The organism is Campylobacter sp. BCW_6460 (genome assembly GCF_001762705.1).
GTDB classification, from domain to species: domain Bacteria; phylum Campylobacterota; class Campylobacteria; order Campylobacterales; family Campylobacteraceae; genus Campylobacter_D; species Campylobacter_D jejuni.
Genome location: NZ_MJXI01000004.1, coordinates 1 through 114,722 on the forward strand (window position 1 = coordinate 1; position 114,722 = coordinate 114,722).

Annotated in this window: 121 protein-coding genes and 4 pseudogenes (1 of these 125 running past the window's edge); 45 read left to right on the plus strand and 80 right to left on the minus strand. The window is 30.2% G+C overall.

Annotated features, from left to right (window positions below; translation table 11 throughout):
- Positions 1-63 precede the first annotated feature (63 nt).
- The 6 genes and pseudogenes from AJ881_RS02880 to AJ881_RS02905 form a co-directional block, all read right to left on the minus strand.
- Positions 64-802, minus strand: a pseudogene (locus AJ881_RS02880) (ATP-binding protein).
- Positions 795-2,021 carry a hypothetical protein gene (locus tag AJ881_RS02885; protein WP_070283037.1) on the minus strand — a complete coding sequence of 409 codons (1,227 nt, stop codon included), beginning with the start codon at positions 2,019-2,021 and terminating at the stop codon, positions 795-797. The pseudogene AJ881_RS02880 and the gene AJ881_RS02885 overlap by 8 nt, the downstream one beginning before the upstream one ends.
- A 450-nt stretch (positions 2,022-2,471) precedes the next feature.
- Positions 2,472-3,539, minus strand: coding sequence for a tricarballylate utilization 4Fe-4S protein TcuB (gene tcuB / locus AJ881_RS02890; RefSeq protein WP_002870430.1), 1,068 nt, complete (start codon positions 3,537-3,539; stop codon positions 2,472-2,474).
- Positions 3,536-4,963 (minus strand): FAD-dependent tricarballylate dehydrogenase TcuA, encoded by a 1,428-nt coding sequence (gene tcuA / locus AJ881_RS02895; protein ID WP_284675445.1) that lies wholly within the window; start codon positions 4,961-4,963, stop codon positions 3,536-3,538. Before tcuA ends, tcuB begins: the two co-directional genes overlap by 4 nt.
- The gene (locus tag AJ881_RS02900; protein ID WP_070283033.1) at positions 4,938-6,230 is read right to left on the minus strand and encodes an MFS transporter; all 1,293 of its coding nucleotides are present in this window, start codon (positions 6,228-6,230) and stop codon (positions 4,938-4,940) included. The genes tcuA and AJ881_RS02900 overlap by 26 nt, the downstream gene beginning before the upstream one ends.
- A 243-nt stretch (positions 6,231-6,473) precedes the next feature.
- Positions 6,474-7,055, minus strand: a complete 582-nt coding sequence (locus AJ881_RS02905; protein WP_070243257.1) for a GntR family transcriptional regulator — start codon at positions 7,053-7,055, stop codon at positions 6,474-6,476.
- Between the two features lie 88 nt (positions 7,056-7,143).
- On the opposite strand from AJ881_RS02905, the gene AJ881_RS02910 reads away from it, so the two are divergent.
- On the plus strand, positions 7,144-7,728 hold the full coding sequence (locus AJ881_RS02910) for an IMPACT family protein (RefSeq protein ID WP_070240066.1): 585 nt from the start codon (positions 7,144-7,146) through the stop codon (positions 7,726-7,728).
- Positions 7,729-7,771: 43 nt separating this feature from the next.
- Here AJ881_RS02910 and AJ881_RS02915 read toward each other — a convergent pair whose 3' ends face one another.
- The 6 genes from AJ881_RS02915 to AJ881_RS02940 all read right to left on the minus strand — a co-directional run bounded on the left by AJ881_RS02915 (position 7,772) and on the right by AJ881_RS02940 (position 11,521).
- Positions 7,772-8,155, minus strand: coding sequence for a hypothetical protein (locus AJ881_RS02915; protein WP_070240064.1), 384 nt, complete (start codon positions 8,153-8,155; stop codon positions 7,772-7,774).
- Positions 8,156-8,228: 73 nt separating this feature from the next.
- A complete protein-coding gene (locus tag AJ881_RS02920) occupies positions 8,229-8,564 on the minus strand; it encodes a hypothetical protein (RefSeq protein ID WP_002859498.1) in 336 nt (111 codons plus the stop codon).
- Positions 8,554-10,131, minus strand: coding sequence for an ABC-F family ATP-binding cassette domain-containing protein (locus tag AJ881_RS02925; protein WP_070240062.1), 1,578 nt, complete (start codon positions 10,129-10,131; stop codon positions 8,554-8,556). Before AJ881_RS02925 ends, AJ881_RS02920 begins: the two co-directional genes overlap by 11 nt.
- 122 nt (positions 10,132-10,253) lie before the next feature.
- Complete coding sequence (locus AJ881_RS02930; RefSeq protein ID WP_002861172.1) at positions 10,254-10,787, minus strand: hypothetical protein; 534 nt, start codon at positions 10,785-10,787, stop codon at positions 10,254-10,256.
- Positions 10,787-11,047, minus strand: a complete 261-nt coding sequence (locus AJ881_RS02935) for a hypothetical protein (protein ID WP_052800315.1) — start codon at positions 11,045-11,047, stop codon at positions 10,787-10,789. The genes AJ881_RS02930 and AJ881_RS02935 overlap by 1 nt, the downstream gene beginning before the upstream one ends.
- 42 nt (positions 11,048-11,089) lie before the next feature.
- Positions 11,090-11,521, minus strand: coding sequence for a hypothetical protein (locus tag AJ881_RS02940; RefSeq protein WP_070240059.1), 432 nt, complete (start codon positions 11,519-11,521; stop codon positions 11,090-11,092).
- Positions 11,522-11,688: 167 nt separating this feature from the next.
- Here AJ881_RS02940 and AJ881_RS02945 point away from each other — a divergent pair, with 167 nt between their 5' ends.
- Positions 11,689-11,898, plus strand: coding sequence for a transcriptional regulator (locus tag AJ881_RS02945; protein WP_002778401.1), 210 nt, complete (start codon positions 11,689-11,691; stop codon positions 11,896-11,898).
- A gap of 60 nt (positions 11,899-11,958) precedes the next feature.
- Complete coding sequence (locus tag AJ881_RS02950; RefSeq protein ID WP_070283031.1) at positions 11,959-12,915, plus strand: hypothetical protein; 957 nt, start codon at positions 11,959-11,961, stop codon at positions 12,913-12,915.
- 4 nt (positions 12,916-12,919) lie between these two features.
- Here AJ881_RS02950 and AJ881_RS02955 read toward each other — a convergent pair whose 3' ends face one another.
- Together AJ881_RS02955 and AJ881_RS02960 are read right to left on the minus strand one after the other, a co-directional pair.
- Positions 12,920-13,492 (minus strand): YceI family protein, encoded by a 573-nt coding sequence (locus AJ881_RS02955; protein ID WP_002868710.1) that lies wholly within the window; start codon positions 13,490-13,492, stop codon positions 12,920-12,922.
- Positions 13,493-13,566: 74 nt separating this feature from the next.
- Positions 13,567-13,929 carry an HIT family protein gene (locus tag AJ881_RS02960; RefSeq protein ID WP_002928747.1) on the minus strand — a complete coding sequence of 121 codons (363 nt, stop codon included), beginning with the start codon at positions 13,927-13,929 and terminating at the stop codon, positions 13,567-13,569.
- Positions 13,930-14,035: 106 nt separating this feature from the next.
- Here AJ881_RS02960 and AJ881_RS02965 point away from each other — a divergent pair, with 106 nt between their 5' ends.
- Positions 14,036-14,740 carry a putative metalloprotease CJM1_0395 family protein gene (locus AJ881_RS02965; protein WP_070283029.1) on the plus strand — a complete coding sequence of 235 codons (705 nt, stop codon included), beginning with the start codon at positions 14,036-14,038 and terminating at the stop codon, positions 14,738-14,740.
- Positions 14,741-15,048: 308 nt separating this feature from the next.
- On the opposite strand, the gene AJ881_RS02970 is transcribed toward AJ881_RS02965, so the two are convergent.
- The 14 genes and pseudogenes from AJ881_RS02970 to lgt form a co-directional block, all read right to left on the minus strand.
- Positions 15,049-15,261, minus strand: coding sequence for a hypothetical protein (locus AJ881_RS02970; RefSeq protein ID WP_070283027.1), 213 nt, complete (start codon positions 15,259-15,261; stop codon positions 15,049-15,051).
- Positions 15,262-15,324: 63 nt separating this feature from the next.
- Positions 15,325-15,702, minus strand: coding sequence for a hypothetical protein (locus tag AJ881_RS02975; protein ID WP_070283026.1), 378 nt, complete (start codon positions 15,700-15,702; stop codon positions 15,325-15,327).
- A gap of 27 nt (positions 15,703-15,729) precedes the next feature.
- Entirely contained in the window at positions 15,730-15,930 is a 201-nt protein-coding gene (locus AJ881_RS02980; RefSeq protein ID WP_070283024.1) for a hypothetical protein, read from the minus strand.
- A 27-nt stretch (positions 15,931-15,957) separates the two neighbouring features.
- Complete coding sequence (locus AJ881_RS09540; protein WP_261660188.1) at positions 15,958-16,080, minus strand: hypothetical protein; 123 nt, start codon at positions 16,078-16,080, stop codon at positions 15,958-15,960.
- A 97-nt stretch (positions 16,081-16,177) separates the two neighbouring features.
- Positions 16,178-16,255: pseudogene (locus AJ881_RS09685) on the minus strand (hypothetical protein); the annotation flags it as partial.
- A 167-nt stretch (positions 16,256-16,422) separates the two neighbouring features.
- Positions 16,423-18,144, minus strand: a complete 1,722-nt coding sequence (locus tag AJ881_RS02990) for a GMC family oxidoreductase (RefSeq protein WP_070283022.1) — start codon at positions 18,142-18,144, stop codon at positions 16,423-16,425.
- Between the two features lies 1 nt (position 18,145).
- Positions 18,146-18,874 carry a gluconate 2-dehydrogenase subunit 3 family protein gene (locus AJ881_RS02995; protein ID WP_002857555.1) on the minus strand — a complete coding sequence of 243 codons (729 nt, stop codon included), beginning with the start codon at positions 18,872-18,874 and terminating at the stop codon, positions 18,146-18,148.
- Positions 18,875-19,009: 135 nt separating this feature from the next.
- Positions 19,010-19,714 carry a tetratricopeptide repeat protein gene (locus tag AJ881_RS03000; protein WP_002870809.1) on the minus strand — a complete coding sequence of 235 codons (705 nt, stop codon included), beginning with the start codon at positions 19,712-19,714 and terminating at the stop codon, positions 19,010-19,012.
- The gene (locus AJ881_RS03005; protein WP_070283020.1) at positions 19,714-21,543 is read right to left on the minus strand and encodes a dynamin family protein; all 1,830 of its coding nucleotides are present in this window, start codon (positions 21,541-21,543) and stop codon (positions 19,714-19,716) included. Before AJ881_RS03005 ends, AJ881_RS03000 begins: the two co-directional genes overlap by 1 nt.
- Entirely contained in the window at positions 21,533-23,719 is a 2,187-nt protein-coding gene (locus AJ881_RS03010) for a dynamin family protein (RefSeq protein WP_070283018.1), read from the minus strand. The genes AJ881_RS03005 and AJ881_RS03010 overlap by 11 nt, the downstream gene beginning before the upstream one ends.
- A gap of 27 nt (positions 23,720-23,746) precedes the next feature.
- On the minus strand, positions 23,747-24,472 hold the full coding sequence (locus tag AJ881_RS03015; RefSeq protein WP_002938180.1) for a fumarate reductase iron-sulfur subunit: 726 nt from the start codon (positions 24,470-24,472) through the stop codon (positions 23,747-23,749).
- The gene (locus tag AJ881_RS03020; RefSeq protein WP_002861159.1) at positions 24,465-26,456 is read right to left on the minus strand and encodes a fumarate reductase flavoprotein subunit; all 1,992 of its coding nucleotides are present in this window, start codon (positions 26,454-26,456) and stop codon (positions 24,465-24,467) included. The genes AJ881_RS03015 and AJ881_RS03020 overlap by 8 nt, the downstream gene beginning before the upstream one ends.
- Complete coding sequence (locus AJ881_RS03025) at positions 26,440-27,222, minus strand: fumarate reductase cytochrome b subunit (RefSeq protein WP_070283016.1); 783 nt, start codon at positions 27,220-27,222, stop codon at positions 26,440-26,442. The genes AJ881_RS03020 and AJ881_RS03025 overlap by 17 nt, the downstream gene beginning before the upstream one ends.
- A 68-nt stretch (positions 27,223-27,290) precedes the next feature.
- Positions 27,291-28,106: a prolipoprotein diacylglyceryl transferase gene (gene lgt, locus AJ881_RS03030; protein WP_070283015.1), complete on the minus strand. Its 816-nt coding sequence runs from the start codon at positions 28,104-28,106 to the stop codon at positions 27,291-27,293.
- Between the two features lie 89 nt (positions 28,107-28,195).
- On the opposite strand from lgt, the gene AJ881_RS03035 reads away from it, so the two are divergent.
- Positions 28,196-29,095 (plus strand): membrane lipoprotein lipid attachment site-containing protein, encoded by a 900-nt coding sequence (locus AJ881_RS03035; RefSeq protein WP_044793998.1) that lies wholly within the window; start codon positions 28,196-28,198, stop codon positions 29,093-29,095.
- A 50-nt stretch (positions 29,096-29,145) separates the two neighbouring features.
- On the opposite strand, the gene AJ881_RS03040 is transcribed toward AJ881_RS03035, so the two are convergent.
- The 8 genes from AJ881_RS03040 to gatC all read right to left on the minus strand — a co-directional run bounded on the left by AJ881_RS03040 (position 29,146) and on the right by gatC (position 35,472).
- Positions 29,146-29,946: a shikimate dehydrogenase gene (locus tag AJ881_RS03040; protein WP_070283013.1), complete on the minus strand. Its 801-nt coding sequence runs from the start codon at positions 29,944-29,946 to the stop codon at positions 29,146-29,148.
- A complete protein-coding gene (locus tag AJ881_RS03045; protein ID WP_004313898.1) occupies positions 29,943-30,779 on the minus strand; it encodes an SPOR domain-containing protein in 837 nt (278 codons plus the stop codon). Before AJ881_RS03045 ends, AJ881_RS03040 begins: the two co-directional genes overlap by 4 nt.
- Before the next feature lie 13 nt (positions 30,780-30,792).
- Positions 30,793-31,338, minus strand: coding sequence for a DUF1882 domain-containing protein (locus AJ881_RS03050; protein ID WP_002870803.1), 546 nt, complete (start codon positions 31,336-31,338; stop codon positions 30,793-30,795).
- A complete protein-coding gene (locus AJ881_RS03055; protein ID WP_044778523.1) occupies positions 31,335-32,579 on the minus strand; it encodes a serine hydroxymethyltransferase in 1,245 nt (414 codons plus the stop codon). The genes AJ881_RS03050 and AJ881_RS03055 overlap by 4 nt, the downstream gene beginning before the upstream one ends.
- Positions 32,576-34,081, minus strand: coding sequence for a lysine--tRNA ligase (gene lysS, locus AJ881_RS03060; RefSeq protein ID WP_070283012.1), 1,506 nt, complete (start codon positions 34,079-34,081; stop codon positions 32,576-32,578). The genes AJ881_RS03055 and lysS overlap by 4 nt, the downstream gene beginning before the upstream one ends.
- Positions 34,082-34,555: a Fur family transcriptional regulator gene (locus AJ881_RS03065; RefSeq protein ID WP_002854230.1), complete on the minus strand. Its 474-nt coding sequence runs from the start codon at positions 34,553-34,555 to the stop codon at positions 34,082-34,084.
- Position 34,556: 1 nt separating this feature from the next.
- Complete coding sequence (locus tag AJ881_RS03070; protein WP_070283011.1) at positions 34,557-35,120, minus strand: CvpA family protein; 564 nt, start codon at positions 35,118-35,120, stop codon at positions 34,557-34,559.
- Between the two features lie 67 nt (positions 35,121-35,187).
- Positions 35,188-35,472, minus strand: coding sequence for an Asp-tRNA(Asn)/Glu-tRNA(Gln) amidotransferase subunit GatC (gene gatC / locus AJ881_RS03075; RefSeq protein ID WP_070283010.1), 285 nt, complete (start codon positions 35,470-35,472; stop codon positions 35,188-35,190).
- 144 nt (positions 35,473-35,616) lie between these two features.
- Between gatC and AJ881_RS03080 the strand changes: the two genes are divergently transcribed.
- The 7 genes from AJ881_RS03080 to AJ881_RS03110 all read left to right on the plus strand — a co-directional run bounded on the left by AJ881_RS03080 (position 35,617) and on the right by AJ881_RS03110 (position 41,782).
- Entirely contained in the window at positions 35,617-36,195 is a 579-nt protein-coding gene (locus tag AJ881_RS03080) for a hypothetical protein (protein ID WP_002870798.1), read from the plus strand.
- Positions 36,192-37,190, plus strand: coding sequence for a hypothetical protein (locus tag AJ881_RS03085; protein WP_070283009.1), 999 nt, complete (start codon positions 36,192-36,194; stop codon positions 37,188-37,190). The genes AJ881_RS03080 and AJ881_RS03085 overlap by 4 nt, the downstream gene beginning before the upstream one ends.
- Positions 37,187-37,477 (plus strand): hypothetical protein, encoded by a 291-nt coding sequence (locus AJ881_RS03090; protein ID WP_002854689.1) that lies wholly within the window; start codon positions 37,187-37,189, stop codon positions 37,475-37,477. Before AJ881_RS03085 ends, AJ881_RS03090 begins: the two co-directional genes overlap by 4 nt.
- Positions 37,464-38,093 carry a type III pantothenate kinase gene (locus AJ881_RS03095; RefSeq protein ID WP_002854234.1) on the plus strand — a complete coding sequence of 210 codons (630 nt, stop codon included), beginning with the start codon at positions 37,464-37,466 and terminating at the stop codon, positions 38,091-38,093. The genes AJ881_RS03090 and AJ881_RS03095 overlap by 14 nt, the downstream gene beginning before the upstream one ends.
- A gap of 118 nt (positions 38,094-38,211) precedes the next feature.
- Positions 38,212-39,558 carry an FAD-dependent oxidoreductase gene (locus AJ881_RS03100; RefSeq protein ID WP_070283008.1) on the plus strand — a complete coding sequence of 449 codons (1,347 nt, stop codon included), beginning with the start codon at positions 38,212-38,214 and terminating at the stop codon, positions 39,556-39,558.
- A gap of 48 nt (positions 39,559-39,606) precedes the next feature.
- On the plus strand, positions 39,607-41,049 hold the full coding sequence (gene pyk, locus AJ881_RS03105; protein WP_070283007.1) for a pyruvate kinase: 1,443 nt from the start codon (positions 39,607-39,609) through the stop codon (positions 41,047-41,049).
- A 97-nt stretch (positions 41,050-41,146) separates the two neighbouring features.
- A complete protein-coding gene (locus tag AJ881_RS03110) occupies positions 41,147-41,782 on the plus strand; it encodes a hypothetical protein (protein ID WP_070233639.1) in 636 nt (211 codons plus the stop codon).
- Positions 41,783-41,812: 30 nt separating this feature from the next.
- Here AJ881_RS03110 and pflB read toward each other — a convergent pair whose 3' ends face one another.
- The 5 genes from pflB to der are packed head-to-tail and all read right to left on the minus strand — an operon-like array spanning position 41,813 to position 48,353.
- Entirely contained in the window at positions 41,813-44,275 is a 2,463-nt protein-coding gene (gene pflB / locus AJ881_RS03115; protein ID WP_052858552.1) for a motility protein PflB, read from the minus strand.
- A gap of 9 nt (positions 44,276-44,284) precedes the next feature.
- A complete protein-coding gene (serS, locus tag AJ881_RS03120) occupies positions 44,285-45,520 on the minus strand; it encodes a serine--tRNA ligase (RefSeq protein WP_070283006.1) in 1,236 nt (411 codons plus the stop codon).
- Between the two features lie 10 nt (positions 45,521-45,530).
- Positions 45,531-46,490 (minus strand): tryptophan--tRNA ligase, encoded by a 960-nt coding sequence (gene trpS / locus AJ881_RS03125; protein WP_070283005.1) that lies wholly within the window; start codon positions 46,488-46,490, stop codon positions 45,531-45,533.
- Positions 46,487-46,984 carry a shikimate kinase gene (locus tag AJ881_RS03130; RefSeq protein WP_083259463.1) on the minus strand — a complete coding sequence of 166 codons (498 nt, stop codon included), beginning with the start codon at positions 46,982-46,984 and terminating at the stop codon, positions 46,487-46,489. The genes trpS and AJ881_RS03130 overlap by 4 nt, the downstream gene beginning before the upstream one ends.
- Positions 46,971-48,353: a ribosome biogenesis GTPase Der gene (gene der / locus AJ881_RS03135; protein WP_052858546.1), complete on the minus strand. Its 1,383-nt coding sequence runs from the start codon at positions 48,351-48,353 to the stop codon at positions 46,971-46,973. Before der ends, AJ881_RS03130 begins: the two co-directional genes overlap by 14 nt.
- Before the next feature lie 100 nt (positions 48,354-48,453).
- Here der and AJ881_RS03140 point away from each other — a divergent pair, with 100 nt between their 5' ends.
- From AJ881_RS03140 to AJ881_RS03170, 7 genes and pseudogenes are all read left to right on the plus strand, one after another.
- Positions 48,454-49,386 (plus strand): DMT family transporter, encoded by a 933-nt coding sequence (locus AJ881_RS03140; protein WP_002877515.1) that lies wholly within the window; start codon positions 48,454-48,456, stop codon positions 49,384-49,386.
- Positions 49,383-50,198, plus strand: coding sequence for a 3-deoxy-8-phosphooctulonate synthase (gene kdsA, locus AJ881_RS03145; RefSeq protein ID WP_070283002.1), 816 nt, complete (start codon positions 49,383-49,385; stop codon positions 50,196-50,198). Before AJ881_RS03140 ends, kdsA begins: the two co-directional genes overlap by 4 nt.
- A complete protein-coding gene (gene ribE / locus AJ881_RS03150) occupies positions 50,195-50,659 on the plus strand; it encodes a 6,7-dimethyl-8-ribityllumazine synthase (protein WP_002870785.1) in 465 nt (154 codons plus the stop codon). Before kdsA ends, ribE begins: the two co-directional genes overlap by 4 nt.
- Positions 50,659-51,057, plus strand: a complete 399-nt coding sequence (gene nusB, locus AJ881_RS03155; protein WP_002854405.1) for a transcription antitermination factor NusB — start codon at positions 50,659-50,661, stop codon at positions 51,055-51,057. The genes ribE and nusB overlap by 1 nt, the downstream gene beginning before the upstream one ends.
- Positions 51,054-51,731 (plus strand): annotated as a pseudogene (gene pyrF / locus AJ881_RS03160) (orotidine-5'-phosphate decarboxylase); the annotation flags it as partial. The gene nusB and the pseudogene pyrF, both read left to right, overlap by 4 nt.
- A 57-nt stretch (positions 51,732-51,788) precedes the next feature.
- Positions 51,789-52,682, plus strand: a complete 894-nt coding sequence (gene msrP, locus AJ881_RS03165; protein ID WP_070285338.1) for a protein-methionine-sulfoxide reductase catalytic subunit MsrP — start codon at positions 51,789-51,791, stop codon at positions 52,680-52,682.
- Positions 52,682-53,254, plus strand: coding sequence for a ferric reductase-like transmembrane domain-containing protein (locus AJ881_RS03170; protein WP_070282999.1), 573 nt, complete (start codon positions 52,682-52,684; stop codon positions 53,252-53,254). The genes msrP and AJ881_RS03170 overlap by 1 nt, the downstream gene beginning before the upstream one ends.
- On the opposite strand, the gene AJ881_RS03175 is transcribed toward AJ881_RS03170, so the two are convergent.
- The 8 genes from AJ881_RS03175 to rpsU form a co-directional block, all read right to left on the minus strand.
- Positions 53,219-54,931, minus strand: a complete 1,713-nt coding sequence (locus AJ881_RS03175; protein ID WP_002861139.1) for an AAA family ATPase — start codon at positions 54,929-54,931, stop codon at positions 53,219-53,221. The genes AJ881_RS03170 and AJ881_RS03175 overlap by 36 nt on opposite strands.
- Positions 54,931-55,755: a hypothetical protein gene (locus AJ881_RS03180; protein ID WP_070248568.1), complete on the minus strand. Its 825-nt coding sequence runs from the start codon at positions 55,753-55,755 to the stop codon at positions 54,931-54,933. Before AJ881_RS03180 ends, AJ881_RS03175 begins: the two co-directional genes overlap by 1 nt.
- A 10-nt stretch (positions 55,756-55,765) precedes the next feature.
- Positions 55,766-56,242 (minus strand): hypothetical protein, encoded by a 477-nt coding sequence (locus AJ881_RS03185; protein WP_002861137.1) that lies wholly within the window; start codon positions 56,240-56,242, stop codon positions 55,766-55,768.
- 8 nt (positions 56,243-56,250) lie between these two features.
- Positions 56,251-56,742, minus strand: coding sequence for a YajQ family cyclic di-GMP-binding protein (locus tag AJ881_RS03190; RefSeq protein ID WP_002861136.1), 492 nt, complete (start codon positions 56,740-56,742; stop codon positions 56,251-56,253).
- Complete coding sequence (locus AJ881_RS03195; protein ID WP_070282997.1) at positions 56,732-57,667, minus strand: D-2-hydroxyacid dehydrogenase; 936 nt, start codon at positions 57,665-57,667, stop codon at positions 56,732-56,734. The genes AJ881_RS03190 and AJ881_RS03195 overlap by 11 nt, the downstream gene beginning before the upstream one ends.
- Before the next feature lie 3 nt (positions 57,668-57,670).
- Complete coding sequence (locus AJ881_RS03200) at positions 57,671-58,840, minus strand: glutathionylspermidine synthase family protein (RefSeq protein WP_070240011.1); 1,170 nt, start codon at positions 58,838-58,840, stop codon at positions 57,671-57,673.
- Between the two features lie 9 nt (positions 58,841-58,849).
- Positions 58,850-59,455, minus strand: a complete 606-nt coding sequence (locus AJ881_RS03205) for a UPF0323 family lipoprotein (RefSeq protein ID WP_044778507.1) — start codon at positions 59,453-59,455, stop codon at positions 58,850-58,852.
- A gap of 115 nt (positions 59,456-59,570) precedes the next feature.
- The gene (rpsU, locus tag AJ881_RS03210; RefSeq protein WP_002780697.1) at positions 59,571-59,783 is read right to left on the minus strand and encodes a 30S ribosomal protein S21; all 213 of its coding nucleotides are present in this window, start codon (positions 59,781-59,783) and stop codon (positions 59,571-59,573) included.
- Between the two features lie 158 nt (positions 59,784-59,941).
- Between rpsU and ccoG the strand changes: the two are divergent.
- From ccoG to cmeC, 5 genes and pseudogenes are all read left to right on the plus strand, one after another.
- Positions 59,942-61,319 (plus strand): annotated as a pseudogene (ccoG, locus tag AJ881_RS03215) (cytochrome c oxidase accessory protein CcoG).
- On the plus strand, positions 61,306-61,938 hold the full coding sequence (gene cmeR / locus AJ881_RS03220; RefSeq protein ID WP_002861132.1) for a multidrug efflux system transcriptional regulator CmeR: 633 nt from the start codon (positions 61,306-61,308) through the stop codon (positions 61,936-61,938). Before ccoG ends, cmeR begins: the two are co-directional and overlap by 14 nt.
- 94 nt (positions 61,939-62,032) lie before the next feature.
- Positions 62,033-63,145 (plus strand): multidrug efflux RND transporter periplasmic adaptor subunit CmeA, encoded by a 1,113-nt coding sequence (gene cmeA, locus AJ881_RS03225; protein WP_070233645.1) that lies wholly within the window; start codon positions 62,033-62,035, stop codon positions 63,143-63,145.
- Positions 63,145-66,267: a multidrug efflux RND transporter permease subunit CmeB gene (cmeB, locus tag AJ881_RS03230; protein ID WP_083259462.1), complete on the plus strand. Its 3,123-nt coding sequence runs from the start codon at positions 63,145-63,147 to the stop codon at positions 66,265-66,267. Before cmeA ends, cmeB begins: the two co-directional genes overlap by 1 nt.
- Positions 66,260-67,738: a multidrug efflux transporter outer membrane subunit CmeC gene (gene cmeC / locus AJ881_RS03235; protein WP_070282991.1), complete on the plus strand. Its 1,479-nt coding sequence runs from the start codon at positions 66,260-66,262 to the stop codon at positions 67,736-67,738. Before cmeB ends, cmeC begins: the two co-directional genes overlap by 8 nt.
- Positions 67,739-67,760: 22 nt before the next feature.
- On the opposite strand, the gene cmeU is transcribed toward cmeC, so the two are convergent.
- On the minus strand, positions 67,761-68,012 hold the full coding sequence (cmeU, locus tag AJ881_RS03240; protein WP_070282989.1) for a CmeU family protein: 252 nt from the start codon (positions 68,010-68,012) through the stop codon (positions 67,761-67,763).
- Positions 68,013-68,139: 127 nt separating this feature from the next.
- Here cmeU and AJ881_RS03245 point away from each other — a divergent pair, with 127 nt between their 5' ends.
- The gene (locus AJ881_RS03245) at positions 68,140-69,486 is read left to right on the plus strand and encodes a coproporphyrinogen III oxidase family protein (protein ID WP_070282987.1); all 1,347 of its coding nucleotides are present in this window, start codon (positions 68,140-68,142) and stop codon (positions 69,484-69,486) included.
- On the opposite strand, the gene hemJ is transcribed toward AJ881_RS03245, so the two are convergent.
- The 4 genes from hemJ to AJ881_RS03265 form a co-directional block, all read right to left on the minus strand.
- Entirely contained in the window at positions 69,483-69,935 is a 453-nt protein-coding gene (gene hemJ / locus AJ881_RS03250; RefSeq protein WP_070282985.1) for a protoporphyrinogen oxidase HemJ, read from the minus strand. The two genes, AJ881_RS03245 and hemJ, sit on opposite strands and share 4 nt — an antisense overlap.
- Complete coding sequence (gene lspA, locus AJ881_RS03255; protein WP_052858530.1) at positions 69,919-70,389, minus strand: signal peptidase II; 471 nt, start codon at positions 70,387-70,389, stop codon at positions 69,919-69,921. Before lspA ends, hemJ begins: the two co-directional genes overlap by 17 nt.
- Complete coding sequence (gene glmM / locus AJ881_RS03260) at positions 70,382-71,719, minus strand: phosphoglucosamine mutase (RefSeq protein WP_044793898.1); 1,338 nt, start codon at positions 71,717-71,719, stop codon at positions 70,382-70,384. The genes lspA and glmM overlap by 8 nt, the downstream gene beginning before the upstream one ends.
- Before the next feature lie 93 nt (positions 71,720-71,812).
- Positions 71,813-72,838, minus strand: coding sequence for a cytochrome-c peroxidase (locus AJ881_RS03265; protein WP_002937005.1), 1,026 nt, complete (start codon positions 72,836-72,838; stop codon positions 71,813-71,815).
- Positions 72,839-73,037: 199 nt separating this feature from the next.
- On the opposite strand from AJ881_RS03265, the gene plsY reads away from it, so the two are divergent.
- The 5 genes from plsY to AJ881_RS03290 all read left to right on the plus strand — a co-directional run bounded on the left by plsY (position 73,038) and on the right by AJ881_RS03290 (position 76,516).
- On the plus strand, positions 73,038-73,646 hold the full coding sequence (plsY, locus tag AJ881_RS03270; protein ID WP_002921511.1) for a glycerol-3-phosphate 1-O-acyltransferase PlsY: 609 nt from the start codon (positions 73,038-73,040) through the stop codon (positions 73,644-73,646).
- On the plus strand, positions 73,631-73,948 hold the full coding sequence (locus AJ881_RS03275; protein ID WP_002857609.1) for a dihydroneopterin aldolase: 318 nt from the start codon (positions 73,631-73,633) through the stop codon (positions 73,946-73,948). Before plsY ends, AJ881_RS03275 begins: the two co-directional genes overlap by 16 nt.
- A 78-nt stretch (positions 73,949-74,026) precedes the next feature.
- Positions 74,027-74,698, plus strand: a complete 672-nt coding sequence (hsrA, locus tag AJ881_RS03280) for a homeostatic response regulator transcription factor HsrA (RefSeq protein WP_002857553.1) — start codon at positions 74,027-74,029, stop codon at positions 74,696-74,698.
- Between the two features lie 112 nt (positions 74,699-74,810).
- Entirely contained in the window at positions 74,811-75,056 is a 246-nt protein-coding gene (locus AJ881_RS03285; RefSeq protein ID WP_002854647.1) for a YfhL family 4Fe-4S dicluster ferredoxin, read from the plus strand.
- Positions 75,056-76,516: a Ppx/GppA phosphatase family protein gene (locus AJ881_RS03290; RefSeq protein ID WP_002866641.1), complete on the plus strand. Its 1,461-nt coding sequence runs from the start codon at positions 75,056-75,058 to the stop codon at positions 76,514-76,516. Before AJ881_RS03285 ends, AJ881_RS03290 begins: the two co-directional genes overlap by 1 nt.
- On the opposite strand, the gene AJ881_RS03295 is transcribed toward AJ881_RS03290, so the two are convergent.
- The 9 genes from AJ881_RS03295 to AJ881_RS03335 form a co-directional block, all read right to left on the minus strand.
- Positions 76,513-77,310: a membrane protein gene (locus AJ881_RS03295; RefSeq protein WP_002889661.1), complete on the minus strand. Its 798-nt coding sequence runs from the start codon at positions 77,308-77,310 to the stop codon at positions 76,513-76,515. The two genes, AJ881_RS03290 and AJ881_RS03295, sit on opposite strands and share 4 nt — an antisense overlap.
- On the minus strand, positions 77,311-77,619 hold the full coding sequence (gene fliN / locus AJ881_RS03300) for a flagellar motor switch protein FliN (RefSeq protein WP_002824739.1): 309 nt from the start codon (positions 77,617-77,619) through the stop codon (positions 77,311-77,313).
- On the minus strand, positions 77,619-78,041 hold the full coding sequence (locus AJ881_RS03305; RefSeq protein ID WP_002854524.1) for a chemotaxis protein CheX: 423 nt from the start codon (positions 78,039-78,041) through the stop codon (positions 77,619-77,621). Before AJ881_RS03305 ends, fliN begins: the two co-directional genes overlap by 1 nt.
- A 70-nt stretch (positions 78,042-78,111) precedes the next feature.
- Positions 78,112-78,861: a tryptophan synthase subunit alpha gene (trpA, locus tag AJ881_RS03310; protein ID WP_002854645.1), complete on the minus strand. Its 750-nt coding sequence runs from the start codon at positions 78,859-78,861 to the stop codon at positions 78,112-78,114.
- Positions 78,854-80,032, minus strand: a complete 1,179-nt coding sequence (gene trpB, locus AJ881_RS03315; protein ID WP_002861118.1) for a tryptophan synthase subunit beta — start codon at positions 80,030-80,032, stop codon at positions 78,854-78,856. The genes trpA and trpB overlap by 8 nt, the downstream gene beginning before the upstream one ends.
- On the minus strand, positions 80,029-80,628 hold the full coding sequence (locus tag AJ881_RS03320; protein ID WP_002934007.1) for a phosphoribosylanthranilate isomerase: 600 nt from the start codon (positions 80,626-80,628) through the stop codon (positions 80,029-80,031). The genes trpB and AJ881_RS03320 overlap by 4 nt, the downstream gene beginning before the upstream one ends.
- Positions 80,615-82,216, minus strand: coding sequence for an anthranilate phosphoribosyltransferase (gene trpD / locus AJ881_RS03325; RefSeq protein ID WP_070282983.1), 1,602 nt, complete (start codon positions 82,214-82,216; stop codon positions 80,615-80,617). Before trpD ends, AJ881_RS03320 begins: the two co-directional genes overlap by 14 nt.
- Positions 82,213-83,463, minus strand: a complete 1,251-nt coding sequence (locus AJ881_RS03330; RefSeq protein ID WP_070282981.1) for an anthranilate synthase component I family protein — start codon at positions 83,461-83,463, stop codon at positions 82,213-82,215. The genes trpD and AJ881_RS03330 overlap by 4 nt, the downstream gene beginning before the upstream one ends.
- Positions 83,464-83,630: 167 nt before the next feature.
- Complete coding sequence (locus AJ881_RS03335) at positions 83,631-83,756, minus strand: hypothetical protein (protein WP_044778484.1); 126 nt, start codon at positions 83,754-83,756, stop codon at positions 83,631-83,633.
- Between the two features lie 122 nt (positions 83,757-83,878).
- On the opposite strand from AJ881_RS03335, the gene AJ881_RS03340 reads away from it, so the two are divergent.
- The 6 genes from AJ881_RS03340 (at position 83,879) to AJ881_RS03365 (ending at position 89,863) form a co-directional block, all read left to right on the plus strand.
- On the plus strand, positions 83,879-84,664 hold the full coding sequence (locus AJ881_RS03340) for a sulfite exporter TauE/SafE family protein (RefSeq protein WP_070282979.1): 786 nt from the start codon (positions 83,879-83,881) through the stop codon (positions 84,662-84,664).
- Positions 84,665-84,737: 73 nt separating this feature from the next.
- Positions 84,738-87,560 carry an excinuclease ABC subunit UvrA gene (gene uvrA, locus AJ881_RS03345; RefSeq protein WP_070282977.1) on the plus strand — a complete coding sequence of 941 codons (2,823 nt, stop codon included), beginning with the start codon at positions 84,738-84,740 and terminating at the stop codon, positions 87,558-87,560.
- A 1-nt stretch (position 87,561) separates the two neighbouring features.
- The gene (locus tag AJ881_RS03350) at positions 87,562-88,113 is read left to right on the plus strand and encodes a hypothetical protein (protein WP_044778479.1); all 552 of its coding nucleotides are present in this window, start codon (positions 87,562-87,564) and stop codon (positions 88,111-88,113) included.
- A 19-nt stretch (positions 88,114-88,132) separates the two neighbouring features.
- A complete protein-coding gene (locus AJ881_RS03355) occupies positions 88,133-88,846 on the plus strand; it encodes a hypothetical protein (RefSeq protein WP_044793886.1) in 714 nt (237 codons plus the stop codon).
- The gene (locus AJ881_RS03360) at positions 88,827-89,420 is read left to right on the plus strand and encodes a hypothetical protein (protein WP_002870754.1); all 594 of its coding nucleotides are present in this window, start codon (positions 88,827-88,829) and stop codon (positions 89,418-89,420) included. Before AJ881_RS03355 ends, AJ881_RS03360 begins: the two co-directional genes overlap by 20 nt.
- A complete protein-coding gene (locus AJ881_RS03365; protein WP_044780428.1) occupies positions 89,420-89,863 on the plus strand; it encodes a YqaA family protein in 444 nt (147 codons plus the stop codon). Before AJ881_RS03360 ends, AJ881_RS03365 begins: the two co-directional genes overlap by 1 nt.
- Here the strand turns inward: AJ881_RS03365 and AJ881_RS03370 are convergent.
- Both AJ881_RS03370 and AJ881_RS03375 read right to left on the minus strand, forming a co-directional pair.
- Positions 89,819-90,826 carry a nucleoside hydrolase gene (locus AJ881_RS03370; protein ID WP_002861113.1) on the minus strand — a complete coding sequence of 336 codons (1,008 nt, stop codon included), beginning with the start codon at positions 90,824-90,826 and terminating at the stop codon, positions 89,819-89,821. The genes AJ881_RS03365 and AJ881_RS03370 overlap by 45 nt on opposite strands.
- Positions 90,823-92,184: an MFS transporter gene (locus AJ881_RS03375; protein ID WP_059110892.1), complete on the minus strand. Its 1,362-nt coding sequence runs from the start codon at positions 92,182-92,184 to the stop codon at positions 90,823-90,825. Before AJ881_RS03375 ends, AJ881_RS03370 begins: the two co-directional genes overlap by 4 nt.
- A gap of 160 nt (positions 92,185-92,344) precedes the next feature.
- Between AJ881_RS03375 and polA the strand changes: the two genes are divergently transcribed.
- The 3 genes from polA to motB are packed head-to-tail and all read left to right on the plus strand — an operon-like array spanning position 92,345 to position 96,522.
- A complete protein-coding gene (polA, locus tag AJ881_RS03380; RefSeq protein WP_057035449.1) occupies positions 92,345-94,984 on the plus strand; it encodes a DNA polymerase I in 2,640 nt (879 codons plus the stop codon).
- A gap of 15 nt (positions 94,985-94,999) precedes the next feature.
- Positions 95,000-95,776: a flagellar motor stator protein MotA gene (gene motA, locus AJ881_RS03385; protein WP_002854170.1), complete on the plus strand. Its 777-nt coding sequence runs from the start codon at positions 95,000-95,002 to the stop codon at positions 95,774-95,776.
- Between the two features lie 2 nt (positions 95,777-95,778).
- On the plus strand, positions 95,779-96,522 hold the full coding sequence (gene motB, locus AJ881_RS03390) for a flagellar motor protein MotB (protein ID WP_070243300.1): 744 nt from the start codon (positions 95,779-95,781) through the stop codon (positions 96,520-96,522).
- A 5-nt stretch (positions 96,523-96,527) separates the two neighbouring features.
- Here motB and flhB read toward each other — a convergent pair whose 3' ends face one another.
- Positions 96,528-97,616 (minus strand): flagellar biosynthesis protein FlhB, encoded by a 1,089-nt coding sequence (gene flhB, locus AJ881_RS03395; RefSeq protein WP_002857279.1) that lies wholly within the window; start codon positions 97,614-97,616, stop codon positions 96,528-96,530.
- A 118-nt stretch (positions 97,617-97,734) separates the two neighbouring features.
- On the minus strand, positions 97,735-98,331 hold the full coding sequence (locus AJ881_RS03400; protein WP_002854219.1) for a peroxiredoxin: 597 nt from the start codon (positions 98,329-98,331) through the stop codon (positions 97,735-97,737).
- A gap of 205 nt (positions 98,332-98,536) precedes the next feature.
- Between AJ881_RS03400 and AJ881_RS03405 the strand changes: the two genes are divergently transcribed.
- The 6 genes from AJ881_RS03405 to AJ881_RS03430 all read left to right on the plus strand — a co-directional run bounded on the left by AJ881_RS03405 (position 98,537) and on the right by AJ881_RS03430 (position 101,830).
- The gene (locus AJ881_RS03405) at positions 98,537-98,821 is read left to right on the plus strand and encodes a DUF362 domain-containing protein (protein ID WP_070282975.1); all 285 of its coding nucleotides are present in this window, start codon (positions 98,537-98,539) and stop codon (positions 98,819-98,821) included.
- Positions 98,822-98,933: 112 nt separating this feature from the next.
- Positions 98,934-99,347 (plus strand): nucleoside-diphosphate kinase, encoded by a 414-nt coding sequence (gene ndk, locus AJ881_RS03410; protein ID WP_002859435.1) that lies wholly within the window; start codon positions 98,934-98,936, stop codon positions 99,345-99,347.
- Positions 99,348-99,701, plus strand: coding sequence for a hypothetical protein (locus AJ881_RS03415; RefSeq protein ID WP_070282973.1), 354 nt, complete (start codon positions 99,348-99,350; stop codon positions 99,699-99,701).
- Between the two features lie 23 nt (positions 99,702-99,724).
- Entirely contained in the window at positions 99,725-99,871 is a 147-nt protein-coding gene (gene rpmF / locus AJ881_RS03420; protein ID WP_070282971.1) for a 50S ribosomal protein L32, read from the plus strand.
- 5 nt (positions 99,872-99,876) lie between these two features.
- Complete coding sequence (gene plsX / locus AJ881_RS03425; protein ID WP_002857325.1) at positions 99,877-100,863, plus strand: phosphate acyltransferase PlsX; 987 nt, start codon at positions 99,877-99,879, stop codon at positions 100,861-100,863.
- Complete coding sequence (locus tag AJ881_RS03430; RefSeq protein WP_070282969.1) at positions 100,856-101,830, plus strand: beta-ketoacyl-ACP synthase III; 975 nt, start codon at positions 100,856-100,858, stop codon at positions 101,828-101,830. The genes plsX and AJ881_RS03430 overlap by 8 nt, the downstream gene beginning before the upstream one ends.
- On the opposite strand, the gene AJ881_RS03435 is transcribed toward AJ881_RS03430, so the two are convergent.
- The 13 genes from AJ881_RS03435 to AJ881_RS03495 all read right to left on the minus strand — a co-directional run.
- Positions 101,827-102,177 carry a RidA family protein gene (locus AJ881_RS03435; RefSeq protein ID WP_070282967.1) on the minus strand — a complete coding sequence of 117 codons (351 nt, stop codon included), beginning with the start codon at positions 102,175-102,177 and terminating at the stop codon, positions 101,827-101,829. The genes AJ881_RS03430 and AJ881_RS03435 overlap by 4 nt on opposite strands.
- Positions 102,174-103,250: a phosphoserine transaminase gene (gene serC / locus AJ881_RS03440; protein ID WP_070282966.1), complete on the minus strand. Its 1,077-nt coding sequence runs from the start codon at positions 103,248-103,250 to the stop codon at positions 102,174-102,176. Before serC ends, AJ881_RS03435 begins: the two co-directional genes overlap by 4 nt.
- Positions 103,251-103,259: 9 nt before the next feature.
- Entirely contained in the window at positions 103,260-104,423 is a 1,164-nt protein-coding gene (xseA, locus tag AJ881_RS03445; RefSeq protein ID WP_044793878.1) for an exodeoxyribonuclease VII large subunit, read from the minus strand.
- Positions 104,420-105,127, minus strand: a complete 708-nt coding sequence (gene ubiE, locus AJ881_RS03450; RefSeq protein ID WP_044305778.1) for a bifunctional demethylmenaquinone methyltransferase/2-methoxy-6-polyprenyl-1,4-benzoquinol methylase UbiE — start codon at positions 105,125-105,127, stop codon at positions 104,420-104,422. The genes xseA and ubiE overlap by 4 nt, the downstream gene beginning before the upstream one ends.
- Positions 105,128-105,129: 2 nt before the next feature.
- The gene (locus AJ881_RS03455) at positions 105,130-106,326 is read right to left on the minus strand and encodes a hypothetical protein (RefSeq protein WP_070285339.1); all 1,197 of its coding nucleotides are present in this window, start codon (positions 106,324-106,326) and stop codon (positions 105,130-105,132) included.
- Between the two features lie 45 nt (positions 106,327-106,371).
- A complete protein-coding gene (gene perR / locus AJ881_RS03460; RefSeq protein WP_002870743.1) occupies positions 106,372-106,782 on the minus strand; it encodes a peroxide-responsive transcriptional repressor PerR in 411 nt (136 codons plus the stop codon).
- Between the two features lie 85 nt (positions 106,783-106,867).
- Entirely contained in the window at positions 106,868-108,715 is a 1,848-nt protein-coding gene (gene dxs, locus AJ881_RS03465) for a 1-deoxy-D-xylulose-5-phosphate synthase (protein WP_070282964.1), read from the minus strand.
- Positions 108,708-109,538, minus strand: a complete 831-nt coding sequence (fliH, locus tag AJ881_RS03470) for a flagellar assembly protein FliH (protein WP_070282963.1) — start codon at positions 109,536-109,538, stop codon at positions 108,708-108,710. Before fliH ends, dxs begins: the two co-directional genes overlap by 8 nt.
- 7 nt (positions 109,539-109,545) lie before the next feature.
- Positions 109,546-110,574, minus strand: a complete 1,029-nt coding sequence (gene fliG / locus AJ881_RS03475) for a flagellar motor switch protein FliG (RefSeq protein ID WP_002854670.1) — start codon at positions 110,572-110,574, stop codon at positions 109,546-109,548.
- Positions 110,574-112,256 (minus strand): flagellar basal-body MS-ring/collar protein FliF, encoded by a 1,683-nt coding sequence (fliF, locus tag AJ881_RS03480; RefSeq protein ID WP_002870740.1) that lies wholly within the window; start codon positions 112,254-112,256, stop codon positions 110,574-110,576. The genes fliG and fliF overlap by 1 nt, the downstream gene beginning before the upstream one ends.
- A gap of 53 nt (positions 112,257-112,309) precedes the next feature.
- Positions 112,310-113,404, minus strand: coding sequence for a histidinol-phosphate transaminase (gene hisC, locus AJ881_RS03485; protein WP_070282961.1), 1,095 nt, complete (start codon positions 113,402-113,404; stop codon positions 112,310-112,312).
- The gene (pheA, locus tag AJ881_RS03490; protein ID WP_052858502.1) at positions 113,394-114,467 is read right to left on the minus strand and encodes a prephenate dehydratase; all 1,074 of its coding nucleotides are present in this window, start codon (positions 114,465-114,467) and stop codon (positions 113,394-113,396) included. The genes hisC and pheA overlap by 11 nt, the downstream gene beginning before the upstream one ends.
- Positions 114,455-114,722, minus strand: the 3' end of a protein-coding gene (locus AJ881_RS03495; protein ID WP_070282959.1) for an HAD-IIA family hydrolase. It continues 500 nt past the right edge of the window; the window shows 268 of its 768 coding nt (coding positions 501-768); the start codon falls outside the window, past its right edge; its stop codon occupies positions 114,455-114,457. The genes pheA and AJ881_RS03495 overlap by 13 nt, the downstream gene beginning before the upstream one ends.

A 114,722-nucleotide genomic window follows, 5' to 3' on the forward strand; every position in this document is an offset into this window, starting at 1 on the left:
TTAAATAGTATAAATATTTGTGTAAGTATTTATATAAGTATTTGGTGGGTTGAAAAATGGGGGCTATATTTTAGAGCACTCGTAATTTTTATTTTTTATATTAACAAATTGACTTTTAAGTGTTTTAAAATCTGGAATATAAGCATAACCGCTAAGCGTATCTACAACGATACAAAGAGTATGCTTTTTTGATAACAAACGTATAATGCAATCTGAATTATTCTTTGCTAAAGTTTTTTCATATGCATAATTGGCATTTTTTAACGGAGAATACACTCTGCCCATTTCATCAAATACTAATCTAGTAAATCCTGAACAAGATCCTTTGAATTCAACCTTTTCTATTCCGAATCTTTTTGTAAGATTAAATCTTTGTGTAGTTTTTTCATCATCTTTACTAATAACTCCACTTTGACCTGAATTCATTAATTTGTTATGATTGATTACATCAACAGCAATTTCTCTATCTATATTGATTTCAGTTTTACCTAAATTAGCATTTCCATCGCCATTTTTATCCAAGAAAATAGTATATGTTTGATCATAACCTGTGGCAGCTGATTTTATAAAATAAATCTGCCACTTACTTTTAAACCACTCTTTTTTTGCGATAGTCAACTCATCAACTCTTATACTTTCTTGTATCATGGCTAAACTTTGGGTGTATTGAATATCATTAAGAATTTGTATTGCACCTTCTAGTAGATTGTCTTTTTTTTAAGTAAAGACTGCCTAAATTAAAAACTATACCCAAAATGAGAATTATAAACACAAATTCTAACAAATTAAAAGCTTTAATCATAGTTTAAAATCTGATATACTTTTTCATATTTTCCAAGTTTTACCTTAACAATTTTTTTGTCCATATTATGCTTATCGGCTTGTTTTAAAGCTTTTAAATAAAACTTATTGCTATTTTTTATTCCATAGAATCGCAATCTTTTTTGCAAACTTGGGGCTGTTGCAAGCTCTAAAACATCTTGTTTTTTTAATTCTAGCGCCAATTCTTTAGCAAAATGATAATTATTGGCAAAATGACGATTTGGATTGTTTATAAAATAATACAATAATTGATTAGCGACGATTAAAAAGTAACAAAATATTAAAAAAATTATAGAACATTCTATAAAGATTTTATACCTTAATCGAAAAACTGGCAATCTCACTCTATAACTTTGCATTAAAGTTTTTATAAGCAAAGGAGTACAAATAACACAAAAAGGTAAAAAATCATCTAAAAAAAGTTTTTGTCTTAAAGAAAGCAACAAACAAAATACAAATGTTACGCTCATTAAAAACCATAATAAATTTTTATATTTCTGAAAAGTCAAACGATAAATAGTGTAAAAAAAATACACAAAAACCAAAGGAGAAAAACATGCAGCAAAAATTCCTAAAGTATCTAAAAAATAACCTCTTGGGCGACCACCTGTATCAAAACCATAAAAACTGATACTCGCTCCAAACAAAATAAGAGATAAGGTAAATAAAATAGCGTTTCTTTTATAAATCCCAAAAAAGAAAAAAGTTAAAAATAAAATATTAAAAGATTTATCAACAAATAATACTATAATCAATAATATATAAAAAAGCCATTTTTTTTCATATTCGTAAGCACATAATATAGCAAGGGTTAAAAAAATCACCAAAGATGCGGCATTAACCAGTAAAGCACTTGCAACAGTACCCGGCAATAAAACAAATAACAATAAAGAAAAAAAAGCATCGATTTTAGTTTTAGTATATTTTAAAGCTAGTAAATACAAAAGTAAACAACTTAAAAAATGAAAAAATAAAAAAGGAAGCCTTAAACCAAAATCATTTTGCCCAAAAATAAAAGTTCCAAAATGAGATATATAATAAAGCAAACTATGGGAAAAAATAAGCGATTTACCCTGCTCATCAAAATAAATATCAGCTTCATCAGCACTAATACTCAGTGTTGAAATTCCATAAAGCAAAGCCAACAAATCAAGACTAAGTAAAATGATGATAAGTTTATAATTTTTGATTTTTTCCATAATGAAAATTTTACAAAATTAAACTTAAAATATCAACCAAAATAAATATTAAAAAGCAAATCAAATGATAAAAAATAAATACTAATAAATACTGAAAAAATTTTAAACCAGTCAAGGCAAACAAAAATACAATAGAAAAATAAATACGAGTACTTACTATATCTTAAAATAGGATAAGAAAAATAAAGCAATACTAACTACCAAAAAATACTATTTATCTTGTAAATAAGCAAATCTCCATCTGTTTAACTCATATCTTGAAGTAATTCTCCATATCTTAATCTTGATTCTTTGTGCTAACTTTTTTATATACACGAACACTTTCGCTTAAATTTCTTTATCTTATCAAAGACAATCATAAATTTATCAATAAAAGATTTTGGTTTTATAAAAAAATAATTTTGTTTTTAAAATAATTTAAATAATGCCTTAAACACAGGCATTATTATATCATATTTCTTCCTCGCTATTATATTTTAAAAGTGCGACAAAGCGATAAAACATATGCACAAATTTAGAATAAGGCATCATAATAAAAAAAGCCAAAACACAACTTAAATGAAACCAAAGTATATAAGGCAAAAAAGAACTTTGCTTTAAAAGCATGAGTAAAAGCCCTGTAAAACTTACTAAAAAAAGCATGAAAATAAAAACATAATCCATGTCCATACTTTGACTATCTACTATGTTTTTATCCGCTACGCTTTTTAAAACAAAAAGTCCCAAAGTTCCTATGCAAAGCATAATCCCTCCTAAGCTTCCAAAAATTTTAGGAAGTTGGGTAAAATCATAAGGGGCTACTAAATTTAAAAAATGATGATAAAAAGCCCCTAAAGAAGTCGCTATAAAACAAAATAAAAAACCATAAGCGGTAAAATGATGAAATATTTTTCTTATATTAGAACGCTTTTCATTAGGATAAGTACAACCCTCATTTTTATGTCCGCCTAGATATTTAAGGCTTAAAGCATCTTTTAAACTTTTTATGAAAACAGTAAAATTGAGATTTTTTATTTCTATAGCATGATAGAATTTTGCCACACTGCCCACAAGGGCTAAAAGCACCAAAAGTGAAACCGTAACAAAAATACTCACCATATAATCATAAGAAACAATAGCAAAAAAATTCCCTTTAACATCTTCACCCTCATAAGCACTCGCGCTCCAAAATCCAAAAAATAAACAAAGGATTAAAACTATACTGGTTAAAACCGCATTTTTCCTAAAAGCTAAGCCTAAAAAATTAGGAAAAGCGTATTTTTCATAACTGTATTGCCTAAGAGCTGCAAATTGTTTAGGAATCAAAACATTAAATTCATGTGGCTGGGCGTATTGACAATCATAAAAACATTCAGAACATTGGTGGCATAAATTAGCCAAATAATCCATATCCTTTAAAGAAAATTCACGCTTTTTTTCCATAGCTGGAAACACCGCACAAAGCCCCTCACAATAACGACAAGAATTGCATATAATGCAAGATTTTCGTGCTTCTTCATAAATTTTTGTAATTTTCATTTCATATCCTTTACTAACTCAAGTGCATTTTCTCCAGCCAAACGCCCAAAAACGCTTCCTATACTCATACCAAAACCTGCAACATAGCCTTGGGTTAAAATATTTCCTGCCATGATTTCACCAGCTGCAAATATATTTTTAAAAAGTTCTCCATTTTCTTGATATACCCTTGCATTTTTATCCACCTTCACACCCATGTAGGTAAAAGTCACACCTGGACGCAAAGGATAGCAATAAAAAGGTGGAGTATCTATTTTCAAAGCCCAATGTGTTTTTTCTATCTTTAAACCTTGAGTGTGACAATTATCCTGTATAGTGTGATCAAATTCTCCTTCTACAACACTTTGATTGTATTCATCTAAAGTCATCTTTAAAGCCTTTGGATCTAAGTTCATTTTAGAGGCTAATTCTTCAATAGAATTGGCCACTATGGGTTCAAAAAGTGAAGGCATGTAGCATTTTTGCACCTTAGAATCAGTGATAGAATAAGCGATTTGATCCTCTTCATTTGCCACCAAACGCCCCCAAATTGCATAACGCTTTGGCCAAAAATCCTCACCCTCATCATAAAATCTTTGTGCCTTTTTATTTACCACTATACCCAAAGACACACAATCCACCCTTGAAGCTATGCCTCCATCATATTTTGGAGTCCTTGCATCAATAGCAACCATATGCCCTTGAGTGGGATCGCCTATAATTTGTGCGTGATTTTTCTCTAAAGCCTTTAGCATCTTACCTTGATTAAAACGAGTTCCACGGATGATAAAATTTTTAGCCCTTTGTCCCCAAGCTTCTTCAAGCCATTCCAAATTTGACTCAAATCCCCCGCTTGCAACGATCACAGCCTTGGTTTTAATTTTCACTTCTTGATTTTGTTTTTTATCCAAAACCAAAATTTCCTTACAGCATCCATTTTCTACCATCAAATCCAAAGCTTCAAATTCATAAAAAATTTCAACCTCTAAATTTTTTGCCGCATTAAAATAAGCATTGACTAAAGATTTTCCACCCCCTAAGAAAAAAGCATTTGTGCGTCCTAAGTGCAAAGTTCCTCGCATGGAAGGTTGAAAACGCACTCCATATTTTTTAGCAAACTCTACCGCCTTTGGAGTACGAGAAATGACAAAACGAGCGTATTCTTCATTAGTTTGCCCCTTAGTCACCTTAAAAACATCTTCAAAAAACTCATCCTCGCTATAACTTTGAGTCAAGACATCCGTAGGCTCATCGTGCATAGAACGCAAATTTCTAGTGTGTTGAGAATTTCCTCCTCTCCATTCTTTTGGAGAACTTTCTAAAAGTGCTATTTTTATATTTTCTTTTTTACTAGCTGCTGCTATAGCTGCACAAAGAGCTGCATTGCCCCCGCCTATAACCACTATATCAATTTCCATTTCATTCTCCTTTTTGTTGTCTTTCATAAATTCCACCTTTTTTAAAAATAATCAAAGAAGCCACAAAAGAACAAATGGCTGCAAAGGTAAGCCAAAATGCAGGAGAGGCAGGATTGCTAGTTTTTTCTATCAAATAAGTCGAAACAGCAGGGGTAAATCCTCCAAAAATTGCCACCGCTATAGAATAAGAAAAAGAAAAACCCAAAGCTTTTACATTTTTAGGCATGATTTCTGATAAAGAAACCACCATAGCCCCATTATAAGCACCAAAAATAAAACTAAACCATAATTCCACTAAAACCAAATTGGCAAAAGAAATATTATTTGTTAAAAAATTTAACATAGGATAAGCACTGACAACACCTAAAAAAGTCATGGTTAATAAAATAGGCTTTCTTCCTATTTTATCTCCAAGAAAGCCAGAAAATGGCAACCAAAAAGTATTGCTAAGTCCTATAATAGCAGTAATCATAAAGCTTTCTAATTTACTAAAATGCAAAACTTTATTGGCAAAAGTTGGAGTGTAAGAAGTGATAAAATAAAAAGTTACTGTTGTCATCATTACAAACATGATTCCAAAAATCACTATAGGTATATTTTCTCTAATGCTTTTGAAAATAGCTCCAAAGGTTTTTGGGGCTTGGTGAATTTTAGCCTTAAATTCAGGTGTTTCATCCAAAGTTCTTCTTATGTAAAAAATATAAGGTACAACCAAACATCCAACGATAAAAGGGATTCTCCAGCCCCAAGCTTGCATAATAACATCACCTATAAGATAATGCAAAAGTATACCCAAAGCACCCGCAAATATGGTAGCAATTTGCTGAGATCCACTTTGCCAAGAAACATAAAAACCGCGTAAGTTTTTTGGTGCAATTTCTGCTAAATAAATACTTGCTCCACCTATTTCAGCTCCAGCACTAAAACCTTGCAAAAGCCTTCCAATTACCACAATAATAGGAGCTAAAATGCCTATACTTTCATAGCCAGGACAACAGGCTATGGTTAAACTTCCAAAAGCCATAATGCCTAAAGTTACAACAAGACCTTTCTTTCTACCATGCTTATCCATATAAGATCCAAGAACTATAGCTCCGATAGGACGCATTAAAAAGCCAACTCCAAAGGCCATAAAACTTTGCATCAAAGAAATAAATTCATTTTGAGCAGGAAAAAACACTTTAGCAATAAATCCAGCATAAAAACCATAAACCGCAAAATCATACATTTCTAAAAAATTACCGCTAGCAACGCTAAAAATGGTTTTAGCATCACCCTTACACCTTCTTGCCATATAACCTCCTTTTTTATTTTCATTATAAACTAGTTTTAGGAATTTTTTAGTCCTAAAATATTTTTTGTATTCAAAAGTATTTTTTAAATTACAAAACTACACATAAAGTTGAAATAAAAAATTAATATTTTTTATTTGGATTGCAAGTGTCAATATCTATGTATTTTTAATTAAGTAGATTTAAAAATTAAGAATAGTAAATTATTTTTTAAGTATATTATCTAAACGAATTTTACAAGCTTGTTAAATATGAAATTTTGCTAATCTTTCTGCCTCTAAAGCATTTCTCTCTTTAATAGCATTAACAACAGCTAAATGCTCCTCGTAAGCTTCTTTAGGACGTTTTTCCTTGGCTAAAGTACCATCACCAAGAAGCAATAAAGAACGATCCAAATTTTCCATAATTTTAAAAAGATAATGATTTCCTGAGCAACGATACAAAGTCTGATGAAATAAAATATTACTAGCCCTAAGTTCATTAAGCTCTTTAATATTTTTTTGAACTTTTAAAATATTGACCAAAATTTCAATTTCGGTCATAGAAGCGTGTAATGTCGCAAGTTTAGCAACTTCACCCTCTAATAATTCCCTGATCTCATAAAGCTTCGTAATAGAAATCAAATCAAGTCCTGCAACAATAAGTCCATTTTTACCATCTTGCACCAAAATTCCACCATTTTGCAACAATCCCAAAGCTTCTCTTATAGAAGTTCTGCTAAGTCCTGATTGCTCTACCAAATCTTGTTCTTTAACTCTATCATTAGGTTTTAATTTTCCATCTTTAATAGATTTGAAAATAAAATCATAAATTCTATCACTCGAAATTTTTTGATTTTTTTTAGCATATTATAACCCCTAAGACTCAAATTGATTTTAGTTTTTATAAGTATAATTTTAAACAAAAAAGGCAAAAATGCAAACTATTGATCAAATTTTTCAAACACAAATCGATATTAAAAAATCTACTTTCTTATCTTTTCTTTGCCCTTTTAAAGATTTTAAATTTTTAATAGAAACACTAAAAAAAGAGCATCCAAAAGCTGTTCATTTTGTCTATGCTTATCGTGTTTTAAATGATTTTAATCAAATTGTAGAAGATAAAAGTGATGATGGAGAGCCTAAAGGAACTTCTGGAATGCCAACTTTAAATGTTCTAAGGGGGTATGATCTTATCAATGCGGCTTTAATCACTGTAAGATATTTTGGCGGTATAAAACTTGGTACAGGGGGACTTGTAAGAGCTTATAGCGATGTGGCAAATGCCGTGATCAATAATTCTTCTTTACTTTCATTCGAATTGAAAAAAAATACAACCATTGCTATTGATTTAAAAAATTTAAATCGTTTTGAACATTTTTTAAAAACTTATTCTTTTAATTTCACAAAAGATTTTAAGGATTGCAAAGCTATATTACATATCAAATTAAATGAAAAAGAGGAGCAAGAATTTGAAATTTTTTGTAAAAATTTTGCACCTTTTGAAATAGAGAAATTATAAATTCTTGCAAGTAAATATAAAAGCTCCAAAATGGAGCTTTTGATTAAATTGCGCTCAATAAATCATTTAACAAAGTATTATTCTTACTTTGTTCATTTGCACCTTGTTGTGTAAGATCATTATGAACGCTAGCACTTTGAGCTCTCATAGACAACTCGCCTTCATTTTGTCTAAAACGATAAGCGTAAACATTTGACATTTGAGCATAATTACTTAAATTTGAATTTGAGTTTTGCGCATTGCTTTGAAAACTACTGCTAGAATTTAAAGCATCTCCGCTTGACTTCTCATCCGCCTTATTTAACATATCCATAAAATCAGAATCTCCAGATGAAGAATAATCTTCAATCTGTTTATCCACCTGTTTATACTGACCACTAATAGCATCGTATTCATACGAGCTAATCGTTCTATAATTTACCTGCATAGTTTTCTCCTTTCAAAATATGCAAAAACTATACAAGCAAAAAGCGTTCCTTTTTATGTAAGATCAATGTTTTTTAATCATGATGAGTAGGCAAATGCTCCACATCAAGCTCATTGTTGGCTATAAATTCCTCCTTGGCTTTTTTACAGTTTTCATCACGCATTTTGCGGTATTCATTGCGAATGGTGATTTCTTTATCGCTTAGAGGTCTATCTTCTAAAAAACTGATATGAAAATAAGTATCATCGCTCTTTGAATAAGTTTTATAAAAATCTATATAGTCAAAATAATCCTTGCCATTATCAAACTCTACCACTTCTTCTATATAAATCGTAGGCCCAAAACCCTTGTGATTTTGTGTATAATGCCCAAAACCTGCGCTGTATTGAATTCTAAATTTAGCCATCATTTTCTCCTAAAAATTCTTGATAAGTTCCACGAAAATCTGTAAGCTTACCATTTTCTAAATGCCAAATTCTATTAGCAAAAGCAGAAACTAACTCCCTATCGTGACTGATACAAAGCACTACACCCTTGAAATTATACAAAGCTTCGCCTAATGCAATAATACTTTCAAGATCTAAATGGTTATCAGGTTCGTCTAAAAGCAAGAAATTTGGACGCTCTAGCATCAAACGAGAAAGCATTAAACGATGTTTTTCGCCCCCACTTAAACTTGCTGCCATTTTTTCTTGATCGCTGCCACTAAAAAGCATTCTACCTAAACACTTGCGGATTTCATCTAGATCTTTAAATTTTTCACTCATAAGCCATTCGTAAAGTTTCAAATTTTCACAAATTAAATTACTTGTATCTTGAGGAAAATATCCAAGCTCTATAGTTGCCCCAAGATGTATAGATCCACTATCTGGATTTATAGCATGGGCGATGATTTTTGCCAAAGTACTTTTGCCCACACCATTTGCCCCAATCAAAGCGATTTTATCATTTTTTTCTATTTTTAGCTCCAAATTTGAAAACAATTGTTTATCATAAGCCTTGCCTATACCTTTAAATTCTAAAACTTCATTACCTATTTCACGATTGGTTCTAAAAACTATGCTAGGATCTCTACGGCTTGAAATTTTAATCTCTTCAAGCTCTAGTTTTTCAAGTGCCTTAGCACGGCTTGTGGCTTGTTTTGCCTTAGAAGCATTTGCGCTAAAACGGCGAATGAAATTTTCTAATTCTTCTCTTTCTTTTAAGGTTTTATCACGTTTAAGCTCAGCTTGTTTTGCCAAAAGCGTTGAAGCCATATACCAATCATCATAATTTCCCGCAAAATCACGAATTTGTTTAAAATCCACATCCAAAATTCTTGTGCAAATTTTATTTAAAAAATGCCTATCATGAGAGATGACAACCAAAGTCCCTTCATGTCTTAAAAGTTCATTTTCAAGCCAAGAAATCGCCTCTAAATCAAGGTTATTTGTAGGCTCATCTAAAAAAAGCACATCCGCACCCAAAAATAAAACTTGAGCTAGTAAGACTTTAAATTTATCCGCACTTTGTAAGGTGCTCATTAAAGCATCAAAATCTTTAATCTTTAAAGAACTTAAAATTTTTTCACAACGTGTTTCACAATCATAATTTGGATCTTCTTCGGCCGTTATTATCTCAAGCTCACCTAAGCGTTCATTGATCTCATCGGTAAATTCCTCGCTCATATAAAGCTTTTCTTTTTCTTTTAAGGCCTCATATAAACGCTTATTTGCACACATCACTGCATCTTTGATGGTGTAGTTTTCAAAAGCAAATTGATCCTGTCCTAAAACTGCGATTTTCAAGCCTTCATCAAATACTATTTCACCACTACTTGACTCAATTTCTCCTGAAAGAATTTTTAAAAAAGTCGATTTTCCCGCACCATTAGCACCGATAAGTCCATATCTTTGTCCTCTAACAAGCTTTAAATTCACATTTTCAAATAAAAGCTGATTTGCAAAACGCATAGTAAGATTTTTTACTTCAACCATGATTTTCCTTAAATTTTTTACTTATAAAAATTTTTAAGAAATTGTATCAAAAAAAGACTTGAAATTAATTGAGTACAAATTTTATATAGACAATGAAAATAAAATTTCATTGTCAAAATAAATTAATAATCCAAAAGTTCTACAAAAACTTGCTTTTTATCATCGCTAAATCTAGCACTATAAGAAATTTGAGTTTCATATTCCCCTCCATCAAATAAAATTCCTTTTAAAGCACCTCTTGAATATTTTTCTCGCATTTCATTAGGCATTTGTGGATAAGTAAATTTTAAACTAGCCATACAAAAACTAGTTTTTTTATCCTTGCTATCTTTGGTTATAAAACTTTCAAAAGAAGTATAAACCACTTCATTAGCATAATCTTTCAAATCAAGTAAAGGTTTAAAATGCGCCCTTAAAACTCCAAGCGTATCAGTAGATAATGCAGCCTCTAAATCCCTCATATCCATACCATTGGAATTTATCCTTAACGCCCTTAAGGATTGTTCATTTAAACCATACTCAACATAAACCCATTCATCATCATCTAAAATACTTTTTAGCGTAAGCTTAACATCTTCATCATCGCATTTTGGCTTATTATTAAAACATCCTGCAAATAAAAAGACCAACATCAAGCTTAATAAAATATTTTTCATTATTTCTCCATTATTATTTTAATAAATTCTATGATTTCATCATTTTTAGCACCATCTTCCCCTAAAAGACTTTTTAATAAATCTAAGTTAAGCTGTGGAGGAAATATAAGATAAGAATTTACTGGAAAACCATTTGATTTTAAGCCTATGCAAAATTTTTCATCTTTATTTGTGTATGCTTTTCCTGCAACAATTTTATAAGTATCTTTCTCATAAAGTAAAGTAGGCTCTACTTCAAAAGGTGTATATTTTTCACTCATTTTCATCTCCATTCTTTCATTAGTTTTAAAATAAAATAATCATCACTGTATGATATTTGCAATTTTTTCATAATTTTGTTTGCGAAGTTTTTTACCTACTAAAAACATATCTACAATCCACCAAATAGTCCAATTGACTATCCAATTCATAAGCACTAATATATATGCTATGTTCTGCAAAGATTCACTTGCAACAATATTAAAAATTATTGGAATAATCACAAATGCTAAACGCACAAAACCTAAAACCATATCACCTATCATAAAACGCCCTACTCCAAAAGGGCCAAATAAAAAAGTTCCTACCCAAAACACCAAAGCAGGGCTTTTTAGTTTAAGCATAGGAAGTTGATTTAACACATCTTTTTTTCTTTCTTCGCTTAAGCGTTCAAATTTTTCTTTTAGCGTAATTGCTGCTAAACCATCTCTTGGTAACTTATCACCAATATTAGAAAGAACTGAATTAAAATCCATACATTTCTCCTTGAAAATTAAAAAATATCTCGAATTATTCCACACTATCACTTAATTAATATTGAAATATTAAATATATTTTATATAAAAAATTGAATATTTCAAGTGTTTTTAATAAAGAAATTTTAATGTAAAATCTTTTAAAGGCTAAATTTTTAAGGTAAAAAATGACAAAAAAGAGCAAGCGTGATATGGCATATGAACTAGACATTGATGTTAGCACTTTATATAATTGGAGAAAATATAAACCCAATTTATATCGTATTGTTATGCTTGGCTTTAAATTTGATGAACTTTTAGAAAATAGCAAAAAAACTCATGAAGAATTACTTCATATAGAACAAACCATACAAGATGAAATTGCTAAATTTAAATAAAACCCGCTTTTAAGCTTTTTTCTATACAATTATCACTTTTATTAAAATCAAGGATTTGAAATGTTTTTATTAGATTTTTTAATATCATTGAGCTTTATTTTTGAAATTTCAGCACTTGTGCTATCCTTTTACTTTAAAAATTCAAAAATTTTCTTTTTGACTTTAGTATTATTAGGAGCTAAGTTACCTTATTTTTATACAAGTTTTTTTCAAGCTAATTTATTTGTGGCTTTATTTTTACCTATGATTTTTACTCTATTTTGCCTTGGAAAACATCATGTTTTAATTTTAAATAAAAAAAATATTGCTTCAATTATAACCCTTATTTTTATAGGCGTTTTAAGCATCATTTTACCTAGAAATACTACTTTTAATAGCGCTGGTTTAGAATTTCATTTTATTGCATTAGATTTTTTTAAACCTGTAAGTGAATTAGGGTTTTTATTTTTTTTAGTCGGATTAATGCTTGTTTTTATCAAAACCTTTAAAACTAAAGAATATTATCTTATTATCGCATTTTTTGCTGCATATTTTCAGTTTTTATTTCAAGAAGGAGCAGGAATAAGATATTTTGAATTTGCAAGCTTGGTTTTTTGTTTTTATCTTTTAAATTACGCTTATAGGTTAGCTTTTTTTGAAACCTTAACAAAGCTACCCAATGAAAAAAGCCTTACACGCTTTACAAAAGGAAAAAACAACTATATCATTGCCTTGCTTCATTTTAATGAACTAAAAGATACCAAAGAAAGCTATGCCAAACTCATATTAAAACAAATTGCAAAAATTTTAAAACGCTTTAGAGCAAAAATTTTCATCGTAGACAATGATTTTATTTTAATTTTTAATGATAAAAATCAAGCTTTAAATCATCTTGCTTTTTTAGAATCCACCTTGAAAAACACGGAATTTAATTTAGAAAATGAAAATTTTAAACCAGATTTTAAATTGATTTGGCAAGAAAGTGAAGAAAATTTGGATAAAAATTTACAAAGTCTAAGAGCAAGACTCTTAGACTAAAAAATTATTTTTCGTTTGCTTCAACTTCGATGTTTAAATTAATATCATCACTTAAAGTAATAGTTGAAGTACTTGTTGCAAATTTAAAATCAGAGCGTTTGATTTTTCCATTTAAAGAAAATCCTATTTTTTCTTTTCCATCTTTGCCTTTAGCTACACCACCGATTTCAGCATCTAAAACGATGTCCTTAGAAACTCCAGCTATAGTTAAAGTTCCTGTCATTTTGCCTTTTTCATTATCGATTTTTTCATATTTTTTCATTGTAAAAGTCATATCAGGATATTTTTTTGCTTTGAAAAAATCATCTTGCTGTAAGTGATTATCTCTTGTTTGATTTTCTGTATTTACAGATGCGATTTTTATAGTTGCATCAAGCTTTTTAAACTCAGCACTCGCAGGATCAAAATCAATCACCGCAGAATAATCTTTGAAATTTCCTTTTACATTGCTAATTTGTAAATGTTTGATTTTAAAACCTACATCTGTATGTGCTTTATCTAAAGTATATTCTTTAGCAAACAAACCTGTGCTTAACAAAGACACCGCAACCAATGAACTTAATAAAACTTTTTTCATTTTTTTCCTTTTTTTATAGTAATTTTCAATATAAAAATTTTATTAGATAAAACATAATAAATCATTAATAAAAATTAAAAAATTTTACTATTTAAAAATTTTACAAATTCTTCAAATTTAGGCAAATCAAGCTTTATTACTTCTCTTTGCTGTTTTCCCCACATACACTCTGGAAAAAACGCATCTTCTTTAAATCTTGCCATAACATGAAAATGCACCCTTGGCACATAATTTGCAAAAGAGGCGATATTGATTTTTTCAGGTTTGTAAAATTCTATCATAGCCTTTTCACAAAGTAAAATTTTTTCAAAAAGTTCCTTTTGCAACTCTAAAGGACAATCGCTAAATTCTTTATAAATTTCTTTAGTAAAAATTTTAAGCCAAGGCACTTGAGCCTCCTCTTTCTCTATATAAATCAAATCATTTTCATAAATCATTACATTCCTTTGAAATTGTATTTATGATTATTTTACAAAATTTATCAAATTTTTAAGTCAAAATGCGTTAAAATTCCTAAAATTTAAAAAACAAAAAGGAGGATAAATGCAAATTAGTTCAAGTTATAACTCTTATGATTACTACTCTAGCAAACCTTCTTTTGATAAAACAAATCAATCTGATTCCACTCAAAAAGATGAAAAAAATCTTAGCGAAAATAAAGATGATAAAGAAAAAAATGGTGAACAAACCCAAATGGTTAATGGCGTAGAGCTAAGCCAAAAAGAAGTAGCTCAAGTTCGCGAACTCCAAAGTATCGATAGAAATGTAAAGGCTCATGAAGCTGCACATCAAGCAGCGGGCGGCGGCTTAGCAGGTGCTGCAAGTTTTACTTATACAAGAGGCCCTGATAATCAAATGTATGCTACAGCGGGTGAAGTTCCTATCAGCATGCAAAAAGGAAACACACCAGAAGAAACTATAGCCAATGCAAGACAAATCGTAGCAGCAGCTATGGCTCCTGCTGATCCTAGCCCACAAGACTATAAAGTTGCAGCAAATGCTACAAAAATGGAATTTGAAGCAAGAGCTGAAGCAATGAAGCTTAAAGCCGAAGAAGCCAAAGAAAAAGAAGAAGAAAATAAAGAAAAAGATGACAAAAATTCAGAAAATAGCTTAGAAAAAACAGATAAAGATTCAAAAAACAACGATAAAAATTCAAATTTTGATAAAGACTTTAAAAATTTTGTCGCTAGAACTTATCAACAAAACTCACAAAATAACGACATTAAATTCAATATCGCATCTTAAAATTCTTAATTTAAATAAAAAATTTACTCCAATCTTCCTTATAAATAAAGCTTTGTTTTAAAATTAAACAGATATATCTAAAAAAATTTATCTTTTTTATTATCTGCTTTATCCACATTTGTAGTATTACTTTGTTTCTCTTCTTTTTTGGCTTCTAATTTTTTTGTATATTCTTGCTATTCCATAAGCTTTAAAGTATCATATATTTGATGAACTTCCTTGGGTATACATTTATGGAAAACGATGACTTGAATTCATGTAAAATATTTAACATTTTTTATCCTTTTTATAATTAAATTTTTGCATTTTCAAGCCTTTATATCTATACCTTGCTTATTCAGTATTTCTAAGATTTCTAAAACATCCATTCCATTTTCTTGTTGAACTTTTAAAAATTGTTGCCAAAAATTTGTTTTTACTTCATCTTTGTAAGTTTCGCTTTTACTTTCTGCTTGTATAGGTTTAAAAGTTTTTGTTTCTTGTTCTTTTTGGTTGTTATATTGTTCTTGTGCAGTTTGCATTTCTTGCTCAATATCTTTTCTGCTTTTCTCGGCAATTTCGCCAAATCTAGCTTCGTGTTTGGCTTAAAGATCTAACCATTTTTGTTTAAATTCTTCTACACTCATACTTGTGTGATAAATTTTTACATATTCTTTTTGTAAGTCTTCATCTAACCAATGCACCGAAGCTTTATTTTTTGCTTTAAAATCTTCAATTTCTTTAAAATCTTCTTGGCTTAATTCACCCTTTAAAATCTGATCTTGTATAGAGCCTTTAGCGATAGGAATTTCTTTCGTAAGTTCATCATAATAATCTTTGTAAGATTTTAGAAGTTCATCTAAATTTGCAACATTTGACTTGTTTTTATCATTTGGAATTTGAGCGGTATTTTTATCGCCAAAATTCCAGTTATTTGTTGTACTTATTCCAAAAATGCTTAAACTCGAATTTATAGTATTCATATTTTTTACCTTTTAATGTGATTTAAATTATGATATCAATTTTTGTTTTTTCTGCAAGTATTTTATTAATTCTTTTTGCTCTTTTTGCATTATTTCAATTAAAGGTGTAAATTCTATATTTTCATTATTTGTATCGACAATACCCGCACCTTGAACTATACTATTTTTATCTAGCTTTAAATTATAGTTTCTATCATTCCAAGCTTTTTTGACTTCTTCACCACTCATAGAGTTATCAAAGCCTTCAGTTTTTCCTTAACGCGTAGCTTCTCCTTCTCTAGTATAAATATTCTCATTTATAATAGCTACTAAAAGCCCACCTTTAGTAATAGTGCCATCTTTGTTAGTGTATTTGCCCTGTATTAATATTTTCTTCACCGTCATTATTATTATTAAAAATATCTGTGGCAGAATTTCCTTTCATAAGATTTTCTGTAGTATTAAAAAACAATTTGTTTATTTTTGCATCAGTTGTATTTTCACCTCTAATTTTAGTAAGTGTCTGTAGAGGATTATTTCCAAAATATCTATTAAAAGAACTTAAAGTAATCATCTTGCATACCACCCTCCAAGAGCAGACTCCATTTGCCTTTTTGTATAATTGTAGTTTAAATAAGAATTTATACCATTAATCATTTTTGCCTTCCTTGATATTATACTATATCGGAAAAAATTAAAAATTTATAATCTTGAGAGTTTTTAAAAACTCTCAAGTTATTATCAAGCTAAGCTTTTTCCACTTTTATGATATTTTAAAATACCTTCAGCACAGCGATAAGCCAAAGCTCCCACAGTATCAGTTGGATTATATCCACTATTGTGTTGGAAATTTCCTGCTCCTACAACAAAAAGATTATCCGCATCCCAGTGTTGTAAATAAGTATTAACCACACTAGTTTCTCTATCTACACCCATTGTTGTTCCACCTGTGTTATGAGTAGATTGATAAGGTACAACGCTATAATCCTTAAGATAAGAGCCTTTTTTGATTGATTTTACTCCTTGCATTCTTTTTGCTACCTCAGCTGTTTTATCTGTAATAAATTTATGCAAAGCTCTATCTTGATCGGTGAAATTATAAGTTAAGCGTAAAAGTGGCATACCAAAAGCATCTTTATAAGTTGGATCAAGACTTAAATAATTATTCTTATGAGGCAAAGAAGCACCTTGTCCTGCTACGGTAATAGCTCTTGTGAAATTATAGTTTAATGCTTTTTTAAATTCAGCACCCCAAGTTGGAGCTCCTGCTGGAAGTGGGGCTGATTGTATAGGGCGAGTTCCAAGCTGAACGCTATAAATCATAGCTCCATGAAGGAATTTTTCCTTAGAATGATCAAAATTATCTCCGTTAAAATCATCACTCGTAGTTCCTAAAGCACCTGAACCCATAAAGGTGTTAAATTGCTCATCAAAGAAAGCTGTTGTGCCCATATTCATTTGGTAACAATAATTTCTACCTAAAGTTCCTTTACCTGTTTTTGGATCGTATTGCTCACCTATGTTGCTTACCATTAAAAGCTTAGCATTGTTAAACATATAACTTGTAAGCACAACTATATCAGCAGGCTGGATATACTCTTTCATCGTTCTAGTATCGACAAATTTCACCCCTGTTACTTTTCCGTCTTTTTTAAGAATTTGCGTTACATTGCTATAAGTACGTATGGTGTATTTACCCGTGCTCATAGCCTTTGGAATTACTGTATTTAAAGGACTTGCTTTTGCGCCATACTCACAACCAAAACGCTCACAATACGCACAGTATTGACAAGGAGCTAAATCTTGACCATCAGGGTTTGTATAGCCACCTTTAGAATTTGAAGCTGGCAAACGATAAGTGTGTAAATTTGAACTTTTTGCTGCACTTTCAAATCGTTTAAGCATTTTAGTATTTTCAAGAGGTTCTTGTGGATAAGGACTGGATCTAAAAGCTCCCATTTTTTCCGCTAAAGGATTTGGTTCACCTGATACCCCACAGGTTTTTTCAAATCTATCATAATAAGGCTCCATATCCTTATAAGTCACGCCCCAATCTTGCAAGGTATAATCATTACCTAATTTATTACCATATCTTTGTTTGCTTAGGGTTTGAATTTCAAAGTCATAAGGCATAAACCTAAAAGTCCAACCATTCCAATGCACCCCTGCACCGCCAACATTATTACCCAATAAAAACGAACCCATTTTACGATAAGGCAAGGCTAAACCACTAGGATCATGGCGAAAAGTCACAGTGTCTTTTGAGCAATCTTGCATCAAACCATAATTAATCCCATATCTCCACTCATCATGGATAAAATTAAAATTTTCAGTACTTTGCATATGTCCGCGTTCTAAACTAAGTACATTCAAACCTGCTTTAGTAAGCTCTGCAGCCACTATACCTCCAGTCCATCCTGCTCCAACTGTTACCACATCTACTTTTTTTAATACTTCAGCCATTTTAACTCTCCATATCTGCTAAACCCATAGGTTCAATGTTAAAAAATTCATCACTTGCAATTTTATCCACATAGCTCATTTGTGCGCCTGGATATTGCATCATTCTCCAACCATTTTTATTATCATTTCCGCCATAAATTGGATCAGCTAAAACTCCAGCTACTGTCATATCTCTTAAAAGAGTGAAAAAATAAGAAGATTTAAAACCCGTAGTTTGAATTTTTCCTTTTTCAAAATCGCTTAAAATTTTATCCTGATCTCCACCTTTAAGCAAAGAAAAAGATTTTTTATAACGCTTTTGAGCATTTTCTTCAAGAGCATGCACGCCTTCTAAAAAAATATCTTTGCGTTGCATAGGAGTTTGATAGCCTTGTTCAGCTTTACCCTCCATGAAAGGCCCTTGCATATATTCTCTATCATTATAACCATAAGCACTAGCTAGCTGATTATCGATAAAATAAGGCACGCCTAAACCTATAGCTCCTTCTCCTTGCTCATCTTTAGGATAAATTCTTTCACAGGCTGCACTTAAGGTATCAAATTCAGTTTGAGTTTGAAAAAACATTCTACCTCTAATTTTATTTGATTTTCCTTGTGAAGCTTGATGCGAATGCGTAAGTTCTGCTGCCTTTAAAACAGCACCGCCACCTATAGTGCTAGCTGCTACTACAGAACCACCTAGAAGCCCTAGTTTAAAAAAGCTTCTGCGATCAATAATATTGTCTTGCATTACTTCTCCTTGATAATAATTTAAACAAGACTATATTAGTCCTATTAATATAAATTTAACTTTAAAAAGCGATAAATTTTGTGTTATTCTTAATTTTATTTAAGAATATCTTTGAAAGTAATAAAAATAGAACTTTTAATAAAGCTCTATATCTTTAGAATTAAGTTCTTTATAAGCTGCGCAAGCTTCTTGATGTTTTTGATCACAAGCCATGCCAAAATATCTTTTTGCCTTTGTTAGATCTTGTTTTTCTAGTTGATTATAGCGTCCTAACAAATAACAAGCCTCACCAAAACCTAAAGTGCAAGATTTAGAATAAAAAGCAAGGGCAGATTTTACACTTGCCTTAACAAGTTCTCCTTTATCATATAAAGATCCTAACTGATAACAAGCTCTTGCATTTTTTAAATCACAAGATCTTTTATAAAAACTTGAGGCCATTTGTCCATCTTTTTCTTTTTCATAAAATAAAGCTATATTATTACAACTTAACGATTCTCCTAAAGCACAAGCTTTATTAAAAGCCAAAAGAGCTTCATTTTTATAACCTTGATTTTGCAAAAGCAAAGCCATATTAGAACACGCATTTGCTAAACCTAATTTACAAGCTTTATCATAAAATTTATAAGCTTGATTTAAATCTTTGCTCACACCCTTAGCACTCTCATGCATAAAAGCTAAAGAAAAACAAGCTTTAGAAATATCTTTTTCACAAAGATTCTTAAAAATTTCATAAGCTTTATCAAATTTATTTGCCTCGTAAAGTTTTAAACCCTCTTCTAATTCACTTAATGCAAATAATGAATTAAAAAATAAAAATAAAGCTAAAAATATTCTCATTAATCTTCCTTTATATTTTCTCTAACATTTAAAATCTGTGCTCTTCTTTTTTGAAGTTCTGCTTTTTTAAGATCTAAAAATTTATTTTTTTCTTGGATTAAATTTTGAATTTGTTCTAAAAAATTTTTTGCAATTTTTGTCAAAATAGGCTTATTAATAAGCAAAGCTTCAAACTCATAAACATTTAATTCATTTAAAACTCTTTCATAAATTTCACTTTTTTTGGGATAAAAAAGTACAAATTCAGAACTATCAAGCTCATAAAGAACACGGCTTTCATTGATTTTACGACTAAAAAATGCAAGGCTTAGTTTCGTAGCATTTTCATAATTTGTAAAAGCCTTAAGATTTAATTTTTCAAAAAATAAATCAAGCTCTAAAATACTTCTAAATAAAAGCTCTTTAAAATCTTTCAAAAAGTACTCATCACTTGCATTGCAAAAAGCTCTTAATTCACTAAAATTTTTATCACTTTGGAAAATGTGATCTTTTTGTATGTTTGAAAATTCTGCTTTAAAAAGCAAAATTTCTCTCTCAAGTATGTTTACAAAGTCTTTTAATTTCATCTTGATTTCTTCAAAAGATTTATAAAGTTCATTTTTGATTTTTTTAAACTCTTTACTCATCACATCACAATTATAAAACATTGCCAAAAAAGCATCGTCACTTGAAATATAAGGCGCTTTATAATCATATCTTGTGTATAAATCTTTCTTTAAAAATCCTTTGCTTTCTTTGTAAAAATAAGCATCTTTTTCCTTAACACTTGCAAAAATTTCACTAGAAATTCTTTCGCTAATGCTTTTAAGCTGTTCTAAAATCTGATGGTTTAAAATTTCAATCTCTTTTAAAAAATTTTCATACGCTAAAAGTAAATGCTTTTCATAACTTTGAAATTGATTTAATAAACGATCAAAAATACCTACAAAAAGTTGGTTTTCATCTTCTAAAATTTCGCATAAATTTAAAATTTTTCTTTTAACAAATTTTTCTTTTAAAGCTGTTGTATCTAGCTGAGTTAAAAAATCAAGCAAAGATTGAAAATTAGATTTTTCATAGCTTTGCCCATCTTTAGCTTCTTTACAAGAAATGACAATAAGCTTATCAAAATATTTTAAAAATACACTTTTTGCATAATTTAAAACATTATCTAGCTCTTCTGTATTTAATTTATCTTTTTGATTTAATACACAAATGCTATTTTCCCCTAAAAGTTCTAAATTTGCTTTTATGGCATCTTCTTCACTTTTTTTACCTGCATTATCAATCAAACTTAACCAAATCGCCCCATGAATATTTTTAAGCTCATCAAGAGTTGTTAAAGTATCATTTTCATTTGCATTTAAACCTGGAGTATCTACAAGAGTGATTTTTTCAAGTAAAGGAATGGGTGCAAAAATATGCAAACTTTTTGCTTGTTTTACTTCATTTCTTTGATCCGTATAAAAGGCTAATTTTTCTATATTTGTGATAATATCACTTCCATCTTCAAATTCTACTCTTAAAAAATATTCTTTTGCATAGCGTAAAAAAGTAGGTTTAAAAGTAACAGGAACAACACCCGTAGGCAAACAATCACGCCCTAAAATCAAATTTAGCAAACTTGATTTACCACTTGAAAACTGTCCTATAATAGCAATATTAACATTCTTATCTAAAGAAAACACAAGCTCTTTCAATTCATTTTCTAAAGCATAACTTGCGTGCATAAAAGGCTCATTAAGTTCCTTACAAAGCTCTTGAATACGACCTTTAAAACTATCATCAAAACTCACACTATAAGTATTTTCATAGGCTTTTATAAAATCGTTTAAAAGACTAATCTGCATTTAAAAGCCCCATTTCAAGTTGTTTTAATTTTTCAATTTTTTCTAAATTTTCTTCAAAAGAATTTAAAATATTAATATCTTGATTTTTCAGACTCTGTAAAACTTTTTCAAGACTTTCTAATTTTGATTTTTGATTTTTTTCATAATGTTTTAATTTATCATTTAAAAACTCAAAAAATGCTCCATTGATATTTAAAGAATTTAAAATTTCGCTCATTTTAAATTCTTTAAAAGTATCAAAAATAACCGTATCTAAATTCGTTTCAAGCTCGTATAAATCTGATTTTAGATTGCTTAATTTTTCAATTTTCAATCTTAAAAGTGCAAATTTTTCGCTTTGAAAAATACTATCTATATTTTTTGAAATTCCATCTTTAAAACCTTCAAAACCATTGTCAAAATCATATTTTAAAAAATCATATTTTAAAGATAAATTTGTTTTAAGCTCCTCGATTTTTTTAATATTTTCAAATTTAATTTCTCTTAAAATATCATTAATTCCATCTTTTGTAGTAATATCAACTATATTTAAAATACGAGAAAGATTAAGCTTTTGTGCATTATTTTTCAAATATTTAAACTCATCTATCAAGCGTTCTTTTAATTTTTTAGCCAAAAGTAAAACAAGATTATCTATGCCACTATCTATATTTTTAAGTTTTGCAATGGAATTTGAAATTTCATCTTGTGCTTCTTTTAACAAGGTATTTTGCTTTTGAAGTTCAAGTAAAAGTTTTTGATTTTCTTCGCTTACACCTTGTTTATTCTCCTTAATAAGATGATTTTGCATTTCATATTCGCTTAGAATATTTTTAAGCTCTAAATGTAATTCTTTTTTGTAAGCTCTTAAGGCAATCTTACTTTTTTCTCCTGCATAAAGCTCGTTAAAAAGATAGTTTTCAAATTCTTGCATACCACTTTTTTGCAAACTTTCCTTAGGCGCTAAACCCTTATAAAAATCACTTGCCATTTTAGCACTCACACATAAAAAATCAATCTTTTCCACCAAATTTTCATCTAAATCCACAAGTCTTGATTTTAAGCTTTCTTTGGTATAAACAATGACTTCTTCTAAATCCTTTTTGCTTAACAAATCCGCTTTAGTTAAAACAATTAAAAACTTACTCAGCCTTGAATTTAAAAGACAATGCACCAAAAAGTCTGCATCTTTTTGAGTCAAGCTTTGAGAAGCATTCATTAAATGAATTAAAAAATCACTTTCTCTAAGATACTCATTTGTAACAATTTCTCTTTGAACTACAACATCATCAAGTCCTGGAGTATCAACTATGGAAATATTATTTTTTAAAAATTCTAAATGACTTTTAATTTCTATTTTTTTAATTAAAGCTGAAATTTTATTTTTAGCTGAACTGAAATCTTTAAGCTCACAAAGTGCGATATTTTGTATTAAAGGTTTAACTTTGATAAAATCCTCTATATTTACACTCTTATCCAGCTTGTCAATAAATTCTTTTAAATCTGCATTAAAGTGCGAACTTTCAAGTATATTTTGCCATTCTTTCTTATCCCAAAAATATATCTTTGCTTCTTCGCTCTTACCATAACTTAATACTGTTAAATTAGCTGTTTCAGGTATGTTTGAAACGCCTAAAAAATCTTTTTTTAAAAGAGCATTTAAAAGGCTTGATTTTCCTGCATTCATCACGCCAGTGATGGCTATATTAAACTCTAAATTTTGAAATTTTTCCAAAGTTTTTTGAAGTCTTGATTTTAAATTTTCATCAAAACTTAGCTTTTGAAGCTCTAAATTAATGGTATTTAATTCTTTAAAATCATTTTGAAATAAAGCTTTTTGATCTATACTTTGAACTTTTTCTTGTGAAATAAAATCAAGCATTTCGGTATTTTTTGAAATTTTTTCTAAAATTTTTAGAGCCTTAAGCAAATCTTGCTTTGAAATAAAACCTGATTTAAAAAGATTTAAAATACAAATTTGAGCATTTTGTATACTAAAAATATCCACTCTTAAATCAATTTTTTTACAAAGCTCTTGAAATTCTTTTAAGAGAAAATATCTTTCATAATTGTCTTTATTGACACTTAAAATAATCGCACACTCAGCCGTATCAAGTTTGTTTTTATCTTGAAATTTAACATCAAAATTTAAAAATTGGAGTTCATTTTGCCAAATTTTTTGGAATAATTCTTTCATAATCTTCCCCTTAAAAAGGGGAAAGATTTATTTATTTCTTTGAGCAACAAGTTGTCTTCTCATATAAGCGATTTTACTTTGCAAAGGTAATTCTTTAGGACAATTATCTTCACAAGCAAGCAATGACATACAACCAAAAACACCATCATCATCGCCTACTAATTCATAAAAATCTTCTATAGTTCTATGATCGTGCGGATCTTGTAAATATCTAGCTGTTCTTAAAAGTCCTGTAGCAGCTATGAAATTTGGACGCATAAGTTTAGTTGCACAAGAAGCTACGCAAATTCCACACTCTATACAACGATCAAGTTCAAAAGTTTCATCCGCAACCTCTGGCTCAATACGTTCTTCAAGTTTAGAAATATCGGTTTCTTTTTCATTATGCACCCAGCTTTCAACACGCTTACACATATCTTCAAACCACTCGCCTGTATTCACACTTAAATCTTTAATATGTCTAAATGCAGGCATAGGCATAAGCTCTATCACTCCATCAGGATAATCTTTAGTCAAAGTTTTACAAGCAAGTTTTGGTACTCCATTAATCATCATCGCACAAGATCCGCAAATCCCTGCACGACAAACAAAATCAAAACTCAGATCCGCATCCATTTTTTCACGAATCAAAGTCAAACATACAAAAACCGTCATAAAAGGAGTTTCTTCAAGCTCATAAGTCACAAAATGTGGTTTAGAAATTTTGCTTAAAGGATTATATTTAAATGCCTTTATTGTCAATTTTCTACTCATAATCAACTCCTATTCTTTGGTTTGGTGCTTTATATTTAGCTTGTAATTCATAAGGCATTAAAGCGTTTTGAATTTCATAACGACCTTTGCCTTCAGCTTCCATTTTTTCACGTATTGCATCCACTTCAGCTTGGCGTTTTTCACTTAAAGGATTTTCTATAATATTTCCTTTGGCTCCGTATCCACGGAATGCTGGTGGAATTTCCATTTTCATAATATCAAGCTCTTCATATTCTATGCGTGGCAAGGTTTCGCCTTCTACCCAAAAAGTATTAGTTCTTTTCATCCAATTTAAATCATCTCTTTTTGGATAATCTTCCCTGTAATGCGCCCCACGACTTTCTGTTCTTAAAAGCGCTCCATAAGCTACACAAAGTGCTATTTTTAACATTCTTGGTACTCTATACGCTTCTTCAAGCTCTGGATTTGCACAATCAAGTTCTTTACAATGTACTTTAACGTCTTGAGAATCTTTATAAAGTTTTTCAAGTTCATCTACTGCTTCTTTCAAACCTTCACCTGTTCTAAAGATAGCTACCTTATCCCACATGATTTCTTTCATTCTGTTTTTGATTTCAAAAACATTATATTTACCTTCTTTATCTACTAAAGATTTTAAATATTGATACTCTTTAGTTAAGAAGTCTTTTACTACATTTGTATCAATTACTTCACCATTATTTTTACAATAATCTGCAAAATAATCTCCCACTATCATGCCTGCTACAACAGTTTCAGCACATGAATTTCCACCTAAACGATTAAATCCGTGCATATCCCAGCAAGCTGCTTCTCCACAAGCAAAAAGTCCGTTTAACCATTGACTTTCGCCTGTTGGTTTAGTTCTAATTCCACCCATAGAATAATGCTGCATTGGAAGAACTGGCGCCCAACCTTTTGGACCTTCATCTGCCGGATCAATACCATTAAAAGTTTTACAAATATCTTGCACATCACGAAGATTTTTTTCCACATGCGCACGACCCAGTATAGAAATATCAAGCCATAAATGATCTCCATAAGGACTTTTTACACCTTTACCTTTACGAATATGCTCCATCATTCTACGACTTACCACATCACGGCTTGCAAGTTCTTTTTTCTCTGGTTCATAATCAGGCATAAAACGATATCCATCCACGTCACGTAAAATTCCGCCATCACCACGACAACCCTCAGTAAGCAAAATACCGCTTGGCACAATAGGAGTTGGGTGAAATTGCACTGCTTCCATATTTGAAAGTCTGCAAAGCCCTGTTTCAAGAGCGATAGCCGCACCTGTTCCTTCGCAAATTACCGCATTTGTAGTTTGTTTATAAATTCTACCATAGCCCCCTGTTGCTATCATAGTTCCTCTTGCAATATAAGCAATGAGTTGTCCATTGGTTAAATCTCTAGCGATCACACCTAAGCATTTTTTACCATCATGGATAATTCTTACTGCTTCCATTCTATCAATGATTTTTACTTGATGTTTAATAGCTTCATTTGCTACACCATAAAGCATACAATGCCCTGTTGCATCTGCGATATAGCAAGTTCTCCATTTTTTAGTTCCACCAAAATCTCTAGCATTAATAAGTCCATGCGCTTCTTCTTTTTCTTCAATTACAGTTTTTTGCGCATTGATAACAACAGTTCTTGGACCTTTAGTAACTCTAGTCCAAGGCACCCCCCAAGCCGCAAGTTCACGCACTGCTTTTGGTGCAGTTTGAGCAAACATTCTTGCTACTTCTTGATCACAACCCCAATCACTTCCTTTTACTGTATCTGCGAAGTGAAGATCTTCATTATCACCCTCACCTTTTGCCCCATTTGCTAAACTTGCCTGCATACCTCCTTGCACCGCTGCAGAGTGAGAACGCTTCACTGGACAAATACTTAAAAGTGTTACACTTTGGCCACTCTTTGCTACTTCAATAGCCGCTCTAAGACCTGCTAATCCTCCGCCTATTACTAAAGCATCACTATATTGTATATTCATAATTTGCTCCATTGTAGTTTTTTATCATCGCAGTAGTTTGGGTTTGATTTTGGTAGTTTTCATAACCTATCTTTATAAATGCTGCAAGACTTAACACACCTAAAACTAGGAAGAAAATACTGATTATCCATTTAGCAGTTTTAAGCTTTTTACGACTTTCTTTTACATTTTTTCCTTCAAACCAACCCCATTTAATACAAAGTCTATAAAGCCCTATACTTCCATGAAGTTCAACACAGACTAAAAGAACAGCATAAAAAAGCCACATAAAATGACTTACAACCCTATCTCCTGACATATCGCCGCTGATTTTATCTGCATTGGTTGCAATAAAAATAAGATGAGCAGAACCTAAGAAAAACATAATAAAACCTGTAAAAGCTTGAACCCACCATAACGAAGTATCGCTGTGATTCATTTTTTTACTGTGTGTTCTTAGTATTTGATACTGACGGTAATTAATAGGAAATTTTCTCATTGCAAGTAAAGCATGAACGAAAAAAACCACTAAAACACAGGCGGCTAAAAATGAAGTAAGATAACTCATAACAGGATTATCGTAAACAAATTTTAATTCTAAAAAATGTACCACAGAATTAAAAAAATCCTCACTGACTAAAATTGTAGAAACAAAAAGCATATGCACCCACATAAAAAGACCTAAAAAAAGCCCTGAGGCGCTTTGGATAAAGTCTAATTTCGCAGGCATTTTACTTTTTTTGCCCTCAATGCTCTTACCCAAATAACCTTCGATAAGCTCACGCATCTTTACTCCTTTGTAAAAAGAAATTAAAAAAATCCATTTCATTATATTACAAAAGTCTTTAAGATAGATTAAATATTTACTTTTTTAAACTTTATACAAATATAAACTAACAAAGCTGTTATAAACATTATAAAACTTAAAATTTGCCCCATACTCATACCCCATAAAACAAAACCCATACCAAAATCAGGCTCGCGATAAAATTCACATATAAATCTTGCCAATGAATAAGCACCAGCATACACAAGAATCAATTCCCCTTGAAAACTTTGCTTAAATCTTGCTAAATAAACTATAATAAAAACAACAATACCTTCTAAAAATGCTTCATAAAGTTGCGATGGATGGCGCAATACTCCATCAACATAAATTCCCCAAGGCACATTTGTAATGCGACCAAAAAGCTCTTGATTTAAAAAATTTCCTATACGACCAAAAACATAAGCCAATGGAACACTTAAAGCAACCAAATCAAGAAAAACCCAAGGATTTGTTTTATATTTTTTACAAAACAATAAAGTAGCTATCAAAAATCCTATAATTGCTCCATGATAACTCATACCTCGAATACCTACAAATTCACCATTAATATAAGGATTAAAAATTTGCCAAGGATGAGTAATATAATATATAGTATTTGCATCATAAATCAAAATATATCCAAGTCTTGCACCTAAAATAACCCCTATTTCAACCCATATAAAATAACTATCCAAATGTTTTTCATTAATGTCTAGTTGAAATTTTCTTACAAAAAATTTAGCCAAAAGCAAAGCCAAAAGCAAAGCTATAACATACATAATGCCATACCAATGCACCTTTAAACCAAAGATGCTAAAAGCTATAACATTAAAATTTGAATAAATATGCTGCCAAAATTCCATATATCTTTCCTAATTTTCTTTTATAAAAATATAACAAAAAAACTTTAACTTGCTATAATTAGCACAAACACATTAAATAAAGGTAAAAAATGAAAAAATATATTTTACTTGCTAGTAGTATGTTAATTTTAGCAGCTTGTGGAGGCACAAGTAGTAATTTTGTCAATGTTTCTATGCCAAATTTTAAACCTCAAGTTCCAACAAAGGTTGAACCTATTGATTCTGGAGTAAGCATTGCTCTTGAGCCTATTAATATAGAACAAAATAACAATTATTCTGATTATTTTGAAAATTCAGTGCTTAAAATTCGCATAGAAAAAGAAATTGATCTTTTAAAACAAAATTTAGAAGAGCAGATCAAAACCATCGCTCAACTAAAAGGCTATAAAATAGTTACTACTAATCCAGACTACACTCTTAAAAGTTCAATCAGTATTTATACGGAAGAAAAAAATGCACAAAAAACAAGCAATTTTATGAGTGGAGATTATGTAAAATCCAATTTAGGTATAAATTTTAAAGGTAAAATAGATTTTATAGATGCACACAATCCACAAAATTCAACCAATCTTTCAAGCAGTACCAAACTGGATTCTTTAGTTGCGCTTAACTATCCTATTAAAAATGATGATGGGGTTAATATGTTTAAAACTACTATCTCCACCGTACCAACTCAACTCAATAAAGGTTTAGAGCAACCTGCTTTTGAAATTGATAAAAGTTTTTTAGCTTTTTATAAAAATACATTAAATACACTTTATAACAATCTACCAAAAGCAACAGACATAGGCAAAACTATACCTAATACAAACAGTGGTTTTAATAGTTTTGATGGCGATGCTACCTTTGAAGAAAGCTTACCTCAAACAAATTTTAATCAAAATAATACAATTGAAAACACACCTACGCAAAATATTCCTACAAATCCATCTTCAACAAATCAAAATAATCAAAGTAAAAATCAAGATGGGGTAGAAATATTTGAATGATAAAACTTGTGAGAAAATTAAATTTTCTCATACAAAAAATAACTATCATTCTACTTTAAAATCAATGCCTGTTGCATTGCATTTTTTATCATCTCTCTTTTATCTTGTATTTCAAAAAAAAGCTCAAAAGCAAAAACCCCTTGCCATAAAAGCATATCAAGTCCATCTTTAATTTTTAAATGATACTCTTTACACAATCTATAAAAAGGTGTTTCTCTGCCATAAATTACCTCAAAAGCAAATTTAGCTTTAGGTAAAATTCTACCTAAAAGCTCCCTATCACAAGGTAAATTTTCATCTTTTAATCCAGCAGAAGTTGAATTTATAACCAAATCAAAATCAAAATCAAAATCAAAATCTTGCAAGTCTTTATAAAGATAAGTTCGATAAGCTAAAAAATCTTTAAATCTTTCTTTGCTGCGATTAGCTATATACACTTCTATGCCTTTTTGTTTTAATGTATAAGCAAGTGCCAAAGCTGTACCTCCAGCACCTAAAATCAAAGCTTTTTTTATATTATCAAAATCCTTAATAGCTTCTAAAAAACCTAAAGCATCAGTATTATAAGCGTAAATTTTGTCTTCTTTTAAGCATAAAGTATTTGCAGAGCCAATATTTCTAGCAAAATCATCCTTCACATCAGCAATATCTAAAGCTTTTTCCTTAAAAGGCAAAGTAATATTAGCTCCACTAAGTCCTAATTTAAAAAAATCTTCTCTTAAACAGTTAGCATTTCTTAAATGATAGCGTGTATAAATACTATCAAGCCCTAAGGCTTTAATAGCATTATTATGCATTCTAGGCGATTTAGAGTGAGAAATAGGATCGCCTATAACTGCTAAAAATTTCATTTTAAAGTAAAAGAAAAAGCATCTTTTGCAATATCCTTACGGATTTTAGCAAGTTCTACTGCAATATTTGCCTTTTCAAATGGTCCTATTAAAACCTTAGTAATTTCTTTACCTCCAACTGTAGTTTTATAAAGTTTATAATCATAACCTTTTTGTTTTACAGAAGCAAGTTCTTTTGATTTTTGATCCAAATTACTTACTGAGAAAATTTGCACATAAATACCCGATGCTAAACCACTTGGATGTACAGGTTTAGCATCAACATTTTTAAATAAATCATTTGCATTTTGTTCTTTTTTAGGAGTTTGTTTTGTGCTTTCTTTTTCTTTTTTTACAGCTGTTTGTTTTTTTACTTCTTCTTTAGGTTTTGCAGTTTGTTTTACTTCTTGTTTGGGAGCACTTGCTTGCGGAGTGGTATTTTCTGAAGTAGTTGCTGTTGGTTCTGCTGGAACTTCTTGATCAGGCATAGCAAAATTTGTAGTATCATTGTTATTTGAACTAGAGGTTGTTGTATTTTGAGTTGTATTTTGTTCATCTTGAAATTGTTTTCTTAATGCCTCAAATTGATCTTCTGCTGAAGTATTATCTGTAATTGGCATACTTTCAAAAGAAGTATCATTGTTATTGTCTTGAGTTGCTATAGGTTCACTTGGTAATACACTTTGATTTTGCGTATTTTCATCACCACTACCATTAATAAGTTTCATAACTATCATGATAGCTAAAAACAAAATAACTAAAGCAATAACTCGTAAAAGAATTTTTTTTACTTTTTCACTTTTATTACTTTTTTCTAAAATAATATCATCAAATTCATTTTTTTGATTTTCCATAATTTGTCCTTTCTTACATGTGCTTAGACCAAGAACTTCCTCGTTCTTTTTGATAAACCTCATAAGGCAATATTAAAATATTAAATTCCCTAGGTACATCCATACTAGGAAACACCTTCCATTCTACTGGCATTTTACTTGCAAACATCATTGAAAGTTTAGACGCTAAAGAATAACCTTCGTTTAACGCCGTGTGTCCTTTGTGAATATAAAGATGTAAATGTCCTGGAGTTTTAGTCTTATAGGCTGTGAAATTTATAAAACCTTCCTCTCTTAAAATAAGTTGTGCACGGTGATAAAATCTTTCAGCATTAAAACCATTATAATCAAAGACAATATTTTCTACTTTATTATCTTTTGTTATTAAATCATGAGCGACAACAATTTTTTTAGCAGCGTGTTCTCTCATGACATTTAAATTTAAAGGAGCATCAACTCTTTCAAATTTATCAAAAAATAAGCGACCTCTATGTGTAGTTTTATTTACAATTTTATCGCGTCTTATATAATAATGATCGCCAATTATTTTAATTAGTGACATATCCATTGGTGAAATCAAAACATAGCCCTTTCATAAATAATAAAATTACTTGCAAGTTTTTTTAATTCTTGTTTAATATTCTCTTGTAATTTTTCATTATTAATATCATCTAAAATATCTGCAATATAATTTGACACAGTTTCCATTTCTTTTTCTTTAAAACCTCTGGCAGTAAGGGCTGGAGTTCCAAGTCTTAATCCACTTGTGATAAAAGGACTTCTAATCTCTCCTGGAACGGTATTTTTATTTGCAGTAATACCTGCATTTCCAAGAGCTAAATCTGCATCTTTTCCACTAAATTCACGATCTAAAAAACTCATTAAAACAAGGTGATTATCTGTTCCATCGCTAACAAGTTTAAATTTTCTATCCATTAAAACATTAGCTAAAACCTGAGCATTGGTTCTTACTTGTTTTGCATAAACTTTCCACTCATCACTAAGATTAAATTTAAATCCTACTGCTTTTGCAGCAATTACATGCATCAAAGGACCACCTTGAATACCTGGAAAAATCGCAGAATTAATTTTTTTAGCAAGCTCTTCATCATTTGTCATAATAATACCACCTCTTGGACCACGCAAAGTTTTATGTGTAGTTGAGCTTACTACATGAGCGTGCGGAAAAGGACTTGGATGTTCGCCTGCTACAACAAGGCCTGCAATATGAGCTATGTCAGCAAAAAGATAAGCACCTATTTCATCGGCAATTTCTCTAAATTTAGCAAAATCAATCACTCTTGCATAAGCACTAGCTCCACAAACTATAAGTTTTGGCTTTTCTTTTTTAGCAATTTCTCTTACTTTTTCATAATCAATTCTTCCATCAAGTTCTACACCGTAAAAACAACTTTCATACATTTTACCTGAAGAACTTACTTTTGCACCATGAGTTAAATGTCCGCCATGACTTAAATCCATTCCTAAAATTTTATCACCTGGATTAATCAAAGCCGCATAAACACCTTGATTAGCTTGAGAACCCGAATTAGGCTGAACATTAGCAAATTTACAATTAAAAAGTTTTTTACATCTTTCAATGGCTAGAGTTTCAATCTCATCAACAAATTCACAACCACCATAATATCTTTTACCCGGATAACCTTCTGCGTATTTATTTGTCAAGACACTTCCCATAACTTCCATTACTTCAGGTAAAGTGAAATTTTCACTCGCTATCATTTCAAGACCTTCACATTGACGCTCTAACTCTTTGTTTGTTAAATCAAAAATTTCTTTATCAAACATTTCCAAACTCATTCTTTCTCCTTTAGTTCTGATTTTAATGGACGCATTGCAGGAAACAATATCACATCTCGAATAGATTTTTTATTTGTCAAAAGCATAACAAGTCTATCTATGCCTATGCCCTGCCCTGCCGTTGGAGGCATTCCATAACCCAAAGCATTTACAAAATCTTCATCCATTTCGCAAGCCTCTTCATCGCCTGCATTTTTAGCTTCAATTTGTTTTAAAAATCTCTCATATTGATCAAGAGGATCATTAAGCTCATTAAAACCATTTGCCAATTCTCTTCCGCAAATAAACAACTCAAATCTCTCAGCAATCTGAGAATCCTCATCGCTACGTCTTGATAAAGGACTTATGGAAATAGGAAAATCAATCACAAAAGTAGGATTGATCAATTTTTCTTCCACATAATTGTCAAAAAGTTCAGCTTGTAAATGTCCAAGTTCAAGCTTTTCATTCGCTTCAAAACCATCTGCTTTTAATTTAGTAAGAATTTTTTCCTTATCTTCGATTAAATCCCTATCTAAATCACCATACTTGCAAAGTGCATCTTTATAGGTTATTCTTTCAAAAGGTTTGGAAAAATCTATCATTTTTCCATCAAATTCTATTGTTTTTCCTAAATTAAGTTTATCCAAAAGTAAAGCAAAAAGTTCTTCAGTTAAATCCATTAAATCTTTATAATTATGATAAGCCCAATAAAATTCTATAGTTGTAAATTCGGGATTATGAGTTAAATCCATACCTTCGTTTCTAAAACAACGATTGATTTCAAAAACCGCCTCAAAACCACCCACTATAAGTCTTTTAAGATAAAGTTCTGGAGCAATTCTTAAAAATCTTTCTACACCTAAAGAATTATGAAAAGTTATAAAAGGCTTAGCGTTTGCTCCACCTGCAATCGGATGCATCATAGGAGTTTCTACTTCTAAAAAGCCTTTATTTTCAAAAAAATGACGAATCAAACTCACTACTTTAGAACGCACTAAAAAATCTTTTCTAACTTCTGCATTCATTATCATATCAACATAACGTTTGCGATATCTTTGCTCAATATCTGTTAATCCATGATATTTTTCAGGTAAAGGAACAATAGCTTTTGTAGCGAGTTTTACTTTGCTTGCATGCAAACTAAACTCACCTGTTTTAGTTACAAAAGGAAAACCTTTAACCAAAACAATATCACCCACCTCTAAATTCTTTTTTAAAATCGTATAAAGTTCTTCACCTACGCTATCTCTACTAAAATAAATTTGTAAATTTGTATCCTCATCTTCAATGTTTGCAAAAATCGATTTCCCAGCTATACGCAAAAGTTTCAAACGTCCTGCAACGACAGCATTGACACTTTCATCTCTTTTTTCAATTTGCTCTAAAATATAAGAAAATTTATCCTTAAAAGTCTTTAAAGACATTTCTTTTTCTAAAAAATGAGGATAAGGATTAATCCCTAATTTTTTTAACTCTTTAGCTTTTTCTATTCTTTGCTGCTCTAAAATATTATCAAACATTTATATTTTTACCTTTGCTTTTTGATTATTACAATCGCCACAAACACCATAAAGCTGCATCAAATGCCCTGTAAGTTTAAAACCATGTTCTTTTGCAATCAAGGCTTGCTGTCTTTCTATAATAGGATTTTCGAACTCTATAATTTTTCCGCAATTTTTACATATCATATGATCATGATGAGGTTTATTGGCAAGCTCATATTTTTTACCTGCTGAACCAAAAGAAATGGAAGTTACCATTTCTGCTTCTTCAAGCAAATTTAAAGTACGATAAACAGTTGCAATTCCTACATTTAAATCAGGTTCAGCTTGTTTGATTTCCATATATAAACTTTCGGGCGTGTAATGAGTATCACTGTGATAAAGGGTTTTTAAAAGCACTTCTCTTTGCTTGGTATATTTAAGTCCGCCTTGTCTTAATATTTTTTTAAATCTCTCAAGTAAAACATCATATTCCACATTTTCTATCAGCATATCACTCCCCTTTTTGAGTATTGTTTAAATCACTTACAATATCTTGCAACTTTTCACTAGCATGATCTAGACTATTTTCTGTTAAAGGTTGATTCATAATAAAAGATCCCGTTTCTTTAAGCAAATTTAAAGTATAGCTATTTTTAGCAAAATTACCTAATTTGTCATTTAAAAAATCGATTCTTGCTACACAAAAAACCAAAATTGCAAAAATTAAAAAGATTTTTGCTCCGCCAAATATAAAGCCACCAATACGATCTAAAAAACCTAAGCCACTTAATTTAATCAACTTAGAAAGAAAATTACCTGCCAACAAACAAACTATCCAAAAAATAATTAATATGGCCAAAAATCCAGCAAATCCAGCTAAGCTTTGATTTTCTATCTTATAAAAAGTACTTTGTATAAATTCAGCCGCTTGAGTTGCATATTTTGAAGCAATAAAAACACCACCAATAATACCCAAAAGCCCAAAAATTTCTTTTATCAAACCATTGATAATACCCTTAAGCCCTAAAAGCAAGGTAAATCCTAAAATAAAAGCATCAAACCAATAAAAATTCATTTCAATCACTCTCTGATTTTTTTTGTTTTAAATTTATTCTACAAATAAGCACTAAATGCTAAGTTAATCATTCTATGATTTTAGGAACAACAAAAAAATGTTCTTGTTTTTTTGGAGCACAATCTAAAACCTCATCAATAACATTGCTATTTCTTATCTCATCAATCCTCAAAGGAGCTCCACCTTTTATAGTACTCACAGCAATCTCTTGGGAGTTTAAATCAAGTTCGTTTAATTTTTCAACAAAATTCACAATTTCACTTAACTGTGCAATGGTTTCATTTCTGTTTTTTGTTATTTGCAAAGCACTTAATTTTTCAAGCTTGCTTAATAATTTCTCATCTATTTGCATTTCTTAAACCTTAATAAAAAAGTTAAAATTTTGAAAATTATATCATAAAAAGCTTTAAATTGTTTAGGATATTTTGCAATTTATATGATACAATATCATAATTTTTCTATACAAAAATAAAAATATTTTTTTCAAGGATAAATTTTGGGACTAAAAGATAATTTAAAAGTTGTTAAAAACGAACTTAACACGGAAGAACAATTTATAGAAAATTTTATCAAAGGAGAGAGATTTATACGCAAGTATAAATTTTACATATCTGCTGTTGTTATAATTTTAGTTGCTTGGTTTGCTGGAAATTTTATAATCTCAAAAATAAACGATTATAAAACAAAAGAAGCAAATGAAATTTATGCCAATCTAATACAAGATCCTAGCAATAAAAATCTTTTAGAACAACTTAAAAATAAAAATACCAATCTTTACGCTATCTTTTTGCTAAAAGAAAATATTAATGATTTCAATAATACAACTCTCCAAAATGAACTAAAACAAATTTATAATAATGCTCAAACAAACACTTTACTTAAAAATATTATCGCATTATCTTTAGGAGATAAATCGATATTTTTAAAAAATTATGATAAATTATTAGAAGCTTACAAACTTTTAGAGCAAAATAAAATCGAAGAAGCTAATGTTTTACTTTCTCAGATAAAAGAAAATTCAAGTTTAAACCAAATAGCTAAAAACCTCAAACATTATCAAGGCATTACACAATGAAAAAAATATTTTTAACACTATTTTGTTTAATATTTCTATGTGCTTGTGGCACCAAAAGACAATATTTTGAACCAAAACAAACCGATGGAGATTTAAGTCATAATAGCAATTTAAAAAGTAAAATTGTTGATTGGAATCTAGTTTCTGCAAAACTTAGCAATAATACAGCTATCTTAAAAAATAATATCTCCATAGACAAGTTTAAACTTCCTAAAAATTATATGCTTCTAGCTTATCAAGATGGGGAATATTTTACTGCAGATAATAATGGAAATTTAAAAATTTTTGACAATTCTTATAATGAAATTTATAATTTTCAATTTGACGCTAGTGTTGTAGGAGTAGCTTCTAATGGAGATGATTTAGCCCTTGTACTTGCAAACAATACTATAGTTCTTGCAAATCGTTCTTTGGGTATTAAATTCAGTCAAACCCTAACCTCAGCTCCAGCCCAAGACAGTCGTACCGCTAATCCTATATTTTTAGACAATATCATCGTTTATCCAACACTGGATGGCAAAATTTTAATTCTTTCAAGAAACAATCTTCAAATCATTAAAGATGTGGTTATTTCAGCAGAAAATTTTTTCAACAATGTAATCCATCTAAGTGTAATCGGAGATAAACTTATAGCAACAACAGCTAAAAAAATCATTGTTGTAAGCCCTACTAGAACTCTTTATCTTGACGCTGACATAAAAGATGTTGCACTTAGCGATGATGGTATTTTTATACTAGAAAAAGATGGCACTATTATTAAAACTGATTATAACTTAAGAAAAATTGCGGAAAAAAAATTTGAATTTGCTATTTTTGTAAAAAGCAATATATACAATAATTATTTATATATTTTTGAAAAAACAGGCTATCTTATCAAAATGAATCTAAATTTAGATAATGCACAAGTATTTAAACTTTCAGAAGCTGTTGATAAAATTTCTTTCATGGGAAATGGTAAATTTTACTACGGAGATAAAATTTTAGATTTGCTATGATAAAAATTTTAGAACAAACAATAAAGGCTTTAAAATTAAATTTAAAGCCCTATGACTTAAGTATGTTGACTAGAAAAAAAAGTTATATTTGTGCTAAAGATCAAAATAACATTCTTTTTATGTATACAGGAAAAACAAAATTTTTAATGAAAGATGCCTTATTTTTAGAAAATCTAGCACAGCAAATTAACATAAATAACAAATATTTTTTTAGCATGGCTTCTCTTTGCTCTAAAGCAAAAAATCATCTAGAAATGAAAGGATTTAATATCTATGCTGCTCTGTGACATTGGGAATTCAAATGCTAATTTCCTAGATGATAACAAATATTTTACTCTTAGTATAGATCAGTTTTTAGAATTTAAAAATGAACAAAAAATTTTTTATATCAATGTCAATGAACATCTCAAAGAACATTTAAAAAATCAAAAAAATTTTATCAATCTTGAACCTTATTTTTTATTTGATACTATTTATCAAGGATTAGGAATCGATCGCATAGCAGCTTGTTATACTATTGAAGATGGGGTTGTTGTAGATGCAGGTAGTGCTATTACAATTGATATTATTTCTAATTCTATACATCTTGGTGGTTTTATCTTGCCAGGTATTGCAAATTATAAAAAAATTTATAGCCATATTTCACCACGATTAAAAAGTGAATTTAACACTCAAGTTAGTCTTGATGCATTCCCACAAAAAACCATGGATGCTTTAAGTTATGGTGTTTTTAAAGGAATTTACCTACTGATAAAAGATGCCGCTCAAAATAAAAAGCTTTATTTCACTGGTGGAGATGGGCAATTTTTAGCAAATTATTTCGATCACGCAATTTATGATAAACTTTTAATCTTTCGAGGAATGAAAAAGATTATAAAAGAAAATCCCAATTTACTTTATTAAAAATGTTACAAAAATTCTCATTGATATCAAACCTTAATGAAATTTAACTTTTTGTAAAACAAATTCAATTAAACTTCTATTTAGAAAAAAGTTTATTAAAATAAAAAAAGGAAAAACAATGAGCCAACAAGAATTTGATGTGCTTATCATCGGAGCTGGAATTTCAGGAGCAGCATTATTTTACGAGCTTGCAAGATATACAAATATTAAAAATATTGCTTTGATAGAAAAATATAATACAGCTGCAACATTAAATTCTAAGGGAACGAGTAATTCTCAAACCATTCATTGTGGAGATATTGAAACCAATTATACTTTAGAAAAAGCGCGAAAAGTAAAAAGAACAGCTGATATGATAGTTAAATATGGACTCATGCAAAATGCGCAAAATAATTTCATGTTTTCTCATCAAAAAATGGCTCTAGCTGTTGGAGATATAGAATGTGATTATATGAAAAAACGCTATGAAGAATTTAAAGAACTTTATCCTTATATAAAATTTTTCGATAAAGCAAAAATCAAACAAATTGAACCCAAGGTTGTTTTAGGAGAAGATTGCAATCAAGATAGACCTGAAAATATCTGCGCCATGGGTGTTGAAAGCGGCGAGGTTTTTACAACTGTAGATTTTGGGAAAATGAGTATAAATCTAATAGAACAAGCCCAAAAACAAAATAAAAATACTTTCGTTGCCTTTAATCAAGAAATTATTCACATAGAAAAAAAGGATGATATTTTTATATTAAAAACCTCAAATCATCAAGAATACCATGCCAAAAGCGTAGTTGTCAATGCTGGAGCGCACTCTTTATATTTAGCACATAAAATGAACTTAGGTATGGATAAGTCTTGTTGGCCTGTTGCAGGAAGTTTTTATTTAACCAAACAAAAACTTTTAAATGGTAAGGTTTATATGGTGCAAAATCCTAAACTTCCATTTGCAGCTCTTCATGGAGATCCTGATTTGCTTGCTGATATGAACACCCGCTTTGGACCTACCGCACTTGTTATTCCAAAACTAGAACGTTATCATGGTCTAAAATCAGTTCCAGAATTTTTTGAAGCACTAAAACTTGATAAAACTGTTTTAAAAGTAACTTTTAATATGTTTAAAGATGCAACAATTAGAAATTACATCTTTTATAATTATCTTTTTGAACTACCTTTTATTGATAAAAGCTTATTTGTTAAAGATGCCAAAAAAATAGTCCCAAGTCTTAAAGCAAGTGATATTTATTATGCAAAAGGTTTTGGAGGCGTAAGACCACAAGTTATTGATAAAACTAAAGGAGAATTAATGCTAGGTGAAGCAAGCATCACAGAAACCCCTGGTATTATTTTCAATATGACTCCAAGTCCTGGGGCAACAAGTTGTTTAGGAAATGCTGAAAGAGACGCAAAACTTATATGTAATTACTTAGGAATGGAATTTAACGAAGATAAATTTTCTTCAGAATTATTGTAATCATTTTGTTTCTATTTTTAGCTACAATAATTTCAAAAGGAGTTTGCTATGCTTAAAAAAACAAAAATTGTAGCCACAGTAGGTCCAGCAAGTGAAAAGGAAGAAATTCTACGCCAAATGATTATCAATGGTGTAAATGTTTTCCGTTTAAACTTTTCTCATGGAACACATGAGTATCATAAAAAAAACTTAGATACCATAAGAAGAGTAGCTAAAGAATTGCATACTCGTATTGGAATTTTACAAGATATTAGTGGTCCTAAAATTCGTACAGGCGAACTTAAAGAACCATTTGAATTAAAAAAGGGTGATAGAATTGATTTTTATCGTGAAACAATTTTAGGGGAGAAGATTGCTCAAAATCATTATAAAATCAGTATTAATCAAAAATCTATTTTAGATATGTTAAAAATTGATGAATATATTTATCTATACGATGGATCAATTCGTGCTAAAGTAGTAAGCATAGATGATCAAAAAATTGAAACCATTATAGAAAATGATGGTTTTTTAAACTCAAATAAAGGTATTAATTTTCCGAACACTAAAATCAATATTGATGTTATTACACAAAAAGATAAAAATGATTTACTTTGGGGTATAAAAAATGAAGTAGATTTTTTAGCAATATCTTTCGTACAAAATGCGCACGATATTGATGAAGTTCGTGAAATTTTAGCACAAAATAACGCAAAAATATCCATTTTTGCAAAAATTGAAAAATTTGATGCAGTAGAAAATATTGATGAGATTATTAAATCTAGCGATGGTATAATGGTTGCAAGAGGAGACTTAGGTATTGAGGTGCCTTATTATAAAGTTCCTAATATCCAAAAAGAAATTATACAAAAAGCAAACAATGCCTCTAAGCCTGTTATTACTGCGACTCAGATGCTTTTTTCATTAGCCAAAAGCAAAACCGCCACAAGAGCTGAAATTTCAGATGTTGCAAATGCTGTTTTAGATGGAACAGATGCAGTAATGCTAAGTGAAGAAAGTGCCGTTGGTATAGATCCTGCAAACGCTGTTGATATAATGTGCCAAACTATAATAGAAACAGAAAAACGCTATCCATATAACAAATTTAATGATTTTAATGATTTAGACAATACAGATAAAATCATGCGTTCTTCAGCTCATCTTGCAACAGATCTTAACGCTGATGCTATTTTTTCTTTAACAAGTAGCGGAAAATCTGCTATTAAGATTGCGAGATATCGTCCAAATATAGAAATCATAGCAGTAGGACATTCTGAAAAAACCTTAAACTCTTTAAGCATAGTTTGGGGAGTTAATCCTGCGATCTTGGTTAACAAAAGTAATGAACTTACAGAATTATTAAAAGACTCTGTAAGATCAAGTGTTGAAAAAGGTTTTATGGATGAAGACAAATGCTATCTTCTAACTGCAGGCTTTCCAACAGGGGTAGAAGGCACTAGCAATCTTATCCGCATTCTCAATAAAGAGCAAATTACTTATTATCTACAATAAAACATTAAATTCCTTTGAAAATAAGGAATTTAATGTCCTTATAAATTTTTTAAGTCAAAAGTCGATATAAATTAAAGCCTCACACAAAGGAGCAAATATGCAAGTGAATACTTTTTCAAATATCGCTAGCATGGCACAAACACAAGTTAGCAATAAGAAGGCAGATGATGCTAAGGAAAACACAAAAGACAAAAATGTTCAAAGTGCTAATTCTAGCAAGGATGTAGATAAAAATACCCTTGAAAAATTAAATGCACTTGGTGGAAAGGGCATTACACAAATTTACCTAGTTCAGTTTCAACAGCAAACAATGAATACTGTAATAGGTTCGAGCAATGCCCAAACTGGACTAGATAGTCTTTTAAATGGTGCCAATTTAGATACTGCGAAATCTATACTTAAAAATATTGATTTTGCATCCTTAGGCTACAGTGGCAAAAATCCACTTGATATGAATACAGATGAACTTCAACAACTTGTAAGTGAAGATGGTTTTTTTGGAGTGGAAAATACAGCCAGTCGCATCGCGGATTTTGTTATTAAAGGCGGTGGCGATGATGTTGAAAAATTGAAAAAAGGTCTTGAAGGTATGAAAAAAGGATTTGAGCAAGCAGAAAAAATGTGGGGCGGAGAACTTCCTCAAATCAGTCAAAATACAATAGATGCGGCACTTAAAAAAGTTAGCGATCGCATCGATGAACTAGGCGGAAAAACTCTAGATCTTCAAGCTTAACTAAAAATGCTTAGAAAGTTCTAAGCATTTTTAGTTGTTATTGATATCAAAAGTAAAAAATTCACTCTTAAAATTATTAGGTAAAGTTTTATACTGAGATATCGCAGCTTCATAGTTCTTTACTTCTTGATACAACATACCAAGAGCTGCTTTACTTTCTTTGTTATTTTTATCTGTAAGTTTAGAAAGCTGCAAAAGCGCTATAGCTGAATTTGGATTATTTGCACCTACGGCTGCTACGGCTGCTAAAAATAAAGTTTTAGTATCTTTAGCTCCATAATCATCAATCAAAGAATTATAAAGCGCATAAGCCTCCTCGTATTGCTGTGCAAAAATATCCAAATAAGCTAAAGTTTGTAAAATACCCTCATCTTTTGCTCCTGAAACATTAATCAACTCTTTAAATTTCTGTCTTTCTAAATTTAAAAGCCCTGCAATATGCATTAAATTAACATAAAATTCCCTAGCTATATTTGGCCCACCAAAAACACTACGATAATCAAGCTTTAAATTTTTAAAATGAATTTGAGCATTTTGAGCATATTCTTTAATATTTAAATTTGAATTTAAAGAATTAAAATACAAAATATTTGCCAAAATATCTTCAGGTAACTCTGAACGCAATTTAGCAATTTTCACATCTACTTGATTATTAAGGTTATTATTTTTAGCAACAATAGCTTCAAAAATCAAACTCAAAGGCGTGTCTTTTTTTGTTTCATCTAAATAAGGAAGCATAGAAATATAATTATTATTAACTAAAAACAACATACTTTTTTGCATATTAGCTTTAAAATTAGAATCAGCAGCTATATTATCAAGAATTTCATTGTAAAGTTTAGTTGTATCAATATCAATTAATTTTGCACAAAACATAGCAAAAGCACCTGCTAAGTAATTTTTAGGATTAAGATGATATGAACTTGAAAAATGCTTATAAGCAAGTTCATAATTTTGCATTTGGGCATAGGTTAAAGCCAAATTATAATGTAAAATACTATGTTCTGGATAATCCTTGATAAGTTTTTGAAATTCTTGGTTAGCAAGGCGTAACTTCTGATTTAATGCATAGTTAATAATATTGGCAATTTTTACATTGGTAGATGAAAGAGCTTTGCTTGCATTAAGATAAATTCCCGCATCAGTACTATCATCTACGAAATCTGTAACATTAGCTTTTTTAATATACAAAGCAGCCTGCTTACTATCAAACACTTGATAAGGTGCAAAATAAAAAAGTAAATCGAATTGATCTTTTTGTTTTTTTAACAAATCTTTTGAAAAAGAATTTTGAGCAACTGCTATATTAAAAAGATCCTTATTTAAACGAACTTGAATTTTATAAGTATCTAAAATCTTATATCTATCTTTATCATTATCATAAGAATTTTGCAAGCGTGCTAACATATCTTGATAATTTCCTGTTTTAATATCAACCAATGTTAAAGCCGCCAAACTCTGATTAAAATCTCTTTCAATTTTCATCGCTGTACTTAAAGCGACTTTAGCTTTAGCATATTCTCCTATTCTAGCGTATAAAAGACCTAAAGATAAACTAGATTCAAAATTGCCTTGAGAATTTAATTGCTGTATAGCCTTGGAATCAAAGTCCATTTTTGCATAAATTTTAGCAGACAAATACTTTGCAACATCAGAATACGGCTCCACATCTGTTCTTTGTAACATTTGTAAGGCCTCAGGGTAATATCCTTTGTAATAATTAATCAAGCTTAAATAATAATCATATAATTTTGATTTTCCTTCTTTTGGAAGATACACTTGAGCTAAATCAATATAATATCTAAATTTTTCCTTATCATTAAGCTTTAAAGCACAAACAGCAGCATTGATAGCAGCTACACTTTGATTTTCTCCATTGGCTATAGCTTTCTTGAAGCTTTCAAAAGCTTCTTGGAATTTATTCTCATTCATTTGAGAAACGCCTAAATTATAATTAGATAAAGATTCATTATATACGGCAACTTGCTCATAAACTTTTAAAGCCTGTTCAACTTCACCCTTTAAATATAAAGCATTTGCTTTTTGGATCATACCATCAATTCTTTGCATATCATTGTATTTATATGATTCATCAGGCATAACAACAGGTTGTTCTAAAGGCTTAGAAGCTATAATATCTGGTTTAATTTTTCCTTCACTAAAAGTTAAATAAAAAAGTGTAAAAACTAAAATACAAATAATCCCCAAAGATAAACCCACAAGAGACATAAACTTACGATCTTTATACCAAGGCGTAGGCTCTTGACTTTCAACTTCTTCAAAAGTTGATACATCTTCAGGCGCACTTTCTCTTGTAAATTTAAAACCACTCTCACTATTTTCTTGAGGTAATTCTTCTGGCAATGATGCAAATTCTTCATCTTCTGGAGCTTGCCCCTCTTGCCCCTTAAATCCCTCTAAACTCTCATCGAGTCTTGGTTGATTTAAGCCATCTTCAGGTTTTTCTAGTATTATATCTTCTTGTTCAGCCATCTATACTCTTTAAAAATATTTTTTCAAAGCATCAGGAATATGAATTTTTCCTTCTTTATCTTGATAATTTTCCATAATCGCTACCAAAGTTCTTCCTACCGCTAAAGATGAGCCATTAAGAGTATGGACGAGTTCATTTTTTCCTTGTTCGTTTTTATAGCGAATTTTAGCGCGTCTTGCTTGAAAATCACGACAATTTGAAACCGAGCTGATCTCACGATATTTATTTTGTCCTGGAAGCCACACTTCAAGATCTACAGTTTTTGCCGCACTAAAACCCAAATCTCCGGTACAAAGCATCAAATGTCTATGCGCTAAACCTAAAGAACTCAGTAAATCACTTGCACACTCAAGCATTTCATTAAACACGCTATCACTTTGCTCAGGTTTAGTGATACTTACAAGCTCTACTTTTTCAAACTGGTGTTGTCTTATAATACCTCTTGTATCACGCCCTGCACTGCCTGCTTCTTTTCTAAAACAAGCGCTATAACAAGTCATTTTTATCGGTAAAGTTTCACTAGCTAAAATTTCTCCACTATAAAGATTGGTTACTGGAATTTCAGAAGTTGAGATCAAATACAAATCCTCATCATCTACCTTATACATATCTTCTTTAAATTTTGGCAACTGACCTGTCCCAAACATAGTAGCACCATTTACCAAAAAAGGCACATTAACAAATTCAAATCCACGACTTCTATTAAAATCTATCATATAATTTACCAAAGCACGGCTTAATAAAGCTCCTTCGTTCTTAAGCACACAAAAACGGCTTTGTGAAATTTTTACCCCACGCACAAAATCAAGCCAATTTAAACTCTCACCTAATTCAAAATGTTCTTTTGGAATAAAATCAAAGCTAGGCGGATTTAATACTTTTTTAAGCTCCACATTTTCATCTTCATCTTCACCCACAGGCACAGACTCATCAGGAATATTTGGGATGGCATGAGCGATTTCCTCAAGCTCATTTTCTAAAGCATTTACTTTAGCGCTTTGCTCATTAATTTTGCTTTTATTTTCGCTTAATTTTGCTTTTAAACTTTCTTTATCTTCGGCTGTAGCAAGCTCTTTGCTGAATTTATTTTGAAAAGCTTGAAATTCTTCTAAAGCTGTTTTTTCTTTTTTTAAACTTGCAAAAAGTTCAGCAAGTTTTTTTAAGATATTTTCATCAACTTTTTTATTTTTTAACTTTTTAGCCACTTCATCAAAATTATTTTGCAAATTTTTTAAATCTAGCATTTTCTACTCCTTAAAATCCGATTTTTTCATAAATTTTTTGCATTTTTTCTTGGGCAATTTTTCTTGCTTTTGTCGCACCAAAATCCAAAATTTCTTTCAAATGCAAAGGCTTTTCTAAAAGCTCATTGTATTTTTCTCTTGCTTCTTTAAAATAAGCATTTACAAGCTCGTTTAAATACATTTTAAAATGTCCATAACCCTCACCACCTTTTTCATAGCGTATTTGTAATTCTTTTTGCCCTGCTTCATCTAAAAAAAGCTTTGCGATTTTAAAAACATTGCAGTTTTCATGATCTTTTGGATCTTCTAAAGCGGTACTATCTGTAACTATGGAAGAAATTTGTTTTTTTAAGGTTTTTTCACTGCTAAAAATATCTATAGTATTTTGATAAGATTTACTCATTTTTGCTCCATCAGTACCCACAACTACAGCTACTTCTTCATTAACTCTCGCTTCTGGAAGGGTAAAAATTTCACCCCATTCATTATTAACTTTTAAAGCAATATCGCGTGCGATTTCAACATGCTGGATTTGATCTTTTCCTACAGGGACAATTTGTGTATCAAAAAGTAAAATATCAGCTGCCATTAAAACAGGATAAGAAAAAAGCCCATGTGAAGCACTAAGCCCCTTGGCAACTTTATCCTTGTAACTATGCGCACGCTCTAATAAACCCATAGGAGTAAATTGCGATAAAATCCAATAAAGCTCCATAACTTCCTTAACGTCACTTTGCAACCAAAAAACGCTTTTTTGAGGATCTATACCAAGGCTTAAAAAAGCCGCAGCAGCTTTTAAGGAATTTTGTTTAAGTTTTTCTCCATCTTGAGAAGAAGTCATGGCATGATAATTAGCAATAAACATAAACATTTGGCTTTTTTCTTGTGCACCTACCATTTGTTTAATCGCACCAAAATAATTACCTATATGCAAATCGCCACTTGGCTGAAGCCCTGTTAATACTCTCATTTTATCACCTTTTTAATCTCGCTTAAAAGCTCATCTATATTTTTATTTTCTATATTTAAAACAAAATTTGCCTTTTGTTCATACTTGCTTAAACGCTCATTATATAATTTTTTTGCTTTAATTTCATCATAAAACAAAGGTCTTTTAGAAATTTCATTTTCATCTAAACGCTTTTTTAAATATTCAAAACTTGCTTTTAAATAAATACAAAAACCTGCTTTTTCTAAATTTGAAACATTAACAAAACCCCCACCTGTAGCAATACAAGTTTTCTCACAAGAACTAAAAAAATCAGCCATTTTTTGCTCTTGTTCTCTAAAAAAATTCTCCCCTTTTTGCGCAAAAATTTCACTGACTTTTTGATTAAATTTTTGTTCTATTAAAAAATCACTATCTAAAAAAACAAGATCTAAATCCCTAGCTAAAGCTCTTGCTAAAGTGCTTTTTCCAGAACCCATAAATCCTATAAAAACGATATTTTTAACTTTCATCATTTTCTTTACTGCCCTTTTTACGCGAAGCAATCACTAAAGGCACACCTTCGAAATTAAATTCTTTTCTGATTTGATTTTGCAAATAACGCTTGTAGCTAAAATGCAAGGCCTTAGGACGATTCATAATAAGTGCAATTTTTGGCGGTGCTAAGTCATATTGTACTGCATAATAAATTTTAACCAATTTCCCATAATCATGCGGCAAAGGATGTGCTCTTGTGGCATTTTCTATCAAGGTATTAAGCTTAGAAGTTTGGATTTTTTGAGTAAAATTTTCAAAAATTTGCAAAATTTTATCGAGTAAAACATGCACCCTTTTTCCACTTAAAGCTGATACACTAATCACGGGTGCGTAAGCTAGAAATTTAAAACGATCAAGACGCAATTCTTTTACAGTCTTATCAAAATCCATCTCACTTTTATCCCATTTATTTAAAACAATAATCACACCCAAATAATGCTTAGCCACAAGCCCAGCAATGCGTTCATCAAGCTCGTTAAAGCCCTCATGCGCATCTAAAACCAAAAGTGCTATTTGAGAATGAGATAAAATTTTTTCCGTGCGATTTAGTGCAAAGCGTTCGAGTCCTTGAATTTTACCCCTTTTTCTAATACCTGCAGTATCAACAAATTCTATCACTTTATCTTTATGAACTACACTTTCATTAACAGGATCTATAGTAGTTCCTGCGATAGAACTTACAACACTGCGTTCTTGCTTAACCAAAGCATTTAAAAGACTTGATTTTCCAACATTTACACGCCCTACAATACCCACTCTGATATGATTTTGATCGACTTCTTTAAATTGAAATTCTTTTCCTTCTTCATAATGCTCTAAAAAATCTTCTAAATTTTCTTCTTCATCGGGGATTAAAAACTCTTCATGTAAAAATTTTTCAAGCCATTCATAAAGTTCATCTAAGCCTACATTATGAGTTACTGAAAGATTAAAGATTTCCTTTACACCAAAATTTACAAACTCCCAAGCCCTTTCTTCATCTTTTTTATTATCTACTTTATTAATCACTAAGGCTATAGGTTTTCCAAGTTTTTTTAAAGAATAAAAAAACTGTCTATCCTCATCATCAGGTGCTAATTTTCCATCAACTAGATAAAGTATGATATCGCTTTCTTTGGCTACTTTTAAAGTGTTTTTTTTCACATTTTTAAAAAGTTCATCACTTTCATCAAGCCCTCCACTATCAATAAGCATGGCTTTTTTTGAATTAATATGAATTTCTGTTTTATTTGTATCTCTAGTTGTGCCTGAAATATCACTTGTAATAGCTATTCTTTGTCTTGCCATTCTATTAAAAAGACTTGATTTTCCAACATTTGGCTTACCTATAAGTATAATGCTTTGCATTTTTTTCCTAGAAAATTATATTTTTAAAATTATATAAAATTTGGCTTAATATTAAGCAAAAAAAGACTAGAATTAACCCATATTTTAGTCAAGGAAAAAAATGCTAAAAGTAATCAAGCATAATTTAGGAATTTATTTCATGATTTTAGCATGTTTGGATTTTGCACTTATGGGAGCTTGTGCAAAAATTCTTAGCAAGGAAATGAGTTCTATAGAAATTATGTTTTTTAGAAATATCATAGGAATTTTTTTCATAGTCTATCTTTTAAAACGATCTAAGGCACATAAAGAAGGGGGACATTTTTGGCTCTTGGTATTTCGTGGAGTAGTAGGCACGCTTTCACTATATATGTTTTTCTATAATGTTTCAAATATTACACTAGGTGGAGCTTTTGCTTTTCAAAAAACTGCTCCTATTTTTATTACTTTAATAGCTTTTGTTGTTTTTAAAGAAAATATTGGCATCAAAGGCTGGATAGGAATTTTAATAGCATTTGGTGGAGTGCTTTTAATTGCTCAGCCTTGGGCTCATAATTTAAATCATTCAGGCTTTGATTTAAAAAATTCAGTTATAGGTATCACGAGTGGATTTTTAGCCGCTTTAGCTCTTACAAGCGTAAGAGAACTTAGAAAATCTTACACTACAGAACAAATTGCCTTTTCTTTTATCCTTTTAGGAACCTTAATGCCTTTAATTTCTATGATCAGTGCTGAATTTTTTGAACCACAGCATCTTGATTCTTTACATTTAGATTTCATTCTAGCACCTTTTGTGATGCCAAGTCTTACAGCTTGGCTTATCATTGCCATTATGGGAACTTTAGGCACCATTTATCAAATTCATGTCACTAAAGCTTATGGTATCGCTAAACAAGCAGGAGTGGTTGCCGGAGTTAGTTATCTTGATGTAGTATTTAGCATGATAGTTGGGATAATTTTAGGAGATAATTTACCAAGTACTATGGTTTTTTTAGGTATAATAGGCATTATTTTTGGTGGATTAATTTTAGTTAAGAACAAAGGAAAAAAATGAAAAAAATGATACTCATTGCTGGTCCTTGTGTGATAGAAAGCAAAGATTTGATTTTTAAAGTTGCCGAACAATTAAAAAATTTTAATGAAAACCCAAATATAGAATTTTATTTCAAATCAAGTTTTGATAAGGCCAATCGCACAAGTATTAATTCTTTTCGAGGTCCTGGTCTTGAAGAAGGATTAAAAATTTTACAAAGCGTAAAAGATGAATTTGGTATGAAAATCTTAACCGATATACACGAAAGCAATCAAGCAGCAGCGGTAAGTGAAGTAGCTGATGTCTTGCAAATTCCTGCTTTTTTATGTCGTCAAACCGATTTACTTGTAGCCGCAGCAAAAACTAAGGCAAAAGTTAATATCAAAAAAGGGCAATTTTTAAACCCAAGCGATATCAAATACAGCGTTAAAAAAGTTCTACAAACCCGTGGTATAGAAGATGAAGGCTATGAAGCTGCTCAAAAAAATGGTATTTTTGTAGCTGAAAGAGGAGCTAGCTTTGGCTATGGAAATCTAGTAGTAGATATGCGTTCTTTAGTTATTATGCGTGAATTTGCTCCAGTTATTTTTGATGCTACCCATAGTGTACAAATGCCAGGGGCTGCAGGTGGAAGTAGCGGGGGAAAAAGCGAATTTGTAGAACCTTTAGCAAGAGCGGCAGCAGCCGTAGGCATAGATGGCTTTTTCTTTGAAACACATATTAATCCTTGCGAGGCTTTATGCGATGGACCTAATATGCTTAATCTTACACACCTTAAAAATTGCGTTAATATATTACTAGAAATACAAAATATCATAAAGGAAAACAAATGAATATTATTGAAGGAAAATTAAATTTAGACTCAAATACAAAAATTGCTATCATTAATGCAAGATTTAACCATATCATCACAGATCGCCTTGTAGAAGGAGCAAAAGATGCTTTTTTAAGACACGGAGGCAAAGAGGAAAATCTAAGCCTTATACTTGTTCCTGGTGCTTTTGAGCTTCCGTATGCGTTAAAAAAAGCTATAGAAAGCAAAAAATTTGATGCAATTTGTTGCGTAGGTGCAGTAATTCGTGGCTCAACTCCGCATTTTGACTATGTTTCAGCAGAAACCACCAAAGGCATAGCCAATGTGAGTTTAAATCATAATATCCCTGTAAGCTTTGGTGTTTTAACTACAGATACAATAGAACAAGCCATAGAAAGAGCTGGAAGCAAGGCAGGTAATAAAGGCTTTGAAGCTATGGCAACTGTAATTGAGATGTTAAATTTAAGCAAGGAGCTTTAATGGCAACGCGTCATCAAGTTCGCCAAAGCGTCATCTCCTTACTTTATGCTTTTGAATTAAATTCTCAAAACAACGTTTTTGTAGATGAAATTTTAGATGAAAAAAAAATACGCAATGAACAAAAAAATTTTACTTTAAATTTATATCATGGAATTTTAGATAATTTAAACAATATTGATGAAACCTTAAATTCATTTCTAAATGATAATCAAATTACAGCTTTAGGACATGTAGAAAGAGCTATACTAAGACTTGGAGCTTATGAGTTACTTTTTACCGATACTCCTAGTGCCATTGTTATCAATGAAGCTATAGAACTTGCCAAAGAACTTGCTAATGACAATTCTCCAAAATTTATAAATGGAGTTTTAGATGCCTTAATAAAGGCTAAAAAATGAAGCTTTGTGTCGCACTTGATCTTTCTACAAAAGAAGAATGCTTACAACTTGCTAAAGAATTAAAAAATTTAGACATATGGTTAAAAGTAGGTTTAAGAGCATATTTAAGAGATGGTTTTAAATTCATAGAAGAACTTAAAAAAGTTGATGATTTTAAAATATTTCTTGATCTTAAAATTCATGATATTCCCAACACTATGGCAGATGCTTGCGAAGAAATATCAAAACTTGGTGTTGATATGATCAATATCCACGCAAGTGCTGGAAAAATAGCCATGCAAGAAGTTATGACACGGCTTAGCAAATTTTCAAAAAGACCATTAGTTTTAGCAGTTTCTGCTCTTACGAGTTTTGATGAAGAAAATTTCTTTAGTATTTATAGGCAAAAAATCGAAGAAGCTGTAATTAATTTTTCAAAAATATCCTATGAAAATGGACTTGATGGTATGGTATGCTCTGTTTTTGAAAGTAAAATCATCAAAGAACACACCCAAAGAAATTTCTTAACTCTCACTCCAGGAATTCGTCCATTTGGAGAGAAAAATGATGATCAAAAACGCGTCGCTAATTTAACAATGGCTAGAGAAAATTTAAGCGATTTTATAGTAGTTGGACGCCCTATTTATAAAGATAATAACCCTAGAAAAATTTGTGAAAAAATTCTACAAGAAATTTAATAATCATTATCCTTGTTATATTTTAATAATAAAAATTTTTAATAAGGAAAAATTATGATTATAACTCCTGAGAATTTATATAAAAAAAGAAGAGATTTTTTAAAACTTGGAGCAGGTGCTTTAATAAGTTCAAGCGTGCTTACTTCTAAACTATCTGCTTTAAATTTCACAAACGATACTAATCCAAACAAACTTGAAATCAGCGATGAAGAACTGGCTACAAATTATGTTAATTTTTATGAATTTTCAACAGACAAAAAAAAGGCTGTATCATTAGCACAAAATTTCAACACTCAAAATTGGAAAATCGATATCAGTGGAGAAATAGAAAAACCTTTAACTCTAAGCATGGAAGATATTTTAAAATTCCCTCTAGAAGAAAGAATTTATCGTTTTCGCTGTGTTGAAACTTGGTCTATGGTGGTACCTTGGGTAGGCTTTGAATTGCGTCGTTTGATTGAAATGGCAAAGCCTACAAGCGAAGCAAAATTTGTTAAATTTACCACTCTTTTAGATAGGAGTCAATTTCCCGATCAAGACGCTTTATTTCCAACTATAGACTATCCTTATGTAGAAGGACTTCGCATGGATGAAGCTATGCATCCTCTTACCTTGCTTGCAGTAGGAATGTATAAAAAAGCCTTAAAGCCTCAAAATGGCGCTCCAATACGCCTTGTTGTTCCTTGGAAATATGGCTTTAAAAGTATTAAATCCATAGTTAAAATAGAATTTACCAAAGAACAGCCTAAATCCACTTGGGAAAGTTACGCTCCAAACGAATATGGTTTTTATGCCAATGTCAATCCTAATGTCTCTCATCCTAGATGGTCTCAAGCTAACGAGAGGACTTTAGGAGATTTCTTTACCAAGCCTACTTTAATGTTTAATGGCTATGAAAAAGAAGTAGCAAGTTTATATAAAAACATGGACTTGAAAGTGAATTTTTAATGCAGACAAAATACTTTAAATTTCTTGCTTATTTTGGCTTTATCATAAGTTTAATCTATGGCTTTTATCATATCATAAAAGCCTTTGATTTTGTAAAAGAAGCCTATATTTACACTGGAATATTTGCTTTAATCTTTTTAAATTTAAGTCTTTTATTTTCTTTACTTAAATTTAAAAAAACAAAAAATTATCCTAAAATTTTAGGTATTTTTGCAACTTTTTGGGCGATTTTACACTTTTTAAATTATTTTATTTTTGATAGAAATGCTCAAATTTTAAAGCTTTTTGATGATATTTCACATCGTTTATTAGAAGTAAGTGGATTTATCGCATTTTTAATCATATTTTTAATGCTTTTAAGTTCTTTTAAAATCTTTAAAAAACTTAGTAAAATCAGAAAACTAGGATATTTAAGCTTAGTTTTGGCAAGTTATCATTATTTTTTAACTCCAAAAGTTCCTATGTTTTGGGAATGGAGTGCTTTAATTGTAGCTTTGTTTTATTTTATAGTTCGCTATACAAAAACATTAAAAAAGTTAAAATCCAACAATCTTACTTTTATCAAAACTTGAATTTAATTCTTTTTGTATGCTTTCTATAAAATCTTGCATTTTAAAAACCCCATCTTGTGATACAGCTACTTTCAAAGCTGTATTCTTCACCACCATTAAAATTTGTGCTCCACTTAATTCATAATTTGATAAAATATTTATATCAAAATCTTTTTCAAATAATGCTTTTTTAGGTAGAAATTTTTCCCAAATTTTAAGCCTATCTTTAAAATCAGGTTTTTTAAATTCTATCTTATAATCAAATCTTCTTGAAAATGCACTATCTAAGCTTTCTAAAAAATTTGTCGTAGCGATAATCACACCGCTAAAACGCTCAATTTGCTCTAAGAATATATTTTGCATTTGATTATGCATTTTATCGCTACCACTACTTCCATCTACACGCGTACTTAAAAACTGATCGGCTTCATTGAGAAGTAAAATAGGACTTTGTTTGCAAGTTTGCACGATATTTTTATAGGTATCAAAAATTTTTCTTACATTTTGTTCACTCTCTCCAACCCATTTGCTCAAAATTTTAGAACAGTCAAAACTAAGAACAGATTTTTTCATTGATTTAGCCATAGCTAAAGCTGACATAGTTTTTCCAGTACCAGCAGGACCATAAAAAATAATTTTAGCTTCTATATTTTTATTGCTCTTTATACCCCAAGAATGAAGTCTTTCTAGGACTTTTTTATCTTGTTGTTTTAAAATATTTTCTAAAAGCTCTTTTGTATTTTCAGGCATAATAATATCATTGATGTCAGTGCTTGGTTCTATAAGCTCGAAAATATCTTGATCTTTTAAAACACTTTCAATTTTGATTTTTTTACTTTGTTTTGGTTCAAAATTTATAATTCTTTGTAAAATTTCATCAATAATAAAAAAACTTTTAGAAATATCTCCAAAAGCATTTAAATATTCATCATACTCGATTAAGTTTAAAAGAGGAGCATTTTCTTGTAATAGTTTTTTATTTTTATGCCTTTCTAAATCATTTTCACTGATTAAAGAAAGTAAAGAATTCATTTCTCTAGAAATCGAACTTTCATTACTTAAGGCGTATTCTTCTTTTAAAAGTGCTAGAAAAATAATTTGTTCTTTATGTTCAAGATTGTATTCTTTAAAAATATCAGCTAATACATTATAAAATTTACTTTTTTTTAGTCTTTCTTTGATATGTTTTTCATAAAGTTTAATTTGATTTTTTATTTCACTATTATAAGCACTTTTTTGTATAAAACTTAATCTTTCGTATAATTGAATACGCACAAATTCATCTTTTAAATATTCTAAATAATCTGCATAAGCCTCTTGTTTCTCAAAGTTTAAACGAGGTTTTGCTTCTAAAAATTCTAAAAAATATTCACTTAGACTAAGCTCGCTTTGCAATAAGGCAAGAGTTAATGTTTGAGTTTTATTATTTTCTAAACTTTTAAAAAAACTCGAATTTTGATTTACAAAACCTCTTTCGATAAGTTTTTTTAAATCCTCCAAAGCATCAAGATAAAGATACTTATCATTTCCAAAAATTGTCGATAATAAAGTAAAGGCATTGATAGAAGAAATAGAAACGACATAATTTCTACAAAGTTCTCTAAGAATCAAAGCCTCATTTTTAGCACACTTAAGCTCTTTATAAATTTGAGTATCTTCTATATTTTTCAAACTTAAAAAATTTTTTAATTTTTCCATTATTTTTTAAATTCCTTAAGCTCATCTTCGTTAAATTCTACGCAAATATTTTCATCTAAAAAATGACCTTCAAAAGGTAGATAACAAATTTTTAGTTTTCCATTATTAAGCAAAAAATTATTATTAAATTGTAAATTTTGCAGATCTTCAAAACACTCATCACATGTATTTTTAAGCTTCTCATGTAAAAGATTTTGAAATTTTTGATTTTCAGTATTATACAAATCATTTAGTTTTACAAACGCGTGAGCATTAATATCATAAACAAAATTATTTAACTCTAAAATAGCACGACTCATGCCATCTTCATAAAAATAATACCATTCTTCAAAACTAATTTTTCCATCTTGTAAAAAAATAGGTTTTTGGCGAATTTGTTCAAAGCTAAATACACTCTTATGAACAGGATGAAATTCTTTAAAATCATCATTAAAACCTATAAAATCAAGACTACGCTTTATACGAATGCCATCTTGCGTTTCAATAAGTTCTAAAGTAGTCGTTCCTAAATTTTCTCCTTGAAAATTTTTATTATCATATGTAAGCATTTTAGAAGAATTGATTTTATATTTTTTACGCTCATCCTGCCAAAAATCATTTGTCTTAAAGAGTGGAATCTCTAAATTTCCATTTATATCATCAACAATTAAAAAACTAGAACTTGTTTGATTTTTATCCCTGTCAAAAAGTGGAGTCATAGGTGCATTATCATAAACTATGGCAAAAATTTCTTTATCCTGCAAATGATAAAAATACAATTCACCTTTATAAACTTGTGCTAAAGCTAGATTTACAAAGCAAAATACCAGTAAAAAAAATTTCAAACTCTATCCTTCAATTTTGAATATGCGTTAAGATAATTTTAGTATGTGAAATTTTATCAAAAAAACTTACTTTATTATCACAAACTTGATAAAAAATTTCATAATTTTTTGCTTTTAAATTTTGCTCAAAACCACAATCAGTTTTTTCTAAATTTTTACCCTGCCATAAAGCATTTGCCTTTAAAATATCACTTAAAATATCATCATAATATACATTTTTAAAAAATTTTTGATTAAACACTTTTTTATCATAACACACTGCATTGATGCAAATTTTATCCTTGATTTTGAGTTCAAAAAAAGCTTGCCCTAGTTTATAAACTTCCAAATTTAAAGCATTATTTTCTTTTTTTAAAAAAGCTGCATCATTGATTTTTATCATAGGAGAAGCAATCAAAACCATCAAGCTTTGACTTGAAAAATTTTGATTTTTCACACTACAAGCACAAAGAAAAAAAACAAAACATAGAGCTAAACAATGTTTCAAATTTAACCTTATTTGAGATTTTTAAAACTGATATTTAACTCTAAATCAAGCTCTTTTACAAGCTTCATCACAGCTTGTAAATCATCGATTTGTTTTGCTACAACACGAATTTCTTCACCACGAATCGAAGAGTTAACTTTAAGCTTGCTATCTTTAATAGCTTTATTGATTTTTTTAGCATTTTCACTATCAATAGCATCGTTTGCTTTCAAATTTAAACGAAACATTGCTCCACTTTCACGAGAAAGCTCTTTAATAGCATTAGGATTAATTCCTCTTTTGATAAGTTTAGAAATCACTATATCTTTTAGAACATCAAGTTTTCCTTCACTAGAAGAACTGAGTTTAAAAATACTCTCTTTTTCGTTTAAATCAATCTCACACTTAATTCCTTTTAAGTCATAACGACTATCAAGTTCTTTTTTAGCTTGTTCAAAAGCATTTTTTAACTCTTGCTTATCTAAAGCTGCTGAAATATCAAAACTATGTTCACTTGCCATTTTCTATCCATTCTTTTAAATTATTATAAACTATATCCATTAAAGCATTTAAAGCTTCCTTACTCGCCCATGCAACATGAGGGGTGATAATAAGATTTTCTTTATTTTTAATGCTTAAAAGCGGATGATTTTTCATCATAGGTTCAATTTCTAAAACATCAAGCCCTACACGAATATTTTTTTCATCTATGATTTTAGCTAAATCATTTTCATTGATAATCCCACCTCTTCCTACATTAATCAAAATCGCATTATCTTTTAAAAGCTTTAATTCTTCAAAGGTGAGTAAATTTTTAGTTTTTTCATTTAAAGGTGCATGGATACTTATAATATCACAAATTTTTAATAAATCTTTTAATTCCAAATGTATAAAATCTGCGTTTTTATTAGCTCCACTCGTAGAATAATAATAAATTTCAGCTCCAAAAGCCTTTGAAATTTTTGCCACTTCTTTACCTATAGTTCCTAAGCCTATAATACCATGTTTTTTACCGCTTAAGGTGTTTAAAATTCTGCTATAATCTGTAAAAATAGGACTTTCACACCATTTACCCTCTTTACTCCATTTGTCATAATAAAGCACTTGATTTAAAAAAGCAAACATAAATGCAAAAGTATGTTGTACAACACTCATGGTAGAATACCCAGCAGCATTTTTTACAATAATACCTTTTTCTTTAGCATACTCAATATCGATATTATTAACCCCTGTAGCAGTTTCTAAAATGAGTTTTAAATTTTTACAAGCATCAATCACATCTTTATCAATTACAACCTTGTTTGTCATGGCGACATTAGCATCTTTTAAACGCTCTATGGTTTGCTCTTTATTTGTTGTAGTATAAATTTGTAAAGAACCAAATTTTTCAAAAACACTTAAATCATAATCCCCTAAAGTTGCCGCATCTAAACAAACAATTTTCATTTTTCAATCCTTTATGATATGTCCTACAAATTTAGAATAATTATCAAGCACAAGACCACCTTTTCTAAATCCTAAACCACACCCTTCATAGGCAAAGAAAACACCTGCTTGATAGTATTCGTTTTCACATGAATTAAACTCTACATATTCTTGATAAATAGCCTTATTATTCCCGTAAGGACCTACATTCTCATGCAAAGTTTTTCCATCTTTAATTATACTGATATTTGCACCTTCTCTACCAAAAACAGGTTTTTTAACATAGTTTTTACCCTCTAAAGGAGTATCTTTTGTTTCTAAAAGTAAAGGATGATTTGGATAAAGTTCCCATAAAATTTTTAAAATTCCCTTAGATTGAAATAAAAGCGTATAAGCAGGATTTAAAATAATTGCTCTTTGATTACGCATAATTTGAGTTAAAAGCATGGCAAGTTCACCCTCTTCTATGGCTATATCTTCCCAAGGAATAAGCTTAAACCAATACTCATAATTTTCGCCCTCTTTAAAAATACCCTCTTCGCTAAATTCCACCTCATCCACAAAGGAAAAATTAGTTTGAAAACCTGCTTCATTGGCTATATGAGAAAGTAATTTTGTAGTGATTTCTTCTTCTTTACTTCCTACAACACTTGAAAAAAGAATTTTCCATCCTTGATAATGCTCTTCAAACCCTTCAACACTTTCATCAAGGGTAATAAGTCTTTTAAAATTATCCATCAAACTTTCATAAATGCTGTTAAATTGTGCGCTTTCATCCATTCCATTTTGTTTTAAAAGCGCCCATTGTAAAATCGCACTTTCAAAAAGAGCAGTAGGGGTATCAGCATTAAATTCTATAAGTTTTATAGGCTTACCATCAAGTCCACCCGCTAAATCAAAACGCCCATATAAATGCCAATGAACCTCATTTTCCCAACTCATCTTAATCGCATCAATAAGATTAAAAGGAATTCCAAGCTCATCAAAACGATCATTATCAATCACTTCTTGCGCTGCAGCAATAAACATATCATAAAGCTCATTTACCGCTTCATAATAAGCATTAGCTTCACTTTCCTTAACACAAACTAACTTATTGCTAATATAATCACTTCCATCTTCATCTGTATGCCAAGAAAAACCTATATTTTCTAAATAATCTTTTTGAAGTTTGTCTACTTGTAATAATTGCATTATTTATCCTTAAGAACCAAAAGAAGAACTAGAACTTGCAGCTTTAGAGCCTCCACCAAAAAAGCCTGATTTTTTAGCGCTTGAGGTAGAACTCGTTGAGCCTGCTTTATTAAAACTATTCACACTTCTTTGATAAGCACTTTGATTTGAAAAAGCACCGCGTTGTTGATTAGCAAAATTTTGATTATTGAAAAGTTTTGAACCTATCCAACTTCCCAAAATAGCACCTGCAGCACTTGCAAGTAAAGTTTCTCCTAAACTCAATCCTCCGCTACTGATTTGTCCATTGTCTTTAGTTAAATTTGAAGTTCCATTATCAATTTTAGCTGCTTCTTCTTTAATCAAAGCATCCATTTCTTCTTTGGATAAAATTCTTTCTGTACCATTAAGATCTTTTAAAACTACCCTTGTTTCATCACTTGGATATTGATCTTTGATTTTATACTGCCCTGGAGCTGTTTCTTCGATAATTACAAAAGCTCCTTGAGCATTAGCTGCTTGATTTAAAGTATCTGCATTGTCATTATTACTTCCACAACCTGCTAAAGCACCTCCAGCAACAGCTGCTAAACCACCTATCATACCAATTTGAATGATTTTTTTGATTTTTTTCATAAGTTTATCCTAAAAACAGAAAATCTAGATTAGAAATTTTAACAAAAAATAATAAATACTTTTTAATACCAAATGAAGTTTGCAGATATAAAAAAAGCCCTTTCGGGCTTTTGGGTTAGAGTCTTGACTCGTAGCGTCTAAGCATATAAAGTCTTTTAAGCATTTTTTTGCGTGCTGAAATTTTTTGTTTTTTGCGAATTTCAGTCATAGGCTCGAAAAATCTTCTTGCTCTTACTTCAGTTACAACTAGATTTCTATCTACTTGTTTTTTGAATTTACGATACGCTTCATCAAAAGACTCGTTAGGATGCACCTTGATTCCTGGCACAGTCCTCACCACCTTTCTGTGTAAATTTTTGTTGTGAAATATAATTATAAAACACTTCTTATTAATTCTAACTTAGAAAGCATTTAAAAATTGTTTTAGTTTTTATCGGTTATAATCCTTAATTACAAAGTGCTAAAAATTATAATTAAGGTCTAAAAATGCAAGGACACATTACAAACTATACAAAAAAACGATATTTTGTATATTTAATTGCAAGTATTATCATATTTGCCCTACCTTTCATAAGAATTAATGAAAATCATTTTTTTCTTTTAAGTTTTGATCATTCTAAATTAAACCTATTTTTTATTTCTTTTTCAACACAAGAATTTTATCTCATGCCTTTTGTTCTTATATTTCTTTTTTTATTTATTTTTTTTATTACAACTTTAGGTGGAAGAATTTGGTGTGCTTGGAGTTGTCCACAAACAATTTTTAGAGTTATATATAGAGATATCATACAAACTAAAATTCTTAAAATTCGCAAAAATATCAATAACAAACAAAAAGAATATGAGGGACAATATTTTAAAAAATTTCTTGGAGTAATAATTTTTTATTTTATATCTTTAGTTGCTGTTAGTAATTTACTTTGGTACTTTATTCCTCCTGAAGATTTTTTCAATTATATTCAAAATCCTGGTGAGCATCTACTTTTACTTGGAGTTTTATTTTGTGCTAGCTTACTTTTTACTTTGGATATTACCTATTTACAAGAAAAATTTTGTATTTATGTCTGTCCTTATGCAAGAATACAATCTGTAATGTTTGATCATGATACAATGCAAGTGATCTACGATGAAAAACGCGGGGGTTTGATTTATGATGGACACATCAAACTTCATAAAAAACCGCCTGAAGGAGAATGCATAGGTTGTGAAGCCTGTGTTAGCATCTGTCCAACTCATATTGACATACGCAAAGGAATGCAACTTGAATGTATTAATTGTCTTGAATGTGCCGATGCTTGTTCTAAGGTACAAAGCAAATTTAATCGTCCAAGTTTGATCAATTGGACAAGTGCAAAAGCTATTGAAACGCGTTCTAAGGTTCATTATTTAAGATTTAGAACGATAGCATATTTTATAGTTCTTTTAATTGCTTTATTGGCTTTAATTATCATGGGAAGCAAAAAAGAAAGCATGCTTTTAAATATCAATCGTAGTAGTGAATTATATAATATTTCAAATGTTAAAGGTAAATTAGTCATTTCAAATGCTTATACCTTTTTGTTTCAAAATACAGATTCTAAACCTCATGAATATTATTTTACAGCAAATTTAGAAGGAATAAATGATGGAATTGAAATCATAAGACCAAACAAACCTTTTAAATTAAAAGCAGGAGAACAAGTTAAAAAAATAGTTGTTATCAAAGCTACAAAAAATTTAGCAAACAACGATAAAAAAGATGTAATCTTTCCTTTACATATAAAAGCTTATGCAAAAGATAATGAAAAAATTTCGGTTTTTAGAAAAAGTATATTTGTATACCCCAAAAACACTCTTACAAAGGATAAAAAATGAACTCAAATAGAACACCATCACAAAAAGTTTTAGCTAGACAAGAGAAAATCAAAGCAGTGGCCTTAGAACTTTTTTTAACAAAAGGTTACCAAGAAACAAGTCTGAGTGATATTATTAAATTATCCGGAGGATCTTATTCTAATATTTATAATAGTTTTAAAAGCAAAGAAGGATTATTCTTTGAAATTTTAGATGACATATGTAAAAAACATTTTCATCTTATTTATTCCAAAACACAAGAAATTGAAAATGGTACTTTAAAAGAAATTTTAACTTCTTTTGGTTTAACTTTTATAGAAATTTTTAATCAACCAGAAGCTGTAGCTTTTGGTAAAATTGTTTATTCTCAAGTTTATGATAAAGATAGACACCTTGCTAATTGGATAGAAAACAATCAACAAAATTTTTCCTATAACATACTTATGGATTTTTTTAAGCAACAAAATAATTCTTATATGAAAAAAAATGCAGAAAAACTTGCTGTTCTTTTTTGTACTATGTTAAAAGAACCTTATCATCATCTTAATGTTTTAATTAATGCTCCTTTGAAAAATAAAAAAGAACAAAAAGAACATGTTGAATTTGTTGTAAACGTTTTTCTAAATGGGATCAATGGTTCCAAAGCTTAAAAAATAATTTTATTAACCAAAATTAAGATATAATTAGCCAAAAATTTTTGTAATAAATATTACAATTTTTAATTTAATTTTTCAAGGCAAAACCATGAAATTATTTCAAAACAATACTATTTTAACTATTTTAGCTTTAAGTGTTGTGCTTTTACTCACTGCTTGTAGCAAAGAAGAAGCACCAAAAATACAAATGCCGCCTCAACCTGTAACAACAATGAGTGCTAAATCTGAAGATTTGCCACTTAGTTTTACTTATCCTGCTAAACTTGTCAGTGATTATGATGTTATTATAAAACCTCAAGTTAGTGGCGTAATAGTAAATAAACTTTTTAAGGCTGGAGATAAGGTAAAAAAAGGACAAACATTATTTATTGTAGAGCAAGATAAATTTAAAGCTAGCGTTGATTCAGCTTACGGACAAGCTTTAATGGCTAAGGCAACTTTTGAAAACGCGAGCAAGGATTTTAATCGTTCCAAGGCTCTTTTTAGCAAAAATGCAATCTCTCAAAAAGAATACGACTCTTCTCTTGCTACATTTAATAATGCAAAAGCTAGTCTAACAACTGCTAGAGCACAACTTGCAAATGCAAGAATTGATCTAGATCATACCGAAATAAAAGCTCCTTTTGATGGTACTATAGGAGATGCTTTAGTTAATATAGGGGATTATGTAAGTGCTTCAACAACTGAACTAGTTAGAGTTACAAATTTAAATCCTATTTACGCAGATTTCTTTATTTCAGATACAGATAAACTAAATTTAGTCCGCAATACTCAAAGCGGAAAATGGGATTTAGACAGCATTCATGCAAATTTAAATCTTAATGGAGAAACCGTTCAAGGCAAACTTTATTTTATTGATTCCGTTATAGATGCTAATAGTGGAACAGTAAAAGCCAAAGCTGTATTTGATAACAACAACTCAACACTTTTACCGGGTGCTTTTGCAACAATTACTTCAGAAGGTTTTATACAAAAAAATGGCTTTAAAGTGCCTCAAATAGCTATTAAACAAGATCAAAATGATGTTTATATTCTTCTTGTTAAAAATGGAAAAGTAGAAAAATCTTCTGTACATATAAGCTACCAAAACAATGAATACGCTATCATTGACAAAGGATTACAAAATGGCGACAAAATCATTTTAGATAACTTTAAAAAAATTCAAGTTGGTAGCGAAGTTAAAGAAATTGGAGCACAATAATGTTTTCTAAATTTTTTATCGAAAGACCTGTTTTTGCTTCAGTTGTTGCAATTATCATTTCTTTAGCTGGAGTCATCGGTCTTACAAATTTACCCATAGAACAATATCCTTCTTTAACTCCTCCTACGGTTAAGGTAAGCGCAACTTACACAGGAGCTGATGCACAAACCATTGCTTCAACGGTTGCAAGTCCTATCGAAGATGCAATCAATGGTGCAGATAATATGATTTATATGGATTCAACTTCAAGTTCTTCAGGAACTATGAGTTTGACTGTCTATTTTGATATCGGCACAGATCCCGATCAAGCCACTATAGATGTTAATAATAGAATTTCAGCTGCAACTGCAAAAATGCCAGATGCAGTTAAAAAACTTGGAGTAACTGTTAGAAAAACTTCTTCAGCAACACTTGCTGCAATTTCTATGTATTCAAATGATGGTTCAATGAGTGCAGTGGATGTATACAACTACATCGCTTTAAATGTTTTAGATGAGTTAAAAAGGGTTCCGGGAGTTGGGGATGCAAACGCTATAGGAAATCGTAATTATTCTTTAAGAATTTGGCTAAAACCTGATTTATTAAATAAATTTGGAATCACAGCTACTGATGTAATTTCTGCGGTTAATGACCAAAATGCTCAATACGCAACTGGTAAAATTGGCGAAGAGCCCGTAACTCAAAAATCCCCTTATGTTTATTCAATCACTATGCAAGGAAGACTACAAAATCCTAGCGAATTTGAAAATATTATTTTAAGAACAAATGATGATGGATCATTTTTAAGACTTAAAGATATAGCTGATGTAGAAATAGGATCACAGCAATACAGCTCACAAGGACGATTAAATGGCAATGATGCAGTTCCGATTATGATCAATCTTCAATCAGGGGCAAACGCATTGCATACAGCAGAACTTGTTCAAGCTAAAATGCAAGAACTTTCAAAAAATTTCCCAAAAGGTTTGACATATAAAATTCCTTACGATACAACAAAATTTGTAATAGAATCAATCAAAGAAGTTGTTAAAACTTTTGTTGAAGCTTTAATTTTAGTTATTATTGTTATGTATATGTTCTTAAAAAATTTCCGTGCAACCCTTATTCCTATGATAGCTGTACCTGTTTCATTATTAGGAACTTTTGCTGGACTTTATGTTTTAGGCTTTAGTATTAACTTGCTTACGCTTTTTGCCTTGATTTTAGCTATAGGGATTGTTGTAGATGATGCGATTATAGTTGTGGAAAATATCGATAGGATTTTACACGAAAATGAACAAATAAGCGTAAAAGATGCTGCTATCCAAGCGATGCAAGAAGTTAGCTCTCCGGTTATTTCAATTGTTCTTGTACTTTGTGCTGTTTTTATACCCGTTTCTTTTATATCAGGTTTTGTTGGAGAAATTCAAAGACAATTTGCCCTTACCTTAGCAATATCTGTAGCCATATCAGGCTTTGTTGCTCTTACTTTAACACCTTCTTTATGCGCACTATTTTTACGACGTAATGAAGGAGAGCCATTTAAATTTGTAAAGAAATTTAATGATTTTTTTGATTGGAGTACTTCTGTATTTAGCACAGGAGTAGCATATATTTTAAAAAGAACCATTCGCTTTGTTTTAATTTTTTGTATTATGCTTGGGGCAATTTTTTATCTTTATAAAGCTGTACCAAGCTCTTTAGTTCCTGAAGAAGATCAAGGTTTGATGATTGGCATTATTAATCTTCCTTCGGCTTCAGCACTTCATAGAACAATCTCAGAAGTTGATCATATAAGTCAAGAAGTTTTAAAAACCAATGGAATTAAAGATGCAATGGCTATGATAGGATTTGATCTTTTTACAAGCTCATTAAAAGAAAACGCTGCTGCAATGTTTATAGGCTTGCAAGATTGGAAAGATAGAAATGTGAGTGCTGATGAAATCGCCATGGAACTTAATAAAAAATTTGCTTTTGATCGCAACGCTTCAAGTATATTTATAGGTCTACCTCCTATACCTGGATTAAGTATCACAGGTGGCTTTGAAATGTATGTTCAAAACAAAAGTGGAAAAAGTTATGATGAAATACAAAAAGATGTAAATAAACTTGTTGCTGTAGCCAACCAAAGAAAAGAACTATCAAGAGTAAGAACAACCCTTGATACAACTTTCCCTCAATACAAGCTTATAATTGATAGAGATAAATTAAAACACTACAATCTTAACATGCAAGATGTTTTTAACACAATGAATGCAACTATAGGCACTTATTATGTTAATGATTTTTCTATGTTAGGTAAAAACTTCCAAGTAAATATCCGTGCAAAAGGTGATTTTAGAAATACACAAGATGCATTAAAAAATATTTTTGTAAGATCAAACGATGGAAAAATGATACCACTTGATTCTTTCTTAACTTTACAAAGAAGTTCAGGGCCTGATGATGTAAAACGATTCAACCTTTTCCCAGCGGCACAAGTTCAAGGTCAACCCGCACCAGGTTATACTTCAGGTCAAGCTATAGAAGCGATTGCTCAAGTAGCAAAAGAAACTTTAGGGGATGATTATTCCATAGCTTGGAGTGGATCAGCCTATCAAGAAGTTTCTAGCAAAGGAACAGCAAGCTATGCTTTTGCTTTAGGGATGATATTTGTCTTCTTAATTCTAGCTGCCCAATATGAAAGATGGCTTATACCTTTAGCAGTTGTAACAGCTGTGCCTTTTGCAGTATTTGGATCATTTTTATTGGTATATTTAAGAGGATTTAGCAATGATATATATTTTCAAACAGGACTTTTGCTCTTGATTGGACTTTCAGCTAAAAATGCTATCTTGATCGTAGAATTTGCAATGGAAGAGCGCTTTAAAAAAGGCAAAGGAGTTTTTGAAGCAGCTGTTGCAGCAGCAAAACTTCGTTTTCGTCCTATCATAATGACTTCTTTGGCATTTACTTTTGGGGTCTTGCCAATGATTTTCGCAACAGGAGCAGGAAGTGCTTCAAGACACTCTTTAGGAACAGGGCTTATTGGTGGAATGATCGCAGCATCAACTTTAGCGATATTCTTTGTGCCTTTATTTTTCTATCTTTTAGAAAATTTTAATGAATGGCTAGATAAAAAAAGAGGTAAGGTTCATGAATAAAATAATTTCAATTAGCGCTATAGCAAGTTTTACTCTTTTGATTTCAGCTTGCTCTTTAAGTCCAAATTTAAATATTCCCGAAGCAAACTATAGCATTGATAATAAGCTTGGGGCCTTATCCTGGGAAAAAGAAAACAATAGCTCTATCACAAAAAATTGGTGGAAAGATTTTGATGATGAAAATTTAAATAAAGTGGTTGATTTAGCACTTAAAAATAATAATGATTTAAAACTTGCCTTCATACACATGGAACAAGCTGCCGCTCAATTAGGCATAGATTTTAGCAGTTTGTTGCCAAAATTTGATGGTAGCGCAAGCGGAAGTCGTGCAAAAACAGCTATAAATGCTCCAAGCAATCGAACCGGGGAAGTAAGTTACGGTAATGATTTTAAAATGGGGCTTAATTTAAGCTATGAAATCGATCTTTGGGGAAAATATCGCGATACATATCGTGCCTCAAAATCAGGCTTTAAGGTAAGTGAGTATGATTATGAAGCTGCAAGACTTTCTGTCATTTCAAATACGGTTCAAACTTATTTCAATCTTGTAAATGCGTATGAAAATGAAAATGCTCTTAAAGAAGCTTATGAATCTGCAAAAGAAATTTATAGGATTAATGATGAAAAATTTCAAGTTGGTGCTGTAGGTGAATATGAACTTGCTCAAGCAAGAGCCAACTTAGAAAGTATGGCTTTACAATATAATGAAGCAAAATTAAATAAAGAAAATTACCTTAAAGCTTTAAAAATTTTAACTTCAAATGATTTAAATGACATACTTTACAAAAATCAAAGCTATCAAGTTTTTAATCTTAAAGAATTTGACATTCCAACTGGAATTTCAAGCACTATCTTGCTTCAACGTCCAGATATTGGCTCTTCTTTAGAAAAATTAACTCAGCAAAATTATCTTGTTGGAGTAGCTCGCACGGCTTTCTTACCTAGCCTTTCTTTAACAGGATTATTGGGATTTGAAAGTGGGGATTTAGATACCTTGGTTAAAGGAGGTTCTAAGACTTGGAATATAGGTGGAAACTTTACTCTGCCTATTTTTCATTGGGGTGAAATTTACCAAAATGTAAATTTAGCTAAGCTTAATAAAGATGAAGCTTTTGTAAATTATCAAAATACTTTGATTACTGCTTTTGGAGAAATTCGCTATGCTTTAGTAGCTAGAAAAACTATACGCTTACAATACGATAACGCACAAGCAAGCGAACAATCTTATAAAAGAATCTATGAAATTGCTAAAGAACGCTATGATATAGGAGAAATGTCTTTGCAAGATTATTTAGAGGCACGTCAAAATTGGCTTAATGCTGCGGTTGCTTTTAATAATACTAAATATTCTTATGCCAATTCCATAGTAGATGTAATCAAAGCATTTGGTGGAGGATTTGAGCAAAGCGAAGATATGAGTAAAAATATAAAAGAAGAATCAAAAAATTTAGATATGTCTTTTAGAGAATAGTTTATTCTATTCTCTAAATAAATTAAAAATCTTTGTCTAAATCTGCATCTGTAATTTCATAAGCCTTGTAAATAGCAGGCAATAATTTTCTTATAGTATAATCAAAATGATAAAATTGCCTATATACCTCTTCTGGATTTAAATTTTTAGCATTCTTAAAATCAAATACTTCAGTATTATTGATTTTGGCAATATTTTCATCAAAATAAGAGTAAAACTTTGCTCTTTGTTTAAACAAAACATTTAAATTTTGAACAATTTTGGCTTTATCCATTTTATATCCTTTTTAAATAATTTAAAAACTTAATCCCATTTTTTATTTAAGAAATAAAAAATTTACTCCTATTTTAGCTAAAAATTGATAAAGTTATATCTTAAATATTTTAATATATAGGCCACTTATGAATTTATTTCAAAATTTAGCTTTAAAATACTCTCATACTATGATGGAAAAATCCCTCCAAAAAGGTTTCAATGTCGAACTTTTAAAACAACCCAAAGAAAAAATTCCAAAACAAGACAAAAGCTATATGCTTTATGCCCATGTACCTTTTTGCCATACTTTTTGTCCTTATTGTAGCTTTCATAAATATTATTATGATGAAAATTTAGCCAAAGTGTATTTTCAAAATCTTAGAGAAGAAATTAAAATCATGAAAGATAAAGGTTTTGATTTTACTTCCATGTATGTGGGTGGTGGTACAACACTGATTAACGAAGAGGAATTATTAAAAACCTTAGAACTTTGTAAAAAATTATTTAATATAAAAGAAATTTCATGCGAAAGTGATCCAAATCATATTGATCCAAATAAGCTTTTTATGTTTAAAGGTATAATTGATCGTTTAAGTTGTGGGATTCAAAGTTTTGATGATGAAACTTTAAAAAAAGTGGCAAGATATAATAAATTTGGTTCATCTAAAGAACTTCAAGAAAAAATTTCAAAAGCTTTAGGAATTTTACCTATTTTTAGTATAGATCTTATTTTCAATCTTCCAGGACAAAGCGAAAAACAACTTTTAAATGACTTAGAAATTGCTAAAAATTTAGCCCCGCAACAAATTACAACCTATCCTTTAATGAAATCAAATCTTACCAAAGATAATATCGCTAAAAGTCTAGGAGTGAGCATTAAAGATAATGAATTTACTTATTATCAAATCATATGCGAATTTTTTAAAGACTATACCCAAAACAATGGTTGGAGTTTTTCTTTAGAAAAAAACAAGCTTAATGACGAATATGTCAGTTCTCATCATGAATACCTAGGAGTAGGCAGCGGGGCTTTTAGCTTTTTAGATGGGGAGCTTTTAATTAATGCATTTAATCTAAATGATTATGCTAAATTTATACAAGAAAAACAAAATGCTAATATAGCCAAAGCTTGTTTTGATAAAAAAGAGATTATCAAATATGTCTTTTTAACTGAAATTTTTTCAGGGAAAATAGAAATTGATAAATTTAATAAAACTCTAAATTGCAACCTCGAAAAAGAACTTTTCATAGAACTTTTAGGGCTTAAAACAAGTGGTGCCATCATAAAAGATCAAAATGCTTTAATCGCAACCGAATTTGGTCAATATCTTTTTGTGGTTTTAATGAAAGATTTTTACACAGGAATGGATCTTGTGCGTGCAGTATTTAGAGATGATAAGCGTCTTAAAAATAAAGATTATATCGATATCATGAAAGAAAATATTGATCCGCTTAACTCCGCTAGTATGGAATTTAAAGCGGAGACAAACTAAAAGGGGCGAACAACCATCATTAAAGCGATAATAATAAACATTATAGTTGGGAATTCATTATAAATTCTAAAATATTTCCCACTTTTAGCAGAAGTATCATTTGCTAAAGCTTTTAAACAATAATAATTATGTATATGGAAAATAATCAAAAGTGTAACACAGGTAAGTTTAACATGCATAAAACCCGAACCTACCATTAAAACTTCCTTATGAGCATGCAACATTAAACTTCCTGTGATTAAAGTCACAATCATTGCAGGAGTTTGTATATAAAAATAAAGTTTTCTTTCTTGAATTTTTACAATCTCGACAAAACCTTTATTGTCTTTATGTTCAGCATGATACACAAAAAGACGAGGTAAATAAAAAAGACTCGCCATCCAAGAAACAAATGCCAAATAATGCACCCATTTAATCCAAAAATAATAATCATTAATCCATTCTGTCATCTTTTTTCCTTTTTTTAAATATTTCTTGTATTAAAATCAAAGCCACACTTATATTTATCATGACATCTGCAACATTAAAAATAGCAAAATTAAACCATTTATGCCAAAAAAACATATCCACTACACCTCCATGTATAAAACGATCCAATAAATTTGAAACACCAGCACCAAGCATCATTCCAAAAGCTATACTATGAGTTTTTAAAAGTGTTTTTTGCCAAAAAAGATAAATAAAAAGCACGCCAATTAAAACAAGATGTAAATATTTTAAATTATGTTCTAAAAAACTCAACATTGAAAAAGCTACGCCTGTATTTAGAGCATAAGTTAAATCTAAGTATTCACTCTGCCATCTAAGTCCTGCTAAAGTTAAGGATTTTACCCATTGATCAAGAGTAAAAACCAAAACAAAGGCACCCCAAAAATAAAAAATAAATTTAAAAGTTTTAGCCATTTAAAGCTTTCTTAAAAAACTCCACAACATTTTTCATTTCTTTTTCTAAGAGCTTAATATCTTTAGCTTCTAGCAAAAGTCTTATCAAATTTTCTGTTCCAGAATAGCGAAATAAGGTATTAATATTTTTATTTTCTAAATCTTTTTTTAATTCTTTTAAACCTTTAATTTTATCTAAATCTTTTTTTTCTGCAATTTTAAGATTGATTAAAAGCTGAGGATAAGGTTTGACTTGACCCAAAATAGAGCTTGCAGATTTTTTCTTAGAAAGCATTAAAGCGCTAAATTGCAAAGCAGCTATCAAACCATCTCCAGTTTTTGCATAATCGCTAAAAATAATATGTCCGCTTTGCTCTCCGCCAAAATTTCCACCATTAGCTTTTAATTTTTCAAGCACATATTTATCGCCCACATTACAAGTATCAAGTTCTATGCCATGTTTATTTAAAAACTCTTTTAAAGCACCATTACTCATTATAGTAGCCACAACACTTGATTGTAATTTACCTTGTTCTTTAAGATAAAGCGCTAAAACCCCTAATAAACTATCTCCATTAGCCACTTCTCCTTTTTCATCTACAACCACCAAACGATCTGCATCACCATCAAAAGCAAAGCCCACATCTGCACGCAAACGCTTTACCTCAGCAGCTAAATTTGCAGGATGTAAAGCTCCACAATTTTCATTGATATTAAGTCCATTAGGTTTATCGCTCATTACTATAACTTCAGCACCTAATTCCTTAAAAACAGTAGGTGCTACCTTATAAGCTGCCCCATGAGCCACATCTAAAACCACACGCAAAGACTTTAAAGTAAGATCTTTTGGAAAAGAATTTTTAATAGAAACAATATACCTTCCTATAACATCATCAATTCTTTTTGCTTGACCAATTTTTTCCATATCCACCTTAGAGGCTTGTATAAGCTTATCATCAAAATAAATTTCTTCTATTCTTTTCTCTATATCTTCACTGAGTTTATTTCCATGAGCATCAAAAAATTTAATACCATTATCATAATAAGGATTGTGAGAAGCTGAAATCATAATCCCTGCATCACAACGCATATCTTCAGTTAAGAATGCAATCGCAGGAGTTGGCATAGGACCAATTTGTATAACATTATATCCTATAGAAGTAAGCCCTGAAACAATAGCATTTTCTATCATATAGCCGCTTCTTCTTGTATCTTTTCCTACTAAGATATTATTAGTAATACTTTTATCTTTAAAATAAATACCCGCAGCCATTGCTAAACGCATAGCCAAAAAACTATCTAAAAATTCACCCGCTTTTCCACGAACTCCATCGGTTCCAAAAAGTTTCATTGCAAACCTTTCTAGCAAAATTTAAAGACAATTATAACAAAGCTAAGATAAAGAAATTTAAACAAGCTCTAAAAATAGAGCTTGTTTGGAACCTTATAGTTCAGGTTTAGGAGTTTTTTCAGTAGAAATAGGAAGTTGTGGATAAACAATTGCTGGTTTTGTTCCTGTTAAAGATTTTAAGAAAGTTTCAATACTTTTTGCTTCTTTATCAGAAATTTTAATGCCAAGTTGCACACTACCCATTTCCTTAATAGCATCTTTTAGATTCCAAATAGCGCCATTATGAAAATATGGAGCAGTTTCAGCAACATTTCTTAAAGTTGGAGTTTTTACCATACCATTTGCATCACCTTTAAAATCACCTAAATTTGCAAATTTATATTTACCAGCAACTTCAAACGCTTGCATATTGCCACCTAAATTCACACCATTATGACAAGCTACACAACCTTTATCTATAAAAAGTTTTAAACCTTGTTGCTCTTCTTTTGTTAAAGCTTTTTCATCGCCTTCTAAAAATTTATCAAAACGAGATGGAGTGATTAAAGTTCTTTCAAAATTTGCAATTGCATCAGCAATATTGTCAAAATTTACACCGCTTTTACCATAGATTTTTTTAAACTCACTCACATATTCAGGCAAAGATGAAATTTTTTCTACTGCAAGTTTAGCAGGAGTTGCCATTTCAGGATCAGCTTGGATTGGACCTTTAGCTTGATCGGCTAATGTTCCTGCACGACCATCCCAAAATTGAGTATTATTTAAAACTGCATTATAAACTGTTGGTGAATTTAAATGATGAGGATTTGCTGTCCATTTATGACCTATTGCAGTACTGATTCCATCTGTTCCACCAAGTCCTACATTATGACAGGTATTACAAGAAATGATACCACTTTTTGAAAGGCGTGGTTCAAAATAAAGCTTTTTACCAAGCTCTGCTTTTTCAAGAGTAAATTCACTAGCCTTTACTCCATTTTGTTTTAAAATTTCATCAACGCCTTTTTGATCTTTTGGTAAGGCAACAAGACCTGAATTTTTAGCTTCATCTATAAGACTTGCAGCATTTAAGCTTGAAAAAGCAACTAAGGATGCAATTAGCAATGATTTTACTTTCATTTACAAACTCCTATTAAAGATAAATTAAAATAAAATAATAATCATTTAGAGCTTAAATAAAAATAAATATTATTAAAAAATATTTATAATTAATTAATACTATTTTTATCTTAAAAATTATTTTTTGTTTATTTATTTTCATAAGATATAATTTTTAGTTATAAATCTTAAAATTTTAAGATGATTTGAAAAGGATATTATGGAAAATTTAATAATTTACGCTTTTATATATCTTTTAGGTTCAATCCCTTTTGGGCTAATCCTAGCTAAATTTTTTGCTAAAACTGATATCAAAAAAGAAGGTTCAAAAAGTATAGGGGCAACCAATGTTTTAAGAGTAGTAAAAGAAAAAAATCCCAAACTAGCAAAAAAACTTGCCATTGCTACAATAATTTTAGATTTTGCAAAAGCAGCTATTCCTTTACTAATCTTAAAATTTCTTCATTATGATCAAGCTTTGCTTTGGAGCGTGGCAGTTTTGGCTATTTTTGGACACTGTTTTTCAATTTACTTGTTATTTGAAGGAGGGAAAGGCATAGCAACAGGAGCAGGTGCTATGATAGTTTTGCTTCCATTGGAAGTGCTTACAGCATTTATTGTGTGGGTAGTTATTGGAAAAATTTTCAAAATATCTTCGCTAGCTTCTTTAGCAGCGTTACTTGCTTTTGTTGTAAGTTCTTTTATATTTAATTATGACTTAGAAATTCATACACATGCACCCGTTTTCATTATCGCTTTTATTATAGTATATAAACATCTACCTAATATTAAAAGATTGATTTTTAAAGAAGAATGCAAAGTCATATAAAAATAAAATTTCACTTTAAGTGTATCATCGGTATATTAGATTTCGAAAGAAGGAAAAAACAAAAAATTATTATCAAGCTTAAAGCTAAAGCAAATGAATTTTTAAATTATGCAGAGGTAATTACCAAAATTAAAAAATGGTATAAAAAAGAAGAATTTTACACCCTTGAAGAGTCTTTAGACTTTGTAAGCTTAAATTTAAAAAAAGATTTTCCTAATTTAACCAATCTTAACATAAAAATTTTCAAACCCCATATAATAAAAAATGCTACAGTTGGGGTTAAATTGAAAAAAAAATATTAATTTTTTTTTAAAGATATCTAAACATTTACTTAAGCTATGATATAATTCTTTAAATTTTTCTTAATAAGGATAGAACAAATGAGAATTTTAGTCATAGAAGATGAGATTAGCCTAAATAAAACAATTATAGACAATCTTAATGAATTTGGTTATCAAACCGATTCTTCTGAAAATTTTAAAGATGGAGAATACTTTATCGGCATTAGACATTATGATTTAGTTTTAGCAAACTGGACTTTACCTGATGGAGATGGAGCTGAACTTGTTAACACTATTAAGCATAAATCTCCAAGAACTTCAGTTATGATTATGTCTTCAAAAACAGACAAAGAAACAGAAATCAAAGCTTTGAAAGCTGGAGCTGATGATTTTGTTAAAAAACCTTTAGATTTTGATATTCTACTCGCAAGAATTGAAGCAAGACTAAGACTTGGCGGAACCAATGTTATTAAAATTGAAGACTTAGTTATTGATCCAGATGAGGAAAAAATTACTTATAAAGGTCAAGATATAGAACTTAAAGGAAAACCTTTTGAAGTTTTAACACACTTAGCAAGACATTCGGATCAAATTGTATCCAAAGAACAACTTTTAGATGCTATCTGGGAAGAACCTGAGTTAGTAACTCCAAATGTTATCGAAGTAGCTATCAATCAAATTCGTCAAAAAATGGATAAACCGTTAAACATATCTACCATAGAAACAGTTCGTCGTAGAGGATACCGTTTCTGCTTCCCTAAAAAATCTTAACAATTTTGCACCTTCGGTGCAAAAAATTTATCTTTATTTCTATTTTTATATTTTATTTAAGTTTTGTTATTGTATAAACTAAAATTATTTTTTAAATTTTTGAAAGGTTATGATGTCTCTTTTAATTACAAAAGACTGCGTATGTTGTGATGCTTGCAGAGAAGAATGTCCTGATGAAGCTATTTATGAAAATAGTCCAATTTATGTAATAGACCCTGATCTTTGTTCAGAGTGTGTTAATGATTTTTCAGAGCCTGCCTGTATTGTTGCTTGCCCATATGAATGTATCATTCCTGATCCTGATAATGTAGAAACTATAGAAGAATTAAAACTCAAACATAGAGATAGAGAATTTTAATGGCAAAAAAAACAGCCGTTGTTGATCTTGGCTCAAACTCCATTAGAATGGTGATTTTTGAAAAAACTTCTAGATATGGTTTTTATACAACTTGCGAATACAAACGCAAAGTAAGACTTGGAGAAAATGCTTATAATAATGGCAAAATTCTCCAAGAAGAAGCCATGCAAAGAGCCGAAGATGCCTTAGCTTTTTTCAAACAATGTGCTTTAAAGCATAAGTGCAAAAAAATATTTATAGTAGGCACATCGGCCTTAAGAGATGCCCCAAATTCAAAAAATTTCATTAAAAGAATCAAAGATAATCTGTCTTTAAATATACGCTGTATAGATGGAAAAAGCGAAAGTTACTTAGGTGGTCTTGCGGCTTTAAATTTATTAAGTCCTTTTAAGGATGGAACCACTTTAGACATAGGTGGTGGTTCTAGTGAATTGTGTTTAATAAAAAATAATAGAATTATTTCTTGTATATCTCTTGATATTGGCACTGTTAGGCTAAAAGAATTGTTCTATGATACTGGAAAAATGGATTCTTTGGAAGAATTTATAAAACCAATTTTAGAACAAATTCCTAAAGAATTTTGCAATCAAAACCTTATTGCAATAGGTGGAAGCTTAAGAGCAATATCTAATTCCATTATGCAAAAAAATTCCTATCCACTGAAAAATTTACATGATTTTCGCTATATGCTAGATGAAGAAAAAGGACATATTTTAAAAATTTTTAATTCAAACTTAGACTCTTTAATCAATTTTGGCATAAAAAAGGATCGTTTTGATACCATTAAAGAAGGTATATTTATTTTTTTAAAGATTGCGGAAAAAATAAAAGCCAAGCAAGTTATCACGAGTGGAGTTGGAATCAGAGAAGGAGTTTATTTACAAGATTTGCTTCGTCCTAAAATCACTTTTCCACCAAATTTCAATCCTAGTTTAAAATGTTTACAAGATAAATTTTTACAATCAAAACAAAAAAATAAAACTCCACATTTTGCTCTGCAAATTTTTACAACCCTTAAAAATCTTCATAAACTTAACGATAACTATAAGCATACTTTACTAAATGCTGCTAAATTATGCCATATTGGAGAATATTTAAATTTCTATTTTGCTAATGAACATTCTGCTCATTTTGTACTAGGTGGATTAAATTATGGATTTTCACATAAAGAAAAAGCTTTAATTGCTAGCATTATTAAGCTTAATGGAAAAAAAGTTAATCCTTATAATCTTGAACCCTATAAGCAACTTTTACCCAATATTCATACCATTTCATGGCTTAATTTTATTTTGTGCCTAGCTAAAACTTTAAGCACAAATGAAGATAAGATTGATTTTGCTTTTGCAAACAATACTCTTTATATATATCAAGAAAACAAAATTCTTAATTTACCCAAAGATGAGCTCAAAAAAATTGCAAAACCAGCTACCATAGCATTAGCAATCAATCAAAAAATTTAAGATTTTTTACCTTTTTGACGCTGTTCTATAAGATTTTGAATTCTTTTTTTATTCTCTTCAAAAAAAGAATCAAAATTTTTCTCTGTTTTTTCTGTATGTTTTATTGTTTGTTCCTCTGGAATTTCAATACTTTCTAAAAGCACATTGGAATTACCTATTATCATTGTATAACGTTTATTAGCGTGATCAAAAACAACAAGTTGATTATTTTTATCTAAAAATCTTTGGAAAATCATAGTAAAATCTCTAGAAACATTGTTATTTTTATAAACCATAGTCTTTTTAAACCACCAAAGTACTATTAACAAAATAACTAAAATTAGCATTACTAAGATATAATTTGTATAATCATACCCTTCTAAACTTGTACTTTTTGGTTTAGGCATTAATTCTTGAGAATTATTCGCAGTTGTTGTAGGTGCAGATTCGATATTTGCTTTCCCTTGCTCTATAGCTCGTATCCTTACTCCAAATTTATCATTGATAGAGCTAAGTTCTAAATTAATATTTTGTTTGTTTTGTAGCATAATATAGGTATTATTATTTTTAGAACTAATACTAATTTTATCTACAAGTTGAGAGTTAAGTTCTTTTAATTCATCTTTAGAATACGTTAAATCACTAAAAGTTAAAAGAGTTAAATTTTTTTCTTTTTTTTGAGAAATCTTGCCATTATAAGCATTATCAAAAGAAAGCATTAAATCTACTCGATCATTTCTATCGTAGATATTATAACTAATCAGCTCAACACTATATAAAGGTAAAATTAAAAAAAATAATACTAGTAATCTCATTTAAATTTCTTTTTTAAAGTATTGAAGCACAGTCTTAGAATCCAAAATTTCATTAATTCTTATAGCGAGATTTTTTTCATAAACCATAACCTCGCCTTTGCCAAAAATTCTTTTATTGATATAAAGCTCAACGCTTTCTCCAGCAGGCTTTTCAAGATCAATAACCGAACCTACTTCAAGTTTTAAAAGCTCTGCTACACTCATATTTGTAGTTCCAAGCTCGCTTACAAAATCTACTGTAATATCTAAGATATCTTCATAAGATTGTAAAAGCCCATGATGAATGTTAAACTCTATATCATCGCTCATTATTTGCAATATCCTATTCTAAAATAACAATTTTCAAATTTATAAGTTAAAGCTTCATCTAGAACTATTTCAGAAAAATCAACTTTTCCTAAATATTCGGGAATTCCAAGTTTATACTCGTCATCACCCTTAGCATCATTTAACAAATTTTTAGCATAACCTATAATCTGATTGGCACATTCTTTAGTTAAATCGCACCAGTCATCTTCTTTAAATTTTTCATCATTAATTAAAATTTCTGCAATTTTTTTTAAAAATTCTTTTGGAAAAAATAAATAAAAATTACATTCTCCTTCGCTTTTGCCCATGATAGGAATACTCGCTCCATAAAGTTCACCGCTTATATCTTGAGCTGCTTCAATGCGAAGTCTTAAGATATGCTCGCAAAAATGAGTGATGGAATACTCAAGAATCTTTAACATAGCTACCACCTTTATAAAAAACTTAATTTAAAATTATAGTAAATATAAAATAAAAATATGTTTTAAAATTTTATTTTTTGAAAATTTCTTCAATATCTTTCATTATTATATCCAAATTTCCTTGTTTAAAACACTTTACTATGCTAGTTCCTACAATCACTCCGTCAGCAACTTTTCTCATTCTTTTTACATCTTGATTATTTTGAATGCCAAAGCCTACAAAAATAGGCAAATTTGTAAAAGATCTGATTTCTTTTACTTTATCTTGTAAGATTGCTTCTTCGACACTTTTCGTACCTGTAATACCTATGCTTGCTAATAAATAAATAAAGCCCTTAGCATGTTTTACTAACTTTTTAACCCTTTCTTTAGGGGTTGTAACGCTTACAAGTGTGATTAAAGCTATATTATATCTTTCACACTCTTTAATTAAATCATCACTTTCTTCAAAACTCAATTCAGGCACAATCAAAGCACAAATCCCTAAAGATTTTGCTTTTTTCACAAATTTTTCCAAGCCATAAGAAAAAATTAAATTATAATAAACCATAAAAACCAAAGCTTTTTTAGTTTTTATCCTAGCTAAAAGCTCAAAAACACTATGAATATCCACGCCTTGATCAAGAGCTATTTTTGCCGCATCTGCAATAATCTCACCATCGGCAATAGGATCACTATAAGCAACACCAAGTTCTAAAATATCAATAGGGCTTTGATCTAATCTTTGCAAAAAAGCTTCACTTGTTTGAAGATTTGGATAACCTAAAACCGTATAAGCCACATTTGCATTTTCTTTATAAAATTTTCTAAAATCAACCATAAATCACCCCTTTTTTATAATCTCTAATCATTTGCATATCTTTATCTCCCCTGCCTGAAAGATTTACTACTATCACGCTTTTCTTTTTTAAAGTTGGACAAAGTTTTTCTAAAAACGCTAAAGCATGCGAACTTTCAATCGCTGCAATAATACCTTCTTCTTTGCAAAGTAATTTTAAAGCTTGCATACATTCTTCATCACTTATAGCATGATATTGCGCTCTTTTACTTTCAAATAAAAAAGCATGCAAAGGCCCAATTCCTGGATAATCAAGCCCTGCAGAAACACTATGTACAGGCAAGATATTGCCTAAATCATCTTGTAAAACCTTGGTTTTCATACCGTGAATAATGCCTGTTTTTCCCTTATTTAAAGTCGCTGCATGATAAGGCGTATCAATGCCAAGCCCCCCTGCTTCAATACCTATAAGTTTAACATTTTCATCTTTGATAAAATCATAAAAAATCCCAGCTGCATTGCTTCCACCCCCAACAGCTGCGATAATATAATCTACTTTTTTATTGAGTTTTTGAAGTTGCATTTTGCATTCTTTTCCTATAATGCTTTGAAAATGGGTTACCATTTTAGGATAAGGATAAGGACCTACCGCACTTCCAACCACATAAAAAATATTTTTAATATCTCCAACCCAAGCTTGAATAGCTGCAGTAGTAGCTTCTTTTAGAGTTTTAAGCCCACTTTGTACTGCATGAATTTTAGCACCCAAAAGCTCCATTTTATAAACATTTAAAGCCTGTCTTTGCACATCGGTTGCCCCCATATAAATTTCACATTCAAGTCCTAAAAGTGCTGCTGCAGTGGCTGTTGCAAGCCCGTGTTGACCTGCTCCTGTTTCTGCTATGATTTTTTTCTTTCCCATTTTTTTTGCTAAAAGGGCTTGAGCGATGGCATTATTGATTTTATGTGCTCCAGTATGATTTAAATCCTCGCGTTTTAAATAAATTTCATGCTGATATTTTTTGCTTAAATTTCTAGCAAAATAAAGCGGAGTAGGACGCCCCACATAAGTTTTTAAAAGATCGTTTAATTCTTTTTTAAAGAGTTTATCTTTAGAAAATTTCAAAAAAGCACTTTCTAGCTCATTTAAAGCAAACATTGCACTTTCAGGCAAAAACTGCCCACCAAAATCCCCATAATACGCTTTTTTCATTTTTTCAGCTCCTTTAAAATTTGTTTTATTTTGTTGATATCTTTTAAGCCTTTTTCATCTTCAAGTTTTGAATTAAGATCTAAAATTTTAGCTCCTGTTTTTACAGCCTTATGAATATTATCCAAACCTATGCCTCCAGCTAATGCAAAATCTTTAGTATAAGAACTTAATAAAGTCCAATTAAAACTTATTCCATTACCGCCCTTTAAAATTCCCTTAGCATCAAAAAGCACTAAATCAGCAAAAATTTCACTTTTTAAATCTAAACTATTTTCCACACTTATCACCTGCCAAACAAAAACATTTTGCACCTTTAAAATTTCAAATTCTTCTTTGGTAATAGTGCGATAAATTTGTATCCCATCAAGCTTAACTTCTTTAATACATCTTAAAATTTGTTCCAAATTTTCATCTACAAAAACACCGACAACTTTTTTATCTTTCTCATGAAAAATTGCACTTAAATTTCTCGCTTGATTTAAACTCACTCTTCTTGGACTTTTAGCAAAAATAAGTCCAAAAAAATCAATATTTAAAAAAGCTAAATCTTTAGCATTTTTTTCATCTTTAATACCGCAAATTTTAAGCTTTAACATAAGCTTGATACTCCTTAAAATACTCTATAACCTTACCTGAATAAATGGCTTCTAAAATTATATCTTTAGCCACTAAAGGCGAACTTGCTTTATTGGCTGTATAAAGTGCAAACATAGCATTTAAAACTACCAAATCAAATTTTGCCCCTTGCATTTTACCGCTTAAAATATCTTTTAAATCCTTAGCGTTTTCATATGCGCTAGATCCTATGATTTCACTATGAAAAGCTCTTTTAAAACCAAATTGTTCAGGACAGATAGAATACTCTAAAATTTCTCCTTCACAAAGCTCATAAATTTTACTTTCATCGCAAATACTAAGCTCATCCATACCATCATTTCCTCTTACCACTAAAGCTTTTTTGCGTCCTAAATTTTTTAAAACCTCTATCAAAAGCCTATGCACAGGTGCGTGATAATTTCCCATAAGTTGATATTTTAACTTTAAATTAGGGTGCAATAAAGGACCTAAAACATTAAAAACCGTTCTTACTCCAAGCCTTGATCTGATCTCTTTAAGTTCTCCTACTAAAGGATGGAAAAATGGAGCATGTAAAAAACTAAGCCCTTGATTGTTTAGTTGTTTTAAAGCTGATTCTAAAGTGTTTGGAGTAGTTATATTTAAAGCTTCTAACACATCTGTACTTCCGCTAGAACTTGAAATGGCACGATTTCCGTGTTTGGCTACTTTTACTCCTAAAGCTGCTAAAATAAAAGCACTAGTCGTAGAAACATTGATACTTTTAAAACCATCTCCACCTGTTCCACAAATATCAATCATCTCACTCTCATCACTAAAAGTTTGAGAATATCTTAAAATTTGTCTTACAAAAGCACTTAAAGATTTTTCGTTTAAAGACTTTTCAGTGATTAAAATCAACAAAGCCGCCACTTGTAAAATTTCATAATCTTTAGACATAATAATCTTGCAAATTTGCTCAAAATCATCGCTTTGTAAAAAATGATTTTCACTCATTTTTTGCAAATAAAAACTTAAAGGATTTTCTTGTTTTTGTGATTTTTTTATATCTTGTTTTAAAAAATTAGAAAAAAGTTGTAAGCCATATTCACTAAAATAACTTTCAGGGTGAAATTGCACGCCATAATAAGGTAAATTTTTATGTCCCAAAGCCATAATCACACCCTTTTCATCAAGGGCTAAAATTTCAAGCTCATCACCAAGCTGTTTAACCTCTAAAGAATGATAACGCATTACGCTAAAATTTGAAGGCAAATTAGAAAATAATTCATTTTCCTTGCATTGTTTTATCAAAGAATTTTTTGCATGCATAGGCTCTTGCATCTTAACCACTAAAGAATCAAAAGCTAAAGCTAAAGCTTGATGTCCTAAACAAATGCCCAAAACAGGGATATTAAGCCTTGCTTTAAAAATTTCAAGACAAATCCCACTTTGACTGGGATGTTTTGGACCAGGACTTAAAATAATATGAGTAGGATTTAAATTTTTAATTTCACTCAGGGAAATTTCATCATTTCTTCTTACTAAAATTTCATCATTGCTGAGTTGTTCTAACATGCTTTTAACATTAAAAACAAAAGAATCATAATTATCAATTAAAAGTATCATTGATTTTCCTTTTTTAATTTTTCAAAAGCTACCAAAAGCGCCCTACGTTTAGCACAAATTTCTGCATATTCTTTTTGACTCTCACTTTGCAAAACAATACCCGCCCCACTTGCCAAATAAGCCTTATCTTGAGTAAAAAAAGCGCAACGAATTAAAATCGCTAAAGTTATGTCTTCGTTAAAATTTAAAAATCCTACCGCACCACCATAAACTCCACGATCGCAATCCTCAAGCTCACTAATGATCTCTAAAGCTCTTATTTTAGGAGCTCCGCTTAAAGTTCCCGCTGGAAAAACTGCCTCAATCACATCGAAAATACTCGCATCTTCTTTCATATTGGCATACACTTCACTCACTATGTGCATTACAAATTTATTTTTAATAATAGAAAAAAGATTTTCCACTCTTGTTTGAGTGCCAAATTTAGAAGCATCATTTCTTGCTAAATCTACAAGCATCTTATGTTCACTAAGTTCTTTTTCATCACTTAAAAGATCTTTTTCTAAAGCCAAAAGATCGCAGTTATTTTCCAAATTTCTAGTTCCAGCAATAGGGGCTAAATAAATCTCTCTTTTTTTAATTTTTAATAAAAACTCTGGAGAAGAACCCAAAACAACACCATATTTACTTGGAAAATAAAACATATAAGCGCTTGGATTTAAAACACTTAAACTCTCATAATAATCAAAAGCATTTACTTGATGCTTGATACAAAGTTGCTTACTTAAGACCACTTGAAAAATATCTCCACTTAAAAGATATTCTTTAGCTTTTTCACACATTTTTAAAAAATCATTTTTTTCATCTTCTAAAGAGTTTAAAATTTCAAAATCATTTTTTTGCTTCGTTTTTATTGGCTCAATATCATCTTTTAAATATTCAAAATATTTTGAAGCGCCAAATTTAAAAAACATCTTACTATTTTTCTCATAAATCAAATAAGCTTTAGCATTGGCGAATAAAAATAAAGGAAAATCATAATTTTTCTTAGAAGAAAGTGGAATTTTTTCAAACAAAGATACAAAATTTGCACTAAAAACTCCAAAAAATCCAGCAAAATCGCAAATTTTATTCTTGCTTAAAACTTCATAATATTTTGCCTTAAACTCGCTAAAGGATAATTCATTAGCATCTAAATAATCACAATCAATCCCTATAATTACCTTAGTCAAATCCTCTGCAAAATAAGAATTTTCAAATTTTTCAAGGATTTGTCTGTAATAAAAATTTACATTTTTAACAAACATAATAAACCTTTTTAAAAATTAAAATAAATTAAAATAACATTAAAGAAAAAATTTAGATAAAAAGAAGTTTAGAAACGCCAAGAGCGAAGAGTATGTGTAAGTTTTAAAATCAAAGAACTACTAAAAAAACCATTTTCACTCATCTTTTACCTTTCTTATAAAATATTTCAAAAATTAAGACTTTTATGAAAATTTTTAAAGTCTAAATTAATTTTAATCAATAAATATAAAATTTGCTTTAAATTTAAAATAAATATTATAAAATCTTTATATTTTATAATATTTTGAAACATTTTTACGATGCTTAAAGTTACCAAAAAAATATTCTATTTTTATAAAAAACTAAGATAATACTTAGCTTAATAAGATAAAATTATTCCGTATTTGAAATATTTAATATTTTTTAGGAAAAGCTATGGAAATCACAGATTTACCTTATCTAATCATAGGAATCATTTCAGGTATTGCTTCTGGACTTTTTGGCATTGGTGGAGGTATGATTATCGTTCCTTCTATGTTCGCACTTGGAGCAAGTGCTCACCATGCTATCGGAATTTCAGTATTGCAAATGATTTTTGCAGCAGTTTTTGGCTCTTATATTAATTATAAGAAAAAAAATCTAAATCTTAAAGATGGTATTATGATAGGTTTTGGAGGGCTCATAGGGGCAAGCTTTAGCGGAATGCTTTTAAAAGCTTTAAGCGATGTAGCTCTTACTAGCGTATTTTTGGCGGTAAGTTGTATATTTTTTATCAAATATGCTTTTGGAATTAAAGAAAACATTGTGCAAAATCAAAGAAGCGTTTGGGTAAAGAATGTCATTTTATTTATTGCTGGAGCTTTTACTGGTATTTTTGCTATTTCTTTGGGAATTGGTGGTGGACTTTTAATTGCTCCAATTTTAGCTTATTTTTTAGGCTATGATAGTAAAAAAGTTGTTTCTTTATCCTTGTTTTTTGTTATTTTTGCTTCAGTCTCTGGTGTTATATCTTTTTCAAATTCTGGAGTTATAGACTCTGAAGTTATTCATAAAGGAATACTAGTAGGTATAGCTTCTATGGTTGGAGTTTTTATAGGAATTAAAATCATAGAAAAAATGCATATTTCAGCTCATAGAAAAATTTTACTTTGCGTATATGCCTTATCAATACTTGGAACCACCCACTCTTTGCTTAATAAGCTAAATCTTATAAATTTTTAACTTGGATTTATCCAAGTTCTTTTAATATTATTATGCTAAAATCTTAAATTTATTTTAATGTTTAGGAAAGACTATGAACGATACCATCAAAATCATTGGTGCAAGAGAAAATAACCTAAAAAATATCCACCTTGAAATTCCCAAAAACAAACTCATTGTTTTTACAGGACTGAGTGGAAGTGGAAAATCAACCCTTGCTTTTGGCACTCTTTATGCTGAAGGACAACGCCGTTATATAGAAAGTTTAAGTGCTTATGCCAGACAATTTTTAGATAAGGTAGGCAAACCTGATGTCGATAAAATCGAAGGTTTAACTCCAGCCATTGCTATAGATCAAAAAACTACTTCTAAAAATCCACGCTCTACTGTAGGAACCATCACTGAAATTTATGATTATCTAAGACTTTTATATGCAAGAGTTGGCATTCAACATTGTCATCAATGTGGACAAAAAATCTCATCTATGAGCGTAAGTGATATAGTCAGTGAAATTTTAAAATTTCCAAAAGGTGCAAAAATCATTATCTACGCCCCACTCATACGAGAAAAAAAAGGAACTTATGCAGATTTGCTTGAAAATTTACGCAACAAAGGCTATGTAAGAGCTCAAATTGATGGAGTTTTGGTAAGACTTGATGAAGAAATTGAACTGGCCAAAACCAAAAAACACACCATTAAACTTGTCATAGATAGACTTGAAATTCAAGAAGATTTACTTTCTCGTCTTGCAAGCGATATAGAAAAAGGTTTACAGGAAAGCTTTGGAGAAATAGAAATAGAAGTTTTAAATCATGAGGAAATAAACCTTAATAAACACTATCATTTTAGCGAGCATTCAGCTTGTTTTGATTGTAAAATTTCCTTTGTTCCACTTGAACCTTTAAGCTTTTCTTTTAATTCTCCAAAAGGAGCATGCGAAGCTTGTAATGGACTTGGCATTCGTTATACTTTAGATATGAAAAAAATCATCGATGAAAATTTAAGCCTCGAAAACGGTGCTGTTAAAATCATGTATGGTTTTAATAAAAGTTATTATTATAAATTCCTAATCGCCTTTTGCGAACAAAATGAAATTCCTATCAAAATACCTTTTATGCAATTAAACGAAGAACAAAAACGTCTTGTATTGTATGGTAATGCCAAAACTATAGAATTTCTTTGGAAAAGAAATCGTCTAAAACGCACTTTTGAAGGCGTGGTTAAAATGGCTTATGAAATGCTAAAAGATGAAAAAGATTTAGCCGAATATATGAGTGAAAAAATTTGTAAAGACTGCGGTGGGCATCGTTTAAAACCCGAAAGTTTAGCCGTGAAAGTAGCCAAAAAAGGCTTGGGTGAAATTTTAGATATGAGCATAGAAGATAGTACGGCCTTTTTTGCAGATGAGAAAAATTTTTCTTATTTAAGTGAGCAACAAAAACTTATTTCTAAACCTATCCTAAAAGAAATCAACGAAAGATTGTTTTTCTTGTATGATGTGGGGCTAGGTTATCTTTCCTTAGGGCGCGATGCAAGAACGATTAGTGGGGGTGAAGCACAAAGAATCCGCATAGCTTCACAAATTGGCAGTGGTTTAAGTGGAGTGATGTATGTCTTAGATGAGCCTAGCATAGGACTTCATGAAAGAGATACTGCAAAACTGATTAAAACTTTAAGAAATTTACAACAAAAGGGCAATACCCTAATTGTCGTAGAGCATGATAAAATGACTATAGAAGAAGCAGATTTTATCGTAGATATTGGCCCAAAAGCAGGAAAATTTGGAGGTGAGGTTGTATTTAGTGGAACTTATAAAGAACTTTTAAAAAGCAAAAGCGAAACTGCACTTTATATGAATGGTAAAAAACAAATTTCACAGCTTAAAAATAGAGAGCAAAAAGAATGGCTAGAGCTTAAAAATGTAAATATTAACAATATCCAAGATTTAAGCGTAAAATTTCCTTTACAAAATTTAGTCGCTATAACAGGAGTTTCAGGTTCTGGAAAAAGTTCTTTGATACTTCAAACCCTACTTCCTTTTGCACAAGAGGAATTAAACCGTGTGAAAAAAGTTAAAAAACTTGGCGGGGTGCAAATAGAAGGACTTGAAAAACTTGATAAAGTCATTTATCTTGATCAAAGCCCAATTGGACGCACACCACGTTCAAATCCTGCCACCTATACAGGCGCTATGGATGAAATCAGAAATCTTTTTGCCGCCACTAAAGAAGCCAAAATGCGTGGTTATAAAGCAGGACGCTTTTCTTTTAATGTTAAAGGTGGAAGATGTGAGAAGTGTAGCGGAGATGGAGAAATCAAAATAGAAATGCATTTTTTACCTGATGTTATGGTAGTTTGTGATACTTGCGGGGGCAAACGCTACAATGATGCCACGCTAGAAATCAAATATAAAGGCAAAAATATCAGTGAAATTTTAAATATGAGTGTTTTAGAAGCGAGTGAATTTTTTACAGCCGTTCCTAAAATCAAACAAAAATTAGATACTCTAGTAAAAGTGGGTTTAGACTATCTAACCCTAGGACAAAATGCCACCGCCTTAAGTGGAGGTGAAGCACAAAGAATCAAACTTGCTAAAGAACTAAGCCGTAGTGATACAGGAAAAACTCTTTATATACTTGATGAACCTACAACAGGACTGCATTTTGAAGATGTTAATAAACTCATCTTAGTTTTACAACATTTGGTTGATCTTAAAAATTCGGTTTTTGTAATAGAACATAATTTAGATGTGATTAAAAATGCTGATTATATCATCGATATGGGGCCTGAAGGCGGAGTTAAAGGTGGAAAAGTTATAAGCACAGGAAGCGTGGAAAAAGTCGCTAAAGAGCATAAGAAAACAAAATCCTATACAGGATATTATTTAGATCTAGAGCTTAAAAACGCAAGGAGTTGAAATGATACACGAACAAAAAATTGCATTTTTTAAGATTAAAAGATTAAGTGTTTATATATTTTTCTGTGCTTTATATAATTTTTATTACTTTTTTTCTTATGAAGGGGTGACAAGTTCATATGAAGCTGGGAACGAAATTCTTTATATTGGCGGTATATTTTTATGCTTCTTTTCTTGTATTTACATAGTTCTTGCTTTTATTTTTATGGTGGTCAGAATTCATTTTTTATTTTCTTCTAATAAGATTTTAATTTATTTTTTGCTTGCCATTATAAACCTTGGTGCATCTTTTTTTCTTTTGGAAAATAAAATTTTATTTTTAGGGCTTTTAGCTTTATTTTTCGTTTTTTATTTTTTATTTTCACTTACCCTTGCTTTGCTTTTTAAAGAGGTGAAAATGTCTTTTTTATTTGCATTTTTGTGCATGCTTTTGGCATTTTTATCTTTTATATTTGTCTATAAATCAAGCCTTTTATTTCTTTTCCTTACTTTGCATTTTTTGAGTTTTGCTTATGCCTTTGAAAGGTATAAAATTTTAAAAAAGCTAGATTGAAATATTTTAAAGAAGAAAAGTGTCAAATTTAAACTTTCATCAAATATTTGAAATTCGAAGACAAAATGATTTTAAAAGCGTTAAAAAGTTTGCTTGGATAGTTTTTATAAGTTTTTTACTTTCAATTTGTTTTTATTTTTTACCTATCGTTCTTGATTTTATCTATGATTTAAAATTGTATAATTTTGATTCTATCGCTAACATTCTAACTATAATTTTTTGTGTGATTTTTTTAATTTCTTATTCAATTATGATTTTAAAACTTTATTTTACAAGTAAAAGTAAAGTTTTGTTGATAAGTTTTTTTATAGGTGCAAGCACTCAATTTATCACTTTGTTTAACTTAATTCTTATTATGAGTGCTTCTTATCCTCTCAGTCAGATATCGCGTATTGCTCTATATAGCTTTTCTTTTTTATGTCTTATAGTAGCCATTTTTTGTACTTTTATATTTTTTAAAACACTAAGAGCTTTATGTGAAAATCAAATTTATTTTCTCTTATGTTTTATTTTTAAAAGTATGATTTTGATAATTGTTTTTATATTTATGTTTTTTTTAATTCATAGCAAGCCTTCACTTGCTTTAGCCATAACTTTGTTTATGTTTTTTTTCTTTACAGGTTTATTGTTTGTCATTTATTACGCCCTATTTGCTTTCGCACTTAGTAAAAACCAAAATATCAAATTTATCCCAAATTTAAAGCTTTTATCCAATGAAAAAGAAAATAATTAACTATAGTATTTTATTTGTTATCTTTTTAAGCCTAAGTCAAATCACCTTAGTTTTTGTTTTTAATCACTATTTAACCATTGATTATAGCCTTTATGAATTACCACCGCAAAACCTTCAAATGCTAAATTTAGCCGATCAAAAGCTTTATCTAAGAGAAAATTTGCATTTTTTAAATTCTATTTTAACTTTTTTACTGCTAATTTTATTTTGTTTTATACATTTATTTTATTTTTTTCTTTTTAGAAAAGAAAAATTGATATTTCCTTTGGCTTTTTGTTTTATTTATATAATGTTTGTTTGTTGTATTGATATGTATTTTCATCTAGAAAACGCTAACTTATGGCAATTTTTCATTTATTTAGCTTTTATTCTTTCTTTTATTTATATATTTCTTTTAGATAAATTTTTTCAAAGCCATCTTTTCAAAATTTATTTTATTTTTATCATTGTAGGTGCTATTTTTTTAAGATTAGATCTTGGAAATTTAAATTTGTATTTTGAAATTATCAAATCTTTTTTATTTCCTATCCATCTTTTTATTTTGTTTATTTTAATGCGTAAAAAAGAGTTTTAATGTTTGATTTTTTATATAGTGATATAAGTTATTTAGGACTTTTTATAGTGTGTTTTCTTTCAAGCACACTATTACCCTTAGCAAGCGAAGCCTTTGTTTTAGGCTTTATAAAACTTGATTTTAATCCAAATTTAGTGCTTATCGTAGCTACTTTGGGTAATACCTTAGGAAGTTTAAGTACTTATGGCTTGGCTTATCTTGGTAAGCAAAAAATTTTAGAAAAATACTTTAGCAAATCCTTGAAAAAATTAGAAAATTTCAATGCTAATTTTGCCAAATTTGGAAGTATATTTGCTTTTTTAAGCTTTTTACCTTTAGTGGGAGATCTTTTTGCCTTAGGACTTGGTTTTGCGAAATATTCTTTTTTAAAAACTATATTTTTTATCTTACTTGGAAAATTAAGTCGTTATGCTTTCATAATTTTCATAGCAAACTCCTTTTAAAAGCCTCTCTTTTATAAGTTTTAAAAGCTTTGCATTGTCTACATTTTTTAAAATTTTAACACAATTTTTAGTGCTTAAATCCATCCCCATACTCATTTTTGGTTCTTTAAAGCAACGCCAACTCATACCTCTTGCCAAAGAACTATCGCAAATAACATCAGCATAACACTCATCAAAATCTGCAATACTAGAATCTAATGCGTAAGCTATCGTTAAAGCGTCATGTATCCAAGTTCCCTTTGTACCACGTGTTTTAGAAGCATAATCAATCCAAACGCCTAAAGTTTTAACGATAAAATCGCATAAAATATTCTTAGCTTGCAACTCTTTTAAATCCTCATGAGTCAATAAAGTCTGCATGGTTACATTATAAGGTACGAGTGTAATTTTAGCTCTTGAATTTAACACTATACTAGCCGCCTCAGGATCGAAACCAAAATTTGTATCTTTAGTGTAATAAGGCATATCAAAACTACCGCCCATAATAAAAAGCTCTTTAAGATTTATATCAAAATCTTTAAAAATTTTCATAGCCATAGCGATATTTGTCAAAGGTCCTATCGCACAAATAGAAATTTCTTTAGGATTTTTACCCACCAACTCACCCATTTTAAAAATCGCATCAGGATTTATATTTTCTAAAATTTCAGGACTTTTTATATTTTCCCAAAGATATTCGAGTTTAAAATTTTTTACACTTTCATCAAGTCTTTGACGCCAAGCTTTACTTGGTTCTTTTAAGGCTTCATTCGCTCCTAAATAAACGGGGATATTTAAATTTAAACGTTTAAATAAATCCTTAGCCACGCTATAGGCAACAAGACTTGGAACATTACCGCAAATTGTGCTTAGCATTTCAAGTTTGATTTCTTTAGATGCCAAAATCAAAGCAAGCGCTAAACCATCATCGGTATTTGCTCCTGCAATAGCATTGCCTATATCCGTGTCTAAGATAAGTCTCATATCGCATCTTCTATTTTATTTAAATCTCTGCCTCTAGTTTCTGGCGCAAAAAATGTAGTCACAAAACCTATACCTGCAGTTAATACAAAATACGTTGCGATAGGCCACCAAGTGCCATAATACGCAAGCAAAGCAGAAGCCACCATAGGCGCTGTTCCTCCTGAAAGAATAGAACCTAGCTCCTTAGCAAAAGCCATTTTTGTATAACGGTTTTTTACCCCAAAAAGTTCTACACCCCAAGCCGCTTGTACACCAAAAATCCCTAAAGATGCTAAAGACATACCTACAATAATAGTTAAAATCACAATAATTTCATTTTTACTATCTAAAAGCATAAAAGCAGGAAAAGCATAAATCATCAAAAGCAAACAAAACATTCTATAAGTAATACGTCTTCCAAATCTATCACTTAAATAACCTGCCAAAGGAATAACCAAAAAACCCACCAATGAAGCTATCATTACCGCTGTAGTGGCAACTGATTTGTCTAAAAGTAAAATTTTAGTCACATAACCTACAATAAAACCTTGCGCAAGATAAGAAGGTCCGTTTTCGCCTATTCTTAAGCCCACCATAGTCCAAAAAGCACGACTTCTTTGCCAAAAACTTCTTTCATCTTTTTTCATATGCTTTTCGTTATTAAGACGCAATTTCATCATTTCATTTTTTTGCTTTTCAAAAACAGGGGTTTCTTTGACATGAAAACGAATATATACAGCAAAAAGAGCGATTAAAATACTTCCCATAAAAGGAACTCTCCAACCCCATTCTTTAAAACTTGCTTCATCCATTTGTACCATCAAAAGCCATACAAAAGACGCAAGCAAAGTTCCGCTATTTGATCCTAAAGCAATCACAGAAGAAACAAGCCCTCTTCTCTTGCTAGGAGCATATTCTCCAAGCATAACTGTTCCACCTGAAAGTTCAGCTCCTGCACCAAAACCCTGCATAAAACGTAATATAACCAAACAAATAGGCGCCCAAACACCAATTACTGCATAGCTTGGGATAAAACCTATAAGAGTAGTTGAAATTCCCATTAAAGCTATTGTAGCCATCATAACATTTTTTCTTCCGTGTTTATCACCTAAATAACCAAAAAACAAAGCCCCAATAGGTCTTGCAATAAAACCTATGCCATAAGTTACAAAACTAAGCAAAAGTGCAATTACTGGAGTTTGCTCAGGAAAAAACACTTCTGAAAAAATTGTTGCAGCTGCTAAACCATAAAGTGCAAAATCTGCATATTCCATAGCAGTTCCCAACCAGCAAGAAAAAACTGCCTTTTTAAAAACTTTCCTACCTTCAGGTGTATTAAAATTCTTATCCGCAATTCCATCAATTTGCTGATTTGTCATTACATTATCCTTATATTTTAATATATTTTTTTATAAATAATTTGTAATTATGGCTAAAAATTGCAGTGTTTTTGCTTAAAGATCTTAAATTGTAGACATTTTAAGCAAAATTTTGAAATAATATAACCCAAAAATATATTTTATCAAAGAAGAAATTATTATGAAAACTTTAACTATTATCGATACTTTTGGATTTTTTTTCAGACTTTACTACGCATTAAAAGGTTTTAAAAATTCACAAGGACAAGCTAGTGGAATGATTAGCGGTTTTGCAAATTTTATTTATAGCTTAAAAAATGAACACAAAAGTGATTATATTGTTTTTGCATTAGACTCCAAAGGAAAAACTTTTCGTAGCGAAATTGATCCAAACTATAAACAAAATCGCACTCCACCACCACCTGAACTTCTAGAACAAATTCCAATTTGCATAGAGATGATAGAAAAAATGGGTTTTATAAGCGTTTCTAGGGAAGGTTATGAAGCCGATGATATCATCGCTTCTTTTGTAAGAACTTGTGAAGATAGGGATATTTTTGTACGCATTATCACTCAAGATAAAGATCTTTATCAACTCATAAAAGATGGTAAAACAAGCATTTACAGTCCTATTTCTAAAAACGACTATGATGAAGCAGCGTGTTTAGAAAAATACGGAGTAAAACCTCATCAAATCAGAGATTTTTTAGCTCTTTGCGGAGATAGTTCTGATAATATTCCAGGCGTTAAAGGTATAGGTGCAAAAGGGGCTAAAACCTTACTTGATGAATTTGGTAGTATAGAAGGAATTTATGAAAATTTAACCCTAGTACGCAACGAAAGAAGTCGTAATTTGCTTTTAGAGGGTAAGGAAAATGCATTTTTAAGCAAAAAATTAGCCTCTTTGTATGAAAATTTAGAAGTGCAAGATCTTATAGAAAAAGCAACTTATCCTGATGAAGAACCTCTTTTAAAAATACTTGAAATTTTAGAACATTACGAACTTAATACTTTGCTTAAAAAACTGCGTCAAAATCCTGATAATAAAGATAAAAATTTAGGTTTTAAAGCCACTTTAATACAAGATGAAAACAAACTTTTTGAAATTTTAAATACCCTTGATAAAGAAAGTATTATTGCTTTTGATACCGAAACCACAGGACTTGATACAAAAGAAGCAAAAATTGTTGGTTTTAGTTTTTGCATGAGTGAAAATGAAGCTTTTTACGTGCCTTTAACTCATAACTATCTTGGAGTAGGTGAGCAAATCTCATTGCAAAGCGCCAAAAAAGCTATAGAAGTAATCTTTAATCATTTTGTTATAGGACACAATCTCAAATATGATTTTAAAATCATTCAAAACAATTTTGGATTAAATTTACCTCAAAAATACGCAGATACAATGATTTTAGCATGGCTTAAAAATCCTTCTTTAAGAGTAAATATGGATGATTTAGCTTTAAGACTTTTTAATTATGAAACCTTACATTTTGAAAGCCTTGTTAAAAAAGGAGAAAATTTTGCAAGTGTAGAGCTTGAAAAAGCTTGCAAATACGCCGCAGAAGATGCTTATATCACTTTAAGATTTTATCTTTATTTTTTAAAAAATCTTGAAACTCCTTTGCTAGAACTTGCTAAAAACTGCGAATTTGATTTCATTAAAATCATTATGATGATGGAAGAAAATGGCATAAAGCTTGATACAAATGCACTTGAAATCCTTATGAAAAAATTTGAAAATGAAATCAAAAATTTAAGTGAAGAAATTTATACTCTTTGTGAGGATAGATTTAACCTAAACTCACCTAAACAAGTAGGTGATATACTTTTTGAAAAACTTAAACTTCCAAGTGGAAAAAAAGGAAAAACAGGATATTCTACCGATGAAAAAGTTTTAAATGCACTTTTAGATAAACATCCTGTAATTGCCAAAATTTTAGATTATAGAGAACTTGCCAAACTTTATTCCACTTATTGCGAACCTTTGTTAAAACTAGCGTTAAAAGATAAAAATTCACGCATTTATTCAAGTTTTTTACAGACTGGAACCGCTACAGGACGCCTTTCATCTAAAGATCCAAATTTGCAAAATATTCCTGCACACGGACAATACGCAAAAGATTATAAATCTTGCTTTGTAGCTAAAGATGGATTTAGTTTTATCTCTCTTGATTATTCTCAAATCGAACTGAGAATGCTTGCGCATTTTAGCGAAGATGAAAAACTTTTAAATGCTTTTGCTAACGATGAAGATATACATGCAAGAACAGCTATAATGATTTTTGGAGAAAGCAATTATGAAACCAGAAGTGTTGCAAAAAGTATAAATTTTGGACTTATTTATGGCATGGGCTATAAAACTTTAAGTCAAAATTTAAAAATAGAAGCTCATTTAGCCAAATCTTACATAGAAAAATATTTTGAAAATTTTACTAGTATTAAGAAATATTTTGAAACAGTTAAAAACAAAGCTAAACAAAATGGTTTTATCACTACTTTAAGCGGTCGCAAGCGTTATTTTGATTTTGAAAACGCAAAACCTATGCAAATTGCCATGTATGAAAGAGAAAGCATTAATTCAATCTTACAAGGCTCAGCAGCTGATGTAATCAAACTTGCAATGTTAGAAATCAACAAGGAATTAAATGAAGATAAAAAGCTTATTTTGCAAATTCACGATGAATTAATTTTTGAAGTAAAAGATGATTTATGTGAAAATTTTGTGAAAAAAACTAGAGATATTATGGAAAATATAGTAAAATTAAAAGTAAAATTAAAAACAAGCTCAAGTATCGCCAAAAATTGGGGCGATTTAAAATAATCAAGGAGATATTTAATGGATCTTTCAACCATACTGGGAATGGTGCTTGCAGTTACTAGTATTTCAGTAGGAGATATACTAGAAGGTGGTAATCCTTTACATGTTGTGCATCTTTCTTCCTTTCTTATAGTTATGCCAACGGCTGCATTTTGTGCAATGACTTCTACACATAAAAAAATTGTAAAAGCAGCTTATAAAGAACTCAAAGTTGTCTTTAAAGGTTCTGGAGTAAATCTACCTGAAAGGATAGCCCAGTTAATAGAATTTGCTATTATTGCAAGAAGAGATGGTCTTTTAGCGTTAGAATCAAGAACCAATGAGATTGAAAATGAATTTTTAAAAAATGCTATGATGATGCTTGTAGATGGTAAAAGCTTTGAAGAAATTCACGAAAGCATGGAAATACAAACCGAACAACTTGAAGAACATTATAAAGAATGCGCAGAATATTGGATAGTATTTGGAGAAACTTGCCCTACTATGGGACTTGTTGGTGCGGTTTTTGGTCTTATTCTAGCTCTTAAATTGCTGGATAATCCTCAGGCAATGGCAGCGGGTATTTCAGGTGCTTTTACAGCTACGGTTACTGGAATTTTTGGTGCTTATGCGCTTTTTGCCCCTTGGGGAAGAAAAATGAAAGCTAATGGAATGGATCTTGTAAAAGAGCAAATTGTCATCACTGAAGCCATAAAAGGAATCGCAGAAGGTGCAAACCCTAGAGATTTGGAAGCTAAGCTTTTTAATTTCTTAAGTCACGATGATCCAAAAATTTCACAATTTGACAAAGGTTAAAAATGGCCAAGAAACATAAATGTCCAGAATGTCCTGCAGGTGAAAAATGGGCCGTGCCTTATGCAGACTTTCTAAGTTTGCTTTTGGCACTTTTTATTGCTCTTTGGGCAATTTCCAAAACAAATCCTGCTAAAGTAGAGGCTTTAAAAACCGAATTTGTTAAAATCTTTGATTATACCTCTACTCAAACAGTCAAAGAAGAGAGCAAAACCCAAGAAAAATATAAAGGTGCAGCAAAAGAAGAAAGTGATGAACTCAAATCGTTAAAACAAATGACTATGACACAGCAAGAAACTATCAAACGTCTTCAAGCAGCTCTAGATCAAAGCGACAATCAGATTGCTCTTAACCTTCCATCTAAAGTTGAATTTGAAAGAGGTAGCGCTCAAATTGTTTCAGCTGATATACAAGATTATTTAAAACGTATGGCTGAACTAACAACATATTTACCACCTCAAGCAAAAATAGAAATTAGAGGCTATACAGACAATAGCGACTCTATTATAAGAAGTTATGAACTCGCCTACCAAAGAGCAGAAAATGTATTAAAATATTTTATAGAAGGTGGAGCAAATTTGAAAAATATTAGCATTAAAAGCTACGGGCTTAATAATCCCATCAATGGAAATCCGCAAGCCTTAGAAAATAATAGAGTAGAAATATATTTTAAAGTCGATACAGCAGATACAAGCACTCAAAAATCTGTTCTTGAACTTATCAATAAAATAGGAACTAAAACACCTTAAAAGTTTTAGTTTCCTTTTTTTACTTGACCAGCTAAACGACTCTTATTATTTGTATTATAAACAAATCCTAGCACTTCAGCTACAGCTTTAAACATTTCCCTAGGAATAAGATCATTAACATCACAAGCTTTATAAAGCTCTCTTGCTAAAGGAGGATTTTCATAAACCACAACATTATTTTCATAGGCTACTTGTTTTATGCGAAGAGCGAGAAAATCCACTCCTTTGGCAACAACCCTAGGGGCTTGTTCTTTACTTGTATCATAACGAATAGCTACGGCATAATGCGTTGGGTTTGTGATCACCACATCCGCACCTGCAACATCTTGAACCATACGACGACGCGCAGCTTCCATTTGAAGTCTACGAATTCTACCTTTAACCTGAGGATCTCCTTCCATTTGTTTATACTCATCTTTTATTTCTTGTTTGCTCATACGCAAACCTTTAAAATACTGAAAACGCACCAAAAAAACATCTAAAACAGCAATAATTAAAAAAGCAACTATAACAATAGCTGCTAAAACAATAGCTCTGTCTCTTAGCCAAGTAAGCTGTGCAACCATAGTATAAAGTTCAACTCTTGGAAGCTCTTGCATAAATTTAAGCAAAACTATAAAAGCTATAGTAAAAACAATACCCACTTTTAAAATAATTTTTATACTTTCAACAATTTTTTTCAATGAAAAAAGGTTTTTTAAACCTTTTAGAGGATTGATTTTTCCTAAATTTGGCATAATAGGTTTAGTTGTAAAAATAAAACCAAATTGCATAATATTTCCCAAAACCCCAGCAATCATAATACTTAAAACAATAGGTGCAAGAATAATTAAAACCTCAAAAATGCTTTTAATCATAATGGCTTGAATAATACGCAAATCAAATTCAACACCAATAAAACTTTGATAGTATCTATATAAATTTACAATTCTCTCGCCCATAAAACTCATCATAAATAAAGTTATAGTTACTCCAATTATCAAAGTTACAATAGCTGCCGCATCTTGAGACTTTGGAACATTACCTTCTTTACGCGCATCTTCTATCTTTTTGGACGTGGGTTCTTCTGTTTTTTCTTGATCTTCGCCTGCCATATTTTAGCCTAAGTAAAAATTTTAATATGTGTGTAAAATTATAGTAGAAAATTTATGAATTTCAATTAAAGAATAAAAATGAAGAAAAAGCCTCATGAAGAGGCTTTATACTAAGAAATTAAAGTTTAGCTTCGTTTTTACCAAGATATTCAGCCACGCCTTTAGGGTTAGCTTTCATACCTTCATCGCCCTTATTCCATCCTGCAGGACAAACTTCACCATGCTCATTTGTAAAAAGCATAGTATCAACCATTCTTAACATTTCATCTATATTTCTACCTAGTGGTAAATCATTAACCACAGCATGGCGAACTGTTCCATCAGCATCAAGCAAGAACGAACCACGAAGGGCAACTGCTTCTGCATAAAGTACATCAAAATTTCTAGCAATCTGCTTAGTTAAGTCAGCAACAAGCGGAAATTTAACCTGACCAATACCACCTTGATTTACTGGAGTATTTTTCCAAGCAAAATGTGAAAATTCATTATCTCCTGAAATTCCAATTACTTCAATGCCACGATTTTTAAATTCTTGATATCTTTTGTCAAAAGCTATAATTTCTGAAGGACAAACAAAAGTAAAATCTTTTGGATAAAAGAATACTACCGCTCCTTTTGGACCTATGTTTTTATAAAGATTAAAATCTTGAACAATTTCATTGTTTCCCAATACTGCTGGAGCAGTAAAATCTAAAGCTTTTTTAGTAACTATCATATTTTCTCCTAAATAATAAATTTTATTGATAACGAAATTATATCGTTTAAATCTTTATTTTTTTTTAAATATCCAAAATAATATTAAAAATTTAAGAAAGTTATAATTATTATCAAATAAGGTAAATTTTTGATTATCAAAATTTACCTTATTTAAGAATTTTATGCTAAAATCATTTAAATCTTAATATTAAAAAGGAGAAAAAATGGCTGTAAAAATTACAGATATATGTATTGCTTGTGGTTCTTGTATTGATGAGTGTCCAGTGAGTGCTATCGTTGATGATGCTAACAATCCAGAAGGTGAAGATAGATATTATGTTTATGCAAACAAATGCGTTGAATGCGTAGGACATAATGATCAACCAGCCTGTGCTAGTGCTTGCCCAACAGATGGATGTATAGTTTGGAGTGCTGTAGAATCAGGACAACCAAGTCGTGATAATATTGGCGCTGATATGAGAGGTGGGGACACTCCAGTTTTTGCATAATTTTAAAAAAAGAAAAAGCTAGAGATTCCTAGCTTTTTCTTTTAATTTAACTTTCTTTAAACAAATTCAAGTATAATTTTAAGCTTTATTAAAATAAGGAGTTATTACAAAGATGGAAAAAACTTTATCTATAATTAAACCTGATGCTGTTAAAAAAGGTGTTATAGGAAAAATTTTAGATCGTTTTGAAAGCAATGGATTAAGAATCGCTGCAATGAAAAAAGTTCAACTTAGTAAAGAACAAGCTGAAAATTTTTATGCTGTTCATAAAGAAAGACCTTTTTTTAAAGACTTGGTTGAATTTATGATTAGCGGTCCTGTTGTTGTTTCTGTACTAGAAGGAGAAGGTGCTGTATTAAAAAATAGAGATTTAATGGGAGCGACAAATCCTAAAGAAGCTAAAGCAGGAACAATTAGAGCCGATTTTGCTGAGAGTATTGATGCTAATGCTGTTCATGGAAGTGACAGCTTGGAAAATGCAAAAATAGAAATTGAATTTTTCTTTAAACCAAACGAAATTTGCTAAATGAAAATCCCTTTTTCTAAGATTAATACAAAGGAATATCCTTTTAAACTTAATCTTGAAAATATGATTTTTGAGGGAAATTTAGTAAAAATAAATCCTAAGCTTGTTAAAATAAATGCTATTATGCAAGGTTTTATCTATAGACCTTGTGATAGTTGTGGAACTGAGTTAGAACTTGAAATTAAAGAAAATTTAGAACTTTTTGCAAGTGATGGTATTTTTAAAGATGAAGCAAACAAATTGAGCAATACTATAGAATTTTTCGATGGACATATTGATTTAATAGAAGTTGCTATCAGCGAGCTTGAAGCTTATTTGAGTGATTATTTTTATTGCATAAATTGTAATAATTAATTAAATTTTATAAAGGAGAAAAAATGGCAGTACCAAAGAGAAGAGTGAGCAAAACTCGTGCAGCTAAACGCAGAACTCACTATAAAGTTAGTCTTCCTATGCCTATAAAAGACAAAGATGGAAGCTACAAAATTCCTCACCGTGCGAATCCAACAACTAAGGAATATTAAAATCAATGATTAACATTGCCATTGATGCAATGGGTGGTGATTTTGGAGAAAAACCCATTATAGAAGGCGTTTTAAAGGCACTAGAAGCAAAACCTTTTAACGCTATCTTAGTGGGAAATTCTAAAATTCTAAAACCTTTAATACCAAAAAAATTAGAGCAATATATACAATACGAAGAAGCTAGTGAAATTTTTTCGATGAATGAAAATGCCACAGATGCTTTAAAAAATAAAGAAACAACCATATACAAAGCTATTAATTTATTAAAAGAAAAAAAAGTAGATGCTGTAGTTTCAGCGGGTCATAGTGGAGCAAGTATGTCTTTGGCTACCTTAAGGCTTGGAAGACTTAAAGGTATTTCAAGACCTGCTATTGCCACTTTAATGCCAAATATCGTTAACAAAACTTTACTTTTGGATGTTGGAGCTAATACAGATTGTAAAGCTGAAAATTTATTTCAATTTGCCATAATGGGTGAAGTTTATGCTAGAGCAATCATGCAAATTCAAAAACCACGCCTTGCTTTACTTTCTAATGGTGAAGAAGAATGCAAAGGTAATGAACTTACCAAAGAAAGTCATCAGCTTATGAAAAAAATTCCAAATTTTATAGGTAATGCTGAAGGTAGAGATATTTTCAATGGTGAAATAGATGTTTTAGTCTGTGATGGTTTTGATGGAAATGTTATTTTAAAGGCTTGCGAAGGTGTAGCAACAGCTATTTTTCAACTTCTAAAAAACGAAGTAAAACAATCTTTTATTTCTAAAATAGGTGCTTTACTTATGAAGCCATCTTTTAAAAAATTAAAAAAACACACAGATTGGCAAGAATATGGCGGAGCACCCCTTCTTGGAGTTAATGGCTGTGTGATCATAAGTCATGGAAAAAGCGATTCTAGAGCTATTAAAAATGCAATTTTTCAAGCTATAAATTTTAGCCAATCTCATATCAATGAACTTATAGAAAATGAACTTGGGAAATACAATGCTTAAAGCCAGTCTTAAAAGTATAGCTTCTTATATTCCAGAAAAAATTTTAAGCAATGCTGATCTTGAAAAAATGGTAGATACCACCGATGAATGGATCACTAAACGCACAGGTATTAAAGAAAGGCGCATTGCTAGTGAAAATGAAAATACCAGTGATTTGGGCACAAAAGCTGCATTAAAAGCCATAGAAAGAGCAAATTTAAAACCTGAAGATATTGATGCGATTCTTGTAGCTACTTTAAGTCCTGATTATTTTACTATGCCTTCAACGGCTTGTAAAATTGCTTCAAATTTAGGACTTGTAAATATTAGCGCTTTTGATATTTCAGCAGCTTGTTCTGGTTTTATCTATTTACTTGAACAAGCTAAAGCCTTAGTAGAAAGTGGTTTGAAAAAAAATGTTTTAATCATAGGAGCTGAAAAAACAAGTTCCATTATGGATTACAATGACAGAAGTATTTGCATACTCTTTGGAGACGGTGCAGGTGCTGGAGTTGTAAGTTTGGATAATGAAAATCATATCCTTGATGTACATACTGCAAGCAATGGTAATTATGGAGATCTTTTAATGACTCAAAGATCGCAAAAATCAAGCCTATGTCAAACACTTTCTATGCAAATGAAAGGCAATGAAGTTTTTAAAATAGCAGTAAACACGCTTAGTAATGATGTTGTAGAAATTTTAGCTAAAAATAACATTTTAGCACAAGAAATTGATCTTTTTATTCCTCATCAAGCTAATCTACGCATCATTAAAGCCGTCCAAGAAAAACTCAATCTAAGCGATGAAAAATGTGTGATCACTGTGCAAAAATATGGCAATACTTCAGCTGCTTCTATACCTATGGCAATGAATGATGCCTATGAAGAAGGTCGGCTTAAAAAAGGAGATCTGATCTTGCTAGATGCTTTTGGCGGTGGTTTTACTTGGGGATCTGCGCTTTTAAAATTTGGAGGAGAGAATTTTTAATTCTCTCTTAGCTTTCCAAAAGCTTGAATTTCTACCAAATAACCCTCTGCTAAAGCACTTCCTACACAAGCTCTAACAGGTTTAGGATAATTTTTAATCCAAGCATCATAAATTTCATTCATTGCGTCAAAATCTTGCATATTAGCTAACCAGATTTGAATTTGAATCAAATCTCCTTTGTTTGCGCCTATTTTTTCAAACAAAGCATCAAGTTCTGCAAGCGCTTCTTTAGTTTGTTTTTTAATATCTCCGCTAGGTTCAAAAGCCACTTGTCCTGCAGTCTTAAAATATTTATCAAAAACAATAATTTGCGACATTCTATCGCACTCATCACAACGCTTTATCATGCATATTTTCCTTGAAATTCTTTCATAAATTCACACAAGGTTTTTACCTGATCCAAATTAAGCGCATTATAAATACTTGCACGAATTCCTCCTAAAATTCTATGTCCTTTAAGTCCTATCATTCCAGCTTCTTCGGCTTCCTTTACAAAAAGAGACTCTAAATCTTTATTTTTAGCAATATTAAAACTCACATTCATTAAAGATCTATCCTTTTTATCTGCATGTCCTTTATAAAATCCATTACTTAAATCAATACATTCATAAAGCATAGTAGCTTTTTGAGAATTTTTCTCATACACTTTATCAAGCCCACCTTGATTTAAAAGCCAATCCATTTCAAGATTAAACATATAAATGGCAAAGGTTGGAGGCGTATTAAACAAGGACTGATTCTCAGCATGAGTCAAATAATTTAACATACTAGGAATTTGTTTATTTTTAGATCTTTCTAATATATCTTTACGGATAAAAATACAACTTAAACCCGAAATTCCAGCATTTTTTTGCACCCCGCCATAAAAAAGAGCGATATTTGAAAAATCTACTTTTCTAGAAAAAAAATCACTCGATGCATCCACAATCAAAGGAGCTTTAGTTTTAGGATAATTTTGATATTGAGTGCCGTAAATAGTATTGTTAGAACAAATATAAGCATAATCAGCATTATCACTAAATTCCACACTAGGAATATGATCGAAATTACTTTCCTCGCTACTTGCTACGGTTTTAACATTGACACCTAAAATTTGTGCTTCTTTAATTGCTTTTTTTGTCCAAACTCCTGTATTTGCATATTCACAAACCCCGTTTAAAGCTAAATTCATAGGAATCATAGCAAATTGCAAACTTGCTCCACCTTGTAAAAATAATACTTCATAATCATCATTTAACCCGTAAAGTTTTTTAGCTTTCTCTTGTGCTCCAAAATGCACTTCTTCAAATACTTTTGCGCGGTGAGAAATTTCCATTATAGAATAACCCCTACCTTGATAATCACAGAGTTCTTTTTGAGCTTGCTCTAAAATTTCTAAAGGTAAAGTTGATGGCCCTGCGCTGAAATTGATTTTTCTCATAATCTATCCTTATAAAATTTTTGCTTCTTTTTGAGAAGTTTGAGAACTTAAAATAACAATATCATCACTCTTAAGATCTTCTAAATTTGCTATTTTACCATTTTTTCTGATACAAATAAACTTTTTGCTTTTATTAAAAAAATTCTCATGTTGCAAATAAGCATTTTGCAATTTATCTAATTTTAATTCATTATAACGCATTTGATTTGCCAGTAGATGATTTAATTGCTTTTCTATATTATAGCTTTGTTTTATTTTTTCATCTATTATTTTTGGTAAAGAATTAAATTTGAAAAATTTACTTAAATTTAAAAGCAAATTTTCATAATTTTGTATTTTATGATTCCAAAGTTGCATTAATTTTTCTTCCATTAAATCTAAACTTTGTTCTATATCTAACTTAGAATAAAACAAAGCATCTATAGCAGCTGAGGGTGTTGGAGCTCTAAAATCTGCAACAAAATCACTAATAACATAATCAATCTCATGTCCTATGGCTGAAATAATAGGAGTTTTTGCTTTAAAAATCTCTCTTGCTAAATTTTCATCATTAAAACAAAAAAGATCTTCCCTGCTTCCTCCGCCACGTGCTATAATAAGAACATCTAAATCCATATCATCGGCTTTCTTTAAAGCTTGTATAAGAGAAAAAGAAGCATTATTTCCTTGAGTTAAAGCATCAAAAATATAAATTTTTGCCAAAAAATATTCTTTTTGATGAATAAGTTTTAACATATCTTGTAAAGCAGCAGAAGTTTTTGAAGTGATAATGCCTACTTTTTTAGGAAATTTTGGCAAAGATTTTTTAAAGCGTGAATCAAAAAGTCCTTCTTTTTGCAAACGCTCTTTTAAAGCTAAAAACTGCGCTTCCAAATCCCCAAAACCTGCTTTTTTCATACTAGTAGCGATAAATTGATAACGACCGCTTTCAGGATATAAACTCACACTTCCACAAAGCTCTAAAAAATCCCCCACCGCTGGTTTAAACCCGACTTTTAAATTAGCTCCTTTAAACATAGCACAAGCAATGCTTGATCTTTCATCTTTTAAATCAAAATACCAATGCCCTGAACCATGCAAAGTAATTTTTGAAATTTCTCCACTTAAAACTATATTATCAAAATGTGTTTCTAATAAAGCCTTTGCTTTAAGATTTAATTCTGTTGGTGTCATAGTTTTTTTGCTATAAACATTGAACTCACGCCAAAGCTAAAACTTTTATAATCAAGCATTTCAAAACCAGCATTTTTAAGTTCTAAGATGAATTCTTCCTTACTTAAAAATCCTTCAATAGAGTTTGGCAAATACTCATAAGCACTTTTATTTTTACTGATTATCCCACCTATACTTGGTAAAATATTTTTAAGATAAAAATCTCTACAAGCTGCTATAAATCCACCCTTTTCTCTTTTTGTAAATTCCAAAACTACCAAAATACCATCTTTTTGAAGTACTCTAGCAAATTCACTTAAGGCTTTTTGTCTTTCTACAACATTGCGAATGCCATAACTAATGCTTAAAATATCTAAACTTTGACTTTCTAAAGGTAAATTTTGCGCCCCTGCTTCTATAAATTCGACATTTGGAAATTTTTCTTTTGCAACATTTAGCATGCCACTACTTGGATCAATACCTTTAATATTTAAAATATTTTTTTCCATTTTTAAAGCACTCTCTTGCCAAATCTCTATCATATCCCCTGTGCCACAGGCAATATCAGCGATTTTTAAATCTTTTTTTAAATACAAACTCATCACTCTTTGACAAGCTTTTTTGCGCCACACTACATCAGCTCCAAAGCTTAAAATTCTATTCGCCTTATCATAAGTAGGTGCAATTTGATTAAACATTTCTATAATTTTTTCTTGTTTTTGCATTTTTATCCTTTGTAAATTTTCAAATTTTTACTTGATTTTTTAAGTAATTTGCAAAATTTATTTTTATTATTGATTATTTTGGAAAAAATATTTTTATCCCTATCTTTACAATATTTTTCATAAAGTTTGTTTAAATTTTTTATCTCTAAAAAACGGTAAAAATATTCTAAAAATATTGCTAATTCAAAAAAACTATTTTCAAAAAGCTCTAAATCAAAATTTTTTAGTATATTTTTTCTAAATAAAATAATTTTTTTTCTAAGTTCTAACGCAATAAGTTGTTTAAAAAACCTATCTTTGCAATCGCCTTCATAAAAAGAATTTTCCTTTATGAAAAAATCAAAGTCATTAAACAAATCTTGGATTTTTTCATCACTTAAAAATAATAATAAATCTTGATTTGAATTTTCACTTGCTAAAATATTTTGAGTTTTTTTCGTTATATCTTTAAACTTTAAAGCCAAAATATTACTCAAATTTTTATCTAAAATAGTATTCATGCTTGATAAAACTATATACAAACTTCTTGAATAAAATAAAAATTCACATAAACTTTGCTTATCTTTTCTCTCTAAAGATAAAGTCCAATAAAATTTTAATTTTTTAAATAAATAAAATAAAAAAATCCTAAATCCATCATAAGCATTAATATAATTTGGAAAATCCAAGCTAAAATTCTGATTTTTTTCTATAATTTTAAAACATTTCTCTATATCAAACTTTTGATATTCAAAACCATATAAAACGATATGTTTAGAATTTAAATCATGATGTAATTCTTTTTGAATTTTAAAATCTTTAGGAATTTTAAATTCATCGGAACTATCCAATGTTGGAAAAAATATTTTTAAAATACAAATTTTAGGCTCTTCATAAATATCAATATAACTTTTTAAAGAACACAATTTAAATTCGAAGCGTTCTTTTTTAATGCTCTTTCCTATAATCTTTTTTCGAGCTTTTTCAAATTTTTTTTTAGAAATTTTCTCTTCTTGATTCTGTTCTAAAATTGAATTATTAAATTTTGTAATTTTATAAAATTCATTGCAAAAACTTTGAAATTTAACACTATGATTTGAAGTTATTTGAGTATAAAAAGTTTCAAATTTAGAATTTCGAAAAGGTATATTATCTTTTTTTAAATTCTCTAAAAGAGTGCAATCAGATAGTAAAAAGTTTTTTTGAATTTCATAAACCATTAAAATAACCCTTAAAATATATGGGCTATTTTAACCTTATTTTGCTTAATGACACTTTTTACAACTATCAACATAAGCACAAACGGACAGATGATTGACGAGATTGCCTATCTTTTTTTCTAAATGCTCTTGATATTCATAAAGCTTAGCATCTTTAAAACTTAAATCCTCTATACCACCACATTTGGTGCAAACAACGTGAATATGTTCTTCTTCGTAAATATCGTAACAAGTTTTTTGATTTAAAACATTGATTTCAACAACTAAACCTTGTTCTTGTAAAGTATTAAGATTTTTATAAACCGTCGCTAAAGAGATTGAAGGGTATTCTTTTTTAATTTCTGCATATAATTCATCAATATTAGGATGCTCATGTCTTTTTAAAATTTTTAAAACACATAGTCTTTGCGGAGTAGCTTTTAACTCATGTTTTTTAAGCATTTGTAGTAATTCCATTTTATTTATTCCTTGCTTTTTTAAGTGGAAATAATAATAAAATTTTTATTAAAAGAAGTTTATATTAAATAATATTTTTTATTATTTAATGATAAAATTTTAAAACTTTCATCAACAAACTATTGACATCTTTTTCTAGATTTTTTTCCACCTCACTTGTTTTTCCATGTTCAATAAATTTGTCTTCATATTCAAAGCTAACAACTTTTACATGCAAATCATATTTTTGTAAAAAATTATTAATTAAACTTTCTATACCGCCAATTTTAACATTTTCACTAAAAATAAACCAAATTTTACTTTTTTTAGCAAGCTCACACAAAAACTCTTCATCTAAAGGTTTAGCAAAAATTAAATCAATCAAATTAGCATTATTATTCATTTCTTGCAAGGCTCTTAAAACTTGCCACGCTTTTGCCACACCTTGTCCATAACCCAAAAAAGCAATTTCACTATTATTTTTTACAAGCCATTGTGCCTTACCAAGTTTTATCTCACAAGGATTAAATTCTTTATCCAAAATAAAACTCCCTCTAGGATAACGAAAAGCAATAGGTCCTTGATGTAAATAAGCGTACTCCATTATATTTTGCATCATTTGCTCATCTCTTGGGGCTAAAAGAGTGAAATTTGGCAAAGGAGCTAAAAAACTAAGATCAAAAACACCTTGATGTGTCTCCCCATCTTCGCCTACTATCCCTGCTCTATCCATAGCAAAAACCACATTTAAATTCATAATTGCACAATCATGAATCACTTGATCATAAGCACGCTGCAAAAAGGTGCTATATATTGCAATAAAAGGTTTAAATCCTTCTTTTGCCATAGCAGCCATAGAAGTTACTGCATGCTGTTCTGCAATAGCCACATCCCAAAAACGATTTGGATATTTTTCTATAAGCTTATCAAGACCTGTTCCACTTGGCATAGCCGCCGTAACCCCAACAATATTTTCATATTTTGAGGCTAAATCAAGCAAATTTTTAGAAAAAATTTCAGTAGCAGATTTTTTAGTATCACTTTTTTTAACACTCTCTCCACTATCTATATCAAAAGCTCCCACCCCGTGCCATTTAGCATGTTTTCCTTCGGCTAAAGCATAGCCTTTACCCTTTATGGTTTGAGCATGTATCACACAAGGCTTTTGCATAGCTTTTGCTTGTTTTAATGCAGAAATAATTTCACCTAGATTATGTCCATCAATAGGCCCTATATATTCAAGCCCTAATTCTTCAAACAAAAGCCCAGGAGTAATAAGTTTGAAACTCTCTTCAAAACGCTTGGCCATATAAGTAGCACTATCAGGCAATATATCCAACATTTTAGCAATACGCTTTTTAAAACTTTGATAAAACTGCGTTGCCATAGCCTGAGAAAGATACTTTGAAATTGCTCCAATTGGTTTTGAAATACTCATTTCATTATCATTTAAAAGTATTACGCAAGGAAATTTAGAATCACCCAATTCATTTAAAGCCTCATAGGCCATACCCGCACTTAAAGCACCATCTCCAATCAAAGCAACAGGAATACGCTTTTCACCTTTTAAAGCAATGGCCTTACAAGCACCTACTGCCAAAGAAATAGAGGTGCTAGAATGCCCTGCTACAAAATAATCCCCCTCACTAGGTTTTGTATAACCACTTAAACCATTGATTTGTCTTAAAGTATCAAATATTTCTTCTTTTCCGCTTAAAAGCTTGTGTGTATAAGACTGATGTGACACATCAAAAATAAAAGGATCTTTTTTTGCATCAAAAACCAAATGCATTGCTATACTAAGTTCTACAGCACCCAAATTTGAACTTAAATGCCCACCATTTTTACTCACAACTTGTATGATTTTTTCACGCATAGATGCTGCTAAATTTTCTAATTCTTTTAAACTTAGCTTTTCTAACTCTTCTTGAGTATGGGCAAATTTTTTACTCATTATTCACCATTTTTTTAATTTTAGTTAGACGAGAGTTAAGATTGGACTCTATATTGCCTGCATCACTTATAATAATAACACTTCCTTTGCTAATTGCATCATCAAGACTTATTTTAATATGAGCATTCTGATCAAATTGCTCTTTTAAATACTCATAATCCTCTGCATTAACCTTAAGCTCAATTGCACTAGCACCCTTAAGCTCGCCGATTAAATCTTTGGCCAAAGCATAAGCTATCTTACTTGAATTTAGTTCAAGTTCTTTTAAGATTACTTCTTTAGCGATATCTATAGCAGTATCTGCTAATTCTTTCTCGTTTTTTTCTATAAAATTTTCAAGATTTTCACAAGCATTATCGAGCTTGGCTATACTTTTTAAATACTTATCTTTAAAATCACTCAATTCCTTTTGAAATTCTTCTTTTGCTTTCTCATAACCTTCTTTGGCAAATTTTTCTTTAGCATTTTCAAGTTCTGAATTTAAGCGGTTATTAAATTCATTCTCTTGACTTTCTATTTGCATTTGAAGTTTAATAATATTGCTTGACATTTCATCTGTTTTTTTAAGCAAATCTTCAACAAAACTTGGTTGAAATGTTGGAATTTGAGTTTCCATAACAGCTTGCGTAGGGGCAATAGCATGATTTTCTTCGACTGGTTTTTCGTCATTTAAAGATATATTAGCATTTTCTTCATCTGGAGTTTGAGTATGTTTTTTTTCACCTGTATGATTATCAAATTCTGAAATAACTTTAAAACGATATCCTTCAACAACATGCTGATCAGAATCCCCACCGGAAATTACATTACTACGATTAACCATCTCTCACCTACTCTATCATTTCATCCGCATCGCCTGTTTGAACAAGACCTTGTTCTGCAAGTTTTTGCACCACTTCAACAACCTTTCTTTGTGCATCTTCAACATCTTTAACACGCACAGCACCCAAAAAACCCATTTCTTCAAGAAAAGCTTCGCTTGCACGCGTAGACATATTGGCTAAGAATTTTTGCTTTAACTCTTCACTTGCGCCTTTTAAACCTATCATTAAATCACGCTTATCGGCTACTTTTAAAATTTCTCTTATAGCTTGAGTACTAAGTTTTTGTATATCATCGAAAGTGAACATAAGCTCTTTAATAGTCTCTGCTAAGCGTTCATCACTTTGTTCAATATAAGTAATGGTTGATTTGCTTGCTTTTTGACCCAAACGATTAAGCACTTCTGCTACTGCTCTTGGGCCGCCCACTTCAACCTTATAAGAGGTAAGACTTTCAAGCTTGCTTTCTAGCACTGCAGAAACTCTTTTAATAATACTTGGAGAAATATCGCCAAGATTTGCCATTCTTATAACCACCTCAGCCCTTAATTCATCGCTAAAATACTCTAAAGTTTCTGCCGCATGAATAGAATCCATATGTGCCAAAATAAGAGCGATGGTTTGTGGGTGCTCTTTAGTAATAAAGTCTGCAAGTTGCTGTGGTTTAATTTGCGCCAAATAAGCAAAATTTTGATTATTCTCCATACTTTTAGTGAGTTTTTCAAGAATTTTATTTGCAATCTCTGGCCCAAAAGTACGAAAAAGTATTTCTTTAGCATATTCCAAACCACCACTTTTAATATATTGATTTGATTGAAGCAGAGTGTAAAATTCTTCTAAAACTGCAGTAGCTACGGATCTATCAACATTTTTAGCCATAGCAATATAACGTGAAATTTCTGTAATTACATCAATTTCCATATGTGAAAACACAGAAGTTGTTGCATCTTCGCCAAGTTGTATAAGAAATATCGCCACCTTTTCAGGCATCGATAAATCATCATAGACCATTTTTTGTTCTTCACTTAGCTTTATCATCACATATCCTTTTCACCAAATTCACTATCGTTTTGAATTAAATTTTGCAAAAGTGCAGCAATTTCCTCGCTTTTATCACTTACCAAACCACGCAATTTTTCAAGCAAAACCTCATACTGGATAGAATCTTCATTGAAATTATCTCCGAAACCAAGTTGTTCTTCAACTTTTTTCCTTGCTGCATTCATTTTTTCCAAAGTATCTTCAACATCATCTAAAACAGCATTTGGACCTTGTTGCATTTCTTCTTGTGCTGCGACATCTTCAAGCATTTTTTGAGTAAATGGAGTAATAACTTTTTTGTAAAAAATAAAAAGTAAAATCGCTGCAATAAAATACTTAACCGGTGGAATAAACGGCTCAATAAAACGATTATAAAAAGTTTTAACTTTACTCTCAACTCTAATCGACTCACGATGAAATGGTAAATTTTGAACTACAACACTATCACCTCTAGCGGCACTAAAATTAATAGTATTTTTAACTATACTCTCAACACTTGCAAGCTCTTCTTTGGTTAATGGAACATATTCGCTTTTTACATTTCCATTTTCATCAACCACATCTTGATATTTTCCATCTATAGTAACAGCTGCTGAAGTGCGTAAAACTGTTGCAAATTGTTTTTTGGTATTTGTAATAGTTTTAGAAAGTTCATTATTTGTAGTAACTTGATTTTTTTTATAAGTGTCAATTTGACCCTTATTGTCAAGTCCTTCAACAGGACCTATATTAGAAACAGCACCTGGAACACCCTGAATTTCTGGATCTTTTCTACCTGTTCTTTCCTCGTTTAAAGTTTGCTCACTACGCACTATAGGATTTGGATCATAAATTTCACTTTGAGATTCTTGCTTGGAAAAATCAAAATCTATATTTACACTCACTTTTACTTTATCCATACCACCTGCAAAAGGAGCTAAATTTTCTATAATCTTATCTTCTAAAGCTTTTTCTTGATCACTTTTAAATTTAATTTGCGCACGAACCAAGTCATCTTCATATGCTTCTTGCTCATCTAAAGGTACACCACTTTGGTCACTAATCTTAACATTTTCCTTAGTAAGTTTTGGAACTGCCGCTGAAACAATATTTTTTATGCCATCAATTTGTTTTCTAGTAAGCTTTAAGCCTTCGCGAACATTAACAACAACTGAAGCTGTAGGCGGAATTTGCCTTTCGGTAAAAACACTATCTTTAGGAAATGCTATGTGTACAACAGCACTACGAATAGGTTCTAAAGTCTCAATAGTTCTTGCAAGTTCGCCTTCTATGGCTCTTTGGTATTTTACCTTTTGTTCTTCATTTGTAGCTCCAAAAGCTTGAGTATCAAAAGCTTCAAAACCCACGCGACTATCTTTTATAAGACCTTCGCTTGCAATAAACATTCTTTGACGATAAACCTGATCTTGTGGAACTAAAATTTTATTTTCACTTTCTAATTTATAGGGAATATTATTTTGTTCAAGTTTAGCTACAATTGCAGCAGAAGAACTTGGACTTACATTTTCAACTAAAACTGCATATCCATTATTTGCATTACTACCACTTCCGCGAAATAAAGCTAAAAAAACCAAAAACCCAACCACCACTACAATAGATGCAGCAATCACTATACGCTGCTTGCGAGTTAAATTTTGATAAAGTTGCCCAATTTGATGAAACATATTTTTAAAATCCATTAATTCTCATCCCTTAGTTTGGCGAATTTTACATATTTTTATTTGATTTATATCTATCTTAAAATCTTATCAAATTCTGTAAAAAATCTTTCATTTTCATAAGATGTTCCTATAGTAATGCGTATAGCATTTAAACCATAGCTTTTTAAATTTCTTATTATTATACCCTTTTTAAGCAATTTTTCAGACAAATCTGTACTATTTTTTTCATCAAAAAAATAAGTGATGAAATTTGTATAACTATCAATGATTTTGATATTATGTTTTTTAGCAAATTCTTTATAAAGCTCCATTTGAGAAAAATTATTCTCTAAAGTTTTTTCAGTAAATTCATCATCATTTATTGCTGCAACTGCTGCTTTTAAAGCAAGATTGCTCACATTAAAAGGCGCACGAAGCTTGTAAAATGCACTAATAATACTAGCATCAGCTATGCCATAACCAATGCGTAAGCCTCCTAATCCATAAAGCTTAGAAAAAGTTCCCAAATAAAGTACATTGTCAAATTCTTTAATCAATTCACAAGGTTTTAAATGTTTTTTGCTATCTTTAAAACTTGCAAATTCATTATAAGCTGCATCAATCACAACTAAACAATCCTCCTCCACACCTTTAATAAATTTGGTCACTTCACTTGCATCCAAACACTCGCCTAAAGGATTGTTTGGCAAGCATAAGAAAATAAGTTTAATTTCATCTTTGTGCGTTTCATAAAGCTTTTTAAACTCATCTAAATTATGAGTAATGCTTTGAGTTTTATAGCACTTTGCACCGCATTGTTTGGCGTAAATTTCATACATAGCAAAGGTAACTCCAGCTTGCAAAAAAGCATTTTTAGAATTTAACTTAGCATGTATAGCAAATTCAATCACTTGATCACTGCCTGCACCGATAATAATATTTTCATTTTGAACTTTGTATTTTTGAGCCAATATGCTTTTAAGTTCTATCATACTATCATCAGGGTAAAGATGAGCTTTGTTTGCATTTTGTCTTAAACATTCTATGGCTTTTGGTGGCGTACCAAAAGGATTTTCATTACTTGCTAATTTTATCACTTCTTTAACGCCATATTCTTTGGCAATAACTTCTATATCTTTTCCGGGTTCATAATTGCTTAAATGACTTAAAAATTCATTAAATTTCATCTTTTTCTCCTGATAAATAAGATCCAAGCCAAACAATCTCTTGTATATCTTTTAAAGCTTTTTTTACATTTTCATCATCAATATGTCCTTCAAAATCTATATAAAAACTGTGTAAAAATTCTTTTGATTTTACAGGACGAGATTCAAGCTTGGTAAGATTGATATTTTCTTTTTTAAACTGCTCTAATAAAAAGCTAAGCCCCCCAGGTTTATGTGCTGTGTGTGCTAAAATAGAAGTTTTACAATTTGGCATTTTAGGATTTTTAATATCGCTTAAAATTAAAAATCTTGTTTTATTGGCTGCATTATCTTCTATTTTATCAAAAAGCACAGGCACATTATAAAGCTTAGCCGCTATTTTAGAGCAAATTGCTGCTGCATATTTATCTTGCGAAGCTAGATAAGCCGCATTAGCTGTAGATTTTGAAGGAACAAATTCTATAGCACTAAGTTCATGACTTTCTAAAAATTTACGACATTGATTATAACCTTGTGGATGCGAATAAATACGTTTGATTTCTTTTAAATTTTCATTAATTCCCGCAAAAGAATGATGGATATCCATATAAATTTCACCAAAAATTTTAAGCTCATTATACTTACCTAGACAATCCAAAGTAATACCTACTGCACCTTCGGTATTATTTTCTATAGGCACAACACCGTATTTTGCTTCTTTGTTGCTTAACTCTTTAAAAACATCTTCGATATTAGCCAAGGCTATATAACAACTCATCGCACCAAAACGACTTCTTGCTGCTTGATGAGTATAAGTTCCCTCTGGCCCTAAATAAGCTATAGTTTGAGGCGTTTCTAAATTTCTTGAAACCGCAAAAATTTCTTGATAAATCGCCTCTATGGCATTTTGATCTAAAAGTCCTAAATTTGCATTTTTTAAACGATTGATAATGGCTCTTTCGCGCTCAGGACGATAAATACTTCCCCCGCTACTTTGTTTAAGCTCACCTATACTTTTAACATAAGTCATTCTTTCATTTAAAAGTTCTAAAATTTTATCATCAACCGCATCGATTTTATTTCTAAATTCTTCTAAATTTGGCATTTTAGCTCCTTTAAAAACTCAAAAACACTAGGATAAACTCCATCAAGCAAATCCGTATCAAGCCCTTTTGTGTCGCTTATCTTGCCGCTTAAAACTAGCAAGGTTTTCATGCCAAGTTCTTTTGCCTTAAGCAAGTCTCCTCTAAAATCATCACTAATGATTTTAATATCTTCAAAATCGATTTTTGAATTTTGTCTTCTTATCAAATTTAAAGCTTCTTTATAAAAAGCAATGCTAGGCTTACCCACAACCTCG

What these genes read in the sequence shown, in the direction of transcription:
- AJ881_RS02885 (WP_070283037.1), bottom strand. Translation starts at nt 2,021, where the DNA reads ATGGAAAAAATCAAAAATTATAAACTTATCATCATTTTACTTAGTCTT.
- tcuB (WP_002870430.1), bottom strand. Translation starts at nt 3,539, where the DNA reads ATGAAAATTACAAAAATTTATGAAGAAGCACGAAAATCTTGCATTATA.
- tcuA (WP_284675445.1), bottom strand. Translation starts at nt 4,963, where the DNA reads ATGAAAGACAACAAAAAGGAGAATGAAATGGAAATTGATATAGTGGTT.
- AJ881_RS02900 (WP_070283033.1), bottom strand. Translation starts at nt 6,230, where the DNA reads ATGGCAAGAAGGTGTAAGGGTGATGCTAAAACCATTTTTAGCGTTGCT.
- AJ881_RS02910 (WP_070240066.1), top strand. Translation starts at nt 7,144, where the DNA reads ATGCAAACTATTGATCAAATTTTTCAAACACAAATCGATATTAAAAAA.
- AJ881_RS02915 (WP_070240064.1), bottom strand. Translation starts at nt 8,155, where the DNA reads ATGCAGGTAAATTATAGAACGATTAGCTCGTATGAATACGATGCTATT.
- AJ881_RS02920 (WP_002859498.1), bottom strand. Translation starts at nt 8,564, where the DNA reads ATGATGGCTAAATTTAGAATTCAATACAGCGCAGGTTTTGGGCATTAT.
- AJ881_RS02925 (WP_070240062.1), bottom strand. Translation starts at nt 10,131, where the DNA reads ATGGTTGAAGTAAAAAATCTTACTATGCGTTTTGCAAATCAGCTTTTA.
- AJ881_RS02930 (WP_002861172.1), bottom strand. Translation starts at nt 10,787, where the DNA reads ATGAAAAATATTTTATTAAGCTTGATGTTGGTCTTTTTATTTGCAGGA.
- AJ881_RS02935 (WP_052800315.1), bottom strand. Translation starts at nt 11,047, where the DNA reads ATGAGTGAAAAATATACACCTTTTGAAGTAGAGCCTACTTTACTTTAT.
- AJ881_RS02940 (WP_070240059.1), bottom strand. Translation starts at nt 11,521, where the DNA reads ATGGATTTTAATTCAGTTCTTTCTAATATTGGTGATAAGTTACCAAGA.
- AJ881_RS02945 (WP_002778401.1), top strand. Translation starts at nt 11,689, where the DNA reads ATGACAAAAAAGAGCAAGCGTGATATGGCATATGAACTAGACATTGAT.
- AJ881_RS02950 (WP_070283031.1), top strand. Translation starts at nt 11,959, where the DNA reads ATGTTTTTATTAGATTTTTTAATATCATTGAGCTTTATTTTTGAAATT.
- AJ881_RS02955 (WP_002868710.1), bottom strand. Translation starts at nt 13,492, where the DNA reads ATGAAAAAAGTTTTATTAAGTTCATTGGTTGCGGTGTCTTTGTTAAGC.
- AJ881_RS02960 (WP_002928747.1), bottom strand. Translation starts at nt 13,929, where the DNA reads ATGATTTATGAAAATGATTTGATTTATATAGAGAAAGAGGAGGCTCAA.
- AJ881_RS02965 (WP_070283029.1), top strand. Translation starts at nt 14,036, where the DNA reads ATGCAAATTAGTTCAAGTTATAACTCTTATGATTACTACTCTAGCAAA.
- AJ881_RS02970 (WP_070283027.1), bottom strand. Translation starts at nt 15,261, where the DNA reads ATGCAAACTGCACAAGAACAATATAACAACCAAAAAGAACAAGAAACA.
- AJ881_RS02975 (WP_070283026.1), bottom strand. Translation starts at nt 15,702, where the DNA reads ATGAATACTATAAATTCGAGTTTAAGCATTTTTGGAATAAGTACAACA.
- AJ881_RS02980 (WP_070283024.1), bottom strand. Translation starts at nt 15,930, where the DNA reads ATGAGTGGTGAAGAAGTCAAAAAAGCTTGGAATGATAGAAACTATAAT.
- AJ881_RS02990 (WP_070283022.1), bottom strand. Translation starts at nt 18,144, where the DNA reads ATGGCTGAAGTATTAAAAAAAGTAGATGTGGTAACAGTTGGAGCAGGA.
- AJ881_RS02995 (WP_002857555.1), bottom strand. Translation starts at nt 18,874, where the DNA reads ATGCAAGACAATATTATTGATCGCAGAAGCTTTTTTAAACTAGGGCTT.
- AJ881_RS03000 (WP_002870809.1), bottom strand. Translation starts at nt 19,714, where the DNA reads ATGAGAATATTTTTAGCTTTATTTTTATTTTTTAATTCATTATTTGCA.
- AJ881_RS03005 (WP_070283020.1), bottom strand. Translation starts at nt 21,543, where the DNA reads ATGCAGATTAGTCTTTTAAACGATTTTATAAAAGCCTATGAAAATACT.
- AJ881_RS03010 (WP_070283018.1), bottom strand. Translation starts at nt 23,719, where the DNA reads ATGAAAGAATTATTCCAAAAAATTTGGCAAAATGAACTCCAATTTTTA.
- AJ881_RS03015 (WP_002938180.1), bottom strand. Translation starts at nt 24,472, where the DNA reads ATGAGTAGAAAATTGACAATAAAGGCATTTAAATATAATCCTTTAAGC.
- AJ881_RS03020 (WP_002861159.1), bottom strand. Translation starts at nt 26,456, where the DNA reads ATGAATATACAATATAGTGATGCTTTAGTAATAGGCGGAGGATTAGCA.
- AJ881_RS03025 (WP_070283016.1), bottom strand. Translation starts at nt 27,222, where the DNA reads ATGCGTGAGCTTATCGAAGGTTATTTGGGTAAGAGCATTGAGGGCAAA.
- lgt (WP_070283015.1), bottom strand. Translation starts at nt 28,106, where the DNA reads ATGGAATTTTGGCAGCATATTTATTCAAATTTTAATGTTATAGCTTTT.
- AJ881_RS03035 (WP_044793998.1), top strand. Translation starts at nt 28,196, where the DNA reads ATGAAAAAATATATTTTACTTGCTAGTAGTATGTTAATTTTAGCAGCT.
- AJ881_RS03040 (WP_070283013.1), bottom strand. Translation starts at nt 29,946, where the DNA reads ATGAAATTTTTAGCAGTTATAGGCGATCCTATTTCTCACTCTAAATCG.
- AJ881_RS03045 (WP_004313898.1), bottom strand. Translation starts at nt 30,779, where the DNA reads ATGGAAAATCAAAAAAATGAATTTGATGATATTATTTTAGAAAAAAGT.
- AJ881_RS03055 (WP_044778523.1), bottom strand. Translation starts at nt 32,579, where the DNA reads ATGAGTTTGGAAATGTTTGATAAAGAAATTTTTGATTTAACAAACAAA.
- lysS (WP_070283012.1), bottom strand. Translation starts at nt 34,081, where the DNA reads ATGTTTGATAATATTTTAGAGCAGCAAAGAATAGAAAAAGCTAAAGAG.
- AJ881_RS03065 (WP_002854230.1), bottom strand. Translation starts at nt 34,555, where the DNA reads ATGCTGATAGAAAATGTGGAATATGATGTTTTACTTGAGAGATTTAAA.
- AJ881_RS03070 (WP_070283011.1), bottom strand. Translation starts at nt 35,120, where the DNA reads ATGAATTTTTATTGGTTTGATGCTTTTATTTTAGGATTTACCTTGCTT.
- gatC (WP_070283010.1), bottom strand. Translation starts at nt 35,472, where the DNA reads ATGCAAATAGATGAGAAATTATTAAGCAAGCTTGAAAAATTAAGTGCT.
- AJ881_RS03085 (WP_070283009.1), top strand. Translation starts at nt 36,192, where the DNA reads ATGAAAAAAATATTTTTAACACTATTTTGTTTAATATTTCTATGTGCT.
- AJ881_RS03090 (WP_002854689.1), top strand. Translation starts at nt 37,187, where the DNA reads ATGATAAAAATTTTAGAACAAACAATAAAGGCTTTAAAATTAAATTTA.
- AJ881_RS03095 (WP_002854234.1), top strand. Translation starts at nt 37,464, where the DNA reads ATGCTGCTCTGTGACATTGGGAATTCAAATGCTAATTTCCTAGATGAT.
- AJ881_RS03100 (WP_070283008.1), top strand. Translation starts at nt 38,212, where the DNA reads ATGAGCCAACAAGAATTTGATGTGCTTATCATCGGAGCTGGAATTTCA.
- pyk (WP_070283007.1), top strand. Translation starts at nt 39,607, where the DNA reads ATGCTTAAAAAAACAAAAATTGTAGCCACAGTAGGTCCAGCAAGTGAA.
- AJ881_RS03110 (WP_070233639.1), top strand. Translation starts at nt 41,147, where the DNA reads ATGCAAGTGAATACTTTTTCAAATATCGCTAGCATGGCACAAACACAA.
- pflB (WP_052858552.1), bottom strand. Translation starts at nt 44,275, where the DNA reads ATGGCTGAACAAGAAGATATAATACTAGAAAAACCTGAAGATGGCTTA.
- serS (WP_070283006.1), bottom strand. Translation starts at nt 45,520, where the DNA reads ATGCTAGATTTAAAAAATTTGCAAAATAATTTTGATGAAGTGGCTAAA.
- trpS (WP_070283005.1), bottom strand. Translation starts at nt 46,490, where the DNA reads ATGAGAGTATTAACAGGGCTTCAGCCAAGTGGCGATTTGCATATAGGT.
- AJ881_RS03130 (WP_083259463.1), bottom strand. Translation starts at nt 46,984, where the DNA reads ATGATGAAAGTTAAAAATATCGTTTTTATAGGATTTATGGGTTCTGGA.
- der (WP_052858546.1), bottom strand. Translation starts at nt 48,353, where the DNA reads ATGCAAAGCATTATACTTATAGGTAAGCCAAATGTTGGAAAATCAAGT.
- AJ881_RS03140 (WP_002877515.1), top strand. Translation starts at nt 48,454, where the DNA reads ATGCTAAAAGTAATCAAGCATAATTTAGGAATTTATTTCATGATTTTA.
- kdsA (WP_070283002.1), top strand. Translation starts at nt 49,383, where the DNA reads ATGAAAAAAATGATACTCATTGCTGGTCCTTGTGTGATAGAAAGCAAA.
- ribE (WP_002870785.1), top strand. Translation starts at nt 50,195, where the DNA reads ATGAATATTATTGAAGGAAAATTAAATTTAGACTCAAATACAAAAATT.
- nusB (WP_002854405.1), top strand. Translation starts at nt 50,659, where the DNA reads ATGGCAACGCGTCATCAAGTTCGCCAAAGCGTCATCTCCTTACTTTAT.
- msrP (WP_070285338.1), top strand. Translation starts at nt 51,789, where the DNA reads ATGATTATAACTCCTGAGAATTTATATAAAAAAAGAAGAGATTTTTTA.
- AJ881_RS03170 (WP_070282999.1), top strand. Translation starts at nt 52,682, where the DNA reads ATGCAGACAAAATACTTTAAATTTCTTGCTTATTTTGGCTTTATCATA.
- AJ881_RS03175 (WP_002861139.1), bottom strand. Translation starts at nt 54,931, where the DNA reads ATGGAAAAATTAAAAAATTTTTTAAGTTTGAAAAATATAGAAGATACT.
- AJ881_RS03190 (WP_002861136.1), bottom strand. Translation starts at nt 56,742, where the DNA reads ATGGCAAGTGAACATAGTTTTGATATTTCAGCAGCTTTAGATAAGCAA.
- AJ881_RS03195 (WP_070282997.1), bottom strand. Translation starts at nt 57,667, where the DNA reads ATGAAAATTGTTTGTTTAGATGCGGCAACTTTAGGGGATTATGATTTA.
- AJ881_RS03200 (WP_070240011.1), bottom strand. Translation starts at nt 58,840, where the DNA reads ATGCAATTATTACAAGTAGACAAACTTCAAAAAGATTATTTAGAAAAT.
- AJ881_RS03205 (WP_044778507.1), bottom strand. Translation starts at nt 59,455, where the DNA reads ATGAAAAAAATCAAAAAAATCATTCAAATTGGTATGATAGGTGGTTTA.
- cmeR (WP_002861132.1), top strand. Translation starts at nt 61,306, where the DNA reads ATGAACTCAAATAGAACACCATCACAAAAAGTTTTAGCTAGACAAGAG.
- cmeA (WP_070233645.1), top strand. Translation starts at nt 62,033, where the DNA reads ATGAAATTATTTCAAAACAATACTATTTTAACTATTTTAGCTTTAAGT.
- cmeB (WP_083259462.1), top strand. Translation starts at nt 63,145, where the DNA reads ATGTTTTCTAAATTTTTTATCGAAAGACCTGTTTTTGCTTCAGTTGTT.
- cmeC (WP_070282991.1), top strand. Translation starts at nt 66,260, where the DNA reads ATGAATAAAATAATTTCAATTAGCGCTATAGCAAGTTTTACTCTTTTG.
- cmeU (WP_070282989.1), bottom strand. Translation starts at nt 68,012, where the DNA reads ATGGATAAAGCCAAAATTGTTCAAAATTTAAATGTTTTGTTTAAACAA.
- AJ881_RS03245 (WP_070282987.1), top strand. Translation starts at nt 68,140, where the DNA reads ATGAATTTATTTCAAAATTTAGCTTTAAAATACTCTCATACTATGATG.
- hemJ (WP_070282985.1), bottom strand. Translation starts at nt 69,935, where the DNA reads ATGACAGAATGGATTAATGATTATTATTTTTGGATTAAATGGGTGCAT.
- lspA (WP_052858530.1), bottom strand. Translation starts at nt 70,389, where the DNA reads ATGGCTAAAACTTTTAAATTTATTTTTTATTTTTGGGGTGCCTTTGTT.
- glmM (WP_044793898.1), bottom strand. Translation starts at nt 71,719, where the DNA reads ATGAAACTTTTTGGAACCGATGGAGTTCGTGGAAAAGCGGGTGAATTT.
- AJ881_RS03265 (WP_002937005.1), bottom strand. Translation starts at nt 72,838, where the DNA reads ATGAAAGTAAAATCATTGCTAATTGCATCCTTAGTTGCTTTTTCAAGC.
- plsY (WP_002921511.1), top strand. Translation starts at nt 73,038, where the DNA reads ATGGAAAATTTAATAATTTACGCTTTTATATATCTTTTAGGTTCAATC.
- AJ881_RS03275 (WP_002857609.1), top strand. Translation starts at nt 73,631, where the DNA reads ATGCAAAGTCATATAAAAATAAAATTTCACTTTAAGTGTATCATCGGT.
- hsrA (WP_002857553.1), top strand. Translation starts at nt 74,027, where the DNA reads ATGAGAATTTTAGTCATAGAAGATGAGATTAGCCTAAATAAAACAATT.
- AJ881_RS03285 (WP_002854647.1), top strand. Translation starts at nt 74,811, where the DNA reads ATGTCTCTTTTAATTACAAAAGACTGCGTATGTTGTGATGCTTGCAGA.
- AJ881_RS03290 (WP_002866641.1), top strand. Translation starts at nt 75,056, where the DNA reads ATGGCAAAAAAAACAGCCGTTGTTGATCTTGGCTCAAACTCCATTAGA.
- AJ881_RS03295 (WP_002889661.1), bottom strand. Translation starts at nt 77,310, where the DNA reads ATGAGATTACTAGTATTATTTTTTTTAATTTTACCTTTATATAGTGTT.
- fliN (WP_002824739.1), bottom strand. Translation starts at nt 77,619, where the DNA reads ATGAGCGATGATATAGAGTTTAACATTCATCATGGGCTTTTACAATCT.
- AJ881_RS03305 (WP_002854524.1), bottom strand. Translation starts at nt 78,041, where the DNA reads ATGTTAAAGATTCTTGAGTATTCCATCACTCATTTTTGCGAGCATATC.
- trpA (WP_002854645.1), bottom strand. Translation starts at nt 78,861, where the DNA reads ATGGTTGATTTTAGAAAATTTTATAAAGAAAATGCAAATGTGGCTTAT.
- trpB (WP_002861118.1), bottom strand. Translation starts at nt 80,032, where the DNA reads ATGAAAAAAGCGTATTATGGGGATTTTGGTGGGCAGTTTTTGCCTGAA.
- AJ881_RS03320 (WP_002934007.1), bottom strand. Translation starts at nt 80,628, where the DNA reads ATGTTAAAGCTTAAAATTTGCGGTATTAAAGATGAAAAAAATGCTAAA.
- trpD (WP_070282983.1), bottom strand. Translation starts at nt 82,216, where the DNA reads ATGATACTTTTAATTGATAATTATGATTCTTTTGTTTTTAATGTTAAA.
- AJ881_RS03330 (WP_070282981.1), bottom strand. Translation starts at nt 83,463, where the DNA reads ATGTTTGTTAAAAATGTAAATTTTTATTACAGACAAATCCTTGAAAAA.
- AJ881_RS03335 (WP_044778484.1), bottom strand. Translation starts at nt 83,756, where the DNA reads ATGTTTCAAAATATTATAAAATATAAAGATTTTATAATATTTATTTTA.
- AJ881_RS03340 (WP_070282979.1), top strand. Translation starts at nt 83,879, where the DNA reads ATGGAAATCACAGATTTACCTTATCTAATCATAGGAATCATTTCAGGT.
- uvrA (WP_070282977.1), top strand. Translation starts at nt 84,738, where the DNA reads ATGAACGATACCATCAAAATCATTGGTGCAAGAGAAAATAACCTAAAA.
- AJ881_RS03350 (WP_044778479.1), top strand. Translation starts at nt 87,562, where the DNA reads ATGATACACGAACAAAAAATTGCATTTTTTAAGATTAAAAGATTAAGT.
- AJ881_RS03360 (WP_002870754.1), top strand. Translation starts at nt 88,827, where the DNA reads ATGAAAAAGAAAATAATTAACTATAGTATTTTATTTGTTATCTTTTTA.
- AJ881_RS03365 (WP_044780428.1), top strand. Translation starts at nt 89,420, where the DNA reads ATGTTTGATTTTTTATATAGTGATATAAGTTATTTAGGACTTTTTATA.
- AJ881_RS03370 (WP_002861113.1), bottom strand. Translation starts at nt 90,826, where the DNA reads ATGAGACTTATCTTAGACACGGATATAGGCAATGCTATTGCAGGAGCA.
- AJ881_RS03375 (WP_059110892.1), bottom strand. Translation starts at nt 92,184, where the DNA reads ATGACAAATCAGCAAATTGATGGAATTGCGGATAAGAATTTTAATACA.
- polA (WP_057035449.1), top strand. Translation starts at nt 92,345, where the DNA reads ATGAAAACTTTAACTATTATCGATACTTTTGGATTTTTTTTCAGACTT.
- motA (WP_002854170.1), top strand. Translation starts at nt 95,000, where the DNA reads ATGGATCTTTCAACCATACTGGGAATGGTGCTTGCAGTTACTAGTATT.
- motB (WP_070243300.1), top strand. Translation starts at nt 95,779, where the DNA reads ATGGCCAAGAAACATAAATGTCCAGAATGTCCTGCAGGTGAAAAATGG.
- flhB (WP_002857279.1), bottom strand. Translation starts at nt 97,616, where the DNA reads ATGGCAGGCGAAGATCAAGAAAAAACAGAAGAACCCACGTCCAAAAAG.
- AJ881_RS03400 (WP_002854219.1), bottom strand. Translation starts at nt 98,331, where the DNA reads ATGATAGTTACTAAAAAAGCTTTAGATTTTACTGCTCCAGCAGTATTG.
- AJ881_RS03405 (WP_070282975.1), top strand. Translation starts at nt 98,537, where the DNA reads ATGGCTGTAAAAATTACAGATATATGTATTGCTTGTGGTTCTTGTATT.
- ndk (WP_002859435.1), top strand. Translation starts at nt 98,934, where the DNA reads ATGGAAAAAACTTTATCTATAATTAAACCTGATGCTGTTAAAAAAGGT.
- AJ881_RS03415 (WP_070282973.1), top strand. Translation starts at nt 99,348, where the DNA reads ATGAAAATCCCTTTTTCTAAGATTAATACAAAGGAATATCCTTTTAAA.
- rpmF (WP_070282971.1), top strand. Translation starts at nt 99,725, where the DNA reads ATGGCAGTACCAAAGAGAAGAGTGAGCAAAACTCGTGCAGCTAAACGC.
- plsX (WP_002857325.1), top strand. Translation starts at nt 99,877, where the DNA reads ATGATTAACATTGCCATTGATGCAATGGGTGGTGATTTTGGAGAAAAA.
- AJ881_RS03430 (WP_070282969.1), top strand. Translation starts at nt 100,856, where the DNA reads ATGCTTAAAGCCAGTCTTAAAAGTATAGCTTCTTATATTCCAGAAAAA.
- AJ881_RS03435 (WP_070282967.1), bottom strand. Translation starts at nt 102,177, where the DNA reads ATGATAAAGCGTTGTGATGAGTGCGATAGAATGTCGCAAATTATTGTT.
- serC (WP_070282966.1), bottom strand. Translation starts at nt 103,250, where the DNA reads ATGAGAAAAATCAATTTCAGCGCAGGGCCATCAACTTTACCTTTAGAA.
- xseA (WP_044793878.1), bottom strand. Translation starts at nt 104,423, where the DNA reads ATGACACCAACAGAATTAAATCTTAAAGCAAAGGCTTTATTAGAAACA.
- ubiE (WP_044305778.1), bottom strand. Translation starts at nt 105,127, where the DNA reads ATGCAAAAACAAGAAAAAATTATAGAAATGTTTAATCAAATTGCACCT.
- AJ881_RS03455 (WP_070285339.1), bottom strand. Translation starts at nt 106,326, where the DNA reads ATGGTTTATGAAATTCAAAAAAACTTTTTACTATCTGATTGCACTCTT.
- perR (WP_002870743.1), bottom strand. Translation starts at nt 106,782, where the DNA reads ATGGAATTACTACAAATGCTTAAAAAACATGAGTTAAAAGCTACTCCG.
- dxs (WP_070282964.1), bottom strand. Translation starts at nt 108,715, where the DNA reads ATGAGTAAAAAATTTGCCCATACTCAAGAAGAGTTAGAAAAGCTAAGT.
- fliH (WP_070282963.1), bottom strand. Translation starts at nt 109,538, where the DNA reads ATGGTTAATCGTAGTAATGTAATTTCCGGTGGGGATTCTGATCAGCAT.
- fliG (WP_002854670.1), bottom strand. Translation starts at nt 110,574, where the DNA reads ATGATAAAGCTAAGTGAAGAACAAAAAATGGTCTATGATGATTTATCG.
- fliF (WP_002870740.1), bottom strand. Translation starts at nt 112,256, where the DNA reads ATGGATTTTAAAAATATGTTTCATCAAATTGGGCAACTTTATCAAAAT.
- hisC (WP_070282961.1), bottom strand. Translation starts at nt 113,404, where the DNA reads ATGAAATTTAATGAATTTTTAAGTCATTTAAGCAATTATGAACCCGGA.
- pheA (WP_052858502.1), bottom strand. Translation starts at nt 114,467, where the DNA reads ATGCCAAATTTAGAAGAATTTAGAAATAAAATCGATGCGGTTGATGAT.